Raw genomic sequence first — 90,799 nt, 5'->3', positions numbered from 1 at the left:
GCCCCGGTATCGTCTGTCAGACAGAATGTAGCAATGACATCTATGACAGCTTTCAGTTCCAGATTGTCATAATCCCGCACGGCTTTGATTGGCAGATTGTGGTCATAGATATGCTCCACGCAAATCACGCAATCGGAGAAATGGGGAAGTGGTCCGCTTTGCACCAGTGCCGCCTGTAGTGGCAGCAAAAGGAATTTACAGCCGTCCCGCTTCTTTTTATCCGGCAGAAGCGCAGGGAGCAGAACTCGCAAATAATTATCAGATGCCCACACGCGGATGCCCTGCACCTCGGCTGCCTTGGGGTAGTAATAAATCGGCGGCTCGTTAGACACAGAAAAGAACATATTGCGAAGACGCGCCGTGCTTTTCTCACTGAGAAGTGCCGCGCTCTCGGCAGTTTTGGCAAACTGCATCGGGTCGGGCGCGGGGAGCAGATGTTCCATCTCGTATAGCTTTTTGTGGATATCGATGAGCCCGCGCTGCTCCAAACGGATGCGGTTCAAAAGTACGTCAGGATTCAAGCGCGGCCTCCTTTTTGTAGTAGCTGACGGTGCCGTCCTCGGCCACCGTGCAGAAACCGGCCACCTGCGGAATGTTCAGCAGCTCAATCTGGGCAGCATCATCTACCACCACGATGCGCTTGCCGGCATCTTTCTGTGGCTGGCGCAGTAGCTGGCAAATCATAGTTTCCTTGCCCTGCGGGATAGGCACGATTTCATACAGTTCTCCATTTGCAAAACAGAGAATAGCTGCCGGAAATTCTCCAACAGTGTGGTATTCCACCTGATCTATGAAGTCGAGCAAGACCCAGACACAGCGGGATAAGTCCTTGACTGCGTTGCCTTGCACTTCTCTATTTGCGTAGTAGCGGTCATTCCCGGAGCAGAAGATGCGCCCCTCTTTTAGCATATGGGCAAGCAAAGTTTTTGCTGCCGCTTCCTTTTCGGGGAAGAATCGGCAAAGCTGCTCTTCGGTCAGACCGGGGTACAGCGAGATGTTATGCAGCATTTCAGCGGCTTCCCGCTGATAGATCGCTGCGCGGTTTTTCAATAAAATCACCATCCTTATTGCGCATTAAGGACGCATAAAGACGTATTAGGTACTGTCGGCAGCATAGCCACAGGCCGCTAATACGCAATCAATACGTTCTTTTGCGTATTCGACTTTTTATTGAGTAATCATTGCGTCAAGGCGGACGTATTACGGCCAACTGCAAAACCTCCAAAATCAGAAATTGCCCAAAACAAAAAGAGCCGTGCCTGAAAAAAGTCAGGTACGACTCTAGGTGAAAATGTCCAACCTTTTTGGCTGAACCCTATTTTGAACATACTAATTGTAACATACGAGATTATACACGTATATACAATCACTGTGCGGATGTGGTGCAGATGTAATGCAAGTGCGGCAAAAAACTTTCAAGGCAGTGCATCCGGCGCAATCTTGATTCTTTGGTGTGCAGGCATTATAATGCAAAAGAAAGCAAAGAAAAGGAATCATGAATTTTATGGATGACCGGGTATTGCAGATACAAAACAGAACCTGCCGAGTCTATGGCACGGTCGGCGCCGAATACCTGCTGCTGCAAATGGCGGACGAGCACGACCCTGCAGGGATGGAACGGGAAGCGGAAGCCCTGCGACGGCAAACCGCACGACCGTTTTTGCTGGTCGCTGTCCCCGTGGAAAATTGGAACGACGACCTGTCGCCTTGGTCCGCACCGCCCGCGTGGGGCAAGCAGGGCTTCGGCGGCAGGGCAGAGGATACGCTGGCGTGGCTGGAGCAGGCTGTGCCGAGCATCCGTCGGCAGTATTCTATAAAGGAAGATGCCAAGGTTATTTTGGGCGGCTACTCGCTGGCGGGGCTGTTTGCGCTGTGGGCGGCAACCCGGACCGATACCCTGTACGGCGTGGCGGCGGCTTCGCCGTCCGTGTGGTTTCCCGGCTGGCCAGAATACGAAGCGGCGCACCCTATCCAAACGCAGCGCGTTTACCTCAGCCTTGGTGACCGCGAGGAACATACCAAAAATCAGACGATGGCGGCTGTGGGTGACAACATCCGCGCCCTGCACACCGCCCTGACTCGGCGCGGCGCAGATTGCACACTGGAATGGAACGCAGGCGGTCACTTCAAGGATGCCGACCTGCGGACAGCAAGGGCGTTTGCCTGGACTATGGAGAGCGAGAAATGACGATTCTGATAGATGCCGATGGCTGCCCGGTGGTGGATCTGACCCTTCAGACGGCCGCAAAATATAACGTTCCCGTGCTGATTCTATGCGATACTGCCCACCAAATTCAGCGCGACGGCGCACAAACCCTAACCTTTGGCAAGGGTGCCGACAGCGTGGATTTTGCACTGGTGAACCGCGTATGCGCGGGCGACCTTGTTATTACGCAGGACTACGGGCTGGCAAGTATGTGTCTGGCGCGCCGCGCCCGTGTGCTGAACCAAAACGGCTTAGAGTACACGCCCGAAAATATCGACGGGCTGCTGTTCCGCCGCCACGAAAACAAAAAGCTCCTCCGCGCCGGGAAGCACCCTAAAGGGGCATCCAAGCGAACGAAGGAGCAAGACATAACATATAGAAACACTTTAGGAAGAATTTTGCAGACTGTGTAAAGCTCTTTCTAAGGCATCTGAAAACGGTGTAAATTTTATTAAAAATAAAGCCTGCTCTTAATACAAGTGGCCGTAAACCTACATCTACACCCCGTCAGCTCGAATTTTATGCCAAACGGGAACAACGCTCTTTTTCTCTTGCATAAGTTTATACATCGTTTGGCGTAAGATTGGCGTAGGGCATGATTTCAGTTAGAAACCCGCCAAAAGAAAAAGCCTGAAATTTCTCGTATCATCAAGAAATTTCAGGCTTTTTTGTGCTTAAATTGACAATTTACTGGTCAATAGGCTTCATCGTCGGGATTGGGCCAGACAATTTTATGTAAGTCTTTATATCCCACCAAAACCCGTTGCAGCAGCATTTTTTCGTTTGCGGGGAGTTATGTATCTCTACATAACTTATTATATATCAATCCGAATCTGGTGTCAATATTGGTGTCAATGGTGTCAGACGCTTAGTAGACATCAAATTTCCCGGAAATGTTCTGCACGGAGCGTTCCTTCAATTCCTTCTGTGCTTCCGCATAGATTTCCATTGTCGTTTTGATGTCCTTGTGGCCCATGACTTCCTGAATCACTTTAATATTTGGTTCAATCTCGCAATAGCGGGTACAAAAAGTGTGCCGCAGTTGGTGGCAGCTGAAATCCGGCAGGATAACGGGAGTGCGGTTTTCTTCCGCTGCCTTTTCCATTTCCTGCGCATTGTAAGCAAGTACAAGCCGGTCAATTTCGCGGTTAATTGCTGCCGGATTGTGGGGTTGCCCGAAGCGATTGAAAAAGACGAAATCAGTATAGCCGTCAATTACAGTTGTACACCTAACACCTAATTCCTGCTGCCGAATCTTTTCATCTTCAAGTGCCCTGCGGACACCTTTCATCATCGGGATAGTCCTGCATCCAGCGCTTGTCTTTGGTGTCGTCACGGAAAAGTAGCATTTGCCATCTGTATGTTTCCGATAGACCAAGTTGTGATTGATGGAAATCGTGTTATTTTCCCAATCAATATCACACCAGCGCAGGCCGATAAATTCTGCAATGCGGCAACCCGTTCCCAGCAGGACGGCAAACAAAATACTCCAAGAGTAATACAGCGGCTTGGATTTCAGAAACTTTACAAATGCGTTCTGCTGTTCCAAAGTCAATGCCTTGCGTTTCGGACGTTCGTAATTATTTGCCTTCTTAACTTCCCGCAAAGCGCCCTCTGTCGGATTTTTACGGATGTAGTCATCATCCACCGCAACCTGCAAGACCTGCCGCAGCACGTTGTGAATAACTTCCAACGTGTTAATTGCCATCGTCTTGCCAATATCGCTACTCCTTGTCAGGTCATTATAAAGACCAAGGACTGTCGATTTACGAATATCCTTGATTTTCATCTTCCCGATTTTGGGGCCGATAAAGTGCTCATACATATACAGGTAATTAACATAAGTGGACTGTTTCAGACCGACCTTGTTCTTTTTCCAGAGATTGTACACATCATCCAAGCGCAGATTACTTCCGGCACTGCTGATGCCGTCACTTTTATTGCGGTTGATTTCCGCTTCCTTCTTACGCAGTTCGCGCAACGTCTGTGCATAGGTACAATGACGCTTCTTGTCGCTGTCAACCCACCTATACATATAACGATGCTCTTTTTCGCGGTAGCTTTCACCATCTTTCAGCACATGATTATTCTTATCCTTACGGCGTTCCATAGTAGGCTCCTTTTCTACTCTATAAAGCAGAAAAGGCTTTACATCTGTTATTATAACAGGCGTAAAGCCTTTTTGCCAGTCTATATATTACGTTTTTCTACGATTCTGGTGTCATGTGATATGTTCAGATAAATCCCTGAGTGGGCCGCAGGCCCAATCAGGGATCCATTCTGAATTAAATCACATCTGTATCAGCGAGACATTCTTCCAGTTTCTTGCGCTTGATAAGGCGCTTCGTTCCATTGAAGACCACAAACGTGCAGGTTGAATCATCCGTCATTTCCCGCAGTTTGTTGATGCCGATGCCAAAGTAGGCGGCGGCTTCATCCAGCGTGAGACAGTATTTTTCCCAGATAGGGACTTCGTACTTCATAAGTGTCCCCTTACTTCAAACGATAGCCGAGCAAAAGCGTCGTCTTCTCGCTACCGTCACGAGGACGCTTGCGGACAACAGTTCCAATCGCCTGCAAGGACTTCTTAAAGTTGGTGCTATTCTCCGGCAGACAACCGTTGACCTCACACCACACTTTATAGTGAGCATAGATTTCCGAAGTACGAACTTCACGATTTGCATCGGGTTCCAGATTGTCCTCTGCAAACAGTGCAATCTTGTTGCTATCGTGGCTGTATTCCTTGGTGGCTTCCACAACTGCTGCCGGAGAGTTCAGGCCTTCCTTCTGCAACAGCTGCCAACCGGCAATCAGCCAATTCAGGATAGCGCTCTTGGCATCTTCTTCCGCAAACACATGCTTCAAATTCGGGTCCTGCTCCTGCGGCTCAAAGTGGCGGTCAAACGGAATGACACGCACACGATTAGAAGAAAACAGGGACATATCATCCACGCTGGGCAGATAGTTGGTATTGATGTACAATTTGAACTGCGGACGGAAATCGAACGAATTGCAGTGCAGGAAGCGGGCATTGATGCTGTCATTGCCGGTCATACTCTTTACCTGCGCAGCGTTCAGCCGCATCCCGCGCGAGGGTTCGGAAATATTGGCAAGCCGTCTACCCGCAAGGCGGGCAAGGTCTTCGCTCGGCCCGGAACTGTTGCGCTGCTTTGCAGCAATCGTCTCCGGAGCCACGGTCAGACCGTAATCGCCAAACACGCGCAGAACGCTTTCCATCAGGGTACTTTTGCCGTTACGGGTCGTTGCACCATACAAGATGAACATACACTCGTACCGGGAATCGCCGCTAAGTGCGTACCCCAGTGCTTTTTGTAAAAATGCACTTTTATCTGCATCACCGCTCATGACTTCAGTCAGGAACTGCTCGAAGCGAGGGCATCTTGCATTGGGGTCGTAAACGACATCGGCAATCTTGGTGATTTTATCGTCAGGGTTGTGGCTGCGAAACTGCATGGTTTTCAAATCCAACGTGCCGTTTTTGCAGTTGAGCAAATTCACGTCTGCGTCAAACTCGCCCATGCCGATGTTGTAAACACTGGCGGCATCGTCAAGGATGGTTTTGCGATAATTGCGCGTCATCCAGCGCATGGTGTACTTCAGATACTGATTGCGCTCATTTTCATCCTGAATTGCAAAGGCGTAATGGGTCAGTGCATCGCCAATGGCCTTGCACATTTCCATCGTTGCCATGTTGCCTTCATCGGGTGCCCAACGAGCTCCGTCATAGATGAACCACGATTTGCGGCTTGCCACATAGCGAGCCTGCCCCCTGACGATGTCAGAAAAGAGCCGTCCGCTTCCGTTATCGGTAGTAGAATACTTGGGGTTGGAGTGAGGGTCAAATTTCTTGATGACAATGCAATAATCGATGTGGGTTTTCAGCATCAACGGGGCAGACGTGGCAGCTACCGTAACAGTCGCCGTGCTGCACTGCGCAGCGGGCACAGCCTTTACGGCCGGAGCCGGTTTCTTGTTCCGGGTCACGACATCGAGAGTTTCTTTCAGTTTTGCAACTGCTTCCTCGCCCTTTGCCGCTATATAGTCGGAAACATCGCCCTTTTCGGGGATTTCCGACCACCAGTTATTCAGCTGCATAATGCCCGTGTTGTAATTCGTGGGCTTAAGTGCCTTGAGTGCTGCTTTTGCGTAGCCACGACCTGCACCATCGTTGTCCGGCAGGATGATAATCACCTTGTCGGAAAAGTATGCGACATACTCATTTTCCCAATGGGCGCCATTCGGCAGGCTGACCGCCGGGAGACCATATTTCGTGAGCGTGTCAACATCCTTTTCGCCCTCAACCAGAAAGACTGCTTCCGTCTTTTCCAGTACTGTTCCATTATACAGGGGAACATTCTTCGGTTTATGGTAGTCGTAGCTGCCGTCAGTTTTTTTGCTGCGCCAGAAGAAGGTTTTGTTCGTATAACGGACTTTCTCTGCAACGAGTTCTCCGTTTGTGTCAAGGTACTGGTAGATGGCAGCAACCTTCCGTTCCGGGTCAGAGCCCTTAGGCTCTGATCCGGAACTCCCACCATCCGGGAACAGGATACGCATCGTCAGCCCAATGGCTTCGAGGATTGCTTTGGTGTCGCCGCCACCGTGGTCACACATAAGAATGGTGCCATCGGGTTTCTCGGTGATGTACAGGCTGGGTTCCTTCTCGTCACGGAGAGGGCTGTAAGCCCGATAGGTGTTCGGGCCAACCTTCTTCACGCCTTTCAGGCGAGAGAGGATGGTCTGGAGGCGGTCACTTACGTTTTCATATACGATTTTCATAATTCAATTTCATAGCGCGCCATGTTTTCCTTTCATAATTTCTGTGCACGCTAAAATTATAGTGCCATATAGGGGAAACAACTATTAGCGTATAACGGCAGTATGCTGTAACTTTACCCGTATAGTGCAGTATGCTGTTAAAGTTGCAAAAAATAAGGAGCAGCTGCTTTCACAGCCACTCCTTAAAAGTGTATTTTTAGTTTTACAGATGCATTTGAATGATGCTCAGGCGGTCAATTTTGTAATTGGTTGCCCTACACGCCGTTTACGGCTGCTCCCGCAGTTCCTTATAAACCTCATGCAGGAACACGCCCAGCACACGGTGCTTGATGTCGTCATTGCTCAGCAGCAGGCTGAAGAAATCCTGATTCTGGGAAAGTCCCTCAATCAGCGCGTCATCGGTATTGTCATAGAAGCTGAACTCAAAGTCCTGCTCGGTGTTGTTCTTGGCGGAGGTCTTCAGCTTTTCCGAATGCAGCAGCAGGTCCTTGATTTGCAGCATAACTTTCGTCATGGCGCTGCTATCATAGCCCTTGCCTGCGCGGGAGTTCACCTCGTCAATAATTTCCGACAGGTGCTTTACCTCATCCACGGTCAGACCAACATCGGCCCCGCTCAACTTTACGTTCGGGGCGCTGACATGGCGCTGCTTGTTGCCCTTATCGCCCTGACTTTCCTGCACAAAATTCGTAGCTTGAATCTTATCCTTCAAGCTGATGCCGCCGCTGTTGCCAACGACGAGATAGGTCAGCAGCAGGTTGACAAACACATATTTTTTGTGTAGTTCCGGGTCGCCAAAGCTGGAAGCCATCGACAGGAACTCATACAGGCGTACAAACCCACGACAGTTTTTGGTAAAAGCACGCTGGTGGTCCTCGTTGAACTGATTTTTCAGCACATTCACAGCACGCTGGATGCACTGGTAAACCAGACGGTCCTCTTTGGCTGTGGTGCGCTTCCCTTTCGGATTGTAGACGATGCTCGCAACCGTATCCACATCGCGGTCATCCAGAACATTGTAACCGTCAATCTTATTTTCCAGTTCGCGGAGCTGGGCAATCGTGGCCGTGTTGGACAAAACCGTAGTGGTATAGAATGGCGCAAAGGCATCTTCCATTTCCTCTGCATGGTTCACAAAGTCCATGACCACGACCTTTTTGTCAAAGGGCGGGCATACACGGTTCAAGCGGGAAAGCGTCTGCACCGCATTTACACCACGCAGCTTTTTCAGCACATACATGGCGCAGAGCTTCGGCTGGTCGAAACCGACCTGATACTTATTCGCCACCAGCAGAACGTTATACTCGTCCCCGTCAAACACCTTTGGCAGCTTATCCTCAGCAAAGCCATTCATGCTCGGTTCGGTGTATTCGGTATCGTCAATTTTCACTTTGCCGGAGAACGCCACCAGCGCTTTTACATCCTTGTAATTATGGCGGGTGACATAATCCTCAAATGCCTGACGATACTTCACCGCCGCCTCGCGGGATGCCGTGATAACCATTGCTTTTGCCTGCCCGCCGAGTTCCTGCATAACAGTGGAACGGAAATGCTCGACAATGATATTGACGCGCTGATTGATGTTATCGTCAAACAAATCAATATAGCGTGCAATCTGCCGCTTGGCGGCAATCGTCTTCATCTCCGGGTCGTCTTCGATGGTCTTGTTCAGCTTGTAGTAGGTCTTGTATTCGATATAATTTTGCAGCACATCAAGGATATACCCCTCCTCGATGGCCTGCTTCATGCTGTACAGGTGGAACGGCTGATACACGGGATGTCCGTCTGCATCAATACTTTCACGGCCAAACAGGCGCAGCGTCATCGGCTTGGGCGTGGCAGTAAAGGCAAAGACCGACACGTTGGGTGCCTTGCCGTGGCGCTGGATTTCATTCTCGATAGCATCCTGCGCATCGGCTTCTTCGGGGCCATCATTTTGCCCCAGCGTATTTTTGACCGCAATCATATCCTTGCCGGACGTGGACGAATGGGCTTCGTCAATGATAATGGCAAAGGTCTTGTTGTTCTGGTTCTGCGCCAGCTTCCAGAAATCTACATAGAGGAACTTCTGAATCGTGGTGACAATGATTTTATAGTTGCCTTTCAGCGCATCGGCAAGGTCGGCAGAGGTCTTTTTGTCATCAATGGTGCAGACAAGTCCACTCTTATGGTCGATACCCTTGATTGCATCCTGCAACTGGCGGTCTACCACCACACGGTCTGTAATGACCAGAACGCTGTCATAGACAATATGGTTTTGGGTATCATGCAGGGATACCAGCCGATGCGCCAGCCACGCGATGGTATTGGTTTTTCCGGAACCCGCGGAATGTTCAATTAAATAATTAAGCTGTGTGCCGTTGTACTCGGCATCCGCCAAAAGCTGGCGGACGGCATCGCGCTGATGGTAGCGCGGGAAAATCAGCTTTTCCTTGATGGACTTTTTCCCTGTCAGTTCGTCCACGACCTGTTCACGCTGGATGAATACGAACTTGGTAATCAGTTCAATCAGGCTGTCGCGGCGCAGAATATCATCCCACATATAATGCATCGGATAATCGTCCACGCCGTCATCCAAGGGGTTGCCTTCTCCGGTGTTGACACCCTCGCCGCGCCCACGGTTGAACGGGATAAAGCGTGTGCCCAGACCGTCCAGCTTGGTGGTCATATAGCAGGTGTCGAGGTCCATGGCAAAGTTGACCAGAGCGCCCGCTTTGAACAGGAACAAGCGGTTCTTCTGGTCGCGGTCCTCGGAATACTGCTTGATTGCCATGCGGTAGTTCTGACCTGTGCTCTGGCATTTCAGCTCAAAGGTCGCAATGGCAAAACCGTTCAGGAACACAACAAGGTCGATGCGCTGGTCATCGTTAATCCAGACTTCCTCCATGATGGAGAAAATGTTGGCATTGTACTTGGCGACAAGGTCGATGTTGTAATCGGTGGCGGGCTTACCGTACAGCAGGTCCAGATGCATATTGGAAATCTCAATGCCGGATTTCAGCGTTTCGATAAGGCTGCTGCCCTTGTTGTCAATGCTCTGGAGTATAAATTTGGCGACGGTTTCCTCGGTCTGCCCGTTATAGATTTTCCGCAATGCCGCCATTGTGTGCGGCTGTGTCGTTTCCAGAAAGCGAAACAGCAGTTTGCGGTCCATGGCCGTGGTGCGGTCATAATCAGTTTTGCATTTGCGCTCTATGTAGCCGTTATTATCAATTAAATAATCAATGATATAACGCTGATAGTCGCGTTCTGTTCCGATGCTTTTCACGGAAACACCTCCCAATTCATATTACAAAACAATGCCGAAGTTTGATATTTAGTCGTTGATTGTATTGTATGCATCTTTTGTTATTTCTTCGCAAACGGTATCCGTGCTATCGGCAAACAGAGATTCTCTACTGATTCCAAACAGCCGAAGGTCTGATAAAATTTGAGCCTTTGATGCACTATTGATTTGTATTTTCATTGTAATGCTGTTGTGGTCTTTGGGAATAGCAGCTATTTCTTGACTAATAATTACAGTGCCGTTATGGTCATAGCCAATTCTGTTTGGAAAAAGAATGTAACGCCCCTGCTGCATTTTTTGACGGATGCTTGTAAACGGAGCATAAATAAAAAGAGGCTCTTTCAGCAGACCATCAATCCAAATATCAAATTGGGTAGGAATCCCATTGGCAGGTTGTTCATCGAATTTCTTATCAAGAACTTGTGCCAAATATCGCTGTTCCGCAAAATAGTTGAAACTCATGGCCTTCTTAACAAAGTCTGTTGCAAAAGTCCAAGTTCCTTCGCATAACCTACATGAGTCTGCAACAGCCTGCAAAATCGGATAATTCGTTACGCTTTTGGAATTTTCCTTAAAGACAATAACTTCTCCATCCTTGTCACCACAAGATGCGCATGCAAAGTACAGTGCTACAAGGGCATTTTCCGTTACATCCAACAGTCTGGTAGGAATACCATGATGCTGTGCTAATGCTAATAACTCTATTGGCTTTAAGTCATCGGTAAAAATTGAAGGCAACTTATATTTTGCCATTTCCAGTAGATTTCGTTCTTCATTAAAAATTGTAATATCGATTTCACTATGTCTTCCACGAGCAATGGAGGGGAGCAATTCATACGAAACATCTGCTTGTCCGCGAAATAGCGGCACCTCGTTGACCATAGGATATTCTTTATGAAATGTTTTCCTAATATCGCAGATTGCTTTCACATATTCGTCTACGGTACTTATAGACATTTCCTGCATTAAATCACTTCCTTTTTACCCGTCACATATTCGTAGATAAGAGATTTTTTGTAGGCACTAAGCAATTCGAGTTGTTTTCTTTTTTGCTCAATAGAAAGTTCAATCTCTTTGCATTTATCATTCAAATAGCGTGCAATTTCTTTTTGTTCATGAAGAGGAGGAACAGGAACTTTGAAATTCATGAAGGCAGATGTTTGTAAGCGCCAACGTCCAAGTGTGGATACACCTTGACCAAGTGAATAGAAGATTCTGCACATATAGCAACATTGCATTACATATTTGTAATACTCGGTATCATTTTGAGTTTTATCCCTAAGTCTAAACACACGATAGTCTGGACTTGTAACACCAAATTGGTCTGAACAATCAATCCAACCAGTAAGTAAATCCATGTGGTTCATAACATAATCAGAGGGAAATACAAACTGATAACCGCTGTAATTTTCTGCAATTTGGCCCTGATTTCCTGAAATATCTTTTACTTTTAAGCCTTTTTGCGTGACAGAGAGAATATTATACCCCTCACGGCCCGCAATTCGTTTTACAATCTCAAAGAGATATTTAATGTCAACCAATTTCCAGCTTTGAGGAATTTCCTTCCAAATATCGGATGACGTATTGGCTGCTTTTTCTCCATTGATTCCTTTGGAAATCGCTTCAAATACAAGGGAACGCTTGTACTGCTCTAATGTTTCGATTTCTTTCTGAATGTCAGCAGAGATGGCATCAATTTCGGAGCATTTAGAATCGAGAAATGCAACGATGTTTTTCTGTTCTCCTAATGTAGGAAGTACAAAGTGCTTTTTCCCCAATTCTGAAAAATCCAAAGTTTTTCTTACGCCTGTTCCCATATTATGGAATGCTTTCGCGGCATCCCACGATTTTAGTTGATAGGTTGCATAAGCAGACAACACCTGATTGTTTGGTTCGATAGCTAAGTATGCTGATGTTATTGCGCCATAATCCTTAACAAGTCCAATTCGTTGGCTTACAAAGTCGTAATTTAAATTAAGACAGTTAATCATTATGACACCGGGATGCACAACGGTATAAGACATTATTGTATTGGCTACATAGTCATCCGTATTAGCATCAAAATTCGTTTTTGGAATAATCGTTCCATAGGTGAATTTTAGTGCCGTTTTTTCTTGCCCCAGTCTGTTCTTTGTGGTGCATTCTCTAAAGAGATACCTCATCGGAACCGATTTCCATGAAGCCGGGATATTGCCAATCCATTCAATTCCGCTATCTTTCATTTCACGCATAGTTCCACCACCTTACCCGAACAGCTTCGCAATGCGCTGGCTGACAGACTGTTCCAGTTCCATAAACTGCTTTGCCAGTTCCTCACTGGGTACAGGCTGCTCGTACTTGTAGAAATACTGCGTGAACGGAATCTCCGCACCCGTCTTGATAACAGGCTTCTTAGCATCGGCCTTTTCTTCCCAGAACGCCTTTGCATCCGGCACATGGGGCAAAACTTCCCGCGCCATGTAATCATCAATGGATTCCTCGTAAGACACACGCTCTGTATCTTTGGAATCTTTATCGTAGAGAATTTCGCCGTGCTTATCCCGCTGGATTTCGGCGTTCTTATCCATCACAGACAAGCCATCCGCGATTTTGTCCAGCAGCTTTTTATCATCGGTCACTTTTGCCAGTGCCTTGCGCAATACCGGCATAAACGCTTCCGGGGAAAGATAGATTTCATCCGAAGCAGCATCCTGCAAATCAGAAATAATAGCCTCGTAGACAGGCTTCTGCTCATACAGCTTGTCCAGCTTCATTTTGTCCTTGACGGAAATCTGCGAGCCCTGTTCTTCCAGTTCATCGACCTTGGCGGGGTCATATACGGAATTCAGTGTGCCGTCCGCCAGCATCTGCTGGATGCGCTCCTCCGTGATGGCATAGCTGCGCTGCAACGGCTGCATGACCGTATACTCACGATACATAAATTCTTCGTTTTTGAAGATTTTGCAGTATTCGTTCTCTTCAAACGCCGTGTACAGCTTAACGATTCTGTCGCGGTCCTCCGGCAGCAGTTCGTTTTTCTTGTTGCCTGCGGCTTTGCGCAGCTTGTGGAAGATGCTGGTGGCATCAATCAACTGCACATAGCCCTTGCGTTCCGGGCGCTTGTTTTTAGACAAAATCCAGACATAGGTGGCAATGCCGGTGTTGTAAAACAGGTCGGTGGGCAGCGCGATAATGGCTTCCAGAAAATCCTGTTCCAGAATCCAGCGGCGAATCTGGCTTTCGCCGGATGCCGTACCGCCTGTAAACAGAGGGCTGCCGTTCTCGATAATCGCAGCGCGGCCAACTTTGTCGTCCATCTTATCAATAGCCGACTGCATAAAAATCAACTGGGAATCGCCGCCGCTCGGCAGACCTGCGCCCCAGCGGCCATCCTTGCCGCGCTTGAACTCATTGCGGACGGCATCTTCCTGTCCGGCCTTGGCATCTTTTCCGGCCCACGGGGTCCCAAAAGGCGGGTTTTCCAGCACAAAGCGCATCTTGATGTTGGGGAAGCAATCCTCTTTGAAAGTATCGGCATTGCGGAAGTTCTCGATATTCTGCCCTTTAATCATCATCTCTGCCAGACCGACAGCATAGGACTGGGGCATAAACTCCTGCCCGAACAGGCGCACATCGGCGCTGGGATTGTAGTGCTTGATAAAGCTGTACGCCGTGCTAAGCATACCGCCCGTTCCGCAGGCTTGGTCGCAGACAGTTACGACCTTGCCATCATCGAAAATATCATCACAGCCTTCGCTGATAAGCACAGCCACAAGGCACTTGATAATGTCACGACCTGTGTAAAACTGACCTGCGTCTACATTCTGATAGAACTTGCCAATCAGATGCTCGAAGATATAGCCCATCTTGATGCTGTCGTAGGTCTTTGGGTCCAAATCCAAGTCGGCAAATGCCTGCACCACGCTGAACAGACAGCCGTCCTTATCCATCTTGTCGATGTGACTGAACATTTCAAGGCCATTAAAGATTTCCTGCACTTCGGCGGAGAAGCCTTGAATATACACTTTGAAATTGGATTTGATGTTGTCCGGCTCGTTGCACAGTTCTTTCAGCGTGTAGGGCGAGGTGTTATAGAACTGATATCCGGAAATGCGGTACATTGCCTTCGGCGGATAGTTCGGATTTTCTGCAAATTTGGCCAAAACAGCTTCCTTGTGCAGCTCCAAGGCACACTCCAAGCGGCGCAGAATCGTCATCGGGATAATGACATCGCCGTACTTATCCGGCATATAGGAGCCGCGCAGTTTGTTGGCGATGCTCCAAATAAAGTTCACTTCTGGGGTGACATCAATCGGGGATTCATCCCACAGTGCGTCAAAGGCAATTTTGTCCGACATTGTTTCCTCCGTCTGCTTGTTTCTCGATAGTCCGTCTTTTTTCAACGGTTTCAAATCCAACAATACACCCCTGTATTCTGTCAGACCGTAACTTAACAGGGTTGGATATATGGATAATGGGATTCTAAAATTATGGAGATAGATTTCCGGCGTGGTTTCTGCTTTAACCGCAGGTGTGTTAATTTTTGCAGTTGTTATGCGGTCAACCGTTGTAAAATACATTCCCTTATGTATCGCGTATTCTTCGTGAGATTTTTCGTTTGGTTCCTGCGCCGCAAAATAGTTTGCCATCATCGCAGCACCGTACAAAACGCGGGCACGAATCATCTGTAAAGACGCAGCCCGCGACCAAAGCGCAGATTTACTTGTGCCGGTCAGGCCGACATAACTTATCAAGGGGCTTTCCGCTTCTAATATAGCCCTTTCATATCTGCTACGGTCAACGCCATTGTACTGCACTGCAAAGCGTACAACTGGCTCCTGCGCCTGAATCATATATTGCTCTAACTGTTCATACGGCAGGATATTGTACTTGTCGCTGGAAATCCAATCGTTCACCAGCTTGCACTGGCCCGTAGTTTTACGGTAAATATCCATACCGGCTTCTTTCAGCCAGTATGCATCACCCACGTGGGGGAATGCATTCAGCACTTCCTTGAGAAAGACATAATCCTTACTGTTGGCCGGGATTGCCTCTTCCACATTTTTTAGCAACTTCCAATGCCGCCGCAGTATGGGGAAGTCTTGGCTGTCATCGTTGCCTTTTTTGACCGTTTCCAATCCGTTCAGCAAGCGCTTGCGAACATCCAGCCTATCTACCATAATTGTTTTGATAGGGAAATTGGTTTTGGCGAAATTAAATGCCGCGCTGTCTATGCTGATAAAAACACGTTGGATATTCTGCTTATTCTTTAGCTTGCTCAAAAAGTTTGCTGCGGCCTCTTTGTCCTCGTAGGCGAACAATTCAATCAGGCTTTCAGTATCCACGTCCGCGCATAGGCAAAAATTTGTTTGTTGCCCCTGCACATTCAGTGTTACAGTGTACAAACCGAGCGTAGAAATATCATCCCAATTGCGCCTTTTTTCATACTCCGCCAATGCTTTGTCAAAGCAATTTTTGACTGTATGCGGGGAAATATCAAATATTTCCGCAAGCGTATTTATCTCCATATGCATAGCTTGCTGCCCAAGATATTTCTTCAACTGCAAGGTCAGCTTTCTATCTTTCTCATCCACAAGTTGGGAATCATCCTGCATTTTCGCATTGTATGTCTTCCGCTTAGAATAGCAGTTATAGCACATCCATCGTATGCGGCGCAAATAAAGCGTTGCAGGGTGAGTATCGTAGGTGGGCTTTTCCCCCTCGTGCGGAATTGCTACTCTGCAATAATGCGTCAGCTTGGATTCCGACACGCTGGCAATCGCATCCTCCAGATAGGGTGTACCACATTCCGGGCATTCGCCAACACTTTGCTTACACACCCAGTAAGCAGCGGGTTTTCTCCCACTGGATGGTTCATAACCGTAAATGGCATAATCATCCGGCAGGTCGATTTCCTTCAACCTTGCATTGTATTTAGCGGTATCAGCCGCTTTAAGGAGCCGCTTATCACGGATAAAGTGAGCCGACAGTTCCGGCTTCGGCCTCTTGGTTGACATCCTACACCCCCAACTCCCGCATTTGGGTACACTTACACGATATTAGAATTGTACCATAAATCCATAAAAATGGGAACCTTTTTCCAGTTACATTGCCAAAAAACGTTCGTTGGGGCAGTATGTGGCAGGTATTTTCATAAAAACTAAAAAGCAATCTTTTTTAGAAATAAACTAAATCACTTGCCCCAAGCTGCCCCGGAAAGATTTACGCCAAAGAAAAGGGAGCAGCCCACTTGGAGAAATCCAAGCGAACTGCTCCCGGTTGCCGCTTACGAAACGTTTTTTGGCAACGTCATTTGAAGTAAAAGTTCTTGCACAGCCGTATTGCGCCGTCATCGCAGATTACAAATAGGTCTTGCTCCAAGTGTGCGAGGTCGGCGGGCTTAATGATTGGCTGCGGCTTCTGGCTGGTGTCGGCGGCCAGCAGTGTGTGCTTTTCGCCTATCATTTTAGAAAAGTATTCCTGCGTATCGGTATCCTTGCAGCCGAGCAGAACGGTAAACTTAAAGTTGCCAAGCATGGCTTTCCGTTCGTCCTTGCCGTAAATCATATCGAGGTCGGCCAGCGATTGGGTCAGCACCATAATACGGATGTGGCGCTTCCGCAGCTTGCGCAGGGCCTCTGTAATTTGCAGCTTGCCGAACGAGGCAAATTCGTCAAGACAAAATAGAATCATCTGCTTGTGTTCTGGCGGTCTGGATGAAAAGTATTCCATCGACTGCGCCGTAATAATGCGCAGCAGGTCGCCATAGATTTTGAGTTTTTCGTCTGGGATGAAAATATAAATGCTGTTCTGCTCCAATGTGGCCGGACAGATAGATTTTTCATAAGTTGGAACTTTTCTAAGTGCATTTTTAATTTTGCTGTTGGTTGCAAATAGTTTGAGCGCGTCATCTGCACTTTGCTTGCAGCCTGCGGTGTTCTGCTCACTGGCCCCGGCAAAGGAACTAATATGTGCGTTGGCTGCGGTGTTTTCCTGTTTGGCAATATCGTTCAGCAGGGAGCGCCAATCATGGCCGAGGAAAAACTCGCAGATTTCGATAAAGCCCCAGCCCATGCCATAGTAGCAGATAAGGGCTGCCGTTATCATCTTGCGCCCGTTCTTGGTGAAAAATACGCCTGCTTCGCTGTCGTTGGCCTTGTCCGGCAGCAGCAGATAGGCCAGCTGCTCCAAACGCTCTTGCCGCTCGGTATCGTCCGGGGCTGCGTCAATGGACGCAAACACATCATACGGAATACAGTCCGCCGCCGTAGGGTCAAAAATGATTTTGTTCTCTGTATGTACATTAGCCGATATGTCGCCGGATATATCTACCACAAGAGCCGTGCCCTGCCAACTCCGCAAAGTCGGAATCAACAGGGCACTTGTCTTGCCTGTGCCGGATGGCCCCATTACAAGAATGTGTCCCTCGTCCTGTTCGGGGGAATAAGCCAGCAGGCCGAATTTCTTCCCCAACAACACGCCCTGTGCCTTTTCTTTGGGGCGATAGACGATGTTCCTGCGGGCAAACGGGTTGGGCAGATGATTAGCCTGCCCACGCAGATACACCAGCAGTGCCAGCACAACCAGTAGAATCACCGTAGCGCCATATAGATAGCCGTTGATAATCCATACAATCTGCTTCATGGTTGCCCCTTAAAAGTGAAGTCCCTGTTCAATTTTGGATTCTCCAAAATACAATGCGGGACGCTCTACTTCCTGCTGGTATTCCTGCTCGCGCTCGGCTTTCAACTGCGCGACAGTGCGGTTGCCGCCCTGCCGCTTTGTCACGCCAGTCATAACATGGGCATCTTCCAAACCGTGCTCGTCCAGATAGCGTTGCAGGTCAGGGTGAAAATTGCGCAGTTCGCGGCGGTCAAGAACATCATTAGCACAGATTTTGCAGCCCTGTTCGTGCTTCAAATCTTCCTCGACAGGAATAAAGCAGAAATGCAAATGCGGCTGGCCGCCCTCGTCATCATGGACGATGGCCTGTACGACATTTTCTTTCCCATAGCGATTTGCCATGAAATCGTATGTGGCACAGAAAAAATCGTCATAGCGGGCAGGGTCTAAATCCTGCGGGGCGGTTACTATCCATCCTGCCATAACTTTCACATCATCGCGGTTATAGCAGTACAGTTCGGATTTGCGGTGTAAAAAATAGTCGTACTCGGTCATGCCCCTATCGGGGGACAGAACATAGTCCTGCCCCTGCCGAGACGGGTCTATGTCAGGATTGCCGGAATGTTCGATTTCGCGGCGATTGTGCCGCAGTTGATTGCGGACTGCACCCGCTGAAAACTTCTCTACACTTGCCATTGTAATCTCACTTTCCTATACGGGGTTCATGTCCCCTCTGCCCACACCTTGAAATGCCCTGCACAACGAAGCAGCTCATTTAGTCGCGGACTGATGTGCCATACAAGGTATGGCAGTTTCCCCGGAAACTCCCACCGCCCTTGCGGGCTTACCTTGCCAAAGGGGCGTGCCCCCTCTGGACTCCCCGCTGCCGACAAGGCCCGCTTGCCGTCAGTGGGGGCTGCGGCCCCCATCAGAACGACTTTCCGCCGTTCTTGCCCCCTTGGGTTTGCAGCCGTCTGCCGTGATGCACCATCACGCATCACACCACTGCTGCCATGCTGCAAAGTCAATGAGATGCAGCAATTTCAGACCGTCATACCAGTCAAAATCTTTTTTCGGCTCGTTGGTGTATACAATCGTGGCCAGCACATTGTATACGATGGCTTCGTTCCAGATGTACTCCCAATTTGCAAGAACATCTTCCACCAGCCCGTTATATCCGTTCTTCGCGGATACATAACCGGAAACACGCTCCTTCAGCAGTGCAACCACACTATCCATATCCGACTGCACACATTCGTTGCAGGTAGAGATTTTCCCGTTGTCTTTCGTGTCAAACGGGAAGTGTCCAAGAATCTGTTTCAGAATGGCGCAGTCACGGATAGGGTGCTTTCCCAGCCAACGGATTCCACGGGAGATGCTCTGTTTGACGAGCCACGCATTCAGCGTTCCGGCTTCATGCTCCTGAAGGATGAAGCCTGCTTCAATCCCCAGCTTTTCCGATACCGGCAGGAACTTGTCAAGGAAAGCGTTGTTGGCGAACTCGCTTGCGTCCACCTTTTCTTCCTTGACCACGCGGTTGAGCAGTGCATTGTTTGTTTCGGACAGTTTGATAGTAATTTTCATTGTTGTACCTCAACTTTCTTCTTAGCCCTTTGCAGGGTGCTTCTGGAAATGCCTGTCATGGCCTCTACCTGTTTATAACTATACTCACTTAGTAACCCAAGTGCGTGTTTCACCTGCAATGCCGTGAATTTTTGTGGGCGTCCATCCCGGAAGCCCGGTTTTGCCATTGCTGCCTGTCGGCCACTCTGAGTGCGCTCGATTATCTGCGCTCTTTCAAATTCAGCAAAAGCAAGCAGCATCGTTGCCACAAGCCGCCCCATAGGGGAGTTGTCCAACAGGCCCATATTGAGAATGTGGACGGCAACACCTTTATCCCGCAGCAAATCCACATACTGCAAGCCTTCCTTTGCTGACCTGCAAAACCTATCCATTTTGCAGACCACCAAAGTATCACCCGCCTGTAAGGTTTTGCACAGGTTATCAAATGCCTGCCGTTCGTGAGCGCCGGACGCGGCCTCTTTTACAATAGTCGCAGTCGGATAGCGCTCCTTTATCTGCTGCTCCTGCTCGGTCAAAGAGGTTCCGGGCACCTGCCCTTTGGTTGACACTCTGATGTAGCCATAATAGGCCATTTTGTACGCTCCTTTTGAACATAAGTTTTGACGCGGCCCAAATACCTGTTTTATACGGGGCCGCTTCTGCGCACCAAAAGTTCAAACTTTTGGGCTTTTTAAGGAAGGTTTGGACTTTGCGCCGTTTTCCGGCACAAACAGGGGAACGACGGGGGATTGTCCCAACCGCGCCCAGTATTATGGGCAACTCTCGGCTTTGGGCAAGGGGCTTTCGCGGCATATCCTCGCTCAGCTTCGGTATTCCACGTTCCCCTTGCCACAGCCTCTATTTGCCTCTCTTTTTGGTCGCCGGTTGGGGCCAATAATTCCCACCCCCGCCAAAGGCGATTTAAAAGTGAACTTTGAAAGAGAGGTTTTCAAAATGAAAAAGACCGTCAAGACCAGCCGCGTTGCAGGACAGCTTGAAAAAATGTACCGTCTGCTGAACGCCAGATTTTTCAACGGGGAACTGCCCGAAGTCGTCATCAGCCTAAAAAAGACCGTGGGTGCTTATGGTCATTTCACTTGCAATAAGGTCTGGCAGGCAGGAGACGAGCGGCGATATGAAATCAACATCAGCAGCGCCACACTTAGCCGCCCAATCGAGGAAACCTGCGCCACGCTTTTGCACGAAATGTGCCATTGTCTTGCGGCAGAAAAAGGTATCAAAGATACCAGCGGTTCCGGGAACTTTTACCACAATCGGAAGTATAAGGAGATTGCCGAAAGTCACGGGCTTTGCGTTGAGAAGCATCCAAAATACGGTTGGACGATTACAAGCCCCGGACTTCCGCTGCTGGACTTCATCGAGGAACAGGGCTGGCAAGACCTTCAAATGTGCGAGGCGGTCAGCTTGTGGGATGTAATTGGAACGCTCCCCAAAGGGGCAGGCAACGGAACAGCCCCCAAGACCAAGAAGCCCAGCAGCACCCGCAAATATATTTGCCCCTGCTGCCACCAGAGCGTGAGAGCCACAAAAGCCGTGAACATCCTTTGCGGTGATTGCATGGAGAAGATGGAACCCACCGAGTAAGTGACCATCAGACAGAGACAACAGCCGAGTGAGAGTAGGCAATTTTTATAATGCACATTTTAACAGGAGCTTTCAAAATGGATTGGAAATATGATTATTATAATTGCCCCGATGACCCGGATACCGGCGTTCCTGCCTGCGGTGACCTGCCGGAATGTAAAAGCTGCGAATGGTATCACCTCATTGCTTCCGCGCAGAAATGCACAACTACATAAACAAAAAAGCAGAGAGTCATCCGTAAAGAGGATAACTCTCTGCTTTCTTGTAAAGCCTTTTCTGCACAAGTTTGGTGTCAATGTGGTGTCAAATCAGCCAAACCGGGTTGATAAAAGGCGTGGAATCAATGCTTTTTAGTCAATCGGCTTCATCGTCGGGAACAGCAGCACGTCACGAATCGACGCGCTGTCGGTCAGCAGCATGACGAGGCGATCCACGCCGAAGCCGAGGCCGCCCGTGGGGGGCAGGCCGTACTCAAGGGCGTTGACGTAGTCGTAGTCGACCTGGGCCTTGCAGTCAGGCTCAATGGCCTTGCGCTCGGCGACCTGGCGCTCGAAGCGGGCCTTCTGGTCGATCGGGTCGTTCAGCTCGCTGAATGCGTTGCCGTACTCGGTGCAGTCGATGAAATACTCAAAGCGCTCGGTGAAGGCCGGGTCGGTGGGCTTGCGCTTGGCCAGCGGGCTGATCTCGACGGGGTAGTCATAGATGAAGGTGGGCTGGATGAGCTTATCCTCGACAAAGGCGTCGAAGAACTCGGCCAGGATCGCGCCCTTTGTCGGGACCTCGGGCAGCTCTACATGATGCTCCTTGGCGGCAGCGATGGCATCCTCGTCGGTTTTCCAGTCGTTGAAGTCAACGCCGGAATACTTCTTGACGGCCTCGACCATCGTCAGGCGTTCCCAGTGACCCATATCAATCTGCTTGCCCTGGTAGGTGATCTCCAGGCTGCCGCAGACCTTGAGGGCCAGGCGCTTGTACATTTCCTCGACCAGATCCATCATGCCGTGGAAGTCGGTGAATGCCTGGTACAGCTCGATGGTCGTGAACTCGGGGTTATGCTTGGGATCCATGCCCTCGTTGCGGAAGATGCGGCCAACCTCATACACGCGGTCCATGCCGCCCACGATCAGGCGCTTGAGGTACAGCTCGGTCTCAATGCGCAGGACCATGTCCATGTTCAGGGTGTTGTGGTGGGTGTAGAAGGGGCGGGCGGACGCGCCGATCTCGAACGGGGTCAGGATGGGGGTGTCGACCTCCAGGAAGCCCTTTTCGTCCAGATAGGCGCGGATCTCCTTCAAAATCAGGCTGCGCTTGACAAAAGTGTCCTTGACCTCGGGGTTCATGATGAGGTCAACGTAGCGCTGGCGGTAACGCGCCTCGCGGTCCGTCAGGCCGTGGAACTTCTCGGGCAGGGGCAGCAGACTCTTGGAGAGCAGTGTCAGCTCGGAGATGCGGACAGAAATTTCGCCCATCTTCGTGCGGAACACCTCGCCCTTGACGCCGATGATGTCACCGATGTCCAGCTTCTTGAAGGCGGCGTAGGCTTCATCGCCCAGCAGGTCGCGCTTGACAAAAATCTGGATGTCGCCCTTCTGGTCGCGCAGATGGGCAAAGCTGGCTTTGCCCATGATGCGCTTGGACATCATGCGGCCAGCCAGAGAGACGATCTTTCCGGTCTCAGCCTCGGCAGGAAGGTCAGCAAACTCATTTTTGAGGTCGGCCGAGTACGCATCCTGCGCATATTTGGTGATTTCAAAGGGGTTATGACCGGCTTCACACAGGTCTGCCAGCTTCTGGCGGCGCACAGCGGCCTGCTGGGTCAGCTCCTGCTCGGTCTGGGGCTTATTCTGCTCCATGTGAGATCGTCCTTTCGTGATTTTTAATTCTGTTGATATGGGTTGCTTGTAGGGGTCGATGCAAGCATCCGCCCCTTCAGAATTTATTGCGGGTTATTACTTCGAGCGGCTGACTTCCAGCAGCTTGTACGTGATGATGTTGCCGTTGGGCAGGGTGACATCAACGCTGTCGCCGACCTTGCAGCCAATCAGTGCCGCGCCGACGGGGCTCTCGTCGCTGATACGGTTCAGATCCATGTCAGCCTCGGTGGAGCCGGTCAGGTCGTACTCCTCGGCGTCCTCCAGGTCATCGCCCTCGGCCAGGATCTTGACGTGCATACCGATGGAGGCGGTGTCGTTGGACAGCTCGCTCTCATCCATGATACGGGCCAGCTTCAGGGTAGCCTCCAGGTCGGCAATGCGGGCCTCCACAGAAGCCTGCTCCTCCTTGGCGGCGTCGTACTCGGCATTCTCGCTCAAGTCGCCGTAACCGCGGGCGACCTTGATCTTGTCGGCAACTTCCTTACGCTTGACGGTGCGCAGGTTTTCCAGCTCCTGCTCCAGTTTATTATAACCCTCTCGGGTAACGACAACTTCTTTAGCCATACCAGTGTCTCCTAACGTAAAATGGATAGTAAAAGATGTGCGGCACCAACTGGGGAGCCGCACTAACTCATATATTATACGGGTTCAAAACGGATTTGTCAAGGCACAGCGTCATTTATCCAGCTGCAAAAGGCCAACCTTGCGGTAGACCTTGCTGACAGTGCGGTTGGCCAGGCGGGAGGCACGCTCCGCACCACTCTTGAGGACCTCGTCCACGTAGGCCTTGTCGGCCAGAATGCGGGCATACTCAGCCTGCACGGGGGCCAGCGCGTCGGCGGTGACCTCGGCCACGGCCAATTTGAAGTCACCGTAGCCCTTTCCCTCAAACTCGGCAGCGATCTCGTCGTTGGACTTGCCCGTGAAGGTGCTGTAAATGCACATCAGGTTGGACACGCCGGGCTTCGTCTCGCGGTCAAAGCGGACTACGCCGTCGGAGTCGGTCACGGCGCGCTTGAACTTGCGCACGATGGCATCCTTGTCATCGGTCATCAGGATAAAGCTGTTGATGTTCGTGTCGGACTTGCTCATCTTCTTGGTCGGCTCGGCCAGCGACATGATCTTGGCGCCCGCGGCGGGCACGTAGCCCTCGGGCAGGGTGAAGGTATCACCGTAAATGCCGTTGAAGCGGCCTGCGATGTCGCGGGCAATTTCCAGATGCTGGGTCTGATCCTGCCCCACGGGCACGAGGTCGGCATTATAGATGAGGATGTCCGCTGCCATCAGCACGGGGTAGGTGAACAGACCGCCGTTGACGTTGTCGGGGTGCTTGGCGCTCTTATCCTTGAACTGGGTCATGCGCGACAGCTCACCAAACTGCGTGTTGCAGGCCAGCACCCAGGCAAGCTCGGTGTGCGCGGGCACGTGGCTCTGTACAAACAGAACGTGCTCCTTCGGGTCGATGCCTACGGCCAGCAGCAGGGCGGCCAGCTCACGGGTGCGGCGGCGCAGGTCTGCGGGCACCTGGCGCACGGTCAGGCTGTGCAGGTCGGCCACCATGTACAGGCAGTCGTAATCGGACTGCAAGAGGGCCCAGTTGCGCACCGCGCCGATGTAGTTGCCCAGGGTCGGCGTGCCGGTGGGCTGAATGCCCGAAAGAATGCGTTTACGTTTTTCTTCTGCCATTATGATGTATCTCCCTTGTAAGCCGTTCTGCCCACGGCGGGCAGGTGGCTTCTTCCTTTATTTATATACTATAAAATATAATCAAACAGCGGACATTTGTCAATGTTTCTGCGCACGGAAGTCCGTAAAATTCACAGCTTCACCCTGATAAAGTCGTGCTCCACAGCGGGAAGGATTTTTTCAATCAAATCCTTTGTCCGCAGCCGCAGGCTGGACGTGTTGATGCAGGGGTGACAGCCCACAAACTCGCTGTTCAGCACATCCTCGTCGATCAGCAGCTGCACGCGGCGCCCGGTGTCATTCATCAGTCCCAGCACGCTGACCGAGCCGGGCGTAATATCCAGAAACTTTTCCATGTATTCCGGCTTGGCAAAGGACAGGCGCGCCGCGCCGATCTGCGCAGACAGATCCTTTGTATGGAAAACCTTCGTGTCCGGGATCATCAGCAGGTAAAAGGCTGTTTCCTGTCGATTACACAGGAACAGATTCTTGCAGATGACCGCCTGCAGCGTCTGGTCGATCTCCTGACAGACCTCCATTGTCATAGCCGGTGCGTGGTCGACCCTCTCGTATGCCACACCCAGCCGGTCCAGCAGGTCGTAGGTGCGGATCTCCTTTTCCAATCGGCCCGCCGTGTCCGCAGGCCGCCCCTTTTGCAGCTCCATTCCAAAGCCCCCTTGCGTTTTCTCCCATTATAGCAGTCTTTCCGCATTTTGCAAAGTGGGGAAAAATGTGTTATACTGAGCCGGATGCCAGACTGACCCGTAAATGATATTTTTAGGGAAATGGGATTTTGCTATGAAAAAGATTTTATTCATCTGCCACGGCAACATCTGCCGCAGTCCGATGGCGGAGTTTGTGATGAAGGATATGGCCGCTAAAGCCGGGGCAGGGGAGCGGTTCGTCATTGACTCTGCGGCGACAAGCACCGAGGAGCTCGGCAACCCGGTCTACCCACCGGCGCGGCGGGAGCTGGCGGCGCACGGCGTGTTCTGCGGGCCGCACACGGCGCGGCAGATGACGCGGGCGGACTACGACAAATACGACCTGCTCATCGGGATGGACAGCGCCAACATCCGCAATATGACGCGCATCTGCGGCGGCGACCCGGCGGGCAAAATCCACCGTCTGCTCGACTACACCACCCGCCCCGGCGACGTGGCCGACCCGTGGTACACGGGTGATTTTTCGGCCACCTGGCGGGACGTTGCGGAAGGCTGCCGCGGTCTTTTGAAGGCAATCACCTCTCTCACCTCGCAAGCCATGTAAAAACATTGCATTTATGTGCGATATGTGCTATGATATTAAAGGATTATTTCCATCCAGTCAAGTTCAATCCGAAAGGAAAGAGTGTATACAATGGGAAAATACTTTGGTACTGACGGCTTCCGCGGGGAGGCCGGTGTCACCTTGACCGCCGACCATGCCTACAAGGTTGGCCGCTTCCTCGGTTGGTATTACGGTATGCTGCGCCAGCGCAACGGCGAGGCCACCACGCCGCGCATCGTCATCGGCAAAGATACCCGCCGCAGCTCCTACATGTTTGAGTACAGTCTCGTCGCAGGCCTGACGGCTTCCGGCGCGGACGCCTACCTGCTGCATGTCACCACCACACCCAGCGTCGCATATATTGCCCGCGTGGACGACTTTGACTGCGGCATCATGATCTCCGCCAGCCACAACCCCTATTATGACAACGGCATCAAGCTCATCGACTGCTACGGCGAGAAGATGGACGAGGAAACGCTGCTGCTCGTCGAGGATTACCTCGACGGCAAGCTGCACGTCTTTGACCAGGATTGGCCCGAGCTGCCGTTTGCCAGCCGCGACCATGTCGGCTGCACCGTCGACTACGTCAGCGGACGCAACCGCTACATGGGATACCTGATCTCTCTGGGGATTTACTCCTTCAAGGGGGTCAAGGTCGGCCTGGACTGCGCCAACGGTTCCAGCTGGAACATTGCCAAGAGCATTTTTGATGCTCTCGGTGCAGACACCTACGTCATCAACAACAAGCCCAACGGCCTGAACATCAACCTGAACGCCGGCTCCACCCACATTGAGGGTCTGCAGAAGTTCGTCGTGGAGAACCACCTCGACATCGGCTTTGCCTACGACGGCGACGCCGACCGCTGCCTCTGCGTGGATGAGAAGGGCAACGTCATCACCGGCGACCATATCCTGTACATTTACGGCTGTTACATGAAGGAGCGCGGCAAGCTGCTGATGAACACCGTCGTCACCACCGTCATGTCTAACTTCGGTCTGTACAAGGCGTTCGACGAGCAGGGCATCGGCTACGCCAAGACTGCCGTCGGTGACAAGTATGTTTATGAGTACATGGCCAAAAACGGCTGCCGCATCGGCGGCGAGCAGAGCGGCCACATCATCTTCTCCAAGTACGCCAGCACCGGCGACGGCATCCTGACGAGCCTGAAGATGATGGAGGTCATGCTGGCCAAGAAGAAGCCGATGAGCGAGCTGGCCGCACCGCTGAAGATCTATCCGCAGGTGCTGAAGAACGTCAAGGTCACCGACAAGAAGGCCGCGCAGGATGACGCCGATGTGCAGGCCGCCGTCAAGGCCGTAGGCGAGGCTCTGGGCGACACAGGCCGCATCCTGGTCCGTGAGTCCGGCACCGAGCCGCTGGTCCGCGTCATGGTCGAGGCTCCCGAGCACGAGACCTGCGAAAAGTACGTCCAGCAGGTCGTGGACGTCATCAAGGCCAAGGGCTACGCAATTTAATTTGTTGTAAAAGTTTACACCGCGCTGTGGAGAATCCGCAGCGCGGTGTTTTATTTCACTCCCGGCAAAAAACGCCCGCACGTCACAAAAACATGACGTGCGGGCGTTTATTATGCCTTTACTTTAAGAGCAATCGCTCAGATTACAGCTGCGGGCCGGCAGAGACCAGAGCCTTGCCGTGCTCGTTGCCTTCGTACTTGGCGAAGTTCTTGATGAAGCGGCCGGCCAGATCCAGAGCCTTGGTCTCCCACTCGGAAGCATCCTTGTAGGTGTCGCGGGGATCGAGGATGGCGGGATCGACGCCGGGCAGAGAGGTGGGAACCTCAAAGTCGAAGTGCGGGATCTTCTTGGTGGGGGCCTCGTTGATAGCGCCGCTCAGGATCGCGTCGATGATGCCGCGGGTATCCTTGATGGAGATGCGCTTGCCGGTGCCGTTCCAGCCGGTGTTGACCAGGTAAGCCTTGGCGCCGGACTTCTGCATCTTCTTGACCAGCTCCTCAGCGTACTTGGTGGGATGCAGCTCCAGGAAGGCCTGGCCGAAGCAGGCAGAGAAGGTCGGGGTGGGCTCGGTGATGCCGCGCTCGGTGCCGGCCAGCTTCGCGGTGAAGCCGGACAGGAAGTAGTACTGGGTCTGCTCGGGGGTCAGGATGCTGACCGGGGGCAGAACGCCGAACGCATCAGCAGACAGGAAGATGACGTTCTTGGCAGCAGGTGCGGAGGAAATCGGGCGAACGATGTTCTGGATATGGTTGATGGGGTAGGACACACGGGTGTTCTCGGTGACGGACTTGTCAGCGAAGTCGATCTTGCCCTCGGCGTCGACGGTAACGTTCTCCAGCAGAGCGTTGCGCTTGATGGCGTTGTAGATGTCGGGCTCGGAGTCCTTATCCAGGTTGATGACCTTAGCGTAGCAGCCGCCCTCGAAGTTAAAGACGCCGTTGTCGTCCCAGCCGTGCTCGTCGTCGCCGATCAGCAGGCGCTTCGGGTCGGTGGACAGAGTGGTCTTGCCGGTGCCGGACAGACCGAAGAAGATGGCAGTGTTCTTGCCCTCCTTATCGGTGTTGGCAGAGCAGTGCATGGAGGCCATACCCTTCAGCGGCAGGAAGTAGTTCATCATGGAGAACATGCCCTTCTTCATCTCGCCGCCGTACCAGGTGTTGATGATGACCTGCTCCTTGCTGGTGATGTTGAAGGCAACGCAGGTCTCGCTGTTCAGGCCCAGCTCCTTGTAGTTCTCAACCTTAGCCTTGGAGGCGTTGTAAACAACGAAGTCAGGCTCAAAATTGGCCAGCTCCTCAGCGGTGGGCTTGATAAACATGTTGGTGACAAAGTGTGCCTGCCAGGCCACCTCCACGATGAAGCGGATAGCCATGCGGGTGTCCTTGTTGGCGCCGCAGAAGGCATCGACGACGAACAGGCGCTTGTTGCACAGCTCCTTCTTGGCGATGTCCTTCACGGCAGACCAGGTCTGCTCGGTCATGGGGTGGTTGTCGTTCTTGTACTCGTCGCTGGTCCACCAAACGGTGTCCTTGGAGTTCTCGTCCACGACGATGTACTTGTCCTTGGGGGAACGGCCGGTGTAAACGCCGGTCATGACATTGACAGCGCCCAGCTCGGTGACCTGGCCCTTCTCATAGCCGGTCAGCTCGGGTTTGGTTTCCTCCTCGAACAGCATCTCATAAGAGGGGTTATGCACGATCTCGGTCGTGCCGGTAATGCCATACTTAGTCAAATCCAGATTTGCCATGTTTACATATACCTCTTTCTCTATACTTTTGGCTGAATGGGGGACAAGGGGACTAAGTCAGCCTCCTAGTGCCCCATCCTGACATTTATTATACAAAGATTTCGGCATAAAAGCAAGTTCAAATTCTTTCAAAGATTGTGACATTATTGTAAAATAGTTTGAATTTTACATATCGTATCCCCGCAGGGGCGGATTCTATATCCGCCCCTGCGTTGCAGGTGTACCGGCAAAAAAGGACGCACCCTCCGGCACGTCCCTTCTCAATATCATTTACGCATCCGAGCGCGAATACGCATTCTTCATGCCGCTGCTCAGCTCAAACAGGACCTTATTCAGGGCGTCCGTCGTCTCGGCCTTGACCATAGCGGCCAGCTCCTCGTTGGCCTTGGTGCGCAGGGCGGCACGGGCGGCGGGGTCGGCCTCGCCGCGCTGGGCATCATCATAGGCGTTGATGATGCCGTTGGCTTTGCTGCCGACGCTCAGCGTGTAGCGCTCGATGTGGAACACCGATTTTGCGTAGGACGCATCGGCCATGGCGGCCAGCAGACGGCTGGCCCAGTAGAAGTTGTCGGTGGAGACATCGCCCGTCGTGTTGGACAGGTACTCCGGCGTCGTGTCCACGTTGGCGTAGAAGGGCACCATCGTGTTGAAGGCGTTGGACGCAAAGGCCAGCCACTCCACAGCGCGGAAGTCCTCCGGTACGTCGGGGCGCATTTGCAGCAGTGCCATAAAGTCGTTGCGGTTCACGCCGATGGGACGGTAGATGCCCCTCTCGGAAGCCGTGGCCGCATAGGGGTCATACGGCGTGCCCTGATAATGGCTCGACAGCACGTACTTTACGTCCTCGGGCGTGATTTTTTTCTCGGGCACCATGCACCAGGGCAGGTCGTCGGAGCGCGGCGTAAAGTCGGCGTCCGGGCCGTCCCAGGCGAACGTATTGGGGTTGAAATAACGCAGCATGTACCAGCCGCGGGGCGTGTTGTAGACATGGTCGGCATCGTCGTGGCTGCCGAAGGTGTCGCGCGGATTCAGCGCACCGTCCAGGGACAGGTCAAGATGGTACTTGTCGATAAAGCCGCGCAGGTCAGCGGAGCACATGAACTCCTTCTGCCCGCCCAGTGCGTCGTCCAGGTCGAGCGTGTCAAGGCCGAGCTGGTTCGGCATGACCACATAGACGTCATCAGGCACGCGGCGGGCCATCCAGTGGTGGCCGCCGATGGTCTCGAGCCACCAGACCTCGTCCGCATCCTGGAACGCGATGCCGTTCATCTCATAGGTGCCGTACTGCTCCAGCAGACTGCCAAGGCGCCGGACGCCCTCGCGCGCGGAGCGGACATAGGGCAGGACCAGATAGACAATGTCCTCCTCGCCGATGCCGCCCTTGACGAGCGGGTCAGCGCCCAGCACGCGCGGGTTGGAGGTAATGGTCTCGGTAGCCGTCATGCCGACGTTGGCCGCGTTGACGCCGCTGGCCGCCCACAGGCCCTTGCCTTCGACAGCGTTGGGCACCGCGGTAATACGCAGGCCGCTGTCGGGCAGCGGGATCTCGACGCCCGAAATGACGGATTTATAGACCGCGGGGTAGTCCTGCGGCTGAAAAACGGTAAACTTTTTGGCAGTAAAATGGCCGGAGCCGGAATCGTCGTTGCGGGCGATCATCGTGGACCCGTCGTAGGACGCATTTTTTCCGACCAGAATGGTGGTGCAAGCCATGGTTAAACATCTCCTTATCTCTCTTGGCCCTCTCTGCGAGGGGGCTCCGCCCGCAGGCGGTGGGGGAGAGAACCTTGCCATTGTCCGAAATATTCCGGATAACCGCAAGGTTCTCTCCCTCCGGCCCTGCGGGGCCACCTCCCTCGCAGAGGGAGGCAAGTATGGCATCCTTTACATTATAAACTCATTTTTTCAAATTTCAACCGTCACATTTCCTGCGCCACACCCTGCGCGATCACACCGCTCTGGTAGGCTTCGACCAGGGCTGTCAGGTCACGGATCAGCGCCTGCTTGCGCCCGCCCTCGTCGGTGTCGCGCACCAGAATGCGCTGGGGCGCAGTATAGATATACTCGCTCTTGCTGGCAATGTCCTCGTCCTCGTGGATGGCCTTGTCCACGCTCTCAAACGGCTGGTGGGTGCGCAAGATCAACCCGCGGGAGTTATAGACCAGTGTGTAGCCGGCTATGCCGGTGCGCCGGTGGTAGGCACGGCAGAAGCCGCCGTCAATAATGATGAGCCGTCCGCCGCCCTTGATGGGGCTTTCCCCCTCGATGGCGCGGACCGGGACATGGCCGTTCACGATGTGGCTGCCCTCGCCGGACAGTCCAAATTCGCGCAAAATATGCTCGGCGGTGCGCGGGTCGGCAATGTGCCTGTAGTAGGGGTCCTTGATCTCCACCTGGGCCGCCGGGTCGGCAATATAGAGCCGCTCAAACGTCGTCATGGCGCTGCGGCCAAACAGCGGCGATTTTGCCCCGCACCACAGGTACCACAAAAAGTCCTGTCCGGCCAGCCGTGCCGGGCTGCCCGCGGGCGCGCTGTAGCCCTGGCGGGCGCGGCGGTCACAGTAGTCGAACAGCTGCTTGCCGCTGCGGGCGGTGCCCTCAAACCGAATGGCCGCAAACGCGCCGTCCTCGGTCATCGGCACTGCGCCATGGTAGAGCAGATTGCCGTTGCACATTTTATAAAACGCGCCGTGGGCGTACAAAAATTGCACATGGCGCTGCAGGCGCTCGCTCTCGGCAAAGCTGCGCACCAGCTCGGCGGCGATCTTTTCCTCGTCGGCAGTCAGCGCGGCGGGGTTGGCCGGGTCAACGGTGGGAAAGTCGCAGTCCAGCAGGGGATAGGTCGTACCGAAATAGTCCACCGTGCCCGCGGCAAAGTCAATGTGGTTCAAAAAGTCGCGGCCCTGCAAATCAAAATCCGGGTTGCGGGCAATGACCTGCGCCTCCAGCTTGAGCATCATAACGGTCACGGCCTTGTGCATCCGCGCGGCGGCGGTCAGGTCGCCTGCCGCTGTGCGCTGGTCGGCGTGGGGCAGCCAGCGCGAAACATCGGAATCCGCGTAAGTATGCTGGGCAAAGCGCTCCAAGCGGCGCAGGCTGATGCCGTAGCCGCCCTCCAGCGTGTCAAGATTGTTGTAGGCCAGCGTTGTTTTCAGCACGGTCATAATGCAGAGCGGGCTGCCCGCTGCCGCGCCCATCCAGACCACGTCGTGGTTGCCCCACTGGATGTCCACCTGATGATGCGCCATCAGACTGTCCAGAATGCGGTCCGGGCGCGGGCCGCGGTCAAACAGGTCGCCCACAATGTGCAGACGGTCCACGGCCAGCCGCTTGATGACCTCGCAGAAGCGGATAATATAGGCGTCGGCGCGGTCATAGCGGATGATGCTCTCAATGATCTCGCCGTAATACTGGTCCTTGTCGTGGTCCTCAAAGTGGGCGTGAAGCAGCTCGTCGAGGATGTAGCCGCAGTTCTGCGGCAGACAGCGGCGCACATGGTCGCGGGTATGCTTGCTGGACACGAACCGGCACAGGTCGATGAGCCGCAGCAGCGTCATACGATACCAGGCGTGCAGGTCCCTCTGGCGGGCTTTCAGCTCGGGCAGCTTCTGATTGGGATAATAGACGAGCGTCGCCAGCTCGGCACGCTCCTCGGCGGGGACACCGTTGCCAAGCACCGTGTCGATTTTTTCACGGATGACGCCCGATGCGCTGTTTAATATATGTACGAACGCTTCGTGCTCGCCGTGCAGGTCACTCATGAAGTGCTCGGTGCCCTTGGGCAGACGGAGCAGGGCCTCAATGCGGATGATCTCGCTGGCCGCGGCGGCCACGGTCTGGTATTTCTGAGACAGCAGGCGCAGATAGCGCAGATGCTCATCGGAATATTGCACGGGCAGGACCTCCCTGTACTTTTCTTACATCTATATGGAAGTATAGCACACCTTGCGGCAAAACAAAAGGCCGCAGCCCGGAATTTTGGGCTGCGGCCTGATGATTTTTAGGGCAGGGACTCTGTAGGGGCGGTTTCTATATCCGCCCGTGGACGTTTACCCTGCGTTCATCTTTTTTCACAACGGGATGCTGCCAAGCGGGCGCATATAGAATGCGCCCCTACGGTGCAGCATGGCTGCACATTTTTTTGCAATCACTCGATCTCAATCAGCGTCTGCTTCGGCTCGAGCTTCTTGGCCTCGGCCTTGGGCAGATGCAGGGTCAGGATGCCGTTCTCAAACTTAGCGCTGATATCCTTGGGCTCCAACTCCTTGCCGACGTAGAAGCTGCGTGCGCAGCTGCCGGTAGCACGCTCCTGGCGGATATAGCGGCCCTCGTTGTCCTTGTCATCCAGCTCCTCATTGCGCTGGGCGCTGATGGTCAGATAGCCGTTGTCCAAATCCAGCTTGACATCCTCCTTCTTGAAGCCGGGCAGATCAACGAACACATCGTAGCTGTCCTTGTTCTCGCGGACATCGGTTTTCATCACATTGGCGGCACGTTTGCCAAACATGCCGCGGGGCGCAGCGGCCTTCATGGCGCGGTCAAAATCGTGCTCCCAATCGTTGCTGAACAGATCATCCATCAAAGCCTCATTGAACATATACGGAACCATCATCATAAGTCATTCCTCCAATTTTCATCGGCCGCCCGTTTTGTTTGTGAGCGGTTGACTTTTGATACACATTGTTGCGTTCCCTTTGGGGATTCGGTTCTTCCGTTCCTCTTTCCCTTGGAACGCCTCTATAATAGCACCGAACATTAGCACTGTCAATAGTAGAGTGCTAATGTTTACATGTTATGTAATGTTTGTTCACAAAATATGTAATAAGTTTTGTTGAATTACGATGATACGTCTGTTTTGCTAGCCCGTAGGGAGGGGTCTTGACCCCTCCGGGACGTTTGCGGCAGCCGCAGACCACCCCGGGACGCATGTATGCTGCCTGGGAAAGTGCATCACTGCCACAAGCCTCCTGCGGAGGGGTCAAGACCCCTCCCTACGACTTACCCGCAAGTGCCCGCTAATGGGAAGCCTGCGCTCCGGTCATGCGCGGGGCAGCCTTTGCTTTCTAACGCCTGCTCACGGGGGAGAAAGCTTCTCACCTTTACATTATGTCGTATTCAATCGGCGTCTCAAACAGCCGTGCCGCCTTCTCCCGGTCCTCGGTCTGGCCCAGCGCCCACATCAGCTTGACGGCGACAGCCTCGGGGGTCATGTCGCGGGCCTCCAGGACGCCGGGCAACTCACCGACGGCGCGGCCCACCTCGTAGACGGCAAGGTCGCAGCCCTCGTGCGGGACCTGCGTGGTAAACACCGCCAGCCGCCCGCTCTCACACCAGCGGCGCAGGGCGGCGAACATCTCGCCGTGCTCCCCGCCCGGCAGGCCGCCGACGCCGAAGCTCTCCAGCACCAGCGCGCGGTAGTGCGGGGCCAGCAGCGGGATGATGTCCGCCCGCATGCCCGGCACAAGCCGCAGCACAAAAACGGCGGGCTCAAGCCTTTCATAGAACCGCACGGGCGGCTGGTCCGTGGGGCGGCGCAGAAACGTCACCAGCCGCGTATCGCGGAACACCGCGGTCTCGGGGTAGTCGATGCTGGAAAACGCATTGAAGCTGCGCGTCCGCGTCTTGCGCGCGCGTGTGCCCAGAATGACCTTGTTGTCAAACACCAGCTGCACACCCCATGCGCCGTCGCTGACCGCGTAGACGAACGCGCGGTAGAGGTTGTTGCGCGCGTCGGTATCGCGGTTGTAGATGGACTTCTGGCTGCCGGTCAGCACAACGGGCTTCGCGCTGTTCTGCACCATGTAGCTGAGCGCCGCGGCGGTGTAGGCCATCGTGTCTGTGCCGTGGGCGATGACAAAGCCGTCGCAGGCATCATAATTTTCTTTGATGCAGCGCACAATGCTCTGCCACTGCACGGGGCCGACGTTCGTCGAATCCAGGTTGAACACCTGCACAGCGCTGACCTCGCACAGGTCGGCCAGCTCGGGCACGCAGGCCAGCAGCTCCTCTGACGTGATGGCCGGGGCCAGCCCGCCCGCCGCCGTAGGGCGGCTTGCAATCGTCCCGCCTGTGGCGAGAAGCAGAATTTTTTTCATCAAAGTACCTCACTTCCTTGGCCCCCTCTGCGAGGGGGCTCCGCCCGCAGGCGGTGGGGGAGAGAGCTTCACGGTTATCCGAAATATTTCGGGTCATGGCAAAGTTCTCTCCCTCCGGCCCTACGGGCCACCGCTCCCCTTCTGGCGCAAGCGCCACCTCCCCCGTATCGGGGGAGTCTGTCTCGCAGAGGGAGGCAAGAGCTTTTCATTCCGCCCACATCAGATGCCGCTCCGCGACGACCTGGGCGTCCAGTGTGCGCGGACCTGCCGTAAAGCGCACGGTCACACGGCGTCCCGCAACGCTTTCCACGGTGCCGGGGCCAAAGACGGCATGCCGCACATGGGCACCGACGGCGGTGATGCTGTCCACATCCACGGGCGGCAGCGGGGCGCGTGCCGCGGGCGGGGGTGTGCGGCGGCCCGCGGGCTCGGCGTCGTGGCGTTTGCGGTGGCCGGGCAGACCGGACAGCACCTCATCCACAAAGGTCGAGCGCTCCGCCGCGCAGTCAAACAGCACCAACTGCTGCCGCGCGCGGGTCATGGCCACGTAAAACAGCCGTCGGTCCTCCTCATACTGCTGTGTCTCACCGGGCGTGCGGCAGCACAGCTCCGGCTTGGCGGGCAGGATGCCGTCCAGCACATCCAACAAAATGACCCGGTCATATTCCAGCCCCTTGGCCGAATGGATCGTCGACAGCAAAAACCTGCACCCGGGCGGATTCTCATGGTTTTGTATGATGCTGCGCAGCTTTTCCAGCCGCCGCAGCAGGTGCCGCGGCGTCGGCTCCTGTGCGCCGAGCATTTCCAGCACAGCCAGCTTCGTGCGGTCCATGCCGCTTTTGTCCAGATATTTGCCGTAGCCCAGCTGGTCGGCCAGGAACCGCACCGCATCGTCCGCGGCCATTTTGGGCAGACGCGCCAGACCGTCCGCCACGTCAGCCATGGCGGCGCGGGTGCGCGGACGGATGCTGTCCTCATTCAGCAGGGCCGTCCAGCAGCCCTGCCCGTACTGCCGCGCCTGATTGCAGGCAAACAGCGCCTGTGCGCGGGTGACGGGCACGCCGAATTTGTAGTAGCAGCGCAGAAAAGTTTCCCCATCCGCGGGGTGTGCGGCCAGCGTGAAAATATCGGTCACATCGCGGACGATCTTGTTGGTAAAAAAGGTCTGGTCCACTGCCTTGCAGGCGTAGGGGATGCCCCGCCGCTCGCACAAGTCGATGATGGGCAGTGCGCTCTCGTGGTTGCGGAACAGCACCGCCGTCCCGGTATCGCAGTGCTGCGCCGTCTCAAACAAGAATGGCAGTTGGTCGGCACGGCGCGGCACGGTGACGATCTGCAGCGGTGCGCCGGGACCCTGCGTCGGCGCGATGGTCTTGGGGCGGCGATAGCGGTTGCGCGCCACAAAGCGGTTGGCAGCCTCCAGAATCGGCTCTGTGGAGCGATAGTTCTGCTCCATCAGCAAAATCTGTGCGCCGGGATAGGTCTTTTCAAAGTCCATAAGCGCCTGGGGGTAGGCGGCACGGAAGCCGTAAATGCTCTGGTCCTCGTCGCCGACCATAAAGATATTGCCGCTTTCCTGCGCCAGCACGCGGATAATTTCATGCTGTACCTTGGACGTATCCTGCGACTCATCGATGCAGAAATACTTGTACCGTTTGCGGAACGCCGCCGCAACCGCGGGCGCACCGCGCAGGATTTGCAGCGCAAAGCAGAGCTGGTCGTCGTAGTCCATTTTGTGCGCGGCCTTCAGCGCCTTCTGGTAGCCGCGGTACAGGTCGGGCAGATTCTCAATGTCGGTTTCCAGCTCGTCCAATTCCGCGTCGGTCAGGCACATATTTTTAATGTAGGTGATGGCCGTGCGCAGATCCTTGACCGTGCTCTCGGCGGGGTACTCGTGGTTTGTGTCCTGCCATAGCCGCATGAGCAGCGGCGTGGTCTCGCTCTCATTGCGGATGAGCTCCGGCGGGGTACGGCCATACATGCGGCTGTACAGCGCGATGATACGCGCCGCCACACCGTTGATGGTGCGGAACTCCAGCCGTGCGGCCAATTCGCCGCCGAACCGCGCCGCGAACCGGGTGCGCATCTCCTGCGTGGCGGCGACGGTGTAGGTCATTGTCAGGATGGCTTCCGGCGCAATGCCGCAGACCTCGGTCATATAGCCCAGCCGGGTGATGAGCACGGTGGTTTTGCCGCTGCCCGGCACAGCCAGCAGCAGCACCGGGCCGTTGACCGCCTCCACCGCCGCGCGCTGCTGGTCGTTCAGGGCCGCCAGATGGGCCGTTTCAAATATAGCCTTGTCCATGGCAGTTCCTTTCGTGCAGTATCAATTGCCGCGCAGTAGGGGCCGCACATGTGCGGCCCGCAGCTTCACGGGGGACGCCCGCCTATAGGCAGGCCGCGGGCCGGGCATGCCCGGTCCCTACAGTGTTTTCCTATTGTACCATACATCCCGCACAAAAGCAAAGCAGCCGGTCCATGCCCTCCTTGCCGAGCAGTAATTGCGCGCGTGAAAACCGGTTTAACATGTATCGTTCCTCTCTCGCCCGTAAACGAGTTCTATGGGCAAAGCCGCGGGCCGGGCATGCCCGGCCCCTACTTCTCTATATCCCTACTATGCAGATGTGATTATAAATGTCAACCTTGCAAAGTGTAAAAACCTGCAGCGTTTCAGCCCGCGTATTTTGTCACCCCCAAGTCTTGGATAAACGCGCACACTGTGGTACAATATGTAAGAAAGAGCAAACTCCCCATAACCAAAGGACGTCACCATGAAACAAGGCAATTTGAATATACGCTGCACCGAAGATTACGCGGTGCTGTACTGGGATAAACCCGCCGCCGCGCCCAGCGGGGCGGAATACACGGTCTCCCTGAACGGCGAGGCCATTGGCCGCACAGACCGCACCCATTTTACGATAGAGGGGCTGAGCTACGGCAGTGCCTTCCGGGTGGACGTGGTCAGCGGCAGCTACTGCATCGGCTCGGCCACGCTGCAGTTCGGCAGGGAAAAACGCCGCATCGACATTACCGCCGCGCCCTACTTCTGCAAGGGCGACGGCCATATCCTGAACACCGACAATTTACAGCGGGCCATCAACGACTGCGGCGCGGACGATATTCTGTACGTGCCGGCGGGCGATTTCCTGACCGGCGCACTGCGGCTGCACAGCGATTTGGAAATTTATCTGGCCAAGGGCGCGGTCCTGCAGGGCACAACGAACATTCACGACTATTCGCCCCGCATCCCCAGCCGGTTTGAGGGCACCGAGATGCGCTGCTACTCAAGCCTTTTGAACGCGGGCGACATGAACCACAAGACCGGCCCGAACTGCCGCAATATCATCATCCGCGGCAGGGGCACGATCTGCGGCGGCGGGCAGGAGCTGGCCCGCAAGATCATTGAGGACGAGCGTGCCCGCATCAAGAGCTTTCTGGACGACAACCGGGAGCTCGTCGAAAGCTGCGAGAACAGCGACACGCTCCCGGGCCGCGTCCGCCCGCGGCTTATCAATTTAAGCAACTGTGAGAACGTCTGGATCAGCGGTATCACGCTGAAAAGCGGCCCGTCCTGGAACGTCCACATGATCTACTGCGACGACATCCAGACCGACCACTGCACCTTTGTGTCCGAGGGCGTCTGGAACGGCGACGGCTGGGACCCGGACTCCTCGACGAACTGCACGCTGTTTGCGTCGGAGTTCTTCACGGGGGACGACGCTGTCGCCATCAAGAGCGGCAAAAACCCCGAGGGCAACGAAATCAACCGTCCCTGCGCGCATATCCGGGTGTTTGACTGCCGCAGCGACTGCGGCCACGGCATCTGCATCGGCAGCGAGGTGAGCGGCGGCGTGGAGGACGTGCAGATCTGGGACTGTGATCTGGCAAACTCGCTGTCCGGCATCGAGATCAAGGCTACACCCAAGCGCGGCGGCTATGTGCGCGGCGTGACCGTGCGGGACTGCATCACGCCCCGCGTCATGCTGCACAGCGTACCGTACAATGACGACGGTGTGCCCGCTGGTGCCCCGCCGAAGCTCGAGCACTGCTTCTTTGAGCGGCTGACCCTGACCGCCGAGGTACTGGACCATGATCGCAGCCGACACGATGCCGCCCCGATCGAGATCGCGGGCTTTGACAAGCCGGGCTATGAGGTCGAGGACATTGTCTTTAAGGATATTACCATCACCAAGCCGTCCGTCGCCCTGCCGCTGGGGCTGTGCAAGGGTGTGACGCTGAGCAATCTTGCGTGTGTGAAGGAATAAGCCTAAAGCCTCCCCACTTTATGAACAAATCTTAAAACTTCCTTACACCCTCTTGCACCGCGGTGCAGGAGGGTGTATTATTATCATGTTTTAATAATTAACACAAGCCAACTATTAACAGGAGGTGTTCACAGATGGGCACTGAAGCCCCTTATCTGAGCGGGGTGTTCCGCTTTGCGGCGCGGCTGCACACACTGTCCAAGCGCGGGATGCGCATGGCACTGGCCGGGCAGCCCAAATGCCGCTATGGCATGCTGCAAAGTCTGTACAATCTCATTGAGCAGCACGGCTGCGACGGCGCGATCTATGTCTCGGGCATTGCGCGGCAGATGCACCAGCCTATGCCGGCGATTTCCCGCGGGCTGCGTCAGATGGAGCAGGACGGCCACATCGTCCGCGAGACAGACCCCAAGGACCGCCGCAAGACGCTGGTGCGCATCACCCCGGCAGGGGAGCGCGCCCGCAAAGCCAATGAGCAGGCCATGAACGACTACTTTGCCCGCATCATGGCGCGGCTGACCCCGGAGCAGCTGGCGCAGGCCAACGCCGTAAAGGACGCTCTGCTCGCCGCCATCGAGGCCGAGAACGCCGCTATGAAAACCGATTTGAAAGGAGAACCCCCGCATGACGAAAATTTTTAAGCAGCTGGGGCGGCACTGGGCGGCCTGCCTGGCCGTCGTTGCGCTGCTCATCGTGCAGGCATACTGCGATTTAAGCCTGCCCGACTACACAAGCAAAATTGTGGACACCGGCATCCAGCAGGGCGGCATTGAAAGCCCCGTGCCCGACACCGTCCGCAGCACAACGCTGCAGGCGCTCGAGCTGCTCATGTCCGAGAACGACGCCGCACTGGCGGACGAAGCCTACACCGACCCCGATGCGGACGGTATGCGCACACTGAACCCGGACGCGGACACCGCCGCGCTGGAAAATGCGTTCACAACGCCGGACGTTGTGCTGTACATGGCCGCGGCGAAGAATGCCGCCACTGCCGCCGGTGCCACCGACACCGTGGTCCCCACGGCCTATGACCTCGACGCCGTCGCCACGCAGCTGGCCGCCGCGTCCCAGGCCCCCGGCGCACGGGAAATGCTGCAGAGCCAACTGACGGACGGTCTCGCCCAGCTGGACGAGACCGTCGCCGACAGCCTGTCCAGCCAAGCCATGCTGCTCGTCGCGCTGGAATATGACGCTCAGGGCATTGCCCATGACGTGCAAATGTCCTATCTGCTGCGCACGGGCGGCCAGATGCTGGCTTTAACGCTGCTCATGGTTGCCGTGGCCGTCGCCGTAGGCTTTATCGCGTCCCGCGTCTCCGCCGCCATTGGCCGTGACCTGCGCCGCGACGTGTTCAGGACCGTCGTCGGCTACTCCAACGCCGAAATCGAAAAATTTTCCACTGCTTCGCTGATTACCCGCACCACGAACGACATCCAGCAGGTGCAGTTCGTCTGCGTGATCCTGCTGCGCATGGTAGCCTACGCGCCCATTTTGGGCATTGGCGGCATTATGCACGTTGCCAGCGGCAACACGGGGCTGGAATGGATCATCTTTGTGGCCGTGGCCGCACTGCTGGCGCTCATCGCCGTTTTGATGAACGTAGCCATGCCGAAATTCAAGCAGATGCAAGTTTTGGTGGACCGGCTGAACCTTGTCAGCCGCGAAATCCTGACCGGCATTATGCCCATCCGCGCGTTCAGCCGCGAGGAATTTGAGGAAAAGCGCTTTGACAGGGCCAACACCGACCTGATGAAGACCCAGCTGTTCACCAACCGCACGATGGTCGCCATGATGCCGTTTATGACGCTCATCATGAACGGCACAAGCCTTCTCATCGTCTGGTTCGGCGGCAAGGCGATGGATCTGGGCAACATGCAGGTGGGTGAGATGATCGCGTTCATCACCTACACGATGCAGATTGTCATGTCGTTCCTCATGCTCTCGATGGTCGCCGTCATGCTGCCCCGCGCCGGTGTGGCTGCGGACCGCATTGACGAGGTCATCAAGACCCCCTCGACCATCCATGACCCCGATGCGCCCAAGGCACTGCCCGCGGACGGCACCCACGGCGTTGTGGCGTTCCATGACGTCAGCTTCCGCTATCCCGGCTCCGACGAGGACGCGCTCGAGCACATCAGCTTCACGGCCAGACCCGGCGAGACAACGGCCATCATCGGCTCCACGGGCTGCGGCAAATCTACGCTGCTCAACCTGATCCCGCGCTTCTACGATGTGACCGAGGGCAGCGTGACGATTGACGGCGTTGACGTGCGCGACATGACCCAGGCACAGCTGCACGACGAGCTGGGCTATGTACCGCAGAAGGGCGTGCTGTTCAGCGGCACGATCACATCCAACCTGAAGTTCGGCGGCGACCACATCACCGACGCCGACGCAGAGCAGGCCGCCGAGATCGCTCAAGCCACGGAGTTCATCTCCGCCAAGCCCGAGGGCTTCGACAGCCCGATTGCCCAGGGCGGCAGCAACGTCTCCGGCGGGCAGAAGCAGCGCCTTTCGATTGCCCGCGCCATTGCCAAGCACCCGCAGATCTATCTGTTTGACGACAGCTTCTCGGCGCTGGACTACAAGACCGACGTGGCGCTGCGCCGTGCGCTGAAGGCTAAAACCGACAACGCCACGGTCATTATTGTGGCGCAGCGCATCTCCACCGTGCTGCACGCGAACCAGATCCTGGTGCTGGATGAGGGGCGCCTCGTCGGCAAGGGCACCCATGCCCAGCTGATGGAAAGCTGCCCCGCGTATCAGGAAATTGCGCGCAGCCAGCTGAGCCAGAAGGAACTGAATTTGCAGAAGGAGGGTGAGTGATATGCCAAGACCCGGACGCATGACGACGGAGCGCGCCAAGGACTTCAAGGGCACGCTGCGCCAGCTGCTGGCCGCCATGAGCAAGTATAAGCTGTCGCTGGTCGTCGTCATTGTTTTTGCTGTTCTGTCAACCATTTTCAACATTGCAGGGCCGAAGATCCTGGCCAAGGCCACCACGGCGCTGGCCACCGGCTGGATCGCCAAGCTGCGCGGCGTGGGCGGCATCGACTTTGCCTACATCGGCAAGGTGCTGCTGTTCCTGCTGGGCATGTACCTGCTGTCCGCGGCGTTCAGCTTCATTCAGGGCTGGCTCATGTCCGGCCTGTCGCAGAAGGTCTGCTACGACTTCCGCGACCAGATCAGCAAAAAGATCAACCGCCTGCCGCTGGCCTACTTTGAAAAGCGCACCGTCGGCGAGGTGCTGTCCCGCATTACAAACGACGTGGATACGCTGGGCCAGAGCCTGAACCAGAGCGTGACCCAGCTGATCACCAGCGTTGCGACGATGGTCGGCGTGCTCATCATGATGCTGTCCATCAGCCCTAAAATGACGCTGATCGCCCTACTGATCCTGCCGGTCTCGCTGGCGCTGGTGCTGGTGGTCGTCAAGTTCAGCCAGAAGTATTTCAAGGCGCAGCAGGCGACACTGGGCGTTGTCAACGGTCAGGTCGAGGAGGTCTACTCCGGCCACAACGTCATCAAGGCGTTCAACCGCGAGGCCGCCGTGCTGGACGACTTCAACGCCGCAAACGATAAGCTGTACGAATCCGCGTGGAAATCGCAGTTTTTGTCCGGCCTGATGCAGCCCATCATGAACTTTGTGGGCAACCTGGGCTATGTGGCCGTTGCCATCGTCGGCAGCATTTTTGCCGCAGCGGGCGCCATCACCATCGGCGATATTCAGGCGTTCATCCAGTACGTCAAGAACTTCACCCAGCCTATCCAGCAGCTGGCGCAGGTGTCCAACATGCTGCAAAGCATGACCGCCGCCGCCGAGCGCGTCTTTGAATTTTTGAACGAGCCCGAGGAGGACCAGCTGGCCGACCCCGCCCGCCGCGCCGACCCCGCCTGCATCGACGGTCAGGTCACATTTGACCATGTAAAGTTCGGCTACACGCCGGAAAAGACCGTCATCCACAATTTCAGCTGCAATGTCAAGCCCGGCCAGAAGGTCGCCATCGTCGGCCCCACCGGCGCGGGCAAGACCACAATGGTCAAGCTGCTCATGCGGTTCTATGATGTGGATTCCGGCGAAATTTTGCTGAACGGCCACAACGTCAGGGACTTTGACCGCAGCGACCTGCGCGAGGGCTTCGGGATGGTGCTGCAGGATACCTGGCTGTTCAAGGGCACGATCATGGAGAACATCCGCTATGGCCGTCTGGATGCCACGGACGAGGAGGTCATTGCCGCCGCGAAGGCTGCAAACGCCGACCACTTTATCCGCACGCTGCCCGGCGGCTACCAGATGGAGCTGAACGAAGACGCCTCCAACGTCAGCCAGGGCCAGAAGCAGCTTTTGACGATTGCCCGCACGATTTTGGCGGACAACCGCATCCTGATCCTCGATGAGGCGACATCGAGCGTTGACACCCGCACCGAGCAGCGCATCCAGACGGCTATGGACCGCCTGATGCAGGGCCGCACGAGCTTCGTCATTGCGCACCGCCTGTCCACCATCCGCGATGCCGATTTGATCCTGGTCATGCGCGAGGGCGACATTGTCGAGCAGGGCACCCACGACGAGCTGATCGAAGCCGGCGGGTTCTATGCCGATTTGTACAACAGTCAGTTTGAGGATGTGACGGCTTGACAAATTGACGCAGGTTGGTTCTAAGGCTTCCCCCGCGGGGGAAGCTGTCCGCGAAGCGGACTGATGAGGGCAAAGCTCCCGCAGCCACCCATTTATGAGCAGTATCCGCAGGGTCGCCCTCATCCGACCCTGCGGGCCACCTTCCCCCGCGGGGGAAGGCTTTTCTTTTATTGACACCCCTGCTATAATAGTAACCAAAGGGGGCATTACCTGTGGATTATGCAAAACTTACGGCGCAGGCGCGGCAGGCTACGGAAGAACTGCTGCAGGCTGCGCATCTCGAGACCGGGGATATTTTTGTGGTCGGCTGCTCCAGCAGCGAGATCATGGGCGGGCGCATCGGCAAGGATTCCAGCATGGAGGCTGCCGCTGCCGTGCTGGCGGGCGTGCTGCCGCCATTGCAGGAGCAGGGCGTCTATCTGGCCGCCCAGTGCTGTGAGCATCTGAACCGTTCTATCGTCATTGAGCGCGAGGCCGCGAAAGCCAACGGCTATCAGATCGTCTCGGCCATTCCGCAGCCCCACGCGGGCGGCAGCTGGGCCACGAACTGCTGGCAGCGCTTTAACGACCCCGTCCTTGTGGAGGAGGTCAGGGCCGCCGCGGGCATGGACATCGGCGGTACGCTGATCGGTATGCACCTGCGCCGCGTGGCTGTGCCGGTGCGCTTGTCGATGGACCACATCGGGCAGGCAATTCTGCTCTGCGCCCGCACCCGTCCGCCGTTCATCGGCGGTTCCCGCGCCGTTTACAGTCAGGAGGAAGTGCGATGATTCCCGAAGCCCAGAAGCAGCAGATGGCCGAGGCCGTCGCGAAGATCCGTGAGACGATGGCCGCTGCCGCCAAGGCCGCAGGCCGCGACCCGGCAGAGGTGCGCCTTTGCGCCGCCTGCAAGACCCGCACGGTGGAGGAGGTGCGCTACAGCGCCGGCCTGCCCATTGACCTGTTCGGTGAAAACCATGTGCAGGAGCTGGTCGAAAAGACCGACGCGAACGCCTACAACGGCAAGCCCGGGCACTTCATCGGGCATTTACAGACGAACAAGGTCAACAAGGTCGTAGGCCGCGCCGCGCTGATCCAGAGCGTGGACAGCACGCGCCTTTTGGATAAGATTGATGCCGCCGCGGCCCGTCTGGGGCTGGTGCAGGACATCCTCGTCGAGATCAACATCGGCGAGGAGGCCAGCAAGAGCGGCGTGGACGCCGACAGCCTGTTCCCGCTTTTGGAGGCTGCCGCCGCCAGGGAGCACATCCGTCTGCGCGGCCTGATGGCGATCCCGCCCGCCGACGCCGACGACACCGAGACCCGCCGCTTTTTTGCACAGATGCGGGAGCTTTTGGCCAGAGCCGACGCCCGGCACTATGACCGGGCACAGATGGACATTCTGTCCATGGGCATGAGCCACGACTACGCCGCCGCCATCGCCGAGGGCGCGACCATCGTCCGTGTCGGCACGGCGATTTACGGCGCACGGGATTACAGCAAAAAGGCATAATTTCAGGCTTCCCCCTCGGGGGAAGCTGTCCGCGAAGCGGACGGATGAGGGCAAAGCTTCCGCAGCCACCCGTTCACGGGATTTCGCCGCAGACTCGCCCCTCATCCGGCCCTTCGGGCCACCTTCCCCCTCGGGGGAAGGCTTTTTTATTTTCTCCCCCTGTATTCCCGCGGCGTCATCCCGTACCGCTTTTTGAACAGACGGTTGAAGTAGGACAAATTCTCAAACCCGCATTGCTCCGCAATCGCCAGCACGGTGTCGCTGCCGCTGCGCAGGGCATCGGCGGCGGCGTTCAGGCGTTGCTCGTTCAGGTATTCGGTAAAGCCCTGGCCGGTCATTTTCTTGAACCAGCGCATAAAATGGCTGGGGCTGCATCCGCAGGCCGCCGCTGCGTCGGTCACATGCAGCGCCCCCGCGTAGCCCTCATTCACAAGCTGCACCACGGTTTTCAGCCGCCGGGTATCGGGGGTATCGGCAGGGGGCAGGTCTCCGGCGCGGCCCACCAGCGCCGCCAGAAACAGCAGCAGCTCGCCCTTTATACAGAGTTCATACCCCACGTCTTTGATCTTGTTGAATTCCTCCGCCGCGTGCAGGCACCGCACCGCCCAGTTGTAGCCCCAGTCTTCCGGGCCAAGGCGCATGGGCAGAGCCAGACGTCCGCTCTGCAGCGGCAGCAGGTACTTCTCTGCACAGATGTCACCGGCGCCGCCCAGCAGCTCCAGCTCAAAGATGATGTTCTCATATTCCATTGCCTCACCGTGCAGCTGGCGCAGGGCGTGCAGCACGCCGGGGGCAAACACGTAAATGTCGCCCGCCTGTGCCGTGTAGGTCGTCAGCCCGGCCTGCACGATGCCGCGCCCTTTTTTGACAAAGACCAGCTCCATACTGTCTTGCCAGTGCAGTGCCACCTGCGGGAAGTCCTTCGGGATCGTGCACGGGTAGATGTTGAACGGGAACCACGCGGCCCCGTGTTGCTTTGCTTCGCGTAAACGCTCTTGTTTCGCCATATTTTCACCTCGCATGATAGTATTGTACCATAAGTTGCGGGTATTTTGCAAGTCAGATGCACGTTTTGTGTGGTATAACCAAGTTGTACCCAAGAAGCCCATACACGAATGGAGGGAACCTCTTATGAATATGACTGCTGCGATGGAAGCCAGAACCAACAAGCCCCTGACCGCCTGCACGGATCAGGAAATCTATCTGGCCCTGCTGGACATCGTCCGCGAACAGAGCGCCGCCCGCGTCCGTCCCGTCACGGGCCGCAAGCTCTACTATATCAGCGCCGAGTTTCTGATCGGCAAGCTGCTGTCCAACAACCTTATCAATTTAGGGCTGTACGACGACACCCGCGCCGCGCTGGCCGCTGCCGGGAAAAATCTGTCCGATATTGAGGAGGTCGAGCCGGAGCCAAGCCTTGGCAACGGCGGGCTGGGCCGTCTGGCCGCCTGTTTCCTTGACTCCCTCGCCACGCTGAACCTGCCCGGCGACGGTGTCGGCCTGCGGTATCACTTCGGCCTGTTCCACCAGTCCTTCAAGGACGGCGTCCAGAACGAGCTGCCCGACCCGTGGCTGACCGCCCACTCCTGGGCGGAAAAAACGGATACGGTCTATCCCGTCGAGCTGGCCGGCAAGACCTACAACGCCCGTCTGTACAAGCTGGCCGTCACGGGCTACGAGGGCCGCACGAACACGCTGAATCTGTTCGATCTCGACACCATTGATGAGAGCATCGTCCACGACGGCATCACGTTCGACAAGACCGACATCGACAAAAACCTGACGCTTTTCCTGTATCCCGATGACTCCGACGAGGCCGGACGCCGTCTGCGCGTCTACCAGCAGTACCTGATGGTTTCCGCCGGGGCCCAGCTGATTCTGGCCGAGTGTGCCGCCCGCGGCTGTGATTACCACGATCTGGCCGACTACGCCGCCATCCAGATCAACGACACCCACCCCAGCATGGTTATCCCCGAGCTGATCCGCCTGCTGGGGGAGAAGGGCATCGACTTTGACGAGGCCGTCGAGATCGTCACAAAGACCTGTGCCTACACGAACCACACCATTCTGGCCGAGGCGCTCGAAAAGTGGCCCCGCACCTATCTGGACGCCGTCGTGCCGCAGCTCATGCCCATCATTGAAAAGCTCGACACGCTGGCCCGCACCCGCACCACCGACGAGAGTCTGGCCATCATCGACGGGGACGACCGCGTTCACATGGCCCACATGGACATCCACTTCACCCACTCGACGAACGGCGTTGCCTATCTGCACACCGAAATCCTGAAAAACAGCGAGCTGCACGGCTTTTACCAGCTCTACCCCGAAAAATTCAACAACAAGACCAACGGCATCACCTTCCGCCGCTGGCTGCTGGAGTGCGACCCGGCACTGACCGCCGAGATCGAAAAGCTCATCGGTTCCGGCTTCCGCAAGGACGCCACCGAGCTTGAAAAACTGCTGCCCTACACGGAAAATGTCGATATTTTGCAGCAGTTCTCCGCCGTCAAGGCGCAGAACAAGCGCGCTCTGGCCGACTGGCTGCACCGCACGCAGGGCATCACCGTTGACCCGGATGCCATGTTCGACATCCAGTCCAAGCGCCTGCATGAGTACAAGCGCCAGCAGCTGAACCTGCTCTACCTGATCCACCAGTATCATGAGATCAAGGCCGGGCATCTGCCCGCCACGCCGCTGGTCAGCATCTTCGGTGCCAAGGCCGCCCCGGCGTACACGATTGCCAAGGACATCATCCACGCCCTGCTGACCCTGTCTAAGGTCATTGCGGCGGACCCGGTCGTGTCGAAGTATCTGCAAGTTGTCTTTGTGGAAAACTACAACGTCACCGCCGCTGAGAAGCTCATCCCCGCCTGCGACCTGTCGGAGCAGATCTCGCTGGCCTCCAAGGAGGCGTCCGGCACCGGCAACATGAAGTTCATGCTCAACGGTGCGCTGACGCTGGGCACGATGGACGGTGCGAACGTCGAGATCTGTCAGCAGGTCGGCGATGAGAACATCTATATCTTCGGCCAGACGTCCGACCAGGTCATCCACCGCTATGAGATGGGCGACTATCAGGCCAGCCAGTGGGTGGAGGGTGACCCCAACATCCGCCGCGCCGTCGATTTCCTCGTCGGGCCGGAGATGCTGGCCGCCGGGCATGCGGAAAACCTGCGCCGCCTGCACGACGAGCTGGTCTGGAAGGACTGGTTCCAGACGCTGCCCGACTTCAACGCCTATGTGGTGCGCAAGGGTCAGGCCCTGAGCGACTACGCCTGCGACCCGCTGGGCTGGCGCAAGAAGTGCGTCATCAACATTGCCAAGGCCGGCCTGTTCAGCAGTGACCGCACGATTGCCGAGTACAACAAGGACATCTGGCATCTGGGCGAGTGATCCACCTCTATAAGCAACTGCATCCCCTGTCCGCACGGGCAGGGGATTTTTGCTTGTGTATGGCTTCTTTACATGGGATACCGGATGCAGAGGTCTCCGCTGGGCGTTGAAACGTTTCCCTTGCAAACTGTCGCTCTACCTGCTACAATAAATGCAGACTATTTGTAAGGAGCGATCACTCATGAACTGGCATCAGGCCTGTGAGCTGCCCTATTACCACGGCAGCGACCTCGGCGCAAATCCAACGGCGGAGGAAACCACCTTCAAGCTGTGGGCTCCCACTGCCTGCGGGGTCGTGGTCTGCCTGTATGCCACCGGCACCGACGCCGAGCCGGGCGCGAAAGAGCTGGGCGTACACGAAATGCGCCGCGGCGATGGCGGCGTCTGGGCCATTGTGCTGCCCGGCAACCTGCACGGGACGTATTACATCTACCGCATCTACTTCCCGGATGGCCGCGTGCATGAGGTCGTGGACCCCTACGCCCGCAGCGCCGGGGCCAACGGCACCCGCGGCATGGTGGTGGACCTGACACAGGCCGCCCCCGACGGCTGGGAGCAGGACCGGCGCCCCGACATCCCGGCCCACGCCCGCAGCGTGTGGGAGGTGCATGTGGCGGACTTTTCCGCTGACGGGCACAGCGGTGTGCGCCCGGAGTGGCGCGGCAAGTTCATGGGCTTCACGCCCGATGACACCACGCTGGACAACGACGGCGAACACCCGACCTGCCTGAACTATCTGAAAAATCTGGGCATCAGCCATGTGCAATTACAGCCCATCTACGACTACGCCACGGTGGACGAGTCTCGCCCCGACGGCGGCTACAACTGGGGCTACGACCCGCAGAACTACAACGTGCCCGAGGGCAGCTTTGCCACCGACCCGTTCCACGGCGAGGTGCGCGTCAAGGAGTGCCGCGCCATGGTCGCCGCGCTGCACCGCGCGGGGCTGGGCGTCGTGATGGACGTCGTCTACAACCACACCTACCACGGCGAGAGCAATCTGGAGCGCACCGTGCCCGGCTACTGGAACCGCCGCTGGCCCAACGGCATGATGACCAACGGCTCCGGCTGCGGCTGTGACCTGGCCAGCGAGCGCCCGATGGTGCGCAAATACGTGGTCGAGTCGGTGCTGTACTGGGCCACAGCCTACCACATCGACGGTTTCCGCTTTGACCTGATGGCGCTGGAAGACGTGGACACGATGAACGCCATCCGCGCCGCGCTGGACAGTCTGCCCGGCGGCGAGAGCATTTTACTGTACGGCGAGCCCTGGATGGGCGGCGGCACGAACCTTGAAGGCGGCGCACGCCCCGCCGACAAGCGCGCCCTCGACGCGCTGCATGAACGCATCGGATTTTTCTGCGATGACACGCGGGACTGCATCAAGGGCAACGTCTTTGACGCGGCCAACGCGGGCTATGTCAACGGCGCACCGCAGCATGGCTACGATGTGCTGCACTCGATCAGTGCGTGGCGCAGCGGCGCACACGGCTTCCGGCCCAAGCGCGCCGGGCAGGTCGTGCAGTACGTCTCCGCCCATGACAACTACACGCTCTGGGACAAACTGGCCGCCGTGGGCCGCCGCGGCGATTACGACTGCCCCGACGCCGATTTGCTGGCACAGAACCGCATGACGGCGGGCATCTACCTGACCTGCCAGGGTCTGCCCTTTATGCAGGCGGGCGAGGAGTGGGGCCGCACCAAGTACGGCGACCACAACAGCTACAAGGGGCCGCTGGCCACGAACCGGCTGGACTGGACCCGCGCCCACCGCCCGGAGTTTGCCGCGCTGACGGCGTTTTACCGCGGCATGCTGGCCATCCGCCGCGCCTATCCGCGGCTGAGCGGCGCGGCAGGGGAGCCGGAGCCGTTTATTCTGGCGCTGCCGGGCTGGCTCATCGGCTTTGTGCCGGAGAACGACGGCACGGCCACGGCGGGTCAGCTGGCCGTCTACTACAACCCCGAGCGCACCCGCCAGTGGGCCAGCCTGCCCGCCGGTACCTGGCGCAAAGTAAGCGACGGCGTCCACGCCGGTGTGACCCCCTTCGGTCCCTGTTTCCGGGATGCGTTGGAGCTGGCCCCGACGAGCGTGACGGTGCTGGTGGCGGAGTAAAAGTATAATCACGTTTCATGGGAGAGGGAGAGCCTCTCCCTTTTTGTTTGTCGCCCCTTTTATTGTGGCCTTGTAGGGAGGGGTCTTGACCCCTCCGCGGGGCGTCGAGGACGCCGCCCCTACAACCTTGTCATTTTGTTCACAAAAACTTTGTTTGACAGACTGTCCAATTTCCGTGTATAATAGACTTATACGTTATACGATTTGTAGAATAGCCCGCCGCTGCTACAAAGTGTTTACCACACACGGACAGAAAAGGGAAAGGGAGGCCGTCACCATGAGCGACTACGCAGCCATTGAAAAGGAAGCCCGCATTTTTACCGAGGAATGTGTCACCAACAACCGCATTGATCCCACGCTGTTTGCCCAATACGACATCAAGCGCGGCCTGCGCGACAAAAACGGCAAGGGCGTGCTGGCGGGCATCACGAATATTTCCCGCATCGACGCCTTTGAGGAGCGCGACGGCCAGAAGGTTCCCTGCGAGGGCAAGCTCTGGTACCGCGGCTACAATGTCTATGACCTGATCCGCGGTCTGCGCGGCAAGCGCTATGCGTTTGAGGGCGCGGCCTATCTGCTGCTGCTCGGCGACCTGCCGAACAAAGAGCAGCTCGAGAGCTTCACCACCTGCCTTGCCAAATGCCGCGACCTGCCGACAAACTTTGTGCGCGACGTCATCATGAAGGCCCCCAGTCACGACCTGATGAACTCGCTGACCCGCAGCGTGCTGACGCTGGCCAGCTACGATGACGACATCGGCAAGACCGACCTGCAGACCCAGCTGGAACAGTGCATCAAGCTCATCAGCGTTTTCCCGATGCTGGCGGTCTACGGCTACCACGCCTACAATTACTATGAGTGCGGCGGCAGCATGTACATCCACCGTCCAGACCCGAGCCTGTCCACGGCGGAAAACCTGCTGAAGATGCTGCGTCCAGACCAGAAGTACACCGACCTCGAGGCCCACGTGCTGGACATTGCCCTGCTGCTGCACATGGAGCACGGCGGCGGAAACAACTCGACCTTCACGACCCGCGTCGTCACCTCGTCCGGGTCGGACACCTACTCCGTCATTGCGGCGGCGCTTTCCAGCCTGAAGGGCCCCAAGCACGGCGGCGCGAACATCAAGGTCATGCAGATGATGGACGACATCCGCGCCCACGTCGCCGACCCGCTGGACGAGGAGGCCATGGCTGATTATCTGGGCCGCATTGTGGACCGCCAGGCGTTCGACCAGAAGGGCCTGATCTACGGCATGGGCCATGCGGTCTACTCGCTGAGCGACCCGCGCGCGGTGGTGTTCAAGAGCTTTGTCCACCAGCTGGCCGACGCCAAGGGCCGCAGCCGCGACTTTGAGTATTACAACACGATCGAGCGGCTGGCCCCGCAGGTCATTGCCGAGAAGCGCCATATTTATAAGGGCGTCTCGACGAACGTGGACTTCTACTCCGGCTTTGTATATGACATGCTGGGCATCCCGGTGGAGCTGTACACCCCGATCTTTGCGGTTGCGCGTATCGTCGGCTGGTCCGCCCACCGCATGGAGGAGCTTGTCAACGTGGATAAGATCATCCGCCCGGCCTACCAGAGCATCATGCAAACAAGGGAGTATGTGCCGCTGGAGGAGAGATAAAAGAGAAAAAAGAGAGAAGAATTTTCGCACAGGGCGAAGGTTCTTCTCTCTTTTTGGTTATAAAGCCCCTTTTGAGGCTGCTTTGCAGGGCAGAGTCTTGCCCCCTCCGCGGCGGGGTGAGGGCACCCCGCCCTACATTCTCCCGGAAAAGGGGGCGTAGGGGAGGGATTTATCCCTCCCGGGACGTGTACGGCATCCGCGGGGCGTCGGGGACGCCGCCCCCTACAACAGGTTACGTAAATCCGTCCAAAACCACCTTCAGTTCTGCCCAGATGTTCTCCTGCGAGGCACTGTAACAAAGGCTATCCGTATAGGGACGGCAATAGACTTGGTACAAAATGCCGTCCTGCGCAAAGTAGGCTCTGGACTGGATGTAGGGCCTCGAGTTCGGGTTGCTTGTACAGTGGGGGATCAGCGCGGTGTTGCCGTTGGCCATGGGGTAGCTTTCACATTGCCACGTCAACCCGGCACTTTTTTGCCAATACAAATCCGTTGCCATCTCCTTGGGCGCATCCCCAAGATAGGCAACTGCCATGATTTCTACATTGTAGCCATCCAAAAGCACACCCGTGCGTAGGTAGAGCTTGTCCGGTGTATCGCTGCGCCCGATGGGGATAAATCCGGCGGGATATTCCTGAAATTTCGGCGTATAAGGCATGCCATCGTCATATTCATCCGGTATGTCGATCATGCCGGACGGATACATGGCAATCGACGGGAAAGTGCTTGTATCTCCCTCATCCAGCAGCGTGTTCTGCGCCAGCGGCAGACCAGTCGCGGCGGTCATTTCCCCCCAGCTGTCGTACCCGCGTGCAGCCCGGGCGTACCAATCGGCGTAGTCCGCGTCGGTGGGGTGCAGCTGGCCGTTTATGTTGGCGTTCATCGGCAGCCAGCCATCGTCTGACATCTCCCCATTATGGTTTGCCACCATTCCCGCCAGCAAATCCTCATCCAGCGCAAAATACTGCCGCTCATACGTGATGGCGTACCCGGTGTTGGCCTCCGGCGCAAAGGACGGGCGCGGGTTTTCGCGCAGGTTCGTGAACTCTGCCGTGCCTGCCAGCACTCCAGCGGCAATCAGCAGCGGCGCGGCCAGGCAGATTGCCAGCTTCCAGCGCGGGTGCCGTGCGGGGGGCGCGTCGGGCAGGTGCTCAGCCACGGCGGGCCATAGGTCAACGCCTGCCGGGTGCAGGCCGCCGGTCAGCTTTTCGTGCAAATACGCTTCTTCGCGGTCATACTTCATAGTGCTCCCCCTCCTTCAATCGCTGCGCCAGCTGCTTTTTGGCGCGGTGGTAGCGTGTGCGCAGATAGGCGGCGGGCCGTCCGTGAATGCACGCCAGTGCGGCGTAATCCAGCCCGTCCAGCACACGCTCTAAGATCAGGGCCCGATCCAGCGGGGCCAGCGTGTTCAGCGCCGCGCGCAGCTCTTCGCTGATGCCGGGGTCCTGCTCCAACGGCTCCGGGGTGGGGTAGGCCGCCGCGCGTTTGGTTGCCCGCAGCATGTCCAGCGAGGTGCGGTAGGCGATGCGGTAGAGCCACGCGCGCTCGTTGTCGGTGCCGTCATGGCGCAGCGTGTGGCGCTGCTGCCACGCCTTGATGAAGGTTTTCTGCACAGCATCCTGTGCGTCGGCCTCGCACCCCAGCAGGCCGGTGCAGTACCGCAGCAGTGCAGCGGTATGGGCATGTACGAGCTTTTCTAAATCCTGTTCGTTTTGCATCGGCTCGCCTCCTTTCACCCTTATAACGCCGACGGGAGCAGGAATGTGTCACAAATCAAGCATTTTCTTGGCCCCTCTGGCGCAAGCGCCACCTCCCCCGTATCGGGGGAGTCTGTCTCGCAGAGGGAGACAAGAAAAAAGAGCCCCGCGGGGCTCTTTTTTTACATCAATGCGCTAAGACAGTATTTTTTATTTTCTTGTACACCGCATTTGCTGCCAGCGGCAGAACCAGGCCCGCGGCGGTGTAGGCAAGCCACCAGGCACCGCCCGTAAAGTAAATCGGGAATGCGGCCAGAAGATACGGCTCTCCGCCTGTGGCCAGCAGGCCAAGCCAGGTCACGAGCTTGAAGCTCAAAAAGTGCAAAATCACAATCGGCATCGTCGCACGGCCCAGATAGGCCAGCGCCGCCCGGACACAGGGCAGGGGAGCGGTCAGGCACGCGGCCTCCCGCACCAGCACCCAGCCCGCCAGGCTGGCAACCAGCAGGAAAATCGGGCTGCTGTATCCATTGCCCGCCAGACCCACAGAGCCGAGCCGCTCCAGAATCAGCAGCACCGCAAAGGCCGCCGCGGCAAAAATACAGCGCTGGTACGTCGGTATGCTTTCCCGCGTCGTGCGCCGCAGGACCGTGCCCAGGTAGAACAGGCAGTAGCAGCTGGCCGCAATGCCCAGCCCCCACACGTTCCATCCGGCCAGCCCGCAGCGCCAGCCCACCCACAGCAGCACGCCGGAAAAAAGTCCCTGCGGCAGCAGCGTATCGGCACCATGCAGCAGCCTTTGCAGAATAAATTCCACCAAAGCGTACAGAATAGATACTTGAAACAGTGCTTGGATGAACCACATCGCGCCGCCCAGCTGGGTGCCGCCGTCAAACACGCACCAGTGTACGGTGCGGCCAATCACATCCTTCACCGTCACGGGCGTTGTGACGGCATTGCCGGGAACCTGCAAAATGCGCTCATCACTCGTCAAAATATTCAGCTGTAAAAACAGGTTGTTCAGCACGGTAAAGGCGGTGTTTGCCAGCACAAAGGGCAGCCAGAGCGTGACGGCTTTGCGCTTGATAAAGTGCACCGGCCCGCCGCGCAGGCTGAAAAGCCAGCCGCTCAGCATAAAAAACAGGGCCATGTGGAACAGGTAGATGAAGTCCGTTCCGGGAAAGCCCGAATGCCCCAGCACCATAAGCACAATGCCGATGCCGCGCATACTATCTATTACAGGGTCACGCTGTTTTGCCATAAATCAGAACCTCACTGCGCGTTTTTGGCGCGGCATTTCGGGCAGATGTAGCGGATCGTCAGCGTGTAGCCGCGTACCTCGGTACCGATGGCGGACTCAATGTCGCGGATCAGCCCCACCACCGGCAGGTCGGCCAGGTCGCCGCAGCTGTCACACAGCAGGTGGCCGTGGGGGGTCGGGTTGGCGTCGTAGCGGTCCGGGCCGTCGGGCATTTCCAGATGACCGATCTCACCGTCCAGCTCCATCAATTTCAGATTGCGGTACACAGTGCCGCGCGCAATGTGCGGCATGGCCTGCCGCGCATGGCTGAAAATTTCGTCAGCGGTCAGATGCTCCGGGCATTTTTCACGCATGATACCCAAAATCAGGGCGCGTTGGCGGGTCATGGGCAGACCTCCTTTTCTGATTTAAGAATATATCTTATTCAGATAGTACACTAAAATGTATGCTTTGTCAACCGTCTGTACAAAATCGCCAAGATTCCATTCCGAAATTTTACTTGACAGGGGCTGTTTGTATGCTATAATAAAGTCATATTAAGACTCATTCCTATTTAAACGGAGGTATTCATTATGGAACTCAGAGGCAGCAAGACCGAGAAAAACCTGTGGGAGGCTTTCGCAGGTGAGAGCCAGGCCCGGAACAAATACACCTATTTCGCGTCCAAGGCCAAGAAGGAGGGCTATGAGCAGATCAGCGCCATCTTCACCGAGACCGCCAACAACGAGAAGGAGCACGCCAAGATCTGGTTTAAGCTGTTGATGGAAAACGGCGAGATCCCCGACACGCTGACCTGCCTGAAGATGGCCGCCGCGGGCGAGAACGAGGAGCACACCTCGATGTACCCGCGCATGGCCGCCGAGGCGAAGGCGGAGGGCTTTACCCAGATCGCCGCGCTGTTCACGATGGTCGCCGCGATCGAGAAGGACCACGAGGAGCGCTACAAAGCGCTGGCCGCCAACATTGAGGCGGGCAAAGTCTATGCCCGCGAGACCGAGCAGGTCTGGCAGTGCCGCAACTGCGGGTTCGTCTATATCGGTCAGCACGCGCCGGTTAAGTGCCCGGTGTGCGCACATCCGCAGAGCTATTTTGAGCTGAAGAGCAGCAACTATTAAGTTTAGAGAGGAGTGAGGAGATAGGAGAGAGGAGATAACATCCGTTCCTGCACATTGAGCGGTAACAGATGCACGCGCATAATGCGAAAAGTCCGTTAAGAGCTTTACCGCAGCGCAATCTCCTCACTCCTCTCTCCCATCTCCTCCCTTTTTTTGCTTAACCCCTTGACAGTTCGTGTGTGACATGCTATATTGTTAGCGTTAGTTAAGGCTAACCGCAGCAAGTATCCGACCTTCGGAACAACCATAGCCCGCCCGGTGCGGTTCTCTCCCCGTGCCGGGCGGTTTTATGGGACTGATGGTTAGCAGACACTAACCATTGTAGAGGTAAGGAGTCGTCTCATGCAGCAATCGCGTGTCATCCCCAGCCCGCGCAGCTTCGCCTGCGACCTGGCCACCCTATGCGCCCCCACACTGGCGGGGCTCAAGCCTGCCAGCCTGTTCCGCTACCAGCCCGCGCCCGGGCAGGATGCCGCCGCCATGGCCGCCGCCTGGCACGCCGCGCTGTCGCCCCGCGGGGTCACGGTGCGGGTGCTTAGGCAGTGCCCGCGCACCGGGGCTGTGCTGGTCTATGTATACCGCCCGGCCCGTGTGGCCAGGCTGTTGGCAGCGCCGCACATGCTGGACTTTCTGGCAGGGGAGGGCTACACCCCCGGCACCGCAGACGAGCTGCTGGACCAGCTGGCCGAAAGGCTCTGCTGCGAGGGAGATTTCCCGCATGAGATCGGCGTTTTTCTGGGCTACCCGCTGGCGGATGTCATCGGGTTCATCCAAAACCGCGGCAAAAACTTTACCGCGTGTGGCTATTGGAAGGTCTACACCGACCCCACCGCTGCGCAGGCAGAGTTTGACCGCTATAAAAAGTGCGAGCGCATCTACGCCCGCTGCTATTACAACGGCACCCCGATCAGGCGGCTGACAGTGGCCGCCTGACGATGCACCATAAAAATTATAAAAGGAGTAGTTATTTATGAGCAAGATCGCAGTTATCTATTGGAGCGGCACCGGCAACACCGAGGCCATGGCCGATTTGGTCGCCAACGCAGCTACCGCCGCCGGCGCTTCTGTTGACAAGTTCACCGCCTCCGAGTTCAACGTTTCCTCCGCCGGCGACTACACCGGCTTTGCGCTGGGCTGCCCCGCCATGGGCGCCGAGCAGCTGGAGGAGAGCGAGTTCGAGCCGATGTACCAGGATCTGCGCGGCTCTCTGAGCGGCAAACCCGTTGGCCTGTTCGGCTCCTACGGCTGGGGTGACGGAGAGTGGATCCGCACCTGGGCCGAGGACGCCGAGGCCGCCGGTGCCCGTCTGGTCGTTGAGCCTGTCATGGCCAACGGCTCCCCCGACGGCGACGCCGAGGCTGCCTGCGCAGCCCTTGGCACCGCTCTGGCCAATGCCTGATTTTCTCCATATCCATCCATACCGGGAGGGGCAGCGATGCCCCTCCTTCTTTGTTTGTGCGGCCCGCAGCCTTCCCGTAATTGCCCGGTTCCGTACAGTCCCGGAGCGGTCAAGACCGCTCCCTACAAAGCACCCGTGTCCGAAAGTCCGTAGGGAGGGGTCTTGACCCCTCCGCGGCCTTCCCGCCGGTGCGCAGCCTCCGTACAGCCGCGGGCCGCACATGTGCGGCCCCTACAGGGCAGTATCAAAAAAGATACTGCTTGACAAAAGGCGAAACAGAAGTTAGTATATTCTAAGTCAAATTAGAAATCACTAACCAGGAGGCTTTTATGGCAAACGTCATTATTGTTCTGATTCTGGTGGCTGCCGTCGGCTACGGCATCTACAGCTTTATCCACCATCTGCGCCACGGCGGCGGCTGCTGCGGTGAGCATGACGCCCCCGCTAAAAAGGTCAGGGCGGCGGACACCAACAAGAGCCACTATCCGCACCGCCTCGTCATGGGCGTGGACGGCATGACCTGCCAGAACTGCCAGCGCCATGTGGAAAACGCATTGAACACCCTGCCCGACACACTGGCCGAGGTGAACCTGAGCGCCCGGCACGTGACGGTCTGGACGAAGGCCGACGCCGACGAGGAGGTCATCCGCAAGGCCATCCGCGACGCAGGCTACCTGCCGCTGCGCACGAAGGAAAAGGTATGATTTTTCGGGTATGTCCCGGCCTCTACCGCACTATGTAAAAAAGGAACAACCGCTTATGATGATCAACAAACGCCTGATTTCGATGATGGGCGACTCCAAACAGTACATTGCGTGGAATGTTGTGCTGCAATTCCTTGCACTGCTGGCCAATATCGTGATGATCTTCGCCGTGTCCCTCTTTCTAACGGGACTTGTGCGCAGAGAGCCGGACCTGCCCACCGCACTTCTGTACATTCTCGGTGCGCTGATCGTGCGCTTTTTCTGCACGTGCGGCGCGGCGTCGGCCAGCTACAACGCCAGCTGCACCGTCAAAAAAACGCTGCGCGCCGCCATTTATGAAAAGCTGCTCCGCCTGGGCGGCAGCTACACCCAGGCCGTGCCCACCGCGGAGGTTTTGCAGCTGGCAGGCGAGGGCGTCGAGCAGCTCGAGACCTACTTCGGCGCGTATCTACCGCAGTTTTTCTACGCCATGATCGCACCGGTCACGCTGTTTATTGCGCTGGCCCCAGTCAGTCTGCACGCGGCGGTCATCCTGATGATCTGCGTGCCGCTCATCCCGGTTTCCATCGTGGCTGTGCAGAAATTTGCTAAAAAGCTGCTGGGCAAGTACTGGGGCCGGTACGCTGCGCTGGGCGACAGCTTTTTGGAGAACCTGCAAGGGCTGACCACGCTCAAGATTTATCAGGCCGACGGGGCCCGCCACGCGGCCATGAACCGTGAGGCCGAGCACTTCCGCAAGGTGACGATGAAGGTGCTGACGATGCAGCTCAACTCGATCATCGTCATGGACGTCATCGCCTACGGCGGCGCGGCGCTGGGCATCATCGTGGCCGCGCATGAGTTCAATGCAAACCGCGTAACATTGCCGGGCGCTCTCTGCATCATTCTGCTGTCGGCGGATTTCTTCCTGCCGATGCGCGCGCTGGGGTCGTACTTCCACGTTGCCATGAACGGCATGGCCGCCAGCGACAAAATTTTCAAGCTGCTGGACCTGCCCGAGGGCAGCGCCAGGACCGCCCAGCTCGGCGCGGACTGCGCGATTGCCTGCCGTGACCTGCACTTTGGCTACACGGCCGAAAAAGAGACGCTGCATGGCTTAAATCTCGACTTTCCGCAGGGCAGCTTCACCGCGCTGGTGGGCGAGAGCGGCTGCGGCAAGTCCACGATTGCCGCCGTGCTGACCGGGCGCGTGTCCGGCTACACGGGGCATGTGACCATCGGCGGGCAGGAGCTTTCCGCCGTCAGCGAGGCCAGCCTGCTCAAAAATGTAACACTCGTCAGCCTGGGCAGCCACCTCTTTAAAGGTACGGTGGCCGACAACCTGCGGATGGCCGCGCCCGGCGCAGACGACGGTGCGCTGTGGGGTGCGCTGGAGCAGGTGAATCTGGCGGACTTTCTGCGCTCGATGGACGGACTGGACACCCCGCTGACCGAGGGCGGCGGCAACCTGTCCGGCGGCCAGCGGCAGCGGCTGGCACTGGCCCGCGCACTGCTGCATGACAGTCCCGTCTATATTTTTGACGAGGCAACGTCCAACATCGACGTAGAGAGCGAGAACGACATCATGGCGGGCATCCACCGGCTGGCCGGGCGCAAAACGGTCATCCTGATTTCCCACCGCCTTGCCAACGTGACAAAGGCGGACAATATTTACGTGCTGGATCACGGCCATCCGGCGGGGCAGGGCACGCACGAGGCACTTCTGGCGCAGGGCGGGCTGTACGCCGACCTGTGGAACCGCCAGCAGGCACTGGAAAACTACGGGAAGGAGGCACAGTGATGGAAAACAAACGTACCCGCGGCAATTTCAACGTCATGTGCCGCCTTGTAGGGCTGGTACGCCCTCTCGCCCCGGTCATGGTCTGCGCCGTGCTTCTGGGCGTGGCGGGCTTCCTCTGCGCCATCTTCATCCCGGTTCTGGGTGTGTATGCGCTGCTGGACAGCCTGCATTTTTCTGTGCCCGTTGTACTCAAAACCGCCTGTATTTTGCTGCCGATTCTGGCCGTGTCCCGCGGCGTGCTGCACTACGCGGAGCAGGGCTGCAACCATTTTATCGCCTTCAAGCTGCTGGCACTTATCCGGGACAAGGTCTTCGGCGTGCTGCGCCAGCTCGCCCCCGCCAAGCTGGAGGGTCGCGACAAGGGCGACCTGATCGCCGTGCTGACCGCTGACATTGAGCTGCTGGAGGTTTTTTACGCGCACACGATCTCGCCCATCTGCATTGCCGTCATCGTAAGCGTCGTTATGGCGTGCTTTATGGGCAGCTATGCACCCGCGCTGGGGCTGTACGCGGCGCTGGCCTATGCGGTCATCGGCATCGGCATACCCGTGGCAGCCGCCAGAGGTGCGCGCAAATCGGGTGAGAGCTTCCGCGCGGAGTTCGGCGCGCTGAACGGCTTTGTGCTGGACAGCCTGCGTGGCGTGCGGGAGAGCCTGCAATACAACGACGGCGCGCATCGGCTGGCGCAAATCAACCAGCGCACCGACGCGCTGGCCGGGCAGGAGCGCCGCCTGAAGGAGGCCGGCGGCACGGCACAGGCCGTGACCGGGGCCATCATCCTGCTGTTGGACGCCGGTATGCTGGCGCTGGCTGGCAGCCTGTTCATGGCGGGTGCCATCGGGTTTGACGGTGCGCTCGTCAGCGTTGTGGCACTCATGAGCAGCTTCGGCCCGGTCATCGCGCTGGCGAATCTCGGCACCGGGCTGCAAAGCACCTTCGCCGCGGGCAACCGCGTTCTGGATATTCTCGATGAGCAGCCCGCTGTGCGCGAGGTCACCGACGGCAGGGACATTGTGTTCCGCGGTGCCGACGCCCGCCGCGTGACCTTCGGCTACCGCGACAGCGAGATTTTGAAGGAGGTCAGCCTGCACATCCCGGAGCACGGCATCGTAGGCATCACGGGCCGCAGCGGCAGCGGCAAATCCACGCTGCTCAAGCTGCTCATGCGATTCTGGGACACGGATTTAGGACAGGTCGAGATTTCCGGCGAGAACATCAAGGGCATCAACACGGCGTCGCTGCGCGCAGCGGAGAGCTTCGTCGAGCAGGACACCGTGCTGTTCCATGACAGTATTGAAGAAAATGTCAAAATTGCCAACCGGAACGCGACCCATGAGCAGGTCATGGCAGCCTGCAGGAAGGCGTCCATCCACGACTTTATCATGACGCTGCCGCAGGGCTACGACACGCCCGTCGGGGAGCTGGGCGATACCCTCTCGGGCGGCGAGCGGCAGCGGCTCGGTGTGGCGCGGGCATTTCTGCACGATGCACCGTTCATTCTACTGGACGAACCGACAAGCAACCTCGACAGCCTGAACGAGGCCGTCATCTTGCGCAGTTTGGCCGAGGAGCGGGCCAGCAAGACCGTGGTGCTCGTATCCCACCGCGCCTCGACGATGCGAATTGCTGACACGACGTACTCTGTGGAAAACGGGAGGATGAGCTGATGGCCGTTGCGAACACTGTAGGGGGCGGCGTCCCCGACGCCCCGGAGAAAAAGCGCCAACAGGAAAAGGCCACTGTCGGCCTGATGATTGAGCTATACTGCCGCGGCCATCACGGCACGCCCAAGGGCCGGCTCTGCCCTGACTGCGCGGTCCTGCGGGACTACGCCGATGCGCGGGTGGACCACTGCCCGCATATAGCGACCAAAACGTTCTGCAGCGTCTGCCAAACGCACTGCTACAAGCCCGAGATGCAGGAGCGCATCCGCCAGGTCATGCGCTGGAGCGGTCCGCGGATGCTGTTCCACCATCCCGTTTTGGCGGTGCGGCATCTGGCAGAGACGCGGAAGCAGAAAAAGGGGCAATAAGATATTGAATATGCCGGAAGGGGAGAGAGGTCCCTCCGGCTTTTTTGCTGTCTGTAGGAGCCGGGCACGCCCAGCCCGGCACCTTCCCCGCAAACGAGCGCCCACGTATAGCCGCGGGCGGGGCATGCCCCGCCCCTACAGACCGGCCCGAAAGCGGGTGGTTATCCAATCATCTGCCGTTCCTCCTTTCCTTCACAATTTGTTCAAAACTGCACAATTCAAGTTAGTAATAACTATCTACTTTTCACAAACCTGTTTGGTTAGCCTAACTTCCGTCTTGACATCGGGAGTTAGTGGTGGTAAACTACCATCGTAAGCGGTTAGAGCGTTCTAACCGCATGCTTTTGCTCCAAGCGTTAGCATAGGCTAATATATTGCAAAATTGCAAAAGGGGAGTGTGTGGAATGCCTTTAACGATGACTAAAGCAGGCGATACCGTTACCATCCGAAAGATCACCGGCAAGGATGAGGTCCGCCAGCATCTGGCCGAGCTTGGCTTTGTCGTGGGGGAGACCGTTACCGTGGTCAATGAGATCAGCGGCAACCTCATCCTTCAGGTCAAGGAAGCGCGCATCGCGCTGGATAAGACCCTGGCCATGCGCATTATCGTTGCGTAAAAAATTTGGAATCACAGCCCCTCGGCTGTTTGATTGATTGTACCAAGAGGAGGAACGAAGTATGAAGACTCTGAAAGATGTACAGGTCGGCGAGACCGTCACCGTTGCCAAGCTGCACGGCGAGGGCCCTGTCAAGCGCCGCATCATGGACATGGGCCTGACCAAGGGCACCAAGGTTTACGTCCGCAAGGTCGCACCTCTGGGCGACCCGATGGAGCTGACCGTCCGCAACTACGAGCTCAGCGTCCGCAAGGCTGACGCCGAAATGATCGAAGTTGAGTGAGTTCTGAAAAAGTAAAGAAAGGGGTTTAACCAAATGGCAATTAAAATTGCTCTGGCAGGCAACCCGAACTGCGGTAAAACCACCCTGTTCAACAGCCTGACCGGTTCTAACCAGTATGTCGGCAACTGGCCCGGCGTTACCGTCGAGAAGAAGGAAGGCAAGCTCAAGGGTCACGACGACGTCGTGATCCAGGACCTGCCCGGTATCTACTCTCTGTCTCCCTACACGCTGGAGGAGGTCGTTGCCCGCGGCTACCTCGTCAATGAGAAGCCCGACGCCATCCTGAACATCATCGACGGCACCAACATCGAGCGTAACCTCTACCTGACCACCCAGCTGATCGAGCTCGGCATCCCCGTGGTCATGGCCGTCAACATGATCGACCTCGTCCGCAAGAACGGCGACAAGATCGACCTGAAGAAGCTGTCCAACGAGCTGGGCTGCGAGGCCGTCGAGATCTCCGCCCTGAAGAACGAGGGCAGCGAGAAGGCTGCCGAGCTGGCCGTCGCCGCTGCCAAGAAGGGCAAGGCAGGCGAGCTGCCTCACGTCTTTACCGGCAGCGTTGAGCATGCCATCGCCCACATTGAGGAGTCCATTCAGGGCAAGGTCGATGGCCGCTTCCTGCGCTGGTACGCTGTCAAGCTGTTTGAGCGCGACGACAAGGTCCAGGCTGAGCTGAACCTGAACAAAGAGCTGCTGGACCACATCGACGCCCACATCACCGACTGCGAGAAGGAAATGGACGATGACGCCGAGAGCATCATCACCAACCAGCGCTACGCTTACATCAACGGCGTTGTTGACAAGGCCGTCAAGAAGAAGCCCCGCACCGAGAACCTGACTGTCTCCGATAAGGTCGACCAGTTCGTCACGAACCGTATCCTGGCTCTGCCGATCTTCGCGCTCATCATGTGGCTGATGTACGCCATCGCGATGGGCACCTCCGTTGCGGACGGCGGCATCGGCATCGGCACCTTTGCCACCGACTGGACGAACGATGTTCTGTTCGGTGAGATCGTCCCGAACGCCCTGGGCGGCCTGCTGGAATCCATCGGCGTTGCTGGCTGGCTGTACGGCCTGATCATGGACGGCATCGTCGCCGGTGTCGGCGCTGTTCTGGGCTTCGTTCCCCAGATGCTCGTTCTGTTCTTCCTGCTGTCCATCCTGGAGGATGTCGGCTACATGGCCCGTGTCGCCTTCATCATGGACCGTATCTTCCGCCGCTTCGGTCTGTCCGGCAAGAGCTTCATCCCCATTCTGGTTGGTACCGGCTGCGGTGTTCCCGGTGTTATGGCTTCCCGTACCATCGAGAACGAGCGTGACCGCCGTATGACGATCATGACCACCTGCTTCATTCCCTGCGGTGCCAAGATGCCCATCATCGGCCTGATCGCAGGTGCTCTGTTCGGCGGCAGCAGCTGGGTCGCCACCTCCGCTTACTTCATCGGCTTTGCAGCCATCATCATCTCCGGCATCATCCTGAAAAAGACGAAGTTGTTCGCCGGTGATCCTGCTCCGTTCGTTATGGAGCTGCCCGCTTACCATGTGCCCGCCTGGGGCAACGTCCTGCGCGCTACTTGGGAGCGCGGCTGGTCCTTCATCAAGCGTGCCGGCACCGTCATTCTGGCTGCCACCATCATCCTGTGGTTCCTGCAGGGCTTCGGCTTCGAGAACGGCGCGTTCACGATGGTCGAGGATCAGGACAACTCCATCCTGGCTATCGTTGCAAGCGCAATTTCCTGGATCTTCATCCCGCAGGGCTTCGGCAACTGGCGTGCAACCGTCGCTTCTATCTCCGGCCTGATTGCCAAGGAGAATGTCGTCGGTACCTTCGGTGTTCTGTATCACTATGCTGACGAGCTGTCTGACAACGGCGACGAGATCTGGCCCGAGGTTGCTGCCAGCTTCACCGCCCTCTCCGCTTACAGCTTCATGATCTTCAACCTGCTGTGCGCTCCCTGCTTCGCTGCTATGGGCGCCATCAAGCGCGAGATGAACAACGGCAAGTGGACTGCTATCGCCATCGGCTATATGTGCCTGTTTGCCTACTGCGCTTCTCTGGTCGTTTACCAGATCGGCGGCCTGATCACCGGTGAGGTCAGCTTCAACATCTTCACCATTGTGGCAATCGCCATCATCGCCTTCACGATCTACCTGCTGTTCCGCCCCAACAAGTACGAGGGTGTCAACGAGGTTTCGTTCGATTCCAAGAAGGCTGTTGCTTCCAAGTAATCTTAAATGTATAATACTACCGTATTCTTCCGGAAAGGAGCGGACTTTTTATGATGGAGTTTTTAGCTGCTAATTTTAACCTGCCTACGATCATCGTTTCGATTTTCGTGTTTGGCGGTACCGGCTGGCTCTTGTATCATGAACACAAGACCGGCGGCCTCGGCTGCTGTGACGGCTCCTGCGGGGGCGGTGGCTGCGGCAGTCACGGCGGCTGCACAGGGAACTGCAAAACCTGCGGCGGTGCCTGCCACAGTAAGTAAAGCATAAGTGCCTGAAGGGGGCGCGGGTCCGTTCGTGGCCCGCGCCCCCTTTTAGTTTGGTATAAGGAGAGATGTACCTTGACCCTGACCGATTCCAGCCTGCGTTATCTGCTGGCCATCCACCATCTGGCGCAGCAAAGCACCGAGGTCTCGTCGCTGGCACTGGCGCAGGCCATGGGCGTGACCAAGCCCAGCGTCACCAGCATCCTGACCAGCCTGATGAAGCAGGGGGTCATTGTGCGGCGGCGGTACGGCAAAATTTACATCACGGACCGCGGCGTGCTCTACGCGCGCTATTACGACGAGCTGGTCGAGAAGATTTTGCAGCACTTCCCGCTGGCGGGCGAGGGCTTCACCCCCGAGGAATGCTACAGCGCCGCGGTGGCCATGGCCGTGTCGCTGCCCGCAAGGGAGATCGACGAGAAGTGCGAGAGCCTGTACGGGGAGGATTGTAGGGAGGGGTCTTGACCCCTCCGCGGGGCGTCGAGGACGCCGCCCCCTACAGTAGGGGAGAGATTTATCCCTCACGGGAGGGTCAAGACCCTCCCCTACAAATCACCCATAAAAATTCCCTTTGCAAATTCTATTGCACACCGCCGCGAATTGTGGTAAAGTAAATTTATATAGGTATAAACGAGGGGGAACCATAATGCAGCTGAATCCGCATTACGCCGAGCTGAACGAGAGCTATCTGTTCAGCACCATTGCCCACAAGGTAGCCGACTACCAGAAGGCCCATCCCGAGGCAGACGTCATCCGTCTGGGCATCGGCGACGTCACCCTGCCTCTGGCGGCATCCGTGACGGAGGCCATGCACAAGGCCGTTGAGGAGCAGGGCCACAAGGGCACGTTCCACGGCTATATTCCCAGCGAGCAGGGCTATGAGTTCTTGCGCGACGCTATCCGCAGGTATTACGCGGGCCACGGTGTCGAGCTGGATATGTCCGAAATTTTCATCTCCGACGGTGCCAAAAGCGACCTGGGCAACCTGCTGGACCTGTTCAGTCAGGACAACACGATCCTTGTTCCCGACCCGGTCTACCCGGTCTACGTCGATGACAACGTGATGGCGGGCCGCAAGATTCTCTACCTGCCCGCCACGGCGGAGAACGGCTTCCTGCCGATGCCGGACGAGGCCCCCCACGCGGACATCGTCTACATCTGCAGCCCCAACAACCCCACCGGCGCGACCTACTCCGTCGAGCAGCTCAAGGCCTGGGTCGCCTGGGCGAAGGCCAATGACGCGGTCATCCTGTTTGACGCCGCCTACGAGTGCTTCGTCTCCGAGCCGGGTCTCGCCCGCAGCATCTTTGAGGTCGAGGGCGCGAAGGAGGTTGCCATCGAGGTGTGCAGCTTCTCCAAGATTGCAGGCTTCACCGGCACGCGCTGCGGCTACACCGTCGTGCCGCAGGCGCTGGCCGGCGGCAAGCTGAACAAGATGTGGCTGCGCCGCCAGACTACGAAGTTCAACGGCGTTGCCTATGTTGTGCAGCGCGGTGCCGAGGCCGTCTTTACCGACGAGGGCATGAAGGAGATCCAGCAGAACCTCGACTACTACCGCGCCAACGCCGCTGTCATTGCAGCAGCGCTGGACGAGGCCGGTGTCTGGTACTGCGGCGGCAAGAACAGCCCCTACATCTGGCTGCGCTGCCCCAACGAGATGGGCAGCTGGGAGTTTTTTGACTGGCTGCTCGAGCACGCCCACGTTGTGGGCACCCCCGGCGAGGGCTTCGGCCCCTGCGGCAAGGGGTATTTCCGTCTGACGGCGTTCGGCGATGCCGAGCGCACCAAGGAGGCCGCCGCACGCATCAAAGCGGCGCTGGCCACACTGTAATATTGCGGGAGGGTTTACACCATGAAACCAAATGAAGAAATCATGGAATTTCTGAAAGAGAATCCCACCTTCTACCTTGCCACCGTCGATGGCTATCTGCCCCGCGTGCGTCCCATCGGTTTTGCCATGTGGTACAACGGCCACCTGTGCATTGCCCTGGGCAAGCACAAGGCCGCCTACAAGCAGCTTTTGGACAACACGAACCTCGAGATCTGCGCCGCCAATGACCGCGGCGAGTGGCTGCGCGTGCAGGGCACGGCAAACTTTGACAACAGCCCCGAGGCCCAGGCCGCCGCGTTCCAGGTCATGCCCCAGCTGGCCGACATGTATAATGAGGAGACGGGCAACAAGCTCGGCATCGTCTACCTCGACCATCTGTCCGCCAAGCTCTTCTCGATGTCCGGTGCTGTGAAGGACATTATGAACTACTGATACTTACGTAAAGCCAATGCCCCGGTGTGCGATTCTGCGTACCGGGGCATTTTTGCGTTGCCGAGAGCTGGCACGGGCGGATATGGAATCCGCCCCTATAGCCCCTTAAAAATCGGCTTGTAGGGAGGGGTCTTGCCCCCTCCGCGGGGCGTCGAGGACGCCGCCCCCTACACCGATTCAATGCTTGCTTTGGACTGCTTTGTAGGGGCCGGGCATGCCCGGCCCGCCAGTCTGCGCCGTTGCCCGTTCACGGTTCACCCGTAGGGGAGGGATTCATCCCTCCCGGGCACCTGCCTCCGCCGCGAACCGGCACGGGAGGGTCAAGACCCTCCCCTACAAACTGCCCGGAAACGTGCGCTTATCAAAACGCCGCGGGCCGGGCATGCCCGGCCCCTACCGCTCGGCAAACAAAAATCCCGGTACGTGCTATCACGTACCGGGAAAACTATTTTGCGCTTACTGCTCTTGCGCGGCAAACAGCTGCGGGGCTGCCTTGTAGATCAGCACCGCGGCCACCGTGGTCAGGATGGTCTCGGGCAGCATGTAGCTGCCGTTGTAGGTCAGGCTGTAGGTCCAGGCGGGCAGACCGTCGCTCAGGTTGCCCCAGATCAGCACGCCGGACAGGAAGCTGCACAGGAAGCGGATGCCGCACACCGCTGCCGTGCCGACGGCCACACCGACCAGACGGTTCTTGAACGGCTTGGCAATCGCACCGGCCAGACCCAGCAGGGTGAAGGCCAGCACGTAGTCCAGCAGGATCATACCCACCAGCGGCAGCAGGCCGGGAGCCGGGGGCGCGTAGAAGCCCAGCAGCATCTGCAGCAGGCTGTTGACAAAGCCCGTGAACAGTCCCCATTTTGTGCCGTGGCGGTAGGAGACCAGGATGAACGGCAGCATGCTCAGCAGGGTGATGGAGCCGCCGTTGGGCATCTCAAAAATTTTGATGTTCGCCAGCACGGTGCCCAGGGCGATCATCAGGGCGCACTCCACAAGAGTGCGAGTCTTGGAATAGGTTTTGGACATGGTATCCACTCCTCAAAAAATGTAACGTAAAAACAGGAAAGCGCCCGCAAGGTACACTTGCAGGCGCAAAAGCGTTATGACGTGTTGGGTCAAACTTCCTACGCCGGCATTGCCCGGATCAGGTTCAAGGCGACCCGAAACTGCGGTTTGTTTCGATCTCAGCCGAGGATGCCCCTCAGCGCCCCTGTTTTTATGTCCAAACCTATTATACACGTCCACCGCTGATTGTCAAGCCTTTCAAATTTTATCCACACGATTCCCCCCAGGTTTTACACGCTTTCTTCAATGTTCTTTCATCTGTACCGGGTATACTGCAGCTGTACTCAAAAAGCAACCCGACAGGAGTGATCGATAGGAAGAAAAAGCGTATTCTCTGCGGGGCTGCAAAATTCTAAAGCCTTCCCCCGCGGGGGAAGGTGGCCCCGCAGGGCCGGATGAGGGGTAAGCTACCGATTGCGAACCGCAAACGGGCAGCTATGGCAAGCTCTGCCCTCATCAGTCACCTTACAGTGACAGCTTCCCCCTCGGGGGAAGCCAAAAAGCGGACACCCAATCGGGTGCCCGCTTTTTTATCGGTAAAAATTTACTTGCTGATCTTGATCAGATCCGCGCCCGGCTCCACGGCGCCGGAGGCCACGACCTCGACGTCCTTGAAATCATCGGTGTTCGTGACGACGGTAATCACCACGGCGGGGTGAGCGGCAGCCGCAATTTTGTCCAGATCCATCTCCAGCAGCAGATCGCCCTTCTTGACCTTGTCGCCCTCCTTGACCTTCGGGCTGAAGCCGTCGCCCTTCATCTCGACGGTGTCAACGCCGACATGGATCAGCACCTCAACACCGGCAGTGGTCATGATGCCCAGCGCGTGGCCGCTGTCGGGGGCCTGGGTGATCTCACCGTCCGCGGGGGCGTAAATTTTGCCCTCGGTAGGGTCGATGCCGCAGCACTTGCCCAGGATGCCCTGTGCAAACACCTCGTCGGGGATGTTCTCCATCGCCACAACGGTACCCTTGGCATCAGCAGCCAGGGTCACGGGGAAGGCTGGGGCCGCGGGGGCGGCAGGCTCGGCAGACTTTTTCAGAAAATCAAAGAAACCCATCGTAAAGCTCTCCTTCATCAGCCCGGTCATGCGGGCGTACTTGTAGTTATATTATACCCCGTCTTGCCCCAAAAGGCAAGGCAGGCAAGGGAAACTTGCTTCGCTCACATCCGCCCCTTCACAGCGCGGATGGCCTGCCAGGTGATGCGGGCGATCTCCGCCGCGGGCGGCTGAAAACCGGCCTCCTGCCAGGCTACAATCGTGCCAAAGCAGCCGTTCACCGCAAAGGCCAGCATATATTTCTGCTCCTCGGTGCCGCCGTCGGGTGCAAACTCGCCCAGGCAGCGCTCCGCAATCAGCTTTTTGGCGTTGCGGGTGAACTCCGACTCCCAGCTTTTGCCGTAGAGGGCCTGACAGAGGTCGGGGTTCTCGGTCATGTAGGTGAACAGCGCCACCAGCGCGGGGGGCGCGTCCTCCTGCGAGATGCTGGGGATCAGGGAGTCCATCAGGTCGTTCAGCCGTGCCAGCTGGGCGGCCTCCATCTGGTCCATCAGGGCATAAATGTCCGCGTAGTGAAAATAGAATGTGCCGCGGCTGATCCCTGCCAGCTCGGTCAGCTCCCGGACTGTTATTTCCCGCAGACTTTTCTGCTGCAACAGCGTAATAAGCGCCTGGTAGAGCCGCTGCTTGGTCATGCGCACACTGCGGTTTGCGTCCCCTTTGGCGTTCATCGTATGCACCGCCTTCCTCGCGATTTACTACTTTAAGAATAGCGTTTTTTTGCCCCGATGTCAAGGATTTTTAAACCATTTGTCCAAAAATGTCATTCGTTGTGGAGTAAATTTTATAAACATTGCAGTTTACGCATTTTGCCGGATGTGGTACACTGAAACAGGGAAGTGATAGTATGAAAATTGACCGTGCCCGCGCACAAAAAGCCTTTGCCGACTATGCCGCGCACTACAACGCCGCTGACGCCAAGGTCAAATTGAAAATCGACCATACCTACCGCGTGGCGGCGCTCTGCGCCCGCATTGCCCAAAGCCTGGACCTGCCGCCGGAGGATGTCGATCTGGCGTGGCTGTCCGGCATCCTGCACGATGTAGGCCGCTTTGAGCAGCTGCGCCGCTACAACACATTTATCGATGCACAGTCGGTCAGCCACGCCGCGCTGAGCGTCGCGGTGCTGTTCGACGAGGGACGCATCCGGGACTATCTGGACGATGCCGGTGCCGACGCACTGCTGCGCACCGCTGTGGAATGGCACAGCGCGTTCCGTCTGCCGGAGGCGCTGGATGACCGCACGCGGCTGTTCTGCCAGATTTTGCGCGACGCCGACAAGATCGACATTCTGCGGGTCAACGTCGAGACACCGATGGAGGAAATTTACAACGTCAGCACTGCGGCGCTGCGCCGGAGCCCGGTGACGCCCGCCGTGCTGGACGCCTTTAACGCCCACCACTGCGTGCTGCACGGCTTAAAGCAGTACCCCGCCGACAACGCCGTCGGCCATGCGTCGCTTGTGTTTGAGCTGTGCTATCCCGAGAGCCTGCGCATTGTGGACGAGCAGGGCTGGCTGTGGCGGCTGCTGGATTTTAAAACCGATAACCCGGACACCGCCGCTGCGTTTGCCGCCATCCGGGACGAGCTGCACCGCTGGCTGAACGCGCAGTCGGCGTGAGCCGATACTCAAAAAGTTCAATTTCATGGTTTGACAACATAGAAGGACTCCTGCAATCGCATACGCAGCCCGCCCGCAGGCAGACAAAGGGCCGTAGAACGCCCTTTACTTTCCGTCATATCGTTTCTTCCTATTGTTATGCAATCTATTACATCTGTATTACAGATAAATATCAATATCTGCCTCCAAGATAACGATAATAGTCGTAAGGGGGTAGTCAACCTATGGAATATCCGAACATACGAAGCCTACGGGAAGATCACGATTTTCGTCAGTGCGATCTTGCCAGTGTCCTCCACGTATCCCAGAACACCTACTCTCAGTATGAAAACGGCGTTATTGAGCTGACCGCAGAAAGGCTGGTCAAGCTGGCCGACTTCTATAACGTCAGTATAGACTATCTGCTGGGGCGCACCGATAACCCGGAGGTAAACCGCAATTAACAAATGCCGCGCGGCTCACAGGGAGCCGCGCGGCATTTTGCTTCAGAGCAGGCCCTGCACCAGAATGACGGCGATCAGGACCGGCAGAACGTATTTAAAGTAGGGCTTGACCCACTGCGGCATTTTGGGGCCGCTGCCGGTGTTGCACTCGGCGGTGTATTTGTCGAAGCCCCAGCCCCATTTGGTGACACAGAACAGCAGATAAACAAGGCTGCCGCCCGGCAGCAGAACGTTGCTGACAAGGAAGTCCTCAAAATCCAGCACGGTGCTGCCCGCGCCCAGGGGCTGGATGCCGCTCCACACGTTGTAGCCCAGCGCGCAGGGCAGGCCCAGCACGACCAGGGCCGCCGCGCCCACCAGGCAAGCCCTGCGGCGGTCCCAGCCGAAATTTTCCCGCGCACAGGCGATGATGTTCTCAAACACCGCAATGACCGTGGAGAAGCTGGCGAACGTCATGAACAGGAAGAACAGCGCGCCCCACAGGCGTCCGCCCGCCATGTTTGTAAAGACGTTGGGCAGCGTGATGAAAATCAAGCTCGGTCCCGCGTCGGGCGAGATGCCGAAGGAGAAGCAGGCCGGGAAGATGATAAGACCCGCGCAGACTGCCACAATGGTGTCCAGCACGCAGATGCGGGCGGCCTCACCCGGCAGGGTAAAGCGGCGGTCCATGTAGCTGCCGAAAATCTCAATTGCGCCGATGCCGAGGCTTAAGGTAAAGAACGACTGGTTCATAGCCGCTGTAATGACGCTGCCCAGGCCCTGTCCGGTGGCGCGGGACCAGTCGGGCAGCAGGTAGAAGGCCAGGCCCTCGCCCGCGCCGGACAGCGTGAAGCTGTGCACAACCAACACAAGGATCAATACGAGCAGGGCGCTCATCATCCATTTGCCGACCTTTTCCAGACCGCCCTGCAGGCCGCGCCCGCAGACGACAAAGCCCGCCAGCGTGATGACGACCATCCAGAAAACCATCTCGACAGGGTTCGAGAGCATCTCGCCAAAGACGCCGGCGGCCTGCTCGGAGGTCAGGCCGTCAAAGCTGCCGGTCAGGAAGCGGAAGAAGTAGTCGACCATCCAGCCGGAGACGGTGGTGTAGTACATCATCAGCAGCACACAGCCCACCATGCAGAACCAGCCGTGGATATGCCACTTGCTGCCCCCGGGCTCCAGCGCCTTGTAGGCGCTGCGCGCCGCGCCGCGGCCCGCACGGCCCACGGCCAGCTCCATCGTCAGGACCGGCAGACCCATGAGCACCAAAAAGAGCAGGTAGAACAGCACAAAGATGCCGCCGCCGTACTGGCCGGTGACTGTGGGGAAGCGCCAGACGTTGCCGATGCCGATAGCACAGCCCGCGCTGACCAGAATGAAGCCAAGGCGTGAGCCGAAGCTTTCGCGTTGATTTTTGGGGTCCATACAATTCCTCTTTTCTATCCAAAAGTAGAATTATTATAGCGTACCGCGGCGAAACTTGCAAGTGGGGAATCACAGTGTTATAATTATAGCAACACCCGCGGCGTGGGTCGATTGGAGATTTGCCCGTACCTGTAGGGGCCGATGCTCGCATCGGCCCGCCAGCCTTGCGGCAGCCGGAAGGCTCCGCGGGCAAATACTGTCCGCCCCTGCAAAGCGTGCAATACTTTACTAAGGAGTCAAAAATATGCTTCGTTTTGAATGTGACTATGGCGAGGGCGCGGCCCCCGCGGTTTTGGAGTTTCTGCAAAAGACCAATTTCGACCAGACCCCCGGCTATGGCGAGGATGAATACTGCGCCAAGGCCGCCGCGCAGATCAAGCGCCTGTGCGACGCTCCCGACGCCGACGTACACTTTTTCGTCGGCGCGACCCAGGCGAATCTGACCGTCATTGCGGCGGCGCTCAAACCGTGGCAGGGTGTGCTGTGCGCCGACTCCGGGCACATCCATGTGCACGAGACCGGCTCCATCGAGGCCACAGGCCACAAGTGCCTGGCGCTGCCCGGCAAAAACGGCAAGATCACGGCCCGCCAGATCCGCAAAGCCGTGGAGGAGCACCGCGCCAACGCCAGCCACGAGCACGAGGTCCAGCCCGGCATGGTCTACATCTCGAACCCCACCGAGGTCGGCACCCTTTATAACAAGGAAGAATTGACCGACATTTCCGCCGCCTGCTACGAGCTGGGACTCTACCTGTTCGTGGACGGTGCGCGGATGGCCTACGGCCTGACGAGCCCCGCCAACGATCTGAGCCTGCAGGACTACGCCGCGCTCTGCGACGTGTTTTACTTGGGCGGTACCAAGTGCGGTGCGCTGTTCGGCGAGGCCGTCGTCATCACAAACGACGATCTGAAGCCCGATTTCCGCTACTGCCTGAAGCAGCACGGCGGCATGCTGGCGAAAGGCCGCCTGCTGGGCGAGCAGTTCCTGGCTCTGCTGGACGGCGAGGACGGCAGCGGCAGCAGCCTGTATTTCACGATGGCGAAAAAGGCCGACAAGCAGGCCCTGCGCATCCGCGCCGCCTTTGAGGCAAAGGGCTGCAAGGTGCTGCACGACTCCCCGACGAACCAGCAGTTCTTTGTCCTGCCCGACGAGTGGTACGAGAAGCTGGCCGAGACCTACGCCATGACCCACATGGGCAAGCCCGACAAGCACCACACCGCCGTGCGCGTATGCACCAGCTGGGCCACGAAGGACGAAGCCGTGGAGCAGCTGATAGCGGACGTGAACGGGTTGTAAGGCACCCGCCTCCCTTGTAGGGGCCGGGCATGCCCGGCCCGCAGCCTTCCCGCAAACGTTAGTCCGCCTTACCGTGGCGGGCGCACCAAAATAAAAGCCTCCTGCATCACAACCGATGCAGGAGGCTTTTTTGTATCTATTCAAATGGCTTCACGGCCTTGTTGGTTGTCTGCGCCGTGGCCGAAGCGATTGCTTCTGGCATGGCCAGGGCGGCAGTGTAATGTGTCTTGGGACGTTTCCCTTAACTCTGGTTATACTATACACTGCATTTATGTCCGCCCTGTCACGCCAATTTGAAAAATATGTTAAATCTCGGTTCCCTCAAATCACTTCTGGATGCGCTTATCGCACTTGATGGCCAGCTTTGTGCCGACGGTCTGCAAAATCTGTACCAGCACGACCAGCAGCGCCGTGGCAAAGAACTCCAGCACCACGTTAAAGCGGTAGTAACCGTAGTTGATGGCGATCTTGCCAAGGCCGCCGCCGCCGATGATGCCGGCCATTGCGCCGTAACCCATGATGGTCGTGGCGGCAATCGTCACGTTGGCAACCAGGCTCGGCATGCTCTCGGGCACCATGACCTTGGTGATGATCTGCAGCGGCGTTGCGCCCATGCTCTGGGCGGCCTCAATGACACCCGCGTCCACTTCGCGCATACTGGTCTCGACCAGACGCGACACAAACGGGAACGATGCGATGACCAGCGGCACAATGGACGCCACCGTACCGATGGACGTGCCCACGATGGCGCGGGACAGCGGAATGACAATGATCATCAAAATCAAAAACGGCACGCTGCGCAGCAGATTCACCAGGCCGTTCAGCAGCGCCATGAGCCAGCGGGGCAGGGGACGCACGCCGCCCTGTTCGCCCGTGACCAGGCAGACGCCCAGCGGCAGACCGATGACCAGCGCCAGCAGCGTTGCGACGACAGTGGACCAGACGGTCTCCCATGTTTCAAACGGAATGGTGGGCAAAATCTGCAAGAACGTCTGCCATTCCTTGCCTGCAAAAAGCTCTGCCATCAGCCGTTCACCTCCTCAAAAGTAATGCCGGGATAGTTCCTGATGTACTCCAGTGCCGCGGCGGCCTTGTCGTCGTCGGGCAGCGCCAGCAGCATGCTGCCCAGCGTCTGGCCGTTCACAATGCGGGTGTCCGCCGCCATGATCGAGACGAGCGCACCGCACTCAATGGCAAGGCTTGCCACCAGCGGCTTGTCCGTGGTCTGGGTGCCGCCGAAGGCCACACGCACCAGCTTGTGGCCGGGCAGGACCTCGGCCTGGGGCGCACCGGCGGGGTAGACGAGCCGCCGCGCCGCCTTGGACGTAGGATGGCTGAAGATAGCCTGCACCTCGCCCTCCTCGACGACAGTGCCGTTATCGAGAATGGCCACACGGTTGCAGACCTCCTCCACAACGCTCATCTGGTGGGTGATGATGACGACTGTGATGCCCAGCTCACGGTTGATTTTTTGAATGAGCTGCAAAATGGCGTGGGTCGTGTTCGGGTCCAGGGCGCTCGTCGCCTCGTCGCAGAGCAGCACCTTCGGGTCCGTTGCCAGGGCACGGGCAATCGCAATGCGCTGCTTCTGGCCGCCGGACAGCTGCGCCGGGTAGGCATCGGCCTTATCGGGCAGACCGACCAGCTCCAGCAGTTCACGGGCGCGGGCCTCGGCCTTGTCTCCGGGGGCCTTCGCCAGCTCCATCGGGAACATGATATTGCGCAGACAGGTGCGCTGCATCAGCAGGTTGAACTGCTGAAAAATCATGGTGATCTCACGCCGGGCGGCGCGCAGGTCGGCGGCGCGCAGGTCCTGCATCTGCTTGCCGTTGACGATGACATTTCCCTCGTCCGGGCGCTCCAGCATATTGATGCAGCGTACCAGTGTTGATTTTCCGGCGCCCGACATACCGATGATGCCGTAGACGTCGCCGTCCCGGATCGTCAGGTTGATGTCGTTCAGCGCGACGACCGTGCCGCCCTGCGTGGCAAAGCGCTTGGTCAGGTGTTGCAGTTCGATCATGGGTGATTCTCCCTCATTTACAAAGATAGCGAATGAGCGCAAAAACTCATTCGCTATAATTTTACGCTTTATTCTGACAGGTTGCAAGTTTTTTCTTTGCGTTCTGCCAGCGGGCGCATATGGAATGCGCCCCTACAATTTCGTTGCCTGCCGTACCGTAGGGGCGGATTCCATATCCGCCCGTGCCCGTTTACGGCGGTGCGAGGCTTTATCTTAGAAAATCGGCACAACCGCACCGTCGTAGGTGCTGTTGATGTAATCCTTGACCTTGTCGCCGGTCAGGGCAGCGTACAGCGCCTGAATGGCGGGGTCGTTCTCGCGGCCTTCCTTCACAACCAGTACGTTGGCGTAGGTCTGGGCAGCCTCGGAGGAAGCATCCTCGGTAGCAAGAGCGTCCTTGCCGACGGAGAAGCCGGCCTCCATTGCGTAGTTGCCGTTGATGACGGCGAAGTCAACATCCTGCACGGTGCGGGGCAGCTGAGCAGCTTCGATCTCCTTGATCTGCAGGTTGTGGGGGTTGTCGGTGATGTCGTTGACCGTAGCGGTCAGGCCGGCGCCGTCACGGACGGTGATCAGGCCCTGGGCGGCCAGCAGCTGCAGAGCGCGGGCCTCGTTGGTGGTGTCGTTGGGCACGGCGATGGTCGCGCCGTCCGCAATGTTTGCCAGATCATCGCTCTTGCCCGGATAGATGCCGAACGGCTCATAGTGGACCGCGCCGACGCTGACCAGATGGGTGCCGTTCTCCTCGTTGAAGCTGTCGAGGTAGGGGGTGTGCTGGAAGTAGTTGGCGTCAACCTCGCCGTTCTCGGTGACGAGGTTGGGCTGGACGTAGTCGCTGAACTCAACAACCTCGAGGTCGATGCCCTGCTCGGCCAGAATCTCCTTGGCCACGTTCAGGATCTCGGCATGGGGCGTGGGGGAGGCAGCGACCTTCAGGGTCGTACCGGCCAGTTCGCTGGTCTCGGCGGTGGACTCGGCAGCCTCGGAGGAAGCTGCGGTGCTCTCGGTGGAGGCAGCCTCAGAGGATGCGGCGACGGAATCAGTAGAAGCGGAGGAGCCGCAGGCGGCCAGCGACAGGGCCAGAGAAGCGGCGAGCGTTGCAGAAATCAGTTTTTTCATGGTAAATTCTCCTTTATATATCGTCAGGTGTGTTGGTTTTGAACGGTCAGCTTCCCTCAAAGCGTCACATTCGCACACCGGGCTGCTTGTAAACGGAACCTCTTTCCATAGTCACAAACTTCCTTTCCAAACAAAAGCGGGATGTCGGCTTTCCGGCATCCCGCTGCAAGTTTTCATTACGCGCTGTAATTTGCGCACAAGAAAGCTGGCACAGGACGCTTACGCATCATGCACATGCACATCATCATACCAAAGCAGACTGCATTCATGGTTCTGTACCCCTTTCTTGAATCTTTGGTCGGCGTTGTTTGCCTTCCATGGCTCACAGTATACGCCTGTGAACCGATTCTGTCAACACTTGTTTGCATAAAATTGCACATTTCGGCATTTTGCATATATCCTACTATTTTAATAGGTTGACAACTTGCAAAATTCCTAGAATTATGCTATGATTAGTGTTACTAATTCCGATAAAGGGAGCTTTACCATGAAATTTTCGACCCGTGACCGTTATGCCCTGCGCCTGATGGTGGAACTGGCCAACCGCCCCAACGACCTGATCCCGCTGAAGGACATCAGTGATAAGCAGCGCATCAGCTTAAAATATCTGGAGCAGATCGTCACCCCGCTGGCGAAGGCCGGGCTGGTATCCAGCGTGCGCGGTGCGCAGGGCGGCTACCGGCTTGCGCGCCCGGCAGGGGAGATCACCTCCGGCGAGATCCTGCGCGCCGTCGAGGGCGAGCTGACGGCCATCCCGTGTTTGGCGTCGTCGGTGGACTGCCCCCACCGCAGCCAGTGCCACACGCTGGACTTCTGGTCCGGGCTGAATGACCTGATCAATAAATATGTGGATGGCATCACGCTGGAGCAGCTGCGGACGATGCCCGAGGTGCCGGAGGAACAGGAAAGCTGTGAGTAACCGGGAACGGGCAGAGCCCCTCCGGTCTTCGCTTTGCTCGACCACCTCCCCGCGCTGCGAGGAGGCTTTCCCGCGGGCTTCGCCCGCGCAAAAAGGCGCCCCACGCAGTGGGGAGCTGGCCGAGCTTGTGAGGCCTGAGGGGCTCTACCCGTTTTCCATCACTTTCCACCAACAAAAAGGAGCCTACCATGCCCGAATACAAAGAACTCCTTTCCCGTGCCCGCAAGCTCCGTCACGATATGACTAAAGAGGAACGCCACCTCTGGTACGACTTCCTTCGCGGCTATTCTCCTCGATTCAGCCGTCAAAAGCTCGTCGCACCGTATATTCTGGACTTTTATTGCTGTGCCGCTGGATTAGCTGTTGAATTGGACGGCGGCCAGCACTATGAGGATGCGGGCAAGGCCTACGACGAACGCCGCACCGCCTATTTGCAGCAGCAGGGGATACAGGTGCTGCGATTTTCCAATTTAGATATAATACGGAATTTTGATGGGGTGTGCAGGCAGCTCGATATTGAGGTAAAAAAACGACTTGCCGAGAAGTCAAGGCAGCCGTAAACAGGCAGAGCCCCTCCGGTCTTCGCTTCGCTTGACCACCTCCCCGCGCTGCGAGGAGGCTTTCCCGCGGGCTTCGCCCGCGCAAAAAGGCGCCCCACGCAGTGGGGTGACTCCCCGCTGCGCGGGGAGATGTCGCGGAGCGACAGAGGGGTCTGGGTCCGAAGGACTGGCCGAGCTTGCGAGGCCTGAGGGGCTTTTGCCTTTTCCCGTTACCACCAACAAAAAATCCCGCCTGTACAACACGTTACAGGCGGGAAATTTTTATCGCACTATCTCAATTACAGATTAAAATACCGCTTCGCATTATAATAGCTGATGCCCTCGACGATCTTCTTCAGAGACTTCTCGTCGTTGGGGTACTGGCCGTTCTCGACCCAGTTGCCGATGAGGTTGCACATCAGGCGGCGGAACAGCTCGTGGCGGGTGTAGCTCAGGAAGCTGCGGCTGTCGGTCAGCATACCGATGAAGTTGCCCAGCAGGCCCAGACGCGCCAGCGTCTTCATCTGCTGGTACATGCCGTCGTCGGTGTCGCAGAACCACCAGGCGGAGCCCAGCTGGATCTTGCCGGGGATCTCGTCATCCTGGAACGCACCCAGAATGGTGCCCAGCATGTCGAAGTCGGCGGGGTTCAAGCTGTACAGGATGACCTTCGGGCAGGCGTCCTCTTTGGTCAGTGCGCTCAGCAGGCTGCTGATGGTAGCGCTGCAATCGGTCACGGCGATCATATCAAAGCCGGTGTCGGGGCCGAGCTTACGGTACATCTTGTCGTTGACATTGCGCAGGCAGCTGTAGTGCATCTGCATGACAACGTTGTGCTTCTTGTACAGGGCACCCAGCTTCAGCAGCAGGTAGGTGGTGTACTCGTCGCCTTCCTCCTTGGTCAGGGTCTCACCGGCCATGGCCTTCTTGAAGGCAGCAGTTGCCTTCTCAGCGTTCGTCTCAGCGAAGGGGATGTAGTCCAGACCGTGGTCAGAAGCGCGGCAGCCCATCTCGACGAAGAACTCCAGGCGTTCTTCCAGCGCACTGACAACGCAATTTGCGCAGGCAAACTTGCGGCCCACAACTTCCTCCAGCTTATGGATGTAATCGGCGAAGCCCTCCTTGCGGATGTTCAGGGCCTTGTCGGGGCGGAAGGACGGGGCGACGACGACCTTGATGGTCGGGTCTTCCTTGATCTTCTTGTGCCACTCGAGGGAGTCGATGGGGTCGTCGGTGGTGCCGACCATGGCAACGTTGCTCTGCTCAATCAGGCCGCGGACGGTCAGCTTCGGGTCATGCTGCAGCTTGTCGTTGCAGAGGTTCCAGACCTCCTCGGCGGTCTCGCCGTTCAGCACGCCCTCATAGCCGAAGTACTTCTTCAGCTCGAGGTGGCACCAGGTATACATCGGGTTGCCGATGGCCATCTCCAGGCTCTCGGCAAACTTCTGAAAGCGCTCACGATCCGGCTTGTCACCGGTGATGTACTCCTCGGGCACGCCGTTGGAGCGCATCACGCGCCACTTGTAGTGGTCGCCGAAATAGTAGTCGCTGCCGTCGGCCAGCACCTGATGGCCGCCCAGCCAGACCTGCGCGATGTTCTCAAAGCGGCGGTTCTCATAAATTTCCTGCGGGGGAATGTGGCAGTGGTAATCCACGATGGGCAGCTTGGCCGAATAGTCGTGGTACAGATGCTGCGCGGTAGGGGTCTCCAGCAAAAAGTCCTTGTCCATAAATGCTTTCATGTACAGACGCTCCTTAATGATGTTATAAATGATAGTCGGGGGAATGCCGCCCCGGGCCCTGATAGCACATACCTTGCGCTGTAAAGATGACCCAAAACAGCATGCTCTGCTATTATTATACATAACTATTTTACCTTGCACAAGTTGCAAAAATTGCTTGTTAATCGAAATTATAGCCAAAAAGTGCGGTTCTTTGTTGTGCAAGATGCGGAATCCCAAAATTGGCCTCAAAACTGCGCAAAATATGTGCGCTGTTTACGGAATGAATCTTGACGAAACGGCCTAAAGAAAATATAATGCAGGTAACAGAACGTGCTGCAGCCCCCCGCTGCGCACCAGATTTGTTCATGTTAAGGAGAAGCATATATGGATACCTTGAATTATGAAGTTCTTGCAAAATCCGGCTACAACGGCTATATTTTGAAAAACGCCCCGGAGAAGGTCCTGCAGTTCGGCGAGGGCAACTTCCTGCGCGCGTTCGTGGATTACTGGTTCGATCTGGCCAACGAGAAGGCCGACTGGAACGGCAAGTGCGTTCTGGTCCAGCCCATCGCCCCCGGCCTGGCCAAGATGATCAACGAGCAGGAGGGTCTGTACACCCTGTATCTGCGCGGCAGTGAAAACGGCCGTAAGGTCGATGACAAGCGCGTTATCTCCAGCGTCTCCCGCTGCCTGAACCCGTATGAGGAGGAGGGCTTTAAGCAGATGATGGACGTCGCCGCCAGCGACGATCTTGAGATCATCGTTTCCAACACCACCGAGGCAGGCATCGTCTACGACCCCGCCTGCAAGCTGGAGGACGTGCCCGCATCCAGCTTCCCCGGCAAGCTGACCCAGGTGCTGTACCACCGCTACAAGGCAGGCAAGAAGGGCATCATCATGCTGGCCTGCGAGCTGATCGACAACAACGGCAAGGAGCTGCTCAAGTGCGTCAACCAGTACATTGACCAGTGGGGCCTGGACGACGGCTTCAGGAAGTACGTCAATGAGGACTGCACCTTCTGCGGTTCTCTGGTTGACCGCATCGTTCCGGGCCGCATCCGTGACCCGAAGGAGGTCGCCGAGCTTGAGCAGAAGCACGGCTACGCTGACCCCCTGCTGGACGTCGGCGAGGTCTTTGGCGTCTGGGTCATCGAGGGTGACACCAAGCTGAACGACGTGCTGCCCTTCCGCAAGGCCGGTCTCGAGAGCCGCGTCTTTGTGACCCCCGACATGAGCCCGTACAAGAAGCGCAAGGTCCGCATCCTGAACGGCGCGCACACCGGCTTTGTGCTGGGCGCTTATCTGGCCGGTTTTGACATCGTCCGTGACTGCATGCACGACGCCACCGTTCTGGGCTACATGAACAAGATGCTGCTGGACGAGGTCGTGCCCATCCTGCCGCTGGATCAGGATGATTGCAAGAAGTTCGCCGCTGCTGTGCAGGACCGCTTCAACAACCCGTTCGTCAACCATGAGCTGATGAGCATCTCTCTGAACTCCACCTCCAAGTGGCGTGCCCGCAACATGCCGTCCTTCCTCGAGTACGTCGGGAAGAACGGCAAGCTGCCCACCTGCCTGACCATGAGCTTCGCCGCCTACATTGCCTTCTACAGCAATGATGTGCAGGAGCTGACCGACAAGGGTCTGGTCTGCAAGCGCGCCAAGGGCAACGAGTACACCGTCTCCGATGACCGCTGGGTCCTTGAATTCTACAACGAGCACAAGAACGACGATGTCCCGACGCTGGTCCATGCCGTCATGACCAACGAGCAGATGTGGGGCCAGGACCTGACCAAGGTTCCCGGCTTCGAGGAGGCCACCGTCAAGAATCTGACCAACATCCGCGAGAACGGCGCACTGGCCGCGTATGCTTCCTGCCTGTAAGCGTCCAAAGGCTTCTCCATCGGGAGAAGCTGTCGGCGCAGCCGACTGATGAGGGCCGAGTCTGCCGATATTGACCGTTTACGGTCTGCCCCCGCACACCCGCCCCTCATCCGGCCTTACGGCCACCTTCCCCCAAGGGGGAAGGCTTAAAACGTACCCCATTGGGGCCGGAGGTTGCCCTCCGGCCCCACTTTTATCAGAAGCTAAGGAGACATCTTATGCCTATCGCCATTAAGATCAACCCCAAGGACAACGTCGTCGTCGCCCTGCATTCCATCGCCAAAGGCACGGCAGTCCCCGTCGATAACACCACCGTCACCGCCATTGAGGACATCCCCCAGGGCCACAAGATGGCCATTGCGCCTATCAAAAGCGGCGAAAACGTCATCAAATACGGCTTTCCCATCGGCCACGCCACGGCGGACGCCGTGCCCGGCACCTGGATGCACACCCACAACATCCACACGAATCTCTCCGGTGAGATCGAGTACAGCTATCACCCCAATGTGCACCCGCTGACCCCCGCCGCGCCTGACACCTTCATGGGCTACCGCCGCAAGGATGGCCGCGCTGCCATCCGCAACGAGATCTGGATCATCCCGACTGTCGGCTGCGTCAACGACTGCGCCAAGGCGCTCGTGCGCGACAATCAGGACCTTGTGACCGGCAGCATCGACGGACTATATACCTTCACCCATCCGTTCGGCTGCTCCCAGACCGGCCATGACCACGCACAGACCCGCAAGCTGCTGGCATCTCTGGTGCGTCACCCCAACGCGGGCGCGGTTCTGGTGCTGAGCCTGGGCTGCGAAAACCTGACCCATGAGCAGTTCCTGGCCGAGCTGGGCGACTACGACCATGACCGCGTCAAGTTCCTGACCTGCCAGGACGTTGAGGACGAACTGGTCGCGGGACGCGAGATCCTGAAAGAGCTGGCCGCCTACGCCGCGCAGTTTAAGCGTGAGCCGATCCCTGCCAGCGAGCTGGTCGTCGGCATGAAGTGCGGCGGCTCGGACGGTTTGTCCGGCATCACCGCCAACCCGACGATTGGCCGCTTCAGTGATATGCTGTGCGCCCGCGGCGGCTCCACCGTGCTGACCGAGGTGCCCGAGATGTTCGGTGCCGAGGGCTTCCTGATGGACCGCTGCCAGAACGAGCAGGTCTTTGAGAAGGCCGTCAGGATGATCAACGGCTTCAAAGAGTACTTCATCAGCCACAATGAGGTCGTCTACGACAACCCGAGCCCGGGCAACAAGCAGGGCGGCATCACGACGTTGGAGGACAAGTCCTGCGGCTGCGTGCAGAAGGGCGGCTCCGCGCCGATCATGGATGTCATCGACTACGGCGAGCCCGTCACCACCAAGGGCCTGAACATGCTGTACGGCCCCGGCAACGACCTGGTCTCCGCCACGGCGCTGACTGCTGCGGGCGCGCACATGGTGCTGTTCAGCACGGGCCGCGGCACACCGTTTGGTGCCCCCGCGCCGACGCTGAAAATTGCCACCAACAGCCAGCTGGCCGCCAGAAAAAAGACCTGGATCGACTTCAACGCTGGTGTCGTCGCGGACGGCGAGCGCACGCTGGACGAGGCCGGTGCCGACCTGTACCAGCTTGTGCTGGATGTTGCCTCCGGCAAGCAGACCTGCGCCGAGAAGAAGGGCTTCCGCGAGATCTCGATCTTTAAGGATGGCGTTGTATTGTAAGCCTGTTTGTGGTATAATTAAACACGAAAAATCCACTACGCTGTAGGGGCCGGGCATGCCCGGCCCGCAACTTACCCGCAATCGGGTGCTTTCCACAAAGTTGCGGGTCGCACATGTGCGGCCCCTACGTGCATACAAAGGAGAGCCTTATCATGTCTACTCTGACTACCGGCACCTATGAAAAATACGGTGCTTCCTACAAGACCCTGACCCTGACCGACGGCGAGTACGCCTTCACCGTCACACCCGAGAAGGGCGGCATGGCCACATCCTTCACCAAAAACGGCGACGAATACCTGTGGCTGCGCGACAAAAACTTCGAGTCCACGGATCGCCCGCGCTGCGGCATCCCCATCCTGTTCCCGAACTGCGGCAAACCGGACGACGGCGTGCACCACTTCAACGGCGCGGCCTATCCCATCGAGGTCCACGGCCTGGCCGACCTCGTGCCGTGGCAGGTCAAGAGCGCGGACGACACCGCCATTGAGCTGACCCTGACCCCCAACGGTCTGACAAAGTTCGTCTACCCGTTCGATTTTTCCCTGACCATGCGCTACACCCTGACCGGCAGCACCGCCACGCTGGCCCTGACCGTCGTCAACACCGGCGACAAGGCCCTGCCGTTCAGCGTCGGCTTCCACCCGTACTTCGCCGCCAGCAAGCTGGACAACGTCGCGTTTGACATCGACGCCGCCACCTGCAGCGAAAGCGCCAAGGGCGAGCAGCCCGCCGCGCCCGAGACCATCACCCTGACCCGCAAGGAGGGGAGTGCCGACTCCATCCGCCTGATGACCGGCGTCAAGAGCCCGATGCGCTTCACCGACTCCGGCAACGGCCACAAGGTCACGGTCAGCTTTGACGAGAGCGTTTTCACCAACGGCGTGCTCTGGCAGCAGGACGCCGAGAGCTTCGTCTGCATGGAGCCCTGGAACGGCTGGGCCAACTCCGTCAACGAGGCAGGCCATCACATCGAACTGAACCCCGGCGAGAGCAAGGAGTTCAAGTGGAGCGTGACCATCGGGTAAAGCCCCCTTGCGGGTCGTTTTGTAGGGAGGGGTCTTGACCCCTCCGCGGCGGCCTGAGGGCAGGCCGCCCTACGTCTTACCCGTAAGCTGCTTCCCCCTGCGGGGCGTCGGGGACGCCGCCCCCTACAGGGCGGCAGAGGTGTAGGGGCCGCATATATGCGGCCCGGGAGATTCCCGCAAGCGTCCGTTTACCATACACTGCCGGGCCGGGCATGCCCGGCCCCTACCGTGCAACAAAAAAAGGACATCCGCCCTTTCACAAGCGGATGTCCTTTTTATTGTTTGAAAGTTTCTTTGTTTACTTTCTTCTCGAAGAAAGTAAATCAGCCGGGCTGCTTGCCGATGTAGGCGAGGATGCCGCCGTCAACGTAGAGGATCAGGCCGTTGACGAAGTCGGAAGCCTCGGAAGCCAGGAACACGGCGGGGCCGCCCAGATCCTCGGCTTTGCCCCAGCGCTCGGCAGGGGTCTTGGCGACGATGAACTGGTCGAACGGATGACGGCTGCCATCGGGCTGGATCTCACGCAGGGGTGCGGTCTGCGGGGTGGCGATGTAGCCGGGTCCAATGCCGTTGCACTGAATGTTGTACTTGCCGTACTCGGAGGCGATGTTCTTGGTCAGCATCTTCAGACCGCCCTTGGCAGCAGCATAGGCGGAGACAGTCTCGCGGCCCAGCTCGCTCATCATGGAGCAGATGTTGATGATCTTGCCGCCGCCCTGCTCGATCATATCGGGAATGACAGCCTTGGCGACGATGAAGGGGGCGTTCAGGTCAACGTCGATGACCTGACGGAACTGGGCAGCGGTCATCTCGATCATCGGGATGCGCTTGATGATACCGGCGTTGTTGACCAGCACATTGATGTGGCCGACCTCGGCGGTGATCTTCTTGACCATCTCATTGACGGCGTCCTCATTGGTGACGTCGCAGACATAGCCGTGGGCTTCAATGCCGGCTTCCTTGTAGGCGGCCAGACCCTTGTCCACCAGCTCCTGCTTGATGTCGTTAAAGACGATCTTGGCGCCGCAGTTGGCCATAGCGGTGGCAATAGCAAAGCCGATGCCATAGGAAGCGCCGGTGACGAGGGCGACCTTACCGGTCAGGTCGAAGGATTTCGGGGTGCAAACAGACATGATGCAAAACCTCCTAAGTTTGTAACAGTCATATATTCCGGCGCCCATCACTGGGGCGCGAGAATTAAAGTAAATAGTTGCGCATATCTTGCGCAAGCCGGCGCAAAATATGTGCGTTTCTTGCGGTCAGCGCAAATCAGTCGTGGCGATATTATCCATATCATCGAACTCCATGTTCTCGCCGCCCATGGCCCAGATAAAGGTGTAATTCGATGTACCTACGCCGCTGTGGATGCTCCAGGACGGGCTGATGACCGCGTCATAGTTGTGCATGACAATATGGCGGGTCTCGGTGGGCTCACCGCACATGTGGAAAACGACCTGGCCCTCGGGGACCTCAAAGTAGGTGTAGATCTCCATGCGGCGCTCGTGGGTGTGGCTGGGCATGGTGTTCCAGTTGCTGCCGGGCTCCAGAGCGGTCATACCCATGGACAGCTGGCAGGTCTTGAGCACGCTGGGATGGATGAACTGGTTGATCGTGCGCTTGTTGCAGGTCTCGACGCTGCCCAGCGGGCGCTTGGCGGCCTGCTCGATGGTGATGAGCTTGTTCTCATAGCTGCAATGGGCCGGGGCAGAGACCATGTAGAACTTGGCCGGATGCTCCGGGTCGTCGCTCTTGAAGGTGACCTTCTGGTTGCCCTTGGTCAGGTACAGGCAGTCCTTGTAGTTCAGGTGATACTCCTTGCCATCCGCCGTGACCGTGCCGGCACCGTCACCAATATTGAAGATGCCGATCTCGCGGCGCTCCAGGAAGTAGTGGGTGCCGAAGTTGGCCCATACATCAATGCCCTTGTCGATGGAGACCTCCTCGTGCACAGGCATGCAGCCCAGCGTGACCATGCGATCCACGTGGCTGTAGACGGCGACCATCTCATCTGCCTTGTACAGGCCGGTGATGAGCATTTCGTTGCGGGTCTCCTCGGTGGTGTAGCGCTTGAAATCACGCTGGTTGCAGGAATAACGGATATCCATACGGGAAATTGCCTCCTCATAAAGGTGATTGTTAAAAAGCAAACATATTTTGCTATCTTTACATCTATTATACAGCATTCTGCGCCCACAACATAGTGGTAGAATTGTACAATTCTCGATTATAATTCTTGTATAATTTACCGATGAATATTTTTCACTTTACAAATTAGCAAATTTCAACTATACTCATGTCAGTGTCTTGGCCGCAACGGTGCGGCCCGGCCCGATCCGGCAAGCCCGGGTCGGGCCCGACTATTGTCAAACAGAGAGGGAACAGCCCATGCTTACACTGGATAAAATCTACCATGCTAAGTTCGTCTTGAAGCAGGTTGCCCGCAAGACCGACCTGATCGCCGCCACACGCCTGTGCCCCGGCACCGATCTGTACCTGAAAACCGAAAATTTGCAGGTTACAGGCAGCTTCAAGGTCCGCGGCGCATACTACAAAATCAGCCAGCTGTCCGCGGAGGAACGTGCGAAGGGCGTCATTGCCTGCTCGGCGGGCAACCATGCGCAGGGCGTGGCGCTGGCCGCGACCCGCATGGGCATCAAAAGCGTTGTCTGTATGCCGGACGGTGCCCCTATTATGAAGGTAGAGAGCACAAAGCGCCTCGGTGCCGAGGTCGAGCTGGTCAAGGGCACCTACGACGACGCACATGACCGCGCCGTGGAGCTGCAGGAGCAGACCGGCATGACCTTCATTCATCCTTATGATGACGAGCTGGTCATCGCAGGGCAGGGAACGATTGGTCTCGAGATCCTCGACCAGCTGCCCGATGTGGACGCGGTCATCGTGCCTATCGGCGGCGGCGGTCTGATCTCCGGCGTGGCGTTCGCCATCAAGAGCCTGCGCCCCGAGGTAAAGATCTACGGCGTGCAGGCCGCGGGTGCGCCCAGCATGGAGCACGCCTTCCACGACCACAAATATGAAACGCTGGACAGCGCCGTGACCTTTGCCGACGGCATTGCGGTCAAGACGCCCGGCGAGACGACGTTCGACATGGTCAGCCAGTACGTGGACGAGATCGTTACGGTCAGCGAGGACGAGATCGCCGCGGCCATTCTGGCGCTGATGGAGAACCAGAAGCTCGTCGCCGAGGGCGCAGGTGCCACGCCGGTGGCCGCCGCACTGTTCGGCAAGCTGCCGCTGGCGGGCAAGAAAACGGTCTGCCTGATTTCCGGCGGCAACATCGACGTGAACATTCTGTCCCGCGTCATCACCCGCGGTCTTGTTATGAGCGGGCGCAAGACGAACCTGATGATCGCGCTGGAGGACAAGCCCGGCCAGCTGAGCCTGGTCAGCGACATTGTCTCCGCCTGCGGTGCGAACGTCGTCAGCGTCCACCATGACCGCAGCGATGCGAACATGGCCATCACAAGCTGCTTCCTGAAGCTCGGCCTCGAAACGCGAGATGCCGCGCAGATCGAGACCATTAAGCAAAAGCTGACGGAAGCAGGGTTTAAGCTGGTGACGGAGCGCGCCTGATTCTCATGCTATGTAGGGGCGAACATTGTTCGCCCCTACAGGGTGGAGAAATTTTATACCTTGACGCCCGCCGCCAGCAGCTCTACAAACTGCTTGGCTACGCGCGGGCTGCGGCCACCGGCGCGCAGGGCAAAGGCGGCACCCTTGATAAAAAGCTGGTCGCTGGGCATCTGGACATTGTACTGCTTCGCCAGCTCCAGCAGGATGCGGTCATAGCGGTCCTTATCAGGCTGCTGGAACGTCACCGTCAGGCCGAACCGGGCCGACAGGCTCATAAGCTCCTGCCGGGTGTCCATCGCGTGCAGGTCGTCGCCGCTGCGGTCCGCCATCGTCTCCTTGACGAGGTGGCGGCGGTTGCTTGTGGCGTAGACCGCCACATTATGGCTGCGCCCGCCGACGCCGCCCTCCAGGATCGCCTTCAGCGCCGCAAAGTTGTCATCGTTGGAGGCAAAGCTCAAGTCATCAATAAAGAGGATGAATTTCAGCGGGTTCTTTGCCAGCTCGTCCATCAGGGCGGGGATCTGGTAGAGCTGGTTCTTCTTCACCTCGATCAAGCGTAGGCCGTCGGGCGCAAACTCGTTGGCAATTGCCTTGACCGTGCTGGACTTGCCCGTGCCTGCATCACCGTAGAGCAGCACGTTATTGGCCGGGCGGCCCTCCAGCAGGGCGCGGGTGTTGGCAATGACCTTCTCGCGCTCCTGCTCGTAGCCGGGCAGCTCGCTCAGACGCTGCGGGTCGGGGTAGCGCACCGGCACCAGATGCCCGTCCTCCAGCGCAAAGACATGGTGGCGGGCAAACATGCCGTAGCCCTTCTGGCCCATGGCCGCACGGCGCGCCTCATAGGCCGCGTGGTAGTCGGCGTCGGGCGTTGTCTCCCACCGCGGCAGGAACACTGCCGCGCCGGGGAACACCTCGTCCAGCGGCGCACGGCCAAGCGTCTGCAAAAAGTCCAGCTCGCTGTTCAGCGCAGTCTCCAGCACGGGCCCGGCATC

Annotated in this window: 77 protein-coding genes and 1 riboswitch (1 of these 78 only partly in view); of the genes, 38 read left to right on the top strand and 39 right to left on the bottom strand. The window is 57.5% G+C overall.

Annotated features, from left to right (window positions below; all coding sequences use genetic code 11):
* Positions 1-521: DUF6100 family protein (locus B5D32_RS01700; protein ID WP_078783349.1), on the bottom strand; the 521-nt coding region annotated here is incomplete at its 3' end.
* On the bottom strand, positions 511-1,050 hold the full coding sequence (locus B5D32_RS01695; RefSeq protein ID WP_078783347.1) for a DUF5697 family protein: 540 nt from the start codon (positions 1,048-1,050) through the stop codon (positions 511-513). The genes B5D32_RS01700 and B5D32_RS01695, both read right to left, overlap by 11 nt.
* 445 nt (positions 1,051-1,495) lie before the next feature.
* Between B5D32_RS01695 and B5D32_RS01690 the strand changes: the two genes are divergently transcribed.
* Both B5D32_RS01690 and B5D32_RS01685 read left to right on the top strand, forming a co-directional pair.
* A complete protein-coding gene (locus tag B5D32_RS01690) occupies positions 1,496-2,188 on the top strand; it encodes an alpha/beta hydrolase (RefSeq protein WP_242943378.1) in 693 nt (230 codons plus the stop codon).
* Positions 2,185-2,619: a YaiI/YqxD family protein gene (locus tag B5D32_RS01685; protein ID WP_078783346.1), complete on the top strand. Its 435-nt coding sequence runs from the start codon at positions 2,185-2,187 to the stop codon at positions 2,617-2,619. Before B5D32_RS01690 ends, B5D32_RS01685 begins: the two co-directional genes overlap by 4 nt.
* Before the next feature lie 455 nt (positions 2,620-3,074).
* On the opposite strand, the gene B5D32_RS01680 is transcribed toward B5D32_RS01685, so the two are convergent.
* From B5D32_RS01680 to B5D32_RS01630, 11 genes are all read right to left on the bottom strand, one after another.
* Positions 3,075-4,316 carry a site-specific integrase gene (locus tag B5D32_RS01680; protein WP_078783344.1) on the bottom strand — a complete coding sequence of 414 codons (1,242 nt, stop codon included), beginning with the start codon at positions 4,314-4,316 and terminating at the stop codon, positions 3,075-3,077.
* Positions 4,317-4,491: 175 nt separating this feature from the next.
* On the bottom strand, positions 4,492-4,689 hold the full coding sequence (locus B5D32_RS01675) for an excisionase (RefSeq protein ID WP_078783343.1): 198 nt from the start codon (positions 4,687-4,689) through the stop codon (positions 4,492-4,494).
* Between the two features lie 10 nt (positions 4,690-4,699).
* Entirely contained in the window at positions 4,700-7,003 is a 2,304-nt protein-coding gene (locus tag B5D32_RS01670; protein ID WP_242943377.1) for a phage/plasmid primase, P4 family, read from the bottom strand.
* Between the two features lie 265 nt (positions 7,004-7,268).
* The gene (locus tag B5D32_RS01665; RefSeq protein WP_078783342.1) at positions 7,269-10,271 is read right to left on the bottom strand and encodes a type I restriction endonuclease subunit R; all 3,003 of its coding nucleotides are present in this window, start codon (positions 10,269-10,271) and stop codon (positions 7,269-7,271) included.
* A gap of 48 nt (positions 10,272-10,319) precedes the next feature.
* A complete protein-coding gene (locus tag B5D32_RS01660) occupies positions 10,320-11,255 on the bottom strand; it encodes an FRG domain-containing protein (RefSeq protein ID WP_078783341.1) in 936 nt (311 codons plus the stop codon).
* Positions 11,255-12,520 carry a restriction endonuclease subunit S gene (locus tag B5D32_RS01655; RefSeq protein ID WP_078783339.1) on the bottom strand — a complete coding sequence of 422 codons (1,266 nt, stop codon included), beginning with the start codon at positions 12,518-12,520 and terminating at the stop codon, positions 11,255-11,257. The genes B5D32_RS01660 and B5D32_RS01655 overlap by 1 nt, the downstream gene beginning before the upstream one ends.
* Positions 12,521-12,532: 12 nt before the next feature.
* Positions 12,533-16,285 (bottom strand): N-6 DNA methylase, encoded by a 3,753-nt coding sequence (locus B5D32_RS01650; protein ID WP_078783338.1) that lies wholly within the window; start codon positions 16,283-16,285, stop codon positions 12,533-12,535.
* Between the two features lie 292 nt (positions 16,286-16,577).
* On the bottom strand, positions 16,578-17,912 hold the full coding sequence (locus B5D32_RS01645) for a type IV secretory system conjugative DNA transfer family protein (RefSeq protein ID WP_078783336.1): 1,335 nt from the start codon (positions 17,910-17,912) through the stop codon (positions 16,578-16,580).
* A gap of 9 nt (positions 17,913-17,921) precedes the next feature.
* Positions 17,922-18,587 carry a plasmid recombination protein gene (locus B5D32_RS01640; RefSeq protein WP_078783335.1) on the bottom strand — a complete coding sequence of 222 codons (666 nt, stop codon included), beginning with the start codon at positions 18,585-18,587 and terminating at the stop codon, positions 17,922-17,924.
* 294 nt (positions 18,588-18,881) lie between these two features.
* On the bottom strand, positions 18,882-19,475 hold the full coding sequence (locus tag B5D32_RS01635) for a hypothetical protein (protein ID WP_078783334.1): 594 nt from the start codon (positions 19,473-19,475) through the stop codon (positions 18,882-18,884).
* Positions 19,472-20,047, bottom strand: coding sequence for a recombinase family protein (locus tag B5D32_RS01630; RefSeq protein WP_078783333.1), 576 nt, complete (start codon positions 20,045-20,047; stop codon positions 19,472-19,474). The genes B5D32_RS01635 and B5D32_RS01630 overlap by 4 nt, the downstream gene beginning before the upstream one ends.
* Positions 20,048-20,156: 109 nt before the next feature.
* Here B5D32_RS01630 and B5D32_RS01625 point away from each other — a divergent pair, with 109 nt between their 5' ends.
* Both B5D32_RS01625 and B5D32_RS15145 read left to right on the top strand, forming a co-directional pair.
* Positions 20,157-21,059 carry a SprT-like domain-containing protein gene (locus B5D32_RS01625; RefSeq protein WP_242943376.1) on the top strand — a complete coding sequence of 301 codons (903 nt, stop codon included), beginning with the start codon at positions 20,157-20,159 and terminating at the stop codon, positions 21,057-21,059.
* A 77-nt stretch (positions 21,060-21,136) separates the two neighbouring features.
* Positions 21,137-21,274 (top strand): hypothetical protein, encoded by a 138-nt coding sequence (locus B5D32_RS15145; RefSeq protein ID WP_159446954.1) that lies wholly within the window; start codon positions 21,137-21,139, stop codon positions 21,272-21,274.
* Positions 21,275-21,409: 135 nt separating this feature from the next.
* Here B5D32_RS15145 and lysS read toward each other — a convergent pair whose 3' ends face one another.
* The 4 genes from lysS to B5D32_RS01605 all read right to left on the bottom strand — a co-directional run bounded on the left by lysS (position 21,410) and on the right by B5D32_RS01605 (position 25,284).
* Entirely contained in the window at positions 21,410-22,912 is a 1,503-nt protein-coding gene (lysS, locus tag B5D32_RS01620; RefSeq protein ID WP_078783331.1) for a lysine--tRNA ligase, read from the bottom strand.
* Positions 22,913-23,008: 96 nt separating this feature from the next.
* Entirely contained in the window at positions 23,009-23,497 is a 489-nt protein-coding gene (gene greA / locus B5D32_RS01615) for a transcription elongation factor GreA (RefSeq protein ID WP_078783330.1), read from the bottom strand.
* A gap of 111 nt (positions 23,498-23,608) precedes the next feature.
* On the bottom strand, positions 23,609-24,619 hold the full coding sequence (gene trpS / locus B5D32_RS01610) for a tryptophan--tRNA ligase (RefSeq protein WP_078783329.1): 1,011 nt from the start codon (positions 24,617-24,619) through the stop codon (positions 23,609-23,611).
* 131 nt (positions 24,620-24,750) lie between these two features.
* Complete coding sequence (locus tag B5D32_RS01605) at positions 24,751-25,284, bottom strand: prolyl-tRNA synthetase associated domain-containing protein (RefSeq protein ID WP_078783328.1); 534 nt, start codon at positions 25,282-25,284, stop codon at positions 24,751-24,753.
* Positions 25,285-25,417: 133 nt separating this feature from the next.
* On the opposite strand from B5D32_RS01605, the gene B5D32_RS01600 reads away from it, so the two are divergent.
* Together B5D32_RS01600 and glmM are read left to right on the top strand one after the other, a co-directional pair.
* On the top strand, positions 25,418-25,888 hold the full coding sequence (locus B5D32_RS01600; protein ID WP_078783327.1) for a low molecular weight protein-tyrosine-phosphatase: 471 nt from the start codon (positions 25,418-25,420) through the stop codon (positions 25,886-25,888).
* Positions 25,889-25,978: 90 nt separating this feature from the next.
* Positions 25,979-27,364, top strand: coding sequence for a phosphoglucosamine mutase (gene glmM / locus B5D32_RS01595; protein ID WP_078783326.1), 1,386 nt, complete (start codon positions 25,979-25,981; stop codon positions 27,362-27,364).
* A 142-nt stretch (positions 27,365-27,506) separates the two neighbouring features.
* Here glmM and pckA read toward each other — a convergent pair whose 3' ends face one another.
* The 6 genes from pckA to B5D32_RS01565 form a co-directional block, all read right to left on the bottom strand.
* Positions 27,507-29,111 carry a phosphoenolpyruvate carboxykinase (ATP) gene (pckA, locus tag B5D32_RS01590; protein ID WP_078783325.1) on the bottom strand — a complete coding sequence of 535 codons (1,605 nt, stop codon included), beginning with the start codon at positions 29,109-29,111 and terminating at the stop codon, positions 27,507-27,509.
* Positions 29,112-29,381: 270 nt separating this feature from the next.
* Positions 29,382-30,824 (bottom strand): C69 family dipeptidase, encoded by a 1,443-nt coding sequence (locus B5D32_RS01585; RefSeq protein WP_078783324.1) that lies wholly within the window; start codon positions 30,822-30,824, stop codon positions 29,382-29,384.
* Positions 30,825-31,030: 206 nt separating this feature from the next.
* Positions 31,031-33,004, bottom strand: coding sequence for a fructose-1,6-bisphosphatase (locus B5D32_RS01580; RefSeq protein ID WP_078783323.1), 1,974 nt, complete (start codon positions 33,002-33,004; stop codon positions 31,031-31,033).
* Between the two features lie 254 nt (positions 33,005-33,258).
* The gene (locus B5D32_RS01575) at positions 33,259-33,726 is read right to left on the bottom strand and encodes an Hsp20/alpha crystallin family protein (RefSeq protein WP_143402642.1); all 468 of its coding nucleotides are present in this window, start codon (positions 33,724-33,726) and stop codon (positions 33,259-33,261) included.
* Between the two features lie 484 nt (positions 33,727-34,210).
* Entirely contained in the window at positions 34,211-35,206 is a 996-nt protein-coding gene (locus tag B5D32_RS01570; RefSeq protein ID WP_078783322.1) for an asparaginase, read from the bottom strand.
* A 205-nt stretch (positions 35,207-35,411) separates the two neighbouring features.
* Entirely contained in the window at positions 35,412-37,511 is a 2,100-nt protein-coding gene (locus tag B5D32_RS01565; RefSeq protein WP_078783321.1) for an ATP-dependent helicase, read from the bottom strand.
* 466 nt (positions 37,512-37,977) lie between these two features.
* On the opposite strand from B5D32_RS01565, the gene B5D32_RS01560 reads away from it, so the two are divergent.
* From B5D32_RS01560 to B5D32_RS01535, 6 genes are all read left to right on the top strand, one after another.
* Positions 37,978-39,471: a glycoside hydrolase family 28 protein gene (locus B5D32_RS01560; RefSeq protein ID WP_078783320.1), complete on the top strand. Its 1,494-nt coding sequence runs from the start codon at positions 37,978-37,980 to the stop codon at positions 39,469-39,471.
* A 134-nt stretch (positions 39,472-39,605) separates the two neighbouring features.
* A complete protein-coding gene (locus B5D32_RS01555) occupies positions 39,606-40,112 on the top strand; it encodes a MarR family winged helix-turn-helix transcriptional regulator (RefSeq protein WP_078783319.1) in 507 nt (168 codons plus the stop codon).
* Positions 40,096-42,297, top strand: a complete 2,202-nt coding sequence (locus tag B5D32_RS01550; protein ID WP_078783318.1) for an ABC transporter ATP-binding protein — start codon at positions 40,096-40,098, stop codon at positions 42,295-42,297. The genes B5D32_RS01555 and B5D32_RS01550 overlap by 17 nt, the downstream gene beginning before the upstream one ends.
* A gap of 1 nt (position 42,298) precedes the next feature.
* Positions 42,299-44,110: an ABC transporter ATP-binding protein gene (locus tag B5D32_RS01545; RefSeq protein WP_078783317.1), complete on the top strand. Its 1,812-nt coding sequence runs from the start codon at positions 42,299-42,301 to the stop codon at positions 44,108-44,110.
* A 212-nt stretch (positions 44,111-44,322) separates the two neighbouring features.
* Positions 44,323-44,880 (top strand): TIGR01440 family protein, encoded by a 558-nt coding sequence (locus tag B5D32_RS01540; protein WP_078783316.1) that lies wholly within the window; start codon positions 44,323-44,325, stop codon positions 44,878-44,880.
* Positions 44,877-45,602, top strand: coding sequence for a YggS family pyridoxal phosphate-dependent enzyme (locus B5D32_RS01535; RefSeq protein WP_078783315.1), 726 nt, complete (start codon positions 44,877-44,879; stop codon positions 45,600-45,602). Before B5D32_RS01540 ends, B5D32_RS01535 begins: the two co-directional genes overlap by 4 nt.
* Positions 45,603-45,748: 146 nt before the next feature.
* On the opposite strand, the gene B5D32_RS01530 is transcribed toward B5D32_RS01535, so the two are convergent.
* Positions 45,749-46,609: an AraC family transcriptional regulator gene (locus B5D32_RS01530; RefSeq protein ID WP_078783314.1), complete on the bottom strand. Its 861-nt coding sequence runs from the start codon at positions 46,607-46,609 to the stop codon at positions 45,749-45,751.
* 124 nt (positions 46,610-46,733) lie between these two features.
* Between B5D32_RS01530 and B5D32_RS01525 the strand changes: the two genes are divergently transcribed.
* The 3 genes from B5D32_RS01525 (at position 46,734) to B5D32_RS01515 (ending at position 52,741) form a co-directional block, all read left to right on the top strand.
* Entirely contained in the window at positions 46,734-48,995 is a 2,262-nt protein-coding gene (locus B5D32_RS01525; protein ID WP_078783313.1) for a glycogen/starch/alpha-glucan phosphorylase, read from the top strand.
* Between the two features lie 181 nt (positions 48,996-49,176).
* A complete protein-coding gene (pulA, locus tag B5D32_RS01520) occupies positions 49,177-51,108 on the top strand; it encodes a type I pullulanase (RefSeq protein WP_078783312.1) in 1,932 nt (643 codons plus the stop codon).
* Positions 51,109-51,385: 277 nt separating this feature from the next.
* Positions 51,386-52,741: a citrate/2-methylcitrate synthase gene (locus B5D32_RS01515; protein WP_078783311.1), complete on the top strand. Its 1,356-nt coding sequence runs from the start codon at positions 51,386-51,388 to the stop codon at positions 52,739-52,741.
* Positions 52,742-52,973: 232 nt separating this feature from the next.
* Here B5D32_RS01515 and B5D32_RS01510 read toward each other — a convergent pair whose 3' ends face one another.
* From B5D32_RS01510 to B5D32_RS01495, 4 genes are all read right to left on the bottom strand, one after another.
* Positions 52,974-53,984: a hypothetical protein gene (locus B5D32_RS01510; RefSeq protein WP_078783310.1), complete on the bottom strand. Its 1,011-nt coding sequence runs from the start codon at positions 53,982-53,984 to the stop codon at positions 52,974-52,976.
* Positions 53,974-54,459, bottom strand: coding sequence for an RNA polymerase sigma factor (locus B5D32_RS01505; RefSeq protein ID WP_078783309.1), 486 nt, complete (start codon positions 54,457-54,459; stop codon positions 53,974-53,976). Before B5D32_RS01505 ends, B5D32_RS01510 begins: the two co-directional genes overlap by 11 nt.
* A gap of 166 nt (positions 54,460-54,625) precedes the next feature.
* Complete coding sequence (locus B5D32_RS01500) at positions 54,626-55,699, bottom strand: acyltransferase family protein (protein ID WP_078783308.1); 1,074 nt, start codon at positions 55,697-55,699, stop codon at positions 54,626-54,628.
* An 11-nt stretch (positions 55,700-55,710) separates the two neighbouring features.
* Positions 55,711-56,085, bottom strand: coding sequence for a Fur family transcriptional regulator (locus B5D32_RS01495; protein ID WP_078783307.1), 375 nt, complete (start codon positions 56,083-56,085; stop codon positions 55,711-55,713).
* A 186-nt stretch (positions 56,086-56,271) separates the two neighbouring features.
* On the opposite strand from B5D32_RS01495, the gene rbr reads away from it, so the two are divergent.
* From rbr to B5D32_RS01425, 14 genes are all read left to right on the top strand, one after another.
* A complete protein-coding gene (gene rbr, locus B5D32_RS01490; protein ID WP_265104960.1) occupies positions 56,272-56,814 on the top strand; it encodes a rubrerythrin in 543 nt (180 codons plus the stop codon).
* A 342-nt stretch (positions 56,815-57,156) separates the two neighbouring features.
* Complete coding sequence (locus B5D32_RS01485; RefSeq protein ID WP_078783305.1) at positions 57,157-57,747, top strand: DUF3793 family protein; 591 nt, start codon at positions 57,157-57,159, stop codon at positions 57,745-57,747.
* Positions 57,748-57,784: 37 nt separating this feature from the next.
* Positions 57,785-58,213, top strand: a complete 429-nt coding sequence (locus B5D32_RS01480; RefSeq protein WP_078783304.1) for a flavodoxin — start codon at positions 57,785-57,787, stop codon at positions 58,211-58,213.
* 329 nt (positions 58,214-58,542) lie between these two features.
* Positions 58,543-58,917 (top strand): FeoB-associated Cys-rich membrane protein, encoded by a 375-nt coding sequence (locus B5D32_RS01475; RefSeq protein ID WP_078783303.1) that lies wholly within the window; start codon positions 58,543-58,545, stop codon positions 58,915-58,917.
* Between the two features lie 58 nt (positions 58,918-58,975).
* Complete coding sequence (locus tag B5D32_RS01470) at positions 58,976-60,697, top strand: ATP-binding cassette domain-containing protein (protein WP_078783359.1); 1,722 nt, start codon at positions 58,976-58,978, stop codon at positions 60,695-60,697.
* Complete coding sequence (locus tag B5D32_RS01465) at positions 60,697-62,364, top strand: amino acid ABC transporter ATP-binding/permease protein (protein ID WP_242943375.1); 1,668 nt, start codon at positions 60,697-60,699, stop codon at positions 62,362-62,364. Before B5D32_RS01470 ends, B5D32_RS01465 begins: the two co-directional genes overlap by 1 nt.
* Positions 62,364-62,729 carry a nitrous oxide-stimulated promoter family protein gene (locus B5D32_RS01460; RefSeq protein WP_078783302.1) on the top strand — a complete coding sequence of 122 codons (366 nt, stop codon included), beginning with the start codon at positions 62,364-62,366 and terminating at the stop codon, positions 62,727-62,729. Before B5D32_RS01465 ends, B5D32_RS01460 begins: the two co-directional genes overlap by 1 nt.
* A 404-nt stretch (positions 62,730-63,133) precedes the next feature.
* Positions 63,134-63,346 (top strand): FeoA family protein, encoded by a 213-nt coding sequence (locus tag B5D32_RS01455; RefSeq protein WP_078783301.1) that lies wholly within the window; start codon positions 63,134-63,136, stop codon positions 63,344-63,346.
* A gap of 61 nt (positions 63,347-63,407) precedes the next feature.
* The gene (locus B5D32_RS01450) at positions 63,408-63,629 is read left to right on the top strand and encodes a FeoA family protein (RefSeq protein WP_078783300.1); all 222 of its coding nucleotides are present in this window, start codon (positions 63,408-63,410) and stop codon (positions 63,627-63,629) included.
* 33 nt (positions 63,630-63,662) lie between these two features.
* On the top strand, positions 63,663-65,861 hold the full coding sequence (feoB, locus tag B5D32_RS01445) for a ferrous iron transport protein B (RefSeq protein ID WP_078783299.1): 2,199 nt from the start codon (positions 63,663-63,665) through the stop codon (positions 65,859-65,861).
* A gap of 50 nt (positions 65,862-65,911) precedes the next feature.
* Positions 65,912-66,121 carry a chorion class high-cysteine HCB protein 13 gene (locus B5D32_RS01440; protein ID WP_078783298.1) on the top strand — a complete coding sequence of 70 codons (210 nt, stop codon included), beginning with the start codon at positions 65,912-65,914 and terminating at the stop codon, positions 66,119-66,121.
* Between the two features lie 78 nt (positions 66,122-66,199).
* On the top strand, positions 66,200-66,589 hold the full coding sequence (locus B5D32_RS01435) for a metal-dependent transcriptional regulator (RefSeq protein WP_078783297.1): 390 nt from the start codon (positions 66,200-66,202) through the stop codon (positions 66,587-66,589).
* A gap of 181 nt (positions 66,590-66,770) precedes the next feature.
* Positions 66,771-67,955: an LL-diaminopimelate aminotransferase gene (locus B5D32_RS01430; RefSeq protein WP_078783296.1), complete on the top strand. Its 1,185-nt coding sequence runs from the start codon at positions 66,771-66,773 to the stop codon at positions 67,953-67,955.
* Positions 67,956-67,976: 21 nt separating this feature from the next.
* Positions 67,977-68,387, top strand: a complete 411-nt coding sequence (locus tag B5D32_RS01425; RefSeq protein ID WP_078783295.1) for a pyridoxamine 5'-phosphate oxidase family protein — start codon at positions 67,977-67,979, stop codon at positions 68,385-68,387.
* Positions 68,388-68,843: 456 nt separating this feature from the next.
* Here B5D32_RS01425 and thiT read toward each other — a convergent pair whose 3' ends face one another.
* The 3 genes from thiT to B5D32_RS01410 form a co-directional block, all read right to left on the bottom strand.
* Positions 68,844-69,410 (bottom strand): energy-coupled thiamine transporter ThiT, encoded by a 567-nt coding sequence (gene thiT, locus B5D32_RS01420; protein ID WP_078783294.1) that lies wholly within the window; start codon positions 69,408-69,410, stop codon positions 68,844-68,846.
* Between the two features lie 78 nt (positions 69,411-69,488).
* Positions 69,489-69,606, bottom strand: a riboswitch (TPP riboswitch).
* A 387-nt stretch (positions 69,607-69,993) separates the two neighbouring features.
* The gene (locus B5D32_RS01415) at positions 69,994-70,539 is read right to left on the bottom strand and encodes a PTS sugar transporter subunit IIA (RefSeq protein WP_242943374.1); all 546 of its coding nucleotides are present in this window, start codon (positions 70,537-70,539) and stop codon (positions 69,994-69,996) included.
* 74 nt (positions 70,540-70,613) lie between these two features.
* The gene (locus tag B5D32_RS01410; protein WP_078783292.1) at positions 70,614-71,180 is read right to left on the bottom strand and encodes a TetR/AcrR family transcriptional regulator; all 567 of its coding nucleotides are present in this window, start codon (positions 71,178-71,180) and stop codon (positions 70,614-70,616) included.
* 176 nt (positions 71,181-71,356) lie between these two features.
* Between B5D32_RS01410 and B5D32_RS01405 the strand changes: the two genes are divergently transcribed.
* Entirely contained in the window at positions 71,357-72,130 is a 774-nt protein-coding gene (locus tag B5D32_RS01405) for an HD domain-containing protein (RefSeq protein ID WP_078783291.1), read from the top strand.
* 224 nt (positions 72,131-72,354) lie between these two features.
* On the top strand, positions 72,355-72,573 hold the full coding sequence (locus tag B5D32_RS01400; RefSeq protein WP_078783290.1) for a helix-turn-helix domain-containing protein: 219 nt from the start codon (positions 72,355-72,357) through the stop codon (positions 72,571-72,573).
* A gap of 42 nt (positions 72,574-72,615) precedes the next feature.
* Here B5D32_RS01400 and B5D32_RS01395 read toward each other — a convergent pair whose 3' ends face one another.
* The gene (locus tag B5D32_RS01395; RefSeq protein WP_078783289.1) at positions 72,616-73,983 is read right to left on the bottom strand and encodes a sodium-dependent transporter; all 1,368 of its coding nucleotides are present in this window, start codon (positions 73,981-73,983) and stop codon (positions 72,616-72,618) included.
* Positions 73,984-74,227: 244 nt separating this feature from the next.
* On the opposite strand from B5D32_RS01395, the gene B5D32_RS01390 reads away from it, so the two are divergent.
* Positions 74,228-75,280: a threonine aldolase family protein gene (locus B5D32_RS01390; RefSeq protein WP_078783288.1), complete on the top strand. Its 1,053-nt coding sequence runs from the start codon at positions 74,228-74,230 to the stop codon at positions 75,278-75,280.
* Positions 75,281-75,606: 326 nt separating this feature from the next.
* On the opposite strand, the gene B5D32_RS01385 is transcribed toward B5D32_RS01390, so the two are convergent.
* From B5D32_RS01385 to B5D32_RS01375, 3 genes are all read right to left on the bottom strand, one after another.
* Positions 75,607-76,305: a methionine ABC transporter permease gene (locus B5D32_RS01385; protein ID WP_078783287.1), complete on the bottom strand. Its 699-nt coding sequence runs from the start codon at positions 76,303-76,305 to the stop codon at positions 75,607-75,609.
* Positions 76,305-77,303: a methionine ABC transporter ATP-binding protein gene (locus B5D32_RS01380; protein WP_078783286.1), complete on the bottom strand. Its 999-nt coding sequence runs from the start codon at positions 77,301-77,303 to the stop codon at positions 76,305-76,307. Before B5D32_RS01380 ends, B5D32_RS01385 begins: the two co-directional genes overlap by 1 nt.
* 213 nt (positions 77,304-77,516) lie before the next feature.
* Positions 77,517-78,422: a MetQ/NlpA family ABC transporter substrate-binding protein gene (locus tag B5D32_RS01375; protein WP_078783285.1), complete on the bottom strand. Its 906-nt coding sequence runs from the start codon at positions 78,420-78,422 to the stop codon at positions 77,517-77,519.
* A 487-nt stretch (positions 78,423-78,909) separates the two neighbouring features.
* On the opposite strand from B5D32_RS01375, the gene B5D32_RS01370 reads away from it, so the two are divergent.
* Entirely contained in the window at positions 78,910-79,341 is a 432-nt protein-coding gene (locus B5D32_RS01370) for an RrF2 family transcriptional regulator (RefSeq protein WP_078783284.1), read from the top strand.
* Between the two features lie 188 nt (positions 79,342-79,529).
* The gene (locus B5D32_RS01365; protein WP_078783283.1) at positions 79,530-79,901 is read left to right on the top strand and encodes an endonuclease domain-containing protein; all 372 of its coding nucleotides are present in this window, start codon (positions 79,530-79,532) and stop codon (positions 79,899-79,901) included.
* Positions 79,902-80,179: 278 nt separating this feature from the next.
* On the opposite strand, the gene uxaC is transcribed toward B5D32_RS01365, so the two are convergent.
* Positions 80,180-81,622: a glucuronate isomerase gene (gene uxaC / locus B5D32_RS01360; protein ID WP_078783282.1), complete on the bottom strand. Its 1,443-nt coding sequence runs from the start codon at positions 81,620-81,622 to the stop codon at positions 80,180-80,182.
* A gap of 366 nt (positions 81,623-81,988) precedes the next feature.
* Between uxaC and B5D32_RS01355 the strand changes: the two genes are divergently transcribed.
* The 3 genes from B5D32_RS01355 (at position 81,989) to B5D32_RS01345 (ending at position 86,216) form a co-directional block, all read left to right on the top strand.
* The gene (locus B5D32_RS01355; protein WP_078783281.1) at positions 81,989-83,488 is read left to right on the top strand and encodes a tagaturonate reductase; all 1,500 of its coding nucleotides are present in this window, start codon (positions 81,989-81,991) and stop codon (positions 83,486-83,488) included.
* Between the two features lie 218 nt (positions 83,489-83,706).
* Positions 83,707-85,191: a UxaA family hydrolase gene (locus tag B5D32_RS01350; protein ID WP_078783280.1), complete on the top strand. Its 1,485-nt coding sequence runs from the start codon at positions 83,707-83,709 to the stop codon at positions 85,189-85,191.
* 152 nt (positions 85,192-85,343) lie between these two features.
* Positions 85,344-86,216, top strand: coding sequence for an aldose epimerase family protein (locus tag B5D32_RS01345; RefSeq protein WP_078783279.1), 873 nt, complete (start codon positions 85,344-85,346; stop codon positions 86,214-86,216).
* Between the two features lie 323 nt (positions 86,217-86,539).
* Here the strand turns inward: B5D32_RS01345 and B5D32_RS01340 are convergent, their stop codons facing one another.
* Complete coding sequence (locus B5D32_RS01340) at positions 86,540-87,349, bottom strand: gluconate 5-dehydrogenase (RefSeq protein WP_078783278.1); 810 nt, start codon at positions 87,347-87,349, stop codon at positions 86,540-86,542.
* Between the two features lie 126 nt (positions 87,350-87,475).
* Positions 87,476-88,321: a 5-dehydro-4-deoxy-D-glucuronate isomerase gene (kduI, locus tag B5D32_RS01335; RefSeq protein WP_078783277.1), complete on the bottom strand. Its 846-nt coding sequence runs from the start codon at positions 88,319-88,321 to the stop codon at positions 87,476-87,478.
* Between the two features lie 280 nt (positions 88,322-88,601).
* Here kduI and ilvA point away from each other — a divergent pair, with 280 nt between their 5' ends.
* Positions 88,602-89,807, top strand: coding sequence for a threonine ammonia-lyase (gene ilvA / locus B5D32_RS01330; protein ID WP_078783276.1), 1,206 nt, complete (start codon positions 88,602-88,604; stop codon positions 89,805-89,807).
* 53 nt (positions 89,808-89,860) lie between these two features.
* Here ilvA and B5D32_RS01325 read toward each other — a convergent pair whose 3' ends face one another.
* Positions 89,861-90,799 carry the 3' portion of an ATP-binding protein gene (locus B5D32_RS01325; RefSeq protein ID WP_078783275.1) on the bottom strand. 237 nt of this gene lie beyond the right edge of the window, so 939 of the gene's 1,176 nt are visible here — the last part of the coding sequence; the start codon falls outside the window, past its right edge — the gene reads right to left on this strand; the stop codon is at positions 89,861-89,863.

It is taken from the genome of Gemmiger formicilis (assembly GCF_900167555.1).
Lineage (GTDB): Bacteria > Bacillota > Clostridia > Oscillospirales > Ruminococcaceae > Gemmiger > Gemmiger formicilis.
The sequence above is the reverse complement of the archived record's forward strand: the minus strand, read 5'-3'. Positions and strand labels throughout refer to the sequence as shown.

What these genes read in the sequence shown, in the direction of transcription:
- B5D32_RS01690 (WP_242943378.1), top strand. Translation starts at nt 1,496, where the DNA reads ATGAATTTTATGGATGACCGGGTATTGCAGATACAAAACAGAACCTGC.
- B5D32_RS01685 (WP_078783346.1), top strand. Translation starts at nt 2,185, where the DNA reads ATGACGATTCTGATAGATGCCGATGGCTGCCCGGTGGTGGATCTGACC.
- B5D32_RS01680 (WP_078783344.1), bottom strand. Translation starts at nt 4,316, where the DNA reads ATGGAACGCCGTAAGGATAAGAATAATCATGTGCTGAAAGATGGTGAA.
- B5D32_RS01675 (WP_078783343.1), bottom strand. Translation starts at nt 4,689, where the DNA reads ATGAAGTACGAAGTCCCTATCTGGGAAAAATACTGTCTCACGCTGGAT.
- B5D32_RS01670 (WP_242943377.1), bottom strand. Translation starts at nt 7,003, where the DNA reads ATGAAAATCGTATATGAAAACGTAAGTGACCGCCTCCAGACCATCCTC.
- B5D32_RS01660 (WP_078783341.1), bottom strand. Translation starts at nt 11,255, where the DNA reads ATGCAGGAAATGTCTATAAGTACCGTAGACGAATATGTGAAAGCAATC.
- B5D32_RS01655 (WP_078783339.1), bottom strand. Translation starts at nt 12,520, where the DNA reads ATGCGTGAAATGAAAGATAGCGGAATTGAATGGATTGGCAATATCCCG.
- B5D32_RS01650 (WP_078783338.1), bottom strand. Translation starts at nt 16,285, where the DNA reads ATGTCAACCAAGAGGCCGAAGCCGGAACTGTCGGCTCACTTTATCCGT.
- B5D32_RS01645 (WP_078783336.1), bottom strand. Translation starts at nt 17,912, where the DNA reads ATGAAGCAGATTGTATGGATTATCAACGGCTATCTATATGGCGCTACG.
- B5D32_RS01640 (WP_078783335.1), bottom strand. Translation starts at nt 18,587, where the DNA reads ATGGCAAGTGTAGAGAAGTTTTCAGCGGGTGCAGTCCGCAATCAACTG.
- B5D32_RS01635 (WP_078783334.1), bottom strand. Translation starts at nt 19,475, where the DNA reads ATGAAAATTACTATCAAACTGTCCGAAACAAACAATGCACTGCTCAAC.
- B5D32_RS01630 (WP_078783333.1), bottom strand. Translation starts at nt 20,047, where the DNA reads ATGGCCTATTATGGCTACATCAGAGTGTCAACCAAAGGGCAGGTGCCC.
- B5D32_RS15145 (WP_159446954.1), top strand. Translation starts at nt 21,137, where the DNA reads ATGGATTGGAAATATGATTATTATAATTGCCCCGATGACCCGGATACC.
- lysS (WP_078783331.1), bottom strand. Translation starts at nt 22,912, where the DNA reads ATGGAGCAGAATAAGCCCCAGACCGAGCAGGAGCTGACCCAGCAGGCC.
- greA (WP_078783330.1), bottom strand. Translation starts at nt 23,497, where the DNA reads ATGGCTAAAGAAGTTGTCGTTACCCGAGAGGGTTATAATAAACTGGAG.
- trpS (WP_078783329.1), bottom strand. Translation starts at nt 24,619, where the DNA reads ATGGCAGAAGAAAAACGTAAACGCATTCTTTCGGGCATTCAGCCCACC.
- B5D32_RS01605 (WP_078783328.1), bottom strand. Translation starts at nt 25,284, where the DNA reads ATGGAGCTGCAAAAGGGGCGGCCTGCGGACACGGCGGGCCGATTGGAA.
- B5D32_RS01600 (WP_078783327.1), top strand. Translation starts at nt 25,418, where the DNA reads ATGAAAAAGATTTTATTCATCTGCCACGGCAACATCTGCCGCAGTCCG.
- glmM (WP_078783326.1), top strand. Translation starts at nt 25,979, where the DNA reads ATGGGAAAATACTTTGGTACTGACGGCTTCCGCGGGGAGGCCGGTGTC.
- pckA (WP_078783325.1), bottom strand. Translation starts at nt 29,111, where the DNA reads ATGGCAAATCTGGATTTGACTAAGTATGGCATTACCGGCACGACCGAG.
- B5D32_RS01585 (WP_078783324.1), bottom strand. Translation starts at nt 30,824, where the DNA reads ATGGCTTGCACCACCATTCTGGTCGGAAAAAATGCGTCCTACGACGGG.
- B5D32_RS01575 (WP_143402642.1), bottom strand. Translation starts at nt 33,726, where the DNA reads ATGATGATGGTTCCGTATATGTTCAATGAGGCTTTGATGGATGATCTG.
- B5D32_RS01570 (WP_078783322.1), bottom strand. Translation starts at nt 35,206, where the DNA reads ATGAAAAAAATTCTGCTTCTCGCCACAGGCGGGACGATTGCAAGCCGC.
- B5D32_RS01565 (WP_078783321.1), bottom strand. Translation starts at nt 37,511, where the DNA reads ATGGACAAGGCTATATTTGAAACGGCCCATCTGGCGGCCCTGAACGAC.
- B5D32_RS01560 (WP_078783320.1), top strand. Translation starts at nt 37,978, where the DNA reads ATGAAACAAGGCAATTTGAATATACGCTGCACCGAAGATTACGCGGTG.
- B5D32_RS01555 (WP_078783319.1), top strand. Translation starts at nt 39,606, where the DNA reads ATGGGCACTGAAGCCCCTTATCTGAGCGGGGTGTTCCGCTTTGCGGCG.
- B5D32_RS01550 (WP_078783318.1), top strand. Translation starts at nt 40,096, where the DNA reads ATGACGAAAATTTTTAAGCAGCTGGGGCGGCACTGGGCGGCCTGCCTG.
- B5D32_RS01545 (WP_078783317.1), top strand. Translation starts at nt 42,299, where the DNA reads ATGCCAAGACCCGGACGCATGACGACGGAGCGCGCCAAGGACTTCAAG.
- B5D32_RS01535 (WP_078783315.1), top strand. Translation starts at nt 44,877, where the DNA reads ATGATTCCCGAAGCCCAGAAGCAGCAGATGGCCGAGGCCGTCGCGAAG.
- B5D32_RS01530 (WP_078783314.1), bottom strand. Translation starts at nt 46,609, where the DNA reads ATGGCGAAACAAGAGCGTTTACGCGAAGCAAAGCAACACGGGGCCGCG.
- B5D32_RS01525 (WP_078783313.1), top strand. Translation starts at nt 46,734, where the DNA reads ATGAATATGACTGCTGCGATGGAAGCCAGAACCAACAAGCCCCTGACC.
- pulA (WP_078783312.1), top strand. Translation starts at nt 49,177, where the DNA reads ATGAACTGGCATCAGGCCTGTGAGCTGCCCTATTACCACGGCAGCGAC.
- B5D32_RS01515 (WP_078783311.1), top strand. Translation starts at nt 51,386, where the DNA reads ATGAGCGACTACGCAGCCATTGAAAAGGAAGCCCGCATTTTTACCGAG.
- B5D32_RS01510 (WP_078783310.1), bottom strand. Translation starts at nt 53,984, where the DNA reads ATGAAGTATGACCGCGAAGAAGCGTATTTGCACGAAAAGCTGACCGGC.
- B5D32_RS01505 (WP_078783309.1), bottom strand. Translation starts at nt 54,459, where the DNA reads ATGCAAAACGAACAGGATTTAGAAAAGCTCGTACATGCCCATACCGCT.
- B5D32_RS01500 (WP_078783308.1), bottom strand. Translation starts at nt 55,699, where the DNA reads ATGGCAAAACAGCGTGACCCTGTAATAGATAGTATGCGCGGCATCGGC.
- B5D32_RS01495 (WP_078783307.1), bottom strand. Translation starts at nt 56,085, where the DNA reads ATGACCCGCCAACGCGCCCTGATTTTGGGTATCATGCGTGAAAAATGC.
- rbr (WP_265104960.1), top strand. Translation starts at nt 56,272, where the DNA reads ATGGAACTCAGAGGCAGCAAGACCGAGAAAAACCTGTGGGAGGCTTTC.
- B5D32_RS01485 (WP_078783305.1), top strand. Translation starts at nt 57,157, where the DNA reads ATGCAGCAATCGCGTGTCATCCCCAGCCCGCGCAGCTTCGCCTGCGAC.
- B5D32_RS01480 (WP_078783304.1), top strand. Translation starts at nt 57,785, where the DNA reads ATGAGCAAGATCGCAGTTATCTATTGGAGCGGCACCGGCAACACCGAG.
- B5D32_RS01475 (WP_078783303.1), top strand. Translation starts at nt 58,543, where the DNA reads ATGGCAAACGTCATTATTGTTCTGATTCTGGTGGCTGCCGTCGGCTAC.
- B5D32_RS01470 (WP_078783359.1), top strand. Translation starts at nt 58,976, where the DNA reads ATGATCAACAAACGCCTGATTTCGATGATGGGCGACTCCAAACAGTAC.
- B5D32_RS01465 (WP_242943375.1), top strand. Translation starts at nt 60,697, where the DNA reads ATGGAAAACAAACGTACCCGCGGCAATTTCAACGTCATGTGCCGCCTT.
- B5D32_RS01460 (WP_078783302.1), top strand. Translation starts at nt 62,364, where the DNA reads ATGGCCGTTGCGAACACTGTAGGGGGCGGCGTCCCCGACGCCCCGGAG.
- B5D32_RS01455 (WP_078783301.1), top strand. Translation starts at nt 63,134, where the DNA reads ATGCCTTTAACGATGACTAAAGCAGGCGATACCGTTACCATCCGAAAG.
- B5D32_RS01450 (WP_078783300.1), top strand. Translation starts at nt 63,408, where the DNA reads ATGAAGACTCTGAAAGATGTACAGGTCGGCGAGACCGTCACCGTTGCC.
- feoB (WP_078783299.1), top strand. Translation starts at nt 63,663, where the DNA reads ATGGCAATTAAAATTGCTCTGGCAGGCAACCCGAACTGCGGTAAAACC.
- B5D32_RS01440 (WP_078783298.1), top strand. Translation starts at nt 65,912, where the DNA reads ATGATGGAGTTTTTAGCTGCTAATTTTAACCTGCCTACGATCATCGTT.
- B5D32_RS01430 (WP_078783296.1), top strand. Translation starts at nt 66,771, where the DNA reads ATGCAGCTGAATCCGCATTACGCCGAGCTGAACGAGAGCTATCTGTTC.
- B5D32_RS01425 (WP_078783295.1), top strand. Translation starts at nt 67,977, where the DNA reads ATGAAACCAAATGAAGAAATCATGGAATTTCTGAAAGAGAATCCCACC.
- thiT (WP_078783294.1), bottom strand. Translation starts at nt 69,410, where the DNA reads ATGTCCAAAACCTATTCCAAGACTCGCACTCTTGTGGAGTGCGCCCTG.
- B5D32_RS01415 (WP_242943374.1), bottom strand. Translation starts at nt 70,539, where the DNA reads ATGACCGGGCTGATGAAGGAGAGCTTTACGATGGGTTTCTTTGATTTT.
- B5D32_RS01410 (WP_078783292.1), bottom strand. Translation starts at nt 71,180, where the DNA reads ATGAACGCCAAAGGGGACGCAAACCGCAGTGTGCGCATGACCAAGCAG.
- B5D32_RS01405 (WP_078783291.1), top strand. Translation starts at nt 71,357, where the DNA reads ATGAAAATTGACCGTGCCCGCGCACAAAAAGCCTTTGCCGACTATGCC.
- B5D32_RS01400 (WP_078783290.1), top strand. Translation starts at nt 72,355, where the DNA reads ATGGAATATCCGAACATACGAAGCCTACGGGAAGATCACGATTTTCGT.
- B5D32_RS01395 (WP_078783289.1), bottom strand. Translation starts at nt 73,983, where the DNA reads ATGGACCCCAAAAATCAACGCGAAAGCTTCGGCTCACGCCTTGGCTTC.
- B5D32_RS01390 (WP_078783288.1), top strand. Translation starts at nt 74,228, where the DNA reads ATGCTTCGTTTTGAATGTGACTATGGCGAGGGCGCGGCCCCCGCGGTT.
- B5D32_RS01385 (WP_078783287.1), bottom strand. Translation starts at nt 76,305, where the DNA reads ATGGCAGAGCTTTTTGCAGGCAAGGAATGGCAGACGTTCTTGCAGATT.
- B5D32_RS01380 (WP_078783286.1), bottom strand. Translation starts at nt 77,303, where the DNA reads ATGATCGAACTGCAACACCTGACCAAGCGCTTTGCCACGCAGGGCGGC.
- B5D32_RS01375 (WP_078783285.1), bottom strand. Translation starts at nt 78,422, where the DNA reads ATGAAAAAACTGATTTCTGCAACGCTCGCCGCTTCTCTGGCCCTGTCG.
- B5D32_RS01370 (WP_078783284.1), top strand. Translation starts at nt 78,910, where the DNA reads ATGAAATTTTCGACCCGTGACCGTTATGCCCTGCGCCTGATGGTGGAA.
- B5D32_RS01365 (WP_078783283.1), top strand. Translation starts at nt 79,530, where the DNA reads ATGCCCGAATACAAAGAACTCCTTTCCCGTGCCCGCAAGCTCCGTCAC.
- uxaC (WP_078783282.1), bottom strand. Translation starts at nt 81,622, where the DNA reads ATGAAAGCATTTATGGACAAGGACTTTTTGCTGGAGACCCCTACCGCG.
- B5D32_RS01355 (WP_078783281.1), top strand. Translation starts at nt 81,989, where the DNA reads ATGGATACCTTGAATTATGAAGTTCTTGCAAAATCCGGCTACAACGGC.
- B5D32_RS01350 (WP_078783280.1), top strand. Translation starts at nt 83,707, where the DNA reads ATGCCTATCGCCATTAAGATCAACCCCAAGGACAACGTCGTCGTCGCC.
- B5D32_RS01345 (WP_078783279.1), top strand. Translation starts at nt 85,344, where the DNA reads ATGTCTACTCTGACTACCGGCACCTATGAAAAATACGGTGCTTCCTAC.
- B5D32_RS01340 (WP_078783278.1), bottom strand. Translation starts at nt 87,349, where the DNA reads ATGTCTGTTTGCACCCCGAAATCCTTCGACCTGACCGGTAAGGTCGCC.
- kduI (WP_078783277.1), bottom strand. Translation starts at nt 88,321, where the DNA reads ATGGATATCCGTTATTCCTGCAACCAGCGTGATTTCAAGCGCTACACC.
- ilvA (WP_078783276.1), top strand. Translation starts at nt 88,602, where the DNA reads ATGCTTACACTGGATAAAATCTACCATGCTAAGTTCGTCTTGAAGCAG.